Source organism: Pseudomonas sp. RIT-PI-AD (assembly GCF_025642785.1).
Classification (GTDB): domain Bacteria; phylum Pseudomonadota; class Gammaproteobacteria; order Pseudomonadales; family Pseudomonadaceae; genus Pseudomonas_T.
Map to the genome: position 1 here is coordinate 1 of NZ_JANZKU010000001.1, position 111,555 is coordinate 111,555.

The 111,555-nt window shown below is 65.8% G+C and carries 103 protein-coding genes and 2 tRNA genes (1 of these 105 only partly in view); 58 read left to right on the forward strand and 47 right to left on the reverse strand.

Features of this window, described 5'->3' with window-relative positions; all coding sequences use genetic code 11:
* Window positions 1-156: 156 nt before the first annotated feature.
* The 6 genes from gcvT to OGL92_RS00030 form a co-directional block, all read right to left on the reverse strand.
* Window positions 157-1,278 (reverse strand): glycine cleavage system aminomethyltransferase GcvT, encoded by a 1,122-nt coding sequence (gcvT, locus tag OGL92_RS00005; RefSeq protein WP_263138441.1) that lies wholly within the window; start codon window positions 1,276-1,278, stop codon window positions 157-159.
* 73 nt (window positions 1,279-1,351) lie between these two features.
* Window positions 1,352-2,728, reverse strand: a complete 1,377-nt coding sequence (locus tag OGL92_RS00010; protein WP_263138445.1) for an L-serine ammonia-lyase — start codon at window positions 2,726-2,728, stop codon at window positions 1,352-1,354.
* A gap of 106 nt (window positions 2,729-2,834) precedes the next feature.
* The gene (gene glyA / locus OGL92_RS00015; RefSeq protein ID WP_263138451.1) at window positions 2,835-4,100 is read right to left on the reverse strand and encodes a serine hydroxymethyltransferase; all 1,266 of its coding nucleotides are present in this window, start codon (window positions 4,098-4,100) and stop codon (window positions 2,835-2,837) included.
* 104 nt (window positions 4,101-4,204) lie between these two features.
* On the reverse strand, window positions 4,205-7,069 hold the full coding sequence (gene gcvP / locus OGL92_RS00020; RefSeq protein ID WP_263138453.1) for an aminomethyl-transferring glycine dehydrogenase: 2,865 nt from the start codon (window positions 7,067-7,069) through the stop codon (window positions 4,205-4,207).
* A gap of 9 nt (window positions 7,070-7,078) precedes the next feature.
* Window positions 7,079-7,462 (reverse strand): glycine cleavage system protein GcvH, encoded by a 384-nt coding sequence (gene gcvH, locus OGL92_RS00025; RefSeq protein WP_263138462.1) that lies wholly within the window; start codon window positions 7,460-7,462, stop codon window positions 7,079-7,081.
* Window positions 7,463-7,829: 367 nt separating this feature from the next.
* Window positions 7,830-9,251: a NorM family multidrug efflux MATE transporter gene (locus tag OGL92_RS00030; protein ID WP_263138466.1), complete on the reverse strand. Its 1,422-nt coding sequence runs from the start codon at window positions 9,249-9,251 to the stop codon at window positions 7,830-7,832.
* 585 nt (window positions 9,252-9,836) lie between these two features.
* On the opposite strand from OGL92_RS00030, the gene OGL92_RS00035 reads away from it, so the two are divergent.
* From OGL92_RS00035 to OGL92_RS00065, 7 genes are read left to right on the forward strand one after another with little or no spacing between them, the layout of a single operon-like run.
* Entirely contained in the window at window positions 9,837-10,526 is a 690-nt protein-coding gene (locus OGL92_RS00035) for a 7-carboxy-7-deazaguanine synthase QueE (RefSeq protein ID WP_263138472.1), read from the forward strand.
* A 10-nt stretch (window positions 10,527-10,536) separates the two neighbouring features.
* The gene (gene folE / locus OGL92_RS00040) at window positions 10,537-11,145 is read left to right on the forward strand and encodes a GTP cyclohydrolase I FolE (RefSeq protein ID WP_263138473.1); all 609 of its coding nucleotides are present in this window, start codon (window positions 10,537-10,539) and stop codon (window positions 11,143-11,145) included.
* Between the two features lie 12 nt (window positions 11,146-11,157).
* Complete coding sequence (locus OGL92_RS00045) at window positions 11,158-11,685, forward strand: 6-carboxytetrahydropterin synthase (RefSeq protein WP_263138475.1); 528 nt, start codon at window positions 11,158-11,160, stop codon at window positions 11,683-11,685.
* Window positions 11,678-12,823, forward strand: coding sequence for an IMP dehydrogenase (locus OGL92_RS00050; RefSeq protein WP_263138477.1), 1,146 nt, complete (start codon window positions 11,678-11,680; stop codon window positions 12,821-12,823). Before OGL92_RS00045 ends, OGL92_RS00050 begins: the two co-directional genes overlap by 8 nt.
* Window positions 12,816-13,289 (forward strand): phosphoribosyltransferase family protein, encoded by a 474-nt coding sequence (locus tag OGL92_RS00055; RefSeq protein WP_263138479.1) that lies wholly within the window; start codon window positions 12,816-12,818, stop codon window positions 13,287-13,289. The genes OGL92_RS00050 and OGL92_RS00055 overlap by 8 nt, the downstream gene beginning before the upstream one ends.
* The gene (locus OGL92_RS00060) at window positions 13,289-14,488 is read left to right on the forward strand and encodes a UbiD family decarboxylase (RefSeq protein ID WP_263138482.1); all 1,200 of its coding nucleotides are present in this window, start codon (window positions 13,289-13,291) and stop codon (window positions 14,486-14,488) included. Before OGL92_RS00055 ends, OGL92_RS00060 begins: the two co-directional genes overlap by 1 nt.
* Before the next feature lie 11 nt (window positions 14,489-14,499).
* Window positions 14,500-14,988, forward strand: coding sequence for an NUDIX domain-containing protein (locus OGL92_RS00065; protein WP_263138483.1), 489 nt, complete (start codon window positions 14,500-14,502; stop codon window positions 14,986-14,988).
* Window positions 14,989-15,087: 99 nt separating this feature from the next.
* Here OGL92_RS00065 and OGL92_RS00070 read toward each other — a convergent pair whose 3' ends face one another.
* Window positions 15,088-16,623, reverse strand: a complete 1,536-nt coding sequence (locus OGL92_RS00070; RefSeq protein ID WP_263138484.1) for a sigma-54-dependent transcriptional regulator — start codon at window positions 16,621-16,623, stop codon at window positions 15,088-15,090.
* 178 nt (window positions 16,624-16,801) lie between these two features.
* Between OGL92_RS00070 and OGL92_RS00075 the strand changes: the two genes are divergently transcribed.
* From OGL92_RS00075 to ligA, 4 genes are all read left to right on the forward strand, one after another.
* Window positions 16,802-17,461: a GntR family transcriptional regulator gene (locus OGL92_RS00075; protein WP_263138486.1), complete on the forward strand. Its 660-nt coding sequence runs from the start codon at window positions 16,802-16,804 to the stop codon at window positions 17,459-17,461.
* Window positions 17,462-17,485: 24 nt separating this feature from the next.
* Window positions 17,486-20,974 (forward strand): chromosome segregation protein SMC, encoded by a 3,489-nt coding sequence (gene smc, locus OGL92_RS00080; protein WP_263138488.1) that lies wholly within the window; start codon window positions 17,486-17,488, stop codon window positions 20,972-20,974.
* Between the two features lie 217 nt (window positions 20,975-21,191).
* Entirely contained in the window at window positions 21,192-22,010 is an 819-nt protein-coding gene (gene zipA / locus OGL92_RS00085) for a cell division protein ZipA (RefSeq protein WP_263138490.1), read from the forward strand.
* Window positions 22,011-22,110: 100 nt separating this feature from the next.
* Window positions 22,111-24,486 (forward strand): NAD-dependent DNA ligase LigA, encoded by a 2,376-nt coding sequence (gene ligA, locus OGL92_RS00090; protein WP_263138494.1) that lies wholly within the window; start codon window positions 22,111-22,113, stop codon window positions 24,484-24,486.
* A gap of 130 nt (window positions 24,487-24,616) precedes the next feature.
* On the opposite strand, the gene OGL92_RS00095 is transcribed toward ligA, so the two are convergent.
* A complete protein-coding gene (locus OGL92_RS00095; RefSeq protein ID WP_263138496.1) occupies window positions 24,617-26,671 on the reverse strand; it encodes a S9 family peptidase in 2,055 nt (684 codons plus the stop codon).
* A gap of 217 nt (window positions 26,672-26,888) precedes the next feature.
* On the opposite strand from OGL92_RS00095, the gene OGL92_RS00100 reads away from it, so the two are divergent.
* The 3 genes from OGL92_RS00100 (at window position 26,889) to OGL92_RS00110 (ending at window position 28,872) form a co-directional block, all read left to right on the forward strand.
* Entirely contained in the window at window positions 26,889-27,365 is a 477-nt protein-coding gene (locus OGL92_RS00100) for an MFS transporter (protein WP_263138500.1), read from the forward strand.
* 143 nt (window positions 27,366-27,508) lie between these two features.
* The gene (locus tag OGL92_RS00105) at window positions 27,509-28,282 is read left to right on the forward strand and encodes a class II glutamine amidotransferase (protein WP_263138501.1); all 774 of its coding nucleotides are present in this window, start codon (window positions 27,509-27,511) and stop codon (window positions 28,280-28,282) included.
* A 68-nt stretch (window positions 28,283-28,350) separates the two neighbouring features.
* Window positions 28,351-28,872 (forward strand): DUF2937 family protein, encoded by a 522-nt coding sequence (locus tag OGL92_RS00110; RefSeq protein WP_263138502.1) that lies wholly within the window; start codon window positions 28,351-28,353, stop codon window positions 28,870-28,872.
* 79 nt (window positions 28,873-28,951) lie between these two features.
* Here OGL92_RS00110 and OGL92_RS00115 read toward each other — a convergent pair whose 3' ends face one another.
* The 3 genes from OGL92_RS00115 to OGL92_RS00125 are packed head-to-tail and all read right to left on the reverse strand — an operon-like array spanning window position 28,952 to window position 31,408.
* On the reverse strand, window positions 28,952-30,130 hold the full coding sequence (locus OGL92_RS00115; RefSeq protein WP_263138504.1) for a VWA domain-containing protein: 1,179 nt from the start codon (window positions 30,128-30,130) through the stop codon (window positions 28,952-28,954).
* 28 nt (window positions 30,131-30,158) lie between these two features.
* On the reverse strand, window positions 30,159-30,548 hold the full coding sequence (locus tag OGL92_RS00120; RefSeq protein ID WP_263138506.1) for a GFA family protein: 390 nt from the start codon (window positions 30,546-30,548) through the stop codon (window positions 30,159-30,161).
* A 14-nt stretch (window positions 30,549-30,562) separates the two neighbouring features.
* Window positions 30,563-31,408, reverse strand: coding sequence for a MoxR family ATPase (locus OGL92_RS00125; RefSeq protein WP_263138508.1), 846 nt, complete (start codon window positions 31,406-31,408; stop codon window positions 30,563-30,565).
* Window positions 31,409-31,630: 222 nt separating this feature from the next.
* On the opposite strand from OGL92_RS00125, the gene OGL92_RS00130 reads away from it, so the two are divergent.
* Both OGL92_RS00130 and OGL92_RS00135 read left to right on the forward strand, forming a co-directional pair.
* Complete coding sequence (locus OGL92_RS00130) at window positions 31,631-32,029, forward strand: hypothetical protein (RefSeq protein ID WP_263138510.1); 399 nt, start codon at window positions 31,631-31,633, stop codon at window positions 32,027-32,029.
* Window positions 32,030-32,039: 10 nt separating this feature from the next.
* On the forward strand, window positions 32,040-32,261 hold the full coding sequence (locus OGL92_RS00135; RefSeq protein WP_263138511.1) for a helix-turn-helix transcriptional regulator: 222 nt from the start codon (window positions 32,040-32,042) through the stop codon (window positions 32,259-32,261).
* A gap of 53 nt (window positions 32,262-32,314) precedes the next feature.
* Here OGL92_RS00135 and OGL92_RS00140 read toward each other — a convergent pair whose 3' ends face one another.
* A complete protein-coding gene (locus OGL92_RS00140) occupies window positions 32,315-33,385 on the reverse strand; it encodes a DUF748 domain-containing protein (protein ID WP_263138519.1) in 1,071 nt (356 codons plus the stop codon).
* A 171-nt stretch (window positions 33,386-33,556) separates the two neighbouring features.
* Here OGL92_RS00140 and cysK point away from each other — a divergent pair, with 171 nt between their 5' ends.
* The 4 genes from cysK to rmuC all read left to right on the forward strand — a co-directional run bounded on the left by cysK (window position 33,557) and on the right by rmuC (window position 37,087).
* The gene (cysK, locus tag OGL92_RS00145; protein ID WP_263138523.1) at window positions 33,557-34,531 is read left to right on the forward strand and encodes a cysteine synthase A; all 975 of its coding nucleotides are present in this window, start codon (window positions 33,557-33,559) and stop codon (window positions 34,529-34,531) included.
* On the forward strand, window positions 34,528-35,100 hold the full coding sequence (locus OGL92_RS00150) for a tetratricopeptide repeat protein (RefSeq protein ID WP_263138526.1): 573 nt from the start codon (window positions 34,528-34,530) through the stop codon (window positions 35,098-35,100). The genes cysK and OGL92_RS00150 overlap by 4 nt, the downstream gene beginning before the upstream one ends.
* A 118-nt stretch (window positions 35,101-35,218) precedes the next feature.
* On the forward strand, window positions 35,219-35,554 hold the full coding sequence (locus tag OGL92_RS00155) for a sel1 repeat family protein (protein ID WP_263138529.1): 336 nt from the start codon (window positions 35,219-35,221) through the stop codon (window positions 35,552-35,554).
* A 174-nt stretch (window positions 35,555-35,728) separates the two neighbouring features.
* A complete protein-coding gene (gene rmuC / locus OGL92_RS00160) occupies window positions 35,729-37,087 on the forward strand; it encodes a DNA recombination protein RmuC (protein WP_263139576.1) in 1,359 nt (452 codons plus the stop codon).
* A 100-nt stretch (window positions 37,088-37,187) separates the two neighbouring features.
* On the opposite strand, the gene OGL92_RS00165 is transcribed toward rmuC, so the two are convergent.
* Window positions 37,188-40,658, reverse strand: a complete 3,471-nt coding sequence (locus OGL92_RS00165) for a PAS domain-containing hybrid sensor histidine kinase/response regulator (RefSeq protein WP_263138531.1) — start codon at window positions 40,656-40,658, stop codon at window positions 37,188-37,190.
* A gap of 273 nt (window positions 40,659-40,931) precedes the next feature.
* Between OGL92_RS00165 and OGL92_RS00170 the strand changes: the two genes are divergently transcribed.
* From OGL92_RS00170 to OGL92_RS00190, 5 genes are all read left to right on the forward strand, one after another.
* A complete protein-coding gene (locus tag OGL92_RS00170) occupies window positions 40,932-41,501 on the forward strand; it encodes a GNAT family protein (protein ID WP_263138533.1) in 570 nt (189 codons plus the stop codon).
* A complete protein-coding gene (locus OGL92_RS00175) occupies window positions 41,501-42,352 on the forward strand; it encodes an AraC family transcriptional regulator (protein WP_263138535.1) in 852 nt (283 codons plus the stop codon). Before OGL92_RS00170 ends, OGL92_RS00175 begins: the two co-directional genes overlap by 1 nt.
* Before the next feature lie 150 nt (window positions 42,353-42,502).
* The gene (locus tag OGL92_RS00180; RefSeq protein WP_263138536.1) at window positions 42,503-43,216 is read left to right on the forward strand and encodes an AzlC family ABC transporter permease; all 714 of its coding nucleotides are present in this window, start codon (window positions 42,503-42,505) and stop codon (window positions 43,214-43,216) included.
* On the forward strand, window positions 43,216-43,545 hold the full coding sequence (locus OGL92_RS00185; protein WP_263138542.1) for an AzlD domain-containing protein: 330 nt from the start codon (window positions 43,216-43,218) through the stop codon (window positions 43,543-43,545). Before OGL92_RS00180 ends, OGL92_RS00185 begins: the two co-directional genes overlap by 1 nt.
* 150 nt (window positions 43,546-43,695) lie before the next feature.
* On the forward strand, window positions 43,696-45,576 hold the full coding sequence (locus OGL92_RS00190; protein ID WP_263138548.1) for an MFS transporter: 1,881 nt from the start codon (window positions 43,696-43,698) through the stop codon (window positions 45,574-45,576).
* Between the two features lie 48 nt (window positions 45,577-45,624).
* Here the strand turns inward: OGL92_RS00190 and sugE are convergent, their stop codons facing one another.
* Both sugE and rdgC read right to left on the reverse strand, forming a co-directional pair.
* Window positions 45,625-45,939: a quaternary ammonium compound efflux SMR transporter SugE gene (gene sugE / locus OGL92_RS00195; RefSeq protein ID WP_263138551.1), complete on the reverse strand. Its 315-nt coding sequence runs from the start codon at window positions 45,937-45,939 to the stop codon at window positions 45,625-45,627.
* Between the two features lie 91 nt (window positions 45,940-46,030).
* Window positions 46,031-46,951, reverse strand: coding sequence for a recombination-associated protein RdgC (gene rdgC / locus OGL92_RS00200; protein ID WP_263138552.1), 921 nt, complete (start codon window positions 46,949-46,951; stop codon window positions 46,031-46,033).
* A 159-nt stretch (window positions 46,952-47,110) separates the two neighbouring features.
* On the opposite strand from rdgC, the gene OGL92_RS00205 reads away from it, so the two are divergent.
* Window positions 47,111-47,186 (forward strand) — tRNA-Val (locus OGL92_RS00205).
* A gap of 21 nt (window positions 47,187-47,207) precedes the next feature.
* A tRNA-Asp gene (locus OGL92_RS00210) sits at window positions 47,208-47,284 on the forward strand.
* A gap of 454 nt (window positions 47,285-47,738) precedes the next feature.
* Here OGL92_RS00210 and OGL92_RS00215 read toward each other — a convergent pair.
* On the reverse strand, window positions 47,739-47,981 hold the full coding sequence (locus tag OGL92_RS00215; RefSeq protein WP_346659478.1) for a hypothetical protein: 243 nt from the start codon (window positions 47,979-47,981) through the stop codon (window positions 47,739-47,741).
* A gap of 869 nt (window positions 47,982-48,850) precedes the next feature.
* Between OGL92_RS00215 and OGL92_RS00220 the strand changes: the two genes are divergently transcribed.
* From OGL92_RS00220 to OGL92_RS00240, 5 genes are all read left to right on the forward strand, one after another.
* Window positions 48,851-49,585 carry an FKBP-type peptidyl-prolyl cis-trans isomerase gene (locus OGL92_RS00220; protein ID WP_263138556.1) on the forward strand — a complete coding sequence of 245 codons (735 nt, stop codon included), beginning with the start codon at window positions 48,851-48,853 and terminating at the stop codon, window positions 49,583-49,585.
* 365 nt (window positions 49,586-49,950) lie between these two features.
* Window positions 49,951-50,394: a YkvA family protein gene (locus tag OGL92_RS00225; RefSeq protein ID WP_263138557.1), complete on the forward strand. Its 444-nt coding sequence runs from the start codon at window positions 49,951-49,953 to the stop codon at window positions 50,392-50,394.
* A 100-nt stretch (window positions 50,395-50,494) separates the two neighbouring features.
* Window positions 50,495-50,809 (forward strand): helix-turn-helix transcriptional regulator, encoded by a 315-nt coding sequence (locus tag OGL92_RS00230; RefSeq protein ID WP_263138560.1) that lies wholly within the window; start codon window positions 50,495-50,497, stop codon window positions 50,807-50,809.
* Window positions 50,806-51,171 carry a hypothetical protein gene (locus OGL92_RS00235; RefSeq protein WP_263138562.1) on the forward strand — a complete coding sequence of 122 codons (366 nt, stop codon included), beginning with the start codon at window positions 50,806-50,808 and terminating at the stop codon, window positions 51,169-51,171. The genes OGL92_RS00230 and OGL92_RS00235 overlap by 4 nt, the downstream gene beginning before the upstream one ends.
* Complete coding sequence (locus OGL92_RS00240) at window positions 51,171-51,626, forward strand: sel1 repeat family protein (protein WP_263138564.1); 456 nt, start codon at window positions 51,171-51,173, stop codon at window positions 51,624-51,626. The genes OGL92_RS00235 and OGL92_RS00240 overlap by 1 nt, the downstream gene beginning before the upstream one ends.
* A gap of 4 nt (window positions 51,627-51,630) precedes the next feature.
* Here OGL92_RS00240 and OGL92_RS00245 read toward each other — a convergent pair whose 3' ends face one another.
* Complete coding sequence (locus OGL92_RS00245; protein WP_263138568.1) at window positions 51,631-53,379, reverse strand: bifunctional diguanylate cyclase/phosphodiesterase; 1,749 nt, start codon at window positions 53,377-53,379, stop codon at window positions 51,631-51,633.
* A gap of 88 nt (window positions 53,380-53,467) precedes the next feature.
* Complete coding sequence (locus tag OGL92_RS00250) at window positions 53,468-55,549, reverse strand: carboxy terminal-processing peptidase (RefSeq protein ID WP_263138571.1); 2,082 nt, start codon at window positions 55,547-55,549, stop codon at window positions 53,468-53,470.
* 125 nt (window positions 55,550-55,674) lie between these two features.
* Between OGL92_RS00250 and OGL92_RS00255 the strand changes: the two genes are divergently transcribed.
* From OGL92_RS00255 to OGL92_RS00270, 4 genes are all read left to right on the forward strand, one after another.
* Complete coding sequence (locus OGL92_RS00255; protein WP_263138573.1) at window positions 55,675-56,637, forward strand: zinc-binding dehydrogenase; 963 nt, start codon at window positions 55,675-55,677, stop codon at window positions 56,635-56,637.
* Between the two features lie 195 nt (window positions 56,638-56,832).
* Window positions 56,833-57,396, forward strand: a complete 564-nt coding sequence (gene ahpC / locus OGL92_RS00260) for an alkyl hydroperoxide reductase subunit C (RefSeq protein WP_263138575.1) — start codon at window positions 56,833-56,835, stop codon at window positions 57,394-57,396.
* A gap of 125 nt (window positions 57,397-57,521) precedes the next feature.
* Complete coding sequence (gene ahpF / locus OGL92_RS00265; protein ID WP_263138576.1) at window positions 57,522-59,078, forward strand: alkyl hydroperoxide reductase subunit F; 1,557 nt, start codon at window positions 57,522-57,524, stop codon at window positions 59,076-59,078.
* Window positions 59,079-59,192: 114 nt separating this feature from the next.
* On the forward strand, window positions 59,193-59,723 hold the full coding sequence (locus OGL92_RS00270; protein WP_263138578.1) for a hypothetical protein: 531 nt from the start codon (window positions 59,193-59,195) through the stop codon (window positions 59,721-59,723).
* 91 nt (window positions 59,724-59,814) lie between these two features.
* On the opposite strand, the gene OGL92_RS00275 is transcribed toward OGL92_RS00270, so the two are convergent.
* The 7 genes from OGL92_RS00275 to OGL92_RS00305 form a co-directional block, all read right to left on the reverse strand.
* Window positions 59,815-60,666 (reverse strand): DMT family transporter, encoded by an 852-nt coding sequence (locus tag OGL92_RS00275; protein ID WP_263138580.1) that lies wholly within the window; start codon window positions 60,664-60,666, stop codon window positions 59,815-59,817.
* A 106-nt stretch (window positions 60,667-60,772) separates the two neighbouring features.
* The gene (locus OGL92_RS00280) at window positions 60,773-61,426 is read right to left on the reverse strand and encodes an HAD family phosphatase (RefSeq protein WP_263138581.1); all 654 of its coding nucleotides are present in this window, start codon (window positions 61,424-61,426) and stop codon (window positions 60,773-60,775) included.
* Window positions 61,426-62,415: an ABC transporter ATP-binding protein gene (locus OGL92_RS00285; protein ID WP_263138586.1), complete on the reverse strand. Its 990-nt coding sequence runs from the start codon at window positions 62,413-62,415 to the stop codon at window positions 61,426-61,428. The genes OGL92_RS00280 and OGL92_RS00285 overlap by 1 nt, the downstream gene beginning before the upstream one ends.
* Window positions 62,412-63,209 carry an ABC transporter permease subunit gene (locus OGL92_RS00290; RefSeq protein WP_263138591.1) on the reverse strand — a complete coding sequence of 266 codons (798 nt, stop codon included), beginning with the start codon at window positions 63,207-63,209 and terminating at the stop codon, window positions 62,412-62,414. The genes OGL92_RS00285 and OGL92_RS00290 overlap by 4 nt, the downstream gene beginning before the upstream one ends.
* Window positions 63,196-64,035: an ABC transporter permease subunit gene (locus OGL92_RS00295; RefSeq protein WP_263138594.1), complete on the reverse strand. Its 840-nt coding sequence runs from the start codon at window positions 64,033-64,035 to the stop codon at window positions 63,196-63,198. The genes OGL92_RS00290 and OGL92_RS00295 overlap by 14 nt, the downstream gene beginning before the upstream one ends.
* Window positions 64,032-64,838, reverse strand: coding sequence for an alkaline phosphatase family protein (locus OGL92_RS00300; protein ID WP_263138596.1), 807 nt, complete (start codon window positions 64,836-64,838; stop codon window positions 64,032-64,034). Before OGL92_RS00300 ends, OGL92_RS00295 begins: the two co-directional genes overlap by 4 nt.
* Before the next feature lie 10 nt (window positions 64,839-64,848).
* Window positions 64,849-65,907 carry an ABC transporter substrate-binding protein gene (locus tag OGL92_RS00305; RefSeq protein ID WP_263138598.1) on the reverse strand — a complete coding sequence of 353 codons (1,059 nt, stop codon included), beginning with the start codon at window positions 65,905-65,907 and terminating at the stop codon, window positions 64,849-64,851.
* Window positions 65,908-66,202: 295 nt separating this feature from the next.
* Here OGL92_RS00305 and OGL92_RS00310 point away from each other — a divergent pair, with 295 nt between their 5' ends.
* From OGL92_RS00310 to OGL92_RS00325, 4 genes are all read left to right on the forward strand, one after another.
* On the forward strand, window positions 66,203-66,919 hold the full coding sequence (locus OGL92_RS00310; protein ID WP_263138601.1) for a UTRA domain-containing protein: 717 nt from the start codon (window positions 66,203-66,205) through the stop codon (window positions 66,917-66,919).
* A 102-nt stretch (window positions 66,920-67,021) separates the two neighbouring features.
* Complete coding sequence (locus OGL92_RS00315; RefSeq protein WP_263138604.1) at window positions 67,022-67,840, forward strand: hypothetical protein; 819 nt, start codon at window positions 67,022-67,024, stop codon at window positions 67,838-67,840.
* Window positions 67,837-68,349: a hypothetical protein gene (locus OGL92_RS00320; RefSeq protein ID WP_263138607.1), complete on the forward strand. Its 513-nt coding sequence runs from the start codon at window positions 67,837-67,839 to the stop codon at window positions 68,347-68,349. The genes OGL92_RS00315 and OGL92_RS00320 overlap by 4 nt, the downstream gene beginning before the upstream one ends.
* 6 nt (window positions 68,350-68,355) lie before the next feature.
* Window positions 68,356-68,982 (forward strand): hypothetical protein, encoded by a 627-nt coding sequence (locus tag OGL92_RS00325; RefSeq protein ID WP_263138613.1) that lies wholly within the window; start codon window positions 68,356-68,358, stop codon window positions 68,980-68,982.
* 312 nt (window positions 68,983-69,294) lie between these two features.
* Here the strand turns inward: OGL92_RS00325 and OGL92_RS00330 are convergent, their stop codons facing one another.
* The 6 genes from OGL92_RS00330 to minC all read right to left on the reverse strand — a co-directional run bounded on the left by OGL92_RS00330 (window position 69,295) and on the right by minC (window position 73,711).
* Window positions 69,295-69,696, reverse strand: a complete 402-nt coding sequence (locus OGL92_RS00330; protein ID WP_263138616.1) for a GFA family protein — start codon at window positions 69,694-69,696, stop codon at window positions 69,295-69,297.
* Entirely contained in the window at window positions 69,696-70,985 is a 1,290-nt protein-coding gene (locus OGL92_RS00335) for a M18 family aminopeptidase (RefSeq protein ID WP_263138621.1), read from the reverse strand. The genes OGL92_RS00330 and OGL92_RS00335 overlap by 1 nt, the downstream gene beginning before the upstream one ends.
* Before the next feature lie 112 nt (window positions 70,986-71,097).
* Entirely contained in the window at window positions 71,098-71,733 is a 636-nt protein-coding gene (locus OGL92_RS00340) for an RluA family pseudouridine synthase (protein WP_263138624.1), read from the reverse strand.
* 58 nt (window positions 71,734-71,791) lie between these two features.
* Window positions 71,792-72,046: a cell division topological specificity factor MinE gene (gene minE / locus OGL92_RS00345; protein ID WP_263138627.1), complete on the reverse strand. Its 255-nt coding sequence runs from the start codon at window positions 72,044-72,046 to the stop codon at window positions 71,792-71,794.
* Window positions 72,043-72,858 carry a septum site-determining protein MinD gene (gene minD, locus OGL92_RS00350; protein WP_263138629.1) on the reverse strand — a complete coding sequence of 272 codons (816 nt, stop codon included), beginning with the start codon at window positions 72,856-72,858 and terminating at the stop codon, window positions 72,043-72,045. Before minD ends, minE begins: the two co-directional genes overlap by 4 nt.
* Window positions 72,859-72,970: 112 nt before the next feature.
* Window positions 72,971-73,711, reverse strand: coding sequence for a septum site-determining protein MinC (gene minC, locus OGL92_RS00355; protein ID WP_263138632.1), 741 nt, complete (start codon window positions 73,709-73,711; stop codon window positions 72,971-72,973).
* A gap of 128 nt (window positions 73,712-73,839) precedes the next feature.
* Between minC and OGL92_RS00360 the strand changes: the two genes are divergently transcribed.
* Window positions 73,840-74,772: a lipid A biosynthesis lauroyl acyltransferase gene (locus OGL92_RS00360; RefSeq protein ID WP_263138635.1), complete on the forward strand. Its 933-nt coding sequence runs from the start codon at window positions 73,840-73,842 to the stop codon at window positions 74,770-74,772.
* Between the two features lie 43 nt (window positions 74,773-74,815).
* On the forward strand, window positions 74,816-75,982 hold the full coding sequence (locus OGL92_RS00365) for a patatin-like phospholipase family protein (protein ID WP_263138637.1): 1,167 nt from the start codon (window positions 74,816-74,818) through the stop codon (window positions 75,980-75,982).
* A gap of 31 nt (window positions 75,983-76,013) precedes the next feature.
* Here the strand turns inward: OGL92_RS00365 and OGL92_RS00370 are convergent, their stop codons facing one another.
* The 8 genes from OGL92_RS00370 to OGL92_RS00405 all read right to left on the reverse strand — a co-directional run bounded on the left by OGL92_RS00370 (window position 76,014) and on the right by OGL92_RS00405 (window position 84,669).
* Window positions 76,014-76,340 (reverse strand): DUF3325 domain-containing protein, encoded by a 327-nt coding sequence (locus OGL92_RS00370; protein WP_263138644.1) that lies wholly within the window; start codon window positions 76,338-76,340, stop codon window positions 76,014-76,016.
* Window positions 76,337-77,947 carry a PepSY-associated TM helix domain-containing protein gene (locus OGL92_RS00375; protein WP_263138649.1) on the reverse strand — a complete coding sequence of 537 codons (1,611 nt, stop codon included), beginning with the start codon at window positions 77,945-77,947 and terminating at the stop codon, window positions 76,337-76,339. The genes OGL92_RS00370 and OGL92_RS00375 overlap by 4 nt, the downstream gene beginning before the upstream one ends.
* The gene (locus OGL92_RS00380) at window positions 77,944-78,246 is read right to left on the reverse strand and encodes a DUF3649 domain-containing protein (protein ID WP_263138652.1); all 303 of its coding nucleotides are present in this window, start codon (window positions 78,244-78,246) and stop codon (window positions 77,944-77,946) included. Before OGL92_RS00380 ends, OGL92_RS00375 begins: the two co-directional genes overlap by 4 nt.
* Window positions 78,247-78,566: 320 nt before the next feature.
* Complete coding sequence (locus tag OGL92_RS00385; protein WP_263138657.1) at window positions 78,567-79,424, reverse strand: pirin family protein; 858 nt, start codon at window positions 79,422-79,424, stop codon at window positions 78,567-78,569.
* A gap of 75 nt (window positions 79,425-79,499) precedes the next feature.
* Window positions 79,500-81,068: a glycerol-3-phosphate dehydrogenase gene (gene glpD, locus OGL92_RS00390; RefSeq protein ID WP_263138659.1), complete on the reverse strand. Its 1,569-nt coding sequence runs from the start codon at window positions 81,066-81,068 to the stop codon at window positions 79,500-79,502.
* 324 nt (window positions 81,069-81,392) lie between these two features.
* On the reverse strand, window positions 81,393-82,148 hold the full coding sequence (locus OGL92_RS00395) for a DeoR/GlpR family transcriptional regulator (RefSeq protein ID WP_263138662.1): 756 nt from the start codon (window positions 82,146-82,148) through the stop codon (window positions 81,393-81,395).
* Between the two features lie 129 nt (window positions 82,149-82,277).
* Window positions 82,278-83,795 carry a glycerol kinase GlpK gene (gene glpK, locus OGL92_RS00400; protein WP_263138664.1) on the reverse strand — a complete coding sequence of 506 codons (1,518 nt, stop codon included), beginning with the start codon at window positions 83,793-83,795 and terminating at the stop codon, window positions 82,278-82,280.
* Window positions 83,796-83,823: 28 nt separating this feature from the next.
* Window positions 83,824-84,669: an MIP/aquaporin family protein gene (locus OGL92_RS00405; RefSeq protein WP_263138667.1), complete on the reverse strand. Its 846-nt coding sequence runs from the start codon at window positions 84,667-84,669 to the stop codon at window positions 83,824-83,826.
* Between the two features lie 272 nt (window positions 84,670-84,941).
* On the opposite strand from OGL92_RS00405, the gene ybaK reads away from it, so the two are divergent.
* The 3 genes from ybaK (at window position 84,942) to OGL92_RS00420 (ending at window position 87,876) form a co-directional block, all read left to right on the forward strand.
* A complete protein-coding gene (ybaK, locus tag OGL92_RS00410) occupies window positions 84,942-85,412 on the forward strand; it encodes a Cys-tRNA(Pro) deacylase (protein WP_263138674.1) in 471 nt (156 codons plus the stop codon).
* A 54-nt stretch (window positions 85,413-85,466) separates the two neighbouring features.
* Window positions 85,467-86,966: a glycerol kinase GlpK gene (gene glpK, locus OGL92_RS00415; protein WP_263138677.1), complete on the forward strand. Its 1,500-nt coding sequence runs from the start codon at window positions 85,467-85,469 to the stop codon at window positions 86,964-86,966.
* Between the two features lie 127 nt (window positions 86,967-87,093).
* Window positions 87,094-87,876: a PhzF family phenazine biosynthesis protein gene (locus OGL92_RS00420; RefSeq protein ID WP_263138680.1), complete on the forward strand. Its 783-nt coding sequence runs from the start codon at window positions 87,094-87,096 to the stop codon at window positions 87,874-87,876.
* Window positions 87,877-87,894: 18 nt separating this feature from the next.
* Here OGL92_RS00420 and OGL92_RS00425 read toward each other — a convergent pair whose 3' ends face one another.
* The 5 genes from OGL92_RS00425 to OGL92_RS00445 all read right to left on the reverse strand — a co-directional run bounded on the left by OGL92_RS00425 (window position 87,895) and on the right by OGL92_RS00445 (window position 92,948).
* A complete protein-coding gene (locus OGL92_RS00425; RefSeq protein ID WP_263138682.1) occupies window positions 87,895-88,992 on the reverse strand; it encodes an ABC transporter ATP-binding protein in 1,098 nt (365 codons plus the stop codon).
* On the reverse strand, window positions 88,989-89,906 hold the full coding sequence (argF, locus tag OGL92_RS00430) for an ornithine carbamoyltransferase (protein ID WP_263138683.1): 918 nt from the start codon (window positions 89,904-89,906) through the stop codon (window positions 88,989-88,991). Before argF ends, OGL92_RS00425 begins: the two co-directional genes overlap by 4 nt.
* 561 nt (window positions 89,907-90,467) lie before the next feature.
* A complete protein-coding gene (locus OGL92_RS00435) occupies window positions 90,468-91,163 on the reverse strand; it encodes a hypothetical protein (RefSeq protein ID WP_263138686.1) in 696 nt (231 codons plus the stop codon).
* A gap of 237 nt (window positions 91,164-91,400) precedes the next feature.
* Window positions 91,401-91,832, reverse strand: a complete 432-nt coding sequence (locus tag OGL92_RS00440; protein WP_263138688.1) for a GTP pyrophosphokinase — start codon at window positions 91,830-91,832, stop codon at window positions 91,401-91,403.
* Between the two features lie 315 nt (window positions 91,833-92,147).
* The gene (locus tag OGL92_RS00445; protein ID WP_263138690.1) at window positions 92,148-92,948 is read right to left on the reverse strand and encodes a DNA/RNA non-specific endonuclease; all 801 of its coding nucleotides are present in this window, start codon (window positions 92,946-92,948) and stop codon (window positions 92,148-92,150) included.
* Between the two features lie 291 nt (window positions 92,949-93,239).
* On the opposite strand from OGL92_RS00445, the gene OGL92_RS00450 reads away from it, so the two are divergent.
* Window positions 93,240-93,578 carry a ribonuclease E inhibitor RraB gene (locus OGL92_RS00450; protein ID WP_263138691.1) on the forward strand — a complete coding sequence of 113 codons (339 nt, stop codon included), beginning with the start codon at window positions 93,240-93,242 and terminating at the stop codon, window positions 93,576-93,578.
* Between the two features lie 126 nt (window positions 93,579-93,704).
* On the opposite strand, the gene rnt is transcribed toward OGL92_RS00450, so the two are convergent.
* Window positions 93,705-94,379, reverse strand: a complete 675-nt coding sequence (gene rnt, locus OGL92_RS00455; protein ID WP_263138693.1) for a ribonuclease T — start codon at window positions 94,377-94,379, stop codon at window positions 93,705-93,707.
* Complete coding sequence (gene pyrC / locus OGL92_RS00460; protein ID WP_263138695.1) at window positions 94,376-95,422, reverse strand: dihydroorotase; 1,047 nt, start codon at window positions 95,420-95,422, stop codon at window positions 94,376-94,378. Before pyrC ends, rnt begins: the two co-directional genes overlap by 4 nt.
* A gap of 130 nt (window positions 95,423-95,552) precedes the next feature.
* Between pyrC and OGL92_RS00465 the strand changes: the two genes are divergently transcribed.
* Both OGL92_RS00465 and OGL92_RS00470 read left to right on the forward strand, forming a co-directional pair.
* On the forward strand, window positions 95,553-96,482 hold the full coding sequence (locus OGL92_RS00465) for an OmpA family protein (protein ID WP_263138699.1): 930 nt from the start codon (window positions 95,553-95,555) through the stop codon (window positions 96,480-96,482).
* Window positions 96,483-96,617: 135 nt separating this feature from the next.
* On the forward strand, window positions 96,618-97,835 hold the full coding sequence (locus OGL92_RS00470) for an argininosuccinate synthase (RefSeq protein WP_263139579.1): 1,218 nt from the start codon (window positions 96,618-96,620) through the stop codon (window positions 97,833-97,835).
* A 744-nt stretch (window positions 97,836-98,579) separates the two neighbouring features.
* Here the strand turns inward: OGL92_RS00470 and OGL92_RS00475 are convergent.
* On the reverse strand, window positions 98,580-99,158 hold the full coding sequence (locus OGL92_RS00475; RefSeq protein ID WP_263138704.1) for an NAD(P)H-dependent oxidoreductase: 579 nt from the start codon (window positions 99,156-99,158) through the stop codon (window positions 98,580-98,582).
* Between the two features lie 911 nt (window positions 99,159-100,069).
* Here OGL92_RS00475 and OGL92_RS00480 point away from each other — a divergent pair.
* The 10 genes in view from OGL92_RS00480 to OGL92_RS00525 are tightly spaced (at most 60 nt apart) and all read left to right on the forward strand, a layout consistent with a single transcriptional unit that may run on beyond the window.
* Window positions 100,070-100,639: an acyl carrier protein gene (locus OGL92_RS00480; protein WP_263138708.1), complete on the forward strand. Its 570-nt coding sequence runs from the start codon at window positions 100,070-100,072 to the stop codon at window positions 100,637-100,639.
* An 8-nt stretch (window positions 100,640-100,647) separates the two neighbouring features.
* Complete coding sequence (locus tag OGL92_RS00485) at window positions 100,648-101,925, forward strand: beta-ketoacyl-[acyl-carrier-protein] synthase family protein (protein WP_263138711.1); 1,278 nt, start codon at window positions 100,648-100,650, stop codon at window positions 101,923-101,925.
* Window positions 101,926-101,927: 2 nt separating this feature from the next.
* The gene (locus tag OGL92_RS00490; RefSeq protein ID WP_263138712.1) at window positions 101,928-102,986 is read left to right on the forward strand and encodes a beta-ketoacyl synthase; all 1,059 of its coding nucleotides are present in this window, start codon (window positions 101,928-101,930) and stop codon (window positions 102,984-102,986) included.
* Entirely contained in the window at window positions 102,983-104,281 is a 1,299-nt protein-coding gene (locus OGL92_RS00495) for a beta-ketoacyl-[acyl-carrier-protein] synthase family protein (protein WP_263138715.1), read from the forward strand. Before OGL92_RS00490 ends, OGL92_RS00495 begins: the two co-directional genes overlap by 4 nt.
* On the forward strand, window positions 104,278-105,507 hold the full coding sequence (locus OGL92_RS00500; RefSeq protein ID WP_263138717.1) for a beta-ketoacyl synthase N-terminal-like domain-containing protein: 1,230 nt from the start codon (window positions 104,278-104,280) through the stop codon (window positions 105,505-105,507). The genes OGL92_RS00495 and OGL92_RS00500 overlap by 4 nt, the downstream gene beginning before the upstream one ends.
* A gap of 44 nt (window positions 105,508-105,551) precedes the next feature.
* Entirely contained in the window at window positions 105,552-108,422 is a 2,871-nt protein-coding gene (locus OGL92_RS00505; RefSeq protein ID WP_263138719.1) for an aminotransferase class III-fold pyridoxal phosphate-dependent enzyme, read from the forward strand.
* Between the two features lie 11 nt (window positions 108,423-108,433).
* Window positions 108,434-109,171 (forward strand): 3-oxoacyl-ACP reductase family protein, encoded by a 738-nt coding sequence (locus OGL92_RS00510; RefSeq protein WP_263138721.1) that lies wholly within the window; start codon window positions 108,434-108,436, stop codon window positions 109,169-109,171.
* A complete protein-coding gene (locus OGL92_RS00515; RefSeq protein WP_263138728.1) occupies window positions 109,168-109,932 on the forward strand; it encodes an SDR family NAD(P)-dependent oxidoreductase in 765 nt (254 codons plus the stop codon). Before OGL92_RS00510 ends, OGL92_RS00515 begins: the two co-directional genes overlap by 4 nt.
* 3 nt (window positions 109,933-109,935) lie before the next feature.
* Window positions 109,936-111,225 (forward strand): DUF1302 family protein, encoded by a 1,290-nt coding sequence (locus tag OGL92_RS00520; RefSeq protein ID WP_263138734.1) that lies wholly within the window; start codon window positions 109,936-109,938, stop codon window positions 111,223-111,225.
* Between the two features lie 60 nt (window positions 111,226-111,285).
* Window positions 111,286-111,555, forward strand: the 5' portion of a protein-coding gene (locus tag OGL92_RS00525; protein ID WP_263138738.1) for an outer membrane lipoprotein-sorting protein. It continues 567 nt past the right edge of the window; the window shows 270 of its 837 coding nt (coding positions 1-270); the start codon lies at window positions 111,286-111,288; its stop codon lies beyond the right edge, outside the window.

The following is a 111,555-nucleotide window of genomic DNA, read 5'->3' on the forward strand; positions in this document are numbered from 1 at the left end:
GACCTTCTCGGCGCCGCGCAGCTTGACGCCGGCTTCGACCTTGGCCGGGCGGGGCGGGGCTTCGAGAGGGTTCATGGCGGGTACTCCTGGCTCGGGTAAAGGAACGGACGATGGCGGCCGGCGACGCTCGCGCGCCACCGGCTCGTCGCGGCGCGGTCAGCCGCGGTAGTAGCGTTGCGGCACGAAAGGCGTCTTCGCCACCTTCATCGGCACGCGCTTGCCGCGCACCACGGCCCATACCGTGCTATCGGGGGCGGCATGGGCGCTGGCCAGGTAACCCATGGCCACCGGCGCGCCCAGGGTCGGGCCGAAGCCGCCGCTGCTCACCTGGCCGATCACCTGGCCGTCGGCATCGACGATCTCCGCGCCCTCGCGCACCGGCACGCGCTCCTGCGGCAGCAGGCCGACGCGCTTGCTCGCCACGCCCTCGCGCTGCTGGGCGAAGATCCGCTCGGCGCCGGGGAAGCCGCCGGCCCGCGCGCCGTCGGCGCGGCGGGCCTTGGAAATCGCCCAGAGCAGGCTGGCCTGCACCGGCGTGGTGGCGCTGCTCATGTCGTGGCCGTACAGGCACAGGCCGGCTTCCAGGCGCAGCGAGTCGCGGGCGCCCAGGCCGATGGGCTGCACCTCGGGTTCGGCCAGCAGGCTGCGGGCCAGGGTCTCGGCATGTTCGGCCGGTACGGAAATCTCGAAGCCGTCCTCGCCGGTGTAGCCGGAGCGGCTGACGTAGCAATCGACGCCCAGCAGGCGCACCGCGGCGAATTGCATGAAGGTCATCTTCGCCACCTCCGGCGCCAGCCGGGCCAGCACGTTGGCTGCCGCCGGACCTTGCAGGGCGAGCAGGGCGCGCGACTCGAACAGGCTTTCGATCTGGCAGCGGGCGCCGATGTGCGCGCGCAGGTGGGCCAGGTCCTGCTCCTTGCAGGCGGCGTTGACCACCACGAAGAGCGCATCGCCGGTGTTCGCCACCATCAGGTCGTCGAGGATGCCGCCCTCGGCGTCGGTGAACAGCGCATAGCGCTGCATGCCCGCCGGCAGGTCGATGATGTCCACCGGGACCAGGGTCTCCAGGGCCGCCGCGGCCTCGGCGCCGCGCAGCAGGATCTGGCCCATGTGCGAGACGTCGAACAGGCCGGCCTGGGCGCGGGTGTGCAGGTGTTCCTTCATCACGCCCAACGGGTATTGCACCGGCATGTCGTAACCGGCGAAGGGCACCATGCGGGCGCCGAGTTCCAGGTGCAGGGCGTGCAGCGGGGTGCGGGCGAGGGTTTCGGTGGTCATGCAAAGCTCTCCGGGGGAAGCGGCGCCGCGCGCCGCGTTGACGTAGGGGTGAAGGGGCCGGACGGCCCCGCGGTCAGCATTCGATGATGTTCACGGCGAGGCCGCCGCGGGCGGTTTCCTTGTACTTGCTTTTCATGTCGGCACCGGTCTGGCGCATGGTGCGGATCACCTTGTCCAGCGAGACGAAGTGCTGGCCGTCGCCGCGCAGGGCCATGCGCGCGGCGTTGATCGCTTTCACCGAGCCCATGGCGTTGCGCTCGATGCAGGGCACCTGGACCAGGCCGCCGATGGGGTCGCAGGTCAGGCCGAGATTGTGCTCCATGCCGATCTCGGCGGCGTTCTCCACCTGCTGCGGGGTGCCGCCGAGCACTTCGCACAGGGCGCCGGCGGCCATCGAGCAGGCCACGCCGACCTCGCCCTGGCAGCCCACCTCGGCCCCCGAGATGGAGGCGTTCTCCTTATAGAGGATGCCGATGGCGGCGGCGGTGAGGAGGAAGCGCACGATGCCGTCGTCGTCGGCGCCGGCGATGAAGCGGCTGTAGTAGTGCAGCACCGCTGGCACGATGCCGGCGGCGCCGTTGGTGGGCGCGGTGACCACCCGCCCGCCGCTGGCGTTCTCCTCGTTCACCGCGAGGGCGTAGAGGTTCACCCAGTCCAGCACCGACAGGTTGTCGCGTAGGGCGGCCTCGGGGTTCTTGCTCAACTGCCGGTACAGGGCGGCGGCGCGGCGCCTGACCTTGAGCCCGCCGGGCATGATCCCTTCGTTGCGGCAGCCGGCCTCGACGCAGTCCTGCATCACCTGCCAGATGCGCAGCAGGCCGGCGCGGGTTTCCGCTTCCGGGCGCCAGGCGGCCTCGTTGGCCAGCATCACCTGGCTCATCGACAGGCCCTGGCCGACGCAGTGGCCGAGCAATTCGCGGGCGGTCTTGAACGGATAGGCCAGCGGCGTGGCGTCCTCGACGATGCGGTCGGCGCCGGCGGCGTCCTCGTCGACCACGAAGCCGCCGCCCACCGAATAGTACTCGCGGCTGCGGATCTGCAGCCCGGCGCCATCGAAGGCGCGGAAGATCATGCCGTTGGGGTGGAAGGGCAGCGGCTTGCGGATCATCGCCAGGTGTTCTTTCTCGACGAAGCGCAGGCGCTTCTCGCCCAGCAGGTTCAACTCGCCCTGGCCGCGGATGGTTTCCAGGCGCGCGGGTATGCTGTCGGTGTCGACGGTATCCGGGTGGTCGCCTTCGAGGCCGAGCAGCACCGCCTTGTCGCTGCCGTGACCCTTGCCGGTGGCGCCGAGGGAGCCGTACAGCTCCACCCGCATGGAGGCGGTAGCGTTCAGCAGGCCGTCGTCGCGCAGGCCCTCGGCGAAACGCGCGGCGGCGCGCATCGGGCCGACGGTGTGCGAGCTGGAGGGGCCGATGCCGATCTTGAACAGGTCGAAAACGCTGAGAGACATAAGTCCTCGATCGCTAGGAAGAGTGGCCGGACCGCTGCGCACCGACGCCGTCTCGCCGGCGAGGCGGAACGGCGTGGCGCGACGGTCCCGGGAACCGTTAGCGCCTTCAGGCGCTATGGCGGTCGGCGTAGACCGGGTAGGTCTTGCACAGGTCGGCGACCTGGCCGCGCACCCGCTCGATCACCGCCGGGTTGTCGATCTCGTCGAGGATGTCGCAGATCCAGCCGGCCAGCTCGCGGCACTCGCCTTCCTTGAAGCCACGGGTGGTCACCGCCGGGGTGCCGATGCGGATGCCGGAGGTGACGAAGGGCGACTGCGGGTCGTTGGGCACGGCGTTCTTGTTCACCGTGATGTGCGCCGCGCCCAGCGCCGCGTCGGCGGCCTTGCCGGTCAGGCCCTGGTGGATCAGCGAGAGCAGGAACAGGTGGTTGTCGGTACCGCCGGAGACCACTTCGTAGCCGCGCCCGACGAACACCTCGGCCATGGCCCGGGCATTGTCGATCACCTGCCGTTGATAGGCCTTGAACGCCGGCTCCAGGGCTTCCTTGAAACACACCGCCTTGGCGGCGATCACGTGCATCAGCGGGCCGCCCTGGCCGCCGGGGAACACCGCGGAGTTGAGCTTCTTCTCGATCTCGGCGTTGGCGCGCGCCAGGATCAGGCCGCCGCGCGGGCCACGCAGGGTCTTGTGGGTGGTGGTGGTGACCACGTCGGCGTAGGGCAGCGGGTTGGGGTAGAGCCCGGCCGCCACCAGCCCGGCGACGTGGGCCATGTCGACGAACAGGTAGGCGCCGACCTTGTCGGCGATCTCGCGGAAGCGCGGGAAATCCAGTACCCGCGAGTAGGCGGAAAAGCCGGCGACGATCATCTTCGGCTTGTGCTCCACGGCCAGCCGCTCGACTTCGTCGTAATCGATCAAGCCCTGTTCGTCGATGCCGTACTGCACGGCGTTGTACAGCTTGCCGGACGCGCTGACCTTGGCGCCGTGGGTCAGGTGGCCGCCGTGGGCCAGGCTCATGCCGAGGAGGGTGTCGCCGGCGTTCAACAGGGCGAGATAGACCGCCGAGTTGGCCTGGGAGCCGGAGTGCGGCTGGACGTTGGCGTAGTCGGCGCCGAACAATTGCTTGGCGCGCTCGATGGCCAATTGCTCGACCTTGTCGACGTGCTCGCAGCCGCCGTAGTAGCGCTTGCCCGGATAGCCCTCGGCGTACTTGTTGGTCAGGCCGCTGCCCTGGGCCTGCATCACCCGCGGGCTGGCATAGTTTTCCGAGGCGATCAGCTCGATGTGGTCTTCCTGACGCTGCTCCTCGGCCTGGATCGCCGACAGCAGGGCGTCGTCGTATCCGGCGAGTTGGTCGTGTGTGCTGAACATGGCAAGGCTCCGGTGAGTTCTTGTTGGAGCGCCGCGCGTCCGTCACGCGCGGCGGTGGTCGGTTCGAACGGTGGGCGCGGCGCCCGCGGGCGCCGCGCGCTCGGTCAGGCGTCCTGGTAGGCCTCGATGGGTGGGCAGGCGCAGACCAGGTTGCGGTCGCCGTAGACGTTGTCGACGCGGCCGACCGGCGGCCAGTACTTGCCTTCCAGCAGGCTGGCGACCGGGTAGACCGCCTGTTCGCGGCTATAGGGATGGTGCCAGTCGCCGACCAGTTCGGCGGCGGTGTGCGGCGCGTTCTTCAGTGGGTTGTCCTGCTTGTCCAGCTCGCCCTGTTCCACCGCGCGGATCTCCTCGCGGATGCGGATCATCGCGTCGATGAAGCGATCCAGTTCCGCACGGGACTCGCTTTCGGTGGGCTCGATCATCAGGGTGCCGGCCACCGGGAAGGACATGGTCGGCGCGTGGAAGCCGAAGTCGATCAGGCGCTTGGCCACGTCGTCGACGCTGATGCCGCTGCTGTCCTTGAGCGGGCGCAGGTCGAGGATGCACTCGTGGGCCACCAGGCCGTTGCCGCCGGTGTAGAGCACCGGGTAGTGCTCTTCGAGGCGCCGGGCGATGTAGTTGGCGTTGAGGATCGCCAATTGCGACGCGCGCTTGAGGCCGGCGCCGCCCATCATGCGGATGTACATCCAGGTGATCGGCAGGATGCTGGCGCTGCCGAAGGGCGCCGCGCACACCGCGCCGTCCTGGCGTTCCATGGCCGCGTGGCCAGGCAGGAACGGCGCCAGGTGCGACTTGACGCCGATCGGGCCGACGCCGGGACCGCCACCGCCGTGGGGGATGCAGAAGGTCTTGTGCAGGTTCAGGTGGGACACGTCGCCGCCGAACTTGCCCGGTGCGCAGAGGCCGACCATGGCGTTCATGTTAGCGCCGTCGATGTACACCTGGCCGCCGTTGTCGTGGACGATGGCGCAGATCTCGCGGATACCTTCCTCGAACACGCCATGGGTCGAGGGGTAGGTGATCATCAGCGCGGCGAGGCGCTCCTTGTGTTCCTCGGCCTTGGCGCGCAGGTCGTCGATGTCGACGTTGCCGCGGGCGTCGCAGGCGGTGACCACCACGCGCATGCCGGCCATGCTGGCGGTGGCCGGGTTGGTGCCGTGGGCCGAGGCCGGGATCAGGCAGATATCGCGCGCCGCGTCGCCGCGGCTGTGGTGATAGGCGCGGATCGCCAGCAGGCCGGCGTACTCGCCCTGGGAGCCGGCGTTCGGCTGCAGCGACACGGCGTCGTAGCCGGTGCAGGCGCAGAGCATGGCTTCCAGCTCGTCGGTCAGTTGCCGGTAGCCCTGGCTCTGCTCGGCGGGAGCGAAGGGGTGCAGGTTGCCGAAGTCGCTCCAGGTGATCGGGATCATCTCGCTGGCGGCGTTGAGCTTCATGGTGCAGGAGCCCAGCGGGATCATGCTGCGGTCCAGCGCCAGGTCCTTGTCGGCCAGGCGGCGCAGGTAGCGCATCAACTCGGTTTCCGAGTGATAGCGGTTGAACACCGGGTGGGTCAGGAAGGCGCTCTGCCGTTGCAGCTCGGCCGGCAGGCGATCGCTGGCGCGGGCGGCCAGGCTGGCGAAGTCCGGCAGGGCCTGGCCGGCGTCGGCGAACAGTGCCCAGAGGGCCTCGACCTGCGCCTGGGTGGTGGTCTCGTCGAGGGACAGGCCCAGGCGGGTGTCGTCGATCTCGCGCAGGTTGATGCGTTGCGCACGGGCGCGCTGGTGCAGCGTCGCGGTGCGCGCGCCACTGGCCAGGGTCAGGGTGTCGAAGAAGTGCCGCTGCTCCGCCGGCAGGCCCAGGGCGGCGAGGCCCTCGGCGAGGATCGCGGTGAGGCGGTGCATGCGCCGGGCGATGCGGGTCAGCCCCTGCGGGCCGTGGTAGACGGCGTACATGCTGGCGATGTTGGCCAGCAGCACCTGGGCGGTGCAGATGTTGCTGGTGGCCTTCTCGCGGCGGATGTGTTGCTCGCGGGTCTGCATGGCCAGGCGCAGCGCCGGCTTGCCGTGGCGGTCGATGGACAGGCCGACCAGGCGCCCCGGCATGTCGCGCTTGAAGCTGTCGCGGGTGGCGAAGTAGGCGGCGTGCGGCCCGCCGAAGCCCAGCGGCACACCGAAGCGCTGGGCGCTGCCCAGGGCGACGTCCGCGTACAGCTCGCCGGGCGGGGTGAGCAGGGTCAGCGCCAGCAGGTCGGCGGCCACCGCGACCAGGGCGCCGGCGGCGTGGAAGCCTTCGATCAGCGCGCGGTAGTCGCCGATCTCGCCCTCGCTGGTCGGGTATTGCAGCAGCGCGCCGAAGTAGCGCGCGGCGTCGTCGAGGGCGTTTTCGTCGCCCACCACCACCTCGATGCCCAGCGGCTCGGCACGGGTGCGCAGCACGGCGAGGGTCTGCGGATGGCAGTGGCGCGAGGCGAAGAAGGCATTGCTGGCCTTGTTCTTCGCCAGGCGCTTGCAGAAGGTCATGGCTTCGGCGGCGGCGGTGGCTTCGTCGAGCAGGGAGGCGTTGGCCACCGGCAGGCCGGACAGGTCGCTGATCAGGGTCTGGAAGTTCAGCAGCGCTTCCAGGCGGCCTTGGGAGATTTCCGGCTGGTAGGGGGTGTAGGCGGTGTACCAGGCGGGGTTTTCCAGCAGATTGCGCAGGATCGGCGAAGGCGTATGGCAGGGGTAGTAACCCTGGCCGATGTGGCTGGTGAACTGCTGATTCCGCGCGGCGATGGCCTTGATCGCCGCCAGCGCCTCGGCCTCGCCGAGACCGGCGGGCAGGTCGAGCACGCTGGTGCCCTTGATGCTTTCCGGGATCACGCTGGCACTGAGGGCGTCGAGGGAGTCGTAGCCGAGGCGTTCGAGCATGTGCGCGATGTCGTCTTCGCGCGGGCCGATATGGCGGGCGACGAATTCGTCGGTGGTGCCGAGTTCGATGGAGCGGGTCATGGCGATTCCTCAGGCGTCGGCGTTGGCTTTGAGCAGGCGGTCGTAGGCATCCTGGTCCAGCAACGTGGAAACCGCCGCGGCATCCGCCGGACGGAAGCGGAAGAACCAGCCTTCACCCAGCGGATCTTCGTTGACCCGCTCGGGGCTGTCGTTGAGGCCCTCGTTGACCGCGACCACTTCGCCGGCAAGCGGCATGTACACGCTGCTGGCGGCTTTCACCGATTCCACGGTGGAGGCTTCGGCACCTTTTTCGTACGGTTGCAGCTCCGGCAGTTGCACGTAGACCACGTCACCGAGCGCGTTCTGGGCGTAGGCGGTGATGCCAACGGTGATGCTGCCGTCGGCCTCGACGCGCAGCCATTCGTGATCTTCAGTGAAACGCAACTCGCTCATGGAAACTCCTCGGGAAGCAGGGGGTATGGGGCGCGGTGGGGTCCGCGCTCTTGAGGTTGAATTCCCTTAGCAATTATGCGGCCAGTAGTTGAAAATTCTTAAAAATCAATAGGATATGAATTTCAGGCGGCCGCGTCGTCTTTTCTTTGGAATGAAATCGCTCCAGAGGGAAAGAGATACAAAAGCAGTTCGGGATCAGGCCCTTACAGAGACGCCTTCGTCTGGGCTTTGTAATGAATTCGATACGATGTAATGAATTCACTACGAATCGGCGAGGCTCTGCCTTGGGCAGGTCATTTCGACCCACGGAATGATCGAAGGGGCCGCGCCATCGACGGATCGGTCCTTTTCCCGGCTCCGATCATCTTCATCCTGCGATGCCCTCAGCGCCGACCGGCCTGGGCCGCTCGGCGCGCGCCTGGCGGGTCAGCCGGTTGACGATCAGATTGAGGCCCAGGTACATCGCGAAGGTTGCCGCGGCTAGGCCAATGGCCAGGCCGACCCAGATGTAGCGTGGCCCGAGTTCCAGATGGATGCCGAGGGTATAGGCGACCGGGATGGCGATGGCCCAGTAGAAGATGGCCACCAGCAGCAACGAGGTTTTCAGGGCTTTGAGGCCCCTGAGAGCGCCCAGCAGGATGTTCTGCGCACCATCGAACAACAGGAACCACACCGCCACGGCCAGCAGGCTGGCCACGGTGCTTTTGAGCAGCAGGCTGTCGGCGGTACCGGACCTGACGAACAGGCTGGCGATCTCGGTGGGAAAGAGCAGGAACAGCGGGGCGAAGATCAGCGAGGCGATGGCCCCGCAGCCCAGGCCGATCTGCGCCACCCGCTTGGTGTCCGCCACGCGCCCGGCCCCGACCAGTTGGCCGACCCGGTAGGAAGTGGCGCTCGACAGGCTGATGGGCACGACAAAGGCAATCAGCACCGCCTGCATGGCCACATGGTGAGCGGCCTGCGCCACCACGCCGAAGTGCCCCATCATCAGCGCCGCGCAGGTGAACAGGCTCAGCTCGATGGCGAACGACAGGCCCACCGGGATGCCGAACTTGAAGGCCTGGCGCAGGATGCTCCAGTCGACGTCGAGGATGCCCTCGAATATCCGGTAGGCGTTGTAGCGGGGCGTCGTGGCGATGTAGACGGCCAAGGAAATCGCCATCAACAGGGACACGCTGGCGGTGACCGCGCCGATGCCGCTCAAGCCCAGGTAGGGGATGCCGAACCACTGATTGATGATCACCAGGTTGAGGGCCAGGTTCAGCACCGCCGCGGCCATGCTGATGACCATGACCGGTTTGGTGTCGCCCAGGGCGCTGACGAAATTGCGGAGGGCCATGAACACCAGGTAACCCGGCAGCGAGAAGGCTACCGCGCGGGTGAAGGCGATGAACGCGTCGATGCTTTGCGGCGGCTGGTCGAGGCTGCGCAACAGCGGGGCGGCCAGCCACAGCGCCAGTATGCCCAGCGCCGAGAGCAGCAGGGCGATGAGCATGCCGCTCTGGCAGGAACGCCGGACGCTGACGATGTTCCTGGAGCCATGGGCGATGGCAATCAGTGTGCCGATGCCGGAAATGACTCCGGAAAAGGAGAAGGTCAGAAACGAATAGATCGATGCGCCGATGCCGCCGCCCGCCAAGGCTTCCGCGCCCAGCCGCCCCATCATGTAGGTGTCGGTGAAGACCATGACCACCTTGGACAGTTGGGCGGCCATCAAGGGGCCGGCCATGGCGAGCAGGATCATCAACTCGCCCTTGGGGCTGCCGTTGGAAGAAGTGTGTTCGATCATGCAGTGGCCTCCGATGCCAAGTGATGCAGTCCATAAAGGGATTCTATCGGATCTCGGTTTTCTGCTGGGCGACTCTAATTTACTTTTTCCGCGAATTTTCTCTCCTGCCCGACCGGGGTTGCATCGCCGTAAGAAATTAGTGTAATGGGCTGTATTTTTATTCCCTTGCGGAATAAGTCATGCCCATGACCCGCCGAAATTAATATTTTGCAGAAGTTACATATCTGAACTAGTTTGTTGTGCCGCAAGAACAACTGATATTTCGCAGTATAGGCGTGTGAAATAAGCGAGGTAAAACCGGTCAATTTTAACGGCGCCGTCATTGAAATAAGAAGTGATAGCTAAATGATCTTAAGTATTACGCTCGGGTATTTTTAGTCGCTGCAGGGAAGCGATCTGGCCAGGAATTAGGCTATCGAAGAATTCGCTATTGGGCGCGACGGTTCGCCCATGATTTTCTATCCGATTGCATATCTTCCTGAAAACTTCTCTGCCAGGCAGTCCGTGAAGAACTGCCTGCTGGAGTTGTCCTGTGCGCGTATATCCAATTGGCAGGATGCTCATTGCGGACAATAGGGAGTCGGTATGTTTGGTGAAAATCCCATACGAAAGAAAGCGCCTGACATCGAGACGCTTTGGGTCGAGGAAGTGTTCAGGACCTTGCAGGGGGAGGGGCCCTTCTCGGGGGTGCCGTCGACCTTCGTCAGGTTGTCGGGTTGCAACCTGCGCTGCTTCTGGTGCGATACCCAATTCGAAGCGTTTCGCTGGTCGCTGACCCCGCAGGCGATCGTCGAGAAGGTGCGCAGCCTGGAAACCCCGGTCCCCGAACTGATTGTGCTGACCGGCGGCGAACCCTTTCGCCAGAACATCGCGCCGTTGATCCGGGTGTTCATCGAAGAGGGTTTCAAGGTCCAGGTCGAAACCAACGGCACCATCTATCAGGCCATCCCCACCGGGCAGGACGTCACCGTGGTCTGCAGCCCGAAGACGCCGGTCCTGGACCTGCGCATGATCGAGATCATCACGCACTACAAGTACGTACTGGCCCATGGCGAAGTTGACGAGCGCGATGGCCTGCCGGGTGCTTCGACGCAGCATGAGGGCAAAAAAGCTCGCTTGTTTCGACCGCCTCCGGGCAAACCGGTTTATGTCATGCCGCGCGACGATTATGACGAGCAACGCAACAAGGACAATCTGAAGGCCTGTATAGAAGTGGCAACTCAGCAGGGTTACACGTTGAATCTGCAACTGCACAAGCTTTTGAATCTTCCATAAGGATATGACTATGCAAAATGATCAAGAACGTTCTCACGCCAAGGCCCGGCAAGCGGTGGTCGATATTCTCGCCTATCTGGGTGAAGACCCCAGCCGGCAGGGGCTTCATGAAACGCCGGAGCGCTTTCTGAAATCCATGGTCGCGCAGACGGTGGGATATTCCCAGGATCCTTATCGGGTATTGGAAAAGTTCTTCGAAGAAGTAGCCGGCTATAAAAACCTGATCATGTTGCAGAACATCCACTTCGAGTCGATGTGCGAGCACCATCTGGCGCCCATCGTCGGCAACGCCACCGTCGGCTACATCCCCAATGGCCGGGTCGTCGGCCTCTCCAAGCTGGCGCGGGTGGTGGACATCTTCGCCAAGCGCCTGCAAATCCAGGAGCGGCTGACCTCGCAGATCGGCCTGGCCCTCGATGAGGTGCTGCTGCCCAAGGGGGTCGGGGTGATCATCCGCGCCAAGCATAACTGCCTGTGCACCCGCGGTGCCTACAAGCCCAACGCCAACATGACCACGACCTACTTCTCGGGCGTGTTGGAGACCGATTCGGTCAAGCGGGGCGAGTTCTACACCGCAGCTGCATTGCCATGGGGCAATGGGGTCCACCACTCTCAGTAAGGGAATACTGTCATGTTCAAGATCGACCGGAAAATCGAAATCGATGCGGGTCACCGGATCCGCTCCCATGGTTCCAAATGCCGCAACCTCCACGGCCATCGCTATTCGGTACACATGACCCTCAGCGCCGACGAGCTCGCCACCCAGGGTTCCGAGTCGGGCATGGTGCTGGACTTCAGCTTTGCCAAGGAGGCGATGGTGCAGTGCGTCGACGAATTGTGCGATCACGCCCTGATCGTCGATGCCGAAGACGAATACCTGCTGCAGATACTGGACATCCATGGTCCCGCCCGCGACGTGCTGACCTCGGGCGTGGCGCTGCCGTTGACCAACGCCGAGGGCATGAAAATCTACCTGGTGCCCTTCTCGCCCACCGCCGAGGCCCTGGCCAAGCACTGGTACGAACTGCTCAGCGAGAAGATCGCCACCCTGGGGCATGGCGCCGCGCAGGTTCGCGTGGATGCGATTCGTGTGTACGAAACCCCCAACTGCTGGGCCGAGTACCCGGCCGGCCGCGCGGGAGGCGTGCAGCATGTTTAGAAAGGGCTATGTGTTCGATGACGTGCTGCTGGTGCCCAAGCGGACCCACCTGGGCAGCCGCAAGGAAGCCGATATCGGTGTCGAGCTCAAGGGTATCGGCCGCCTGAGCGTGCCGATCATCTCGGCCAACACCCAGTGGTGCACCGAGGACCGCATGGCCATGGAAATGGCCCGGATGGGCGGGCTGGGGATCGTCCACCGCATGTGCAGCGTGGAAGACCAGGTGGCCTTCGTCCATGCGGTCAAGAGCGCGCCTGTCGCCCGGCGCGAAGCCGACTTCGCGCCGACCCTGGACAGCCAGGGCCGGCTCAAGGTCGGAGGCTCGATCGGCATCGTCGACGACTACCTGCAGCGGGCCGCCGGGCTCGCGGCCTGCGACGTGGACTTCCTCACCCTGGACATCGCCCACGGTCATTCCACCCACGCCATTGCGGCGATTGCCAGGGTCAAGGAGCGCCTGGGCGATATCCCCATCGTCGCCGGCAACGTGGCCACGCCCGAGGGCGTCCTTGACCTGGCGGCGGCCGGCGCCAGCGTGATCAAGGTCGGGATCGGTCCTGGCAGCGTCTGCACCACCCGTTCGGTCAGCGGTGCCGGGGTGCCGCAGCTCACCGCCATCCTCGAGTGCGCCGAGGCCGCCAGGGAGGTCGACGTCAGCCTGATCGCCGACGGCGGCATCCGCAGCTCCGGGGATATCGTCAAGGCCCTGGCCGCGGGTGCCCACGCGGTGATGCTCGGGCGGATGCTGGCCGGCACCGACGAAAGCGCCGCGCAGCCGCTGGAGGTATCCGGCAAGCGCTACAAGCTGACGCGCGGTTTCGTTACCTTCGGTACCCACCTCGAGCTCAAGCGCTTGCAGGGCCAGAAAATCACCGAGGAGCAACTGCTGCGCTACGTGCCCGAAGGCATCGAGGCCTGCTTCGAACATGTCGGCCCCTTGCGCGCCTACCTGTACCAACTGATCGGCGGGATACAGTCGGGCTTCAGCTACTGCGGCGCGGGCAACTACCCGCAACTGCTGGAAAGGCACGAGTTCATCGAGGTTTCGGTGCAGACCAGCCAGGAAAGCCGTCCCCATGCGCTGGATGTGGCCAAGCATCCCATCGACTACAAGGCCGAGGTGCTCAGCCATGATTAACCTGACCTGGGAGGATGTGGAGAAACTCTCGCTGTCCATCGCCGAGGCCGTCCGCGAGTCCGGCTACGACTTCGACTGCATCGTCGGCGTGGCGCGGTCCGGCTGGGTGCCGGCGGTGATCGTGGCCCATGAGCTGGGGGTTCGCGAGGTGGGCACGCTGTCCATCGTCAGGAACGTGTCCGATGGCGTCGATTCGCGCAAGGCCGCCCCGCGCCTGGTGGACATCAGCCCGCTGGCGCAGGCCGGCAGGAAGTGGCTGGTCATCGAGGACATCGTCGGCAGCGGTGAAACCGTCCGCTTCATCCGCGAGCATTTCGGTGTCGACGGCCGCGATATCTATGTCGCGAGCCTGGTGTTCAATGCCGCCAATGGCGACCGTGCGCAGGTGAGCGAGATGCTGGAGTTCTATGGCCGGGAGGTCATGGAGTGGGTCCGTTTCCCCTGGGAAAGAAGGATCGAGTCCTGATGAGAAGCCTGCTCAGCGAAGCCGGTGTCGAGGACGTCGCGGATCTCATGGAAACCGACCTCGACATCTCGCGCTACCTGCACCAGCACTACGACCTCAACGATTACCCGGTGGTGAAGTTCAGCAATGTCGCCTGCGCGTCCCGGGTGCCCTATGTCGACAATGCCTTCAAGCGGGAGACGATGTTGCGTGGGCTGGGTTTGAACGAGGACAACGTGCAGCAGCAGTTCGCCCGGCGCGCGCGCGGGGTGCATGCCGACCAGCGGGCAGCGGTGCGGGCGCCCTGGGCGTTCCGGCAGATGGACTGGTCGCTGCTCGACCTGCCGTTTCTCAAGTACCAGCCGGACGATGGCGGCCGTTACCTGACGTCCTTCGTGTTCTGCGTGCAGGACAAGGCCGGGCGCTACAACCTGGGCTTCTACCGGGGCGAGATCAAGGATGGGCGCACCATCGCGGTGTTCATCGACCCTAGGACCGACGCCCACGCAATCATCCAGGAGCGGCTGCGCGAAGAGGCCGAGATCAAGGTCAGCCTGTTCAATGGCGGGCCGATTTCCGCCTACATCGGTGCGGCGAGCAAGATTCCAGCGGACGTGGACAGCTTCGTGTTTTCCTCGGCCATCGCCGATGCCCCCATCGACCTGTGCCGCCAGGGGGACTACCCGGCGGTTCCGGCCGCCAGCGAACTCGTCCTGCAAGCCAGCCTCAACGGCAAGATGATCGACGAAGGCCCGTTCTGCGAATTCAAGGGCTACTACAGCGAGAAGACCCTGGGCTTTGAGCTGAACGTCAGCGCGATCCACGCACGGGACAATCCGCTGTTCTTCGGGATTTTCTGCGGCAAGGAGTCGGGGCTGAACCTGATGCGTCTGCAGAACGAGACCTTCATGTTCGGCTTTCTCGAGAGCAAGGGCATCCCGGTGCGGCGGGTGGTCTATCCAACCGCTTACTTTGGCGAGTTCGGCGTCATCGTCGAATCCGATTCGGTGACGGAGGATACCCTCCGGCTGATCATGGAATACGACCTGCGCAGCAAGCTGTTCTTCCTGGTCAGGAACGCCGAGACCCTGTTCGCCGATCTGTCCACGTTCGCCTTCGAGTCCGTGTCCGATGACTATCGCAAGCGCGGCGTGCGCATGGGTGGACGCCTCGGGCTGCTCTGCGACAATGCCAACGACTTCAACTGGAAGACATTCTGATGGATCGATCGATGAGCCCCAGGCTCAGCACCCTGGTGTACTGCACCCATGGGCAGCAGGTCCTGCTGCTGGACAGGCAGACGGCGCCGTACCGGGGGTTCCTGCTGCCACCGGGCGGCAAGTGCGAGTTCGGCGAAATCCCCATCGATTGCGCGCGTCGCGAGTTCGCCGAGGAAACGGGCTACGCGATCACCGAGCAATTGCGTCCCCGTGGCCTGGTATACGATTACTCCAAATCGCCGGACTGGAACTGGCTGATCTTCGTTTACAGCTTCGAGGCCTCGAAAAGGCCCACGCTGGTCGAGGAAAAGCACCCGCTGGTCTGGGCCGATCTGGATAACCTCGATGCTTACAAGATCCCGGAGTCGGATCGCTTTCTGATGGAGCGCCTGTTCGCCGAGGGGTGCAGCTACCTGGAACTGGCCATGGAGTATCGGCAGGCCGAGGCCTTCGTGCGTTGCAGCGCACACTTCGAGGGCCGAGGCGAGCTGTTCAGGTAAGTCCGTCGACCGATCCGCCGGCGGTGCGAGCCGGCGGGTCCTCTCTGGTTGGCGTTGGCGTTGGCGTTGGCGGTGCGGGTCCTCGCCGCTGCCGGCCCGTCAGGCCTTGCCCGGAATCCCGTACTTGCGCAACCGCTGGGCAATCGCCGTGTGCGAGGTCTGTAGGCGCCCTGCCAACTGCCGTGTCGAGGGGTAACTGGCGTATAGCCGTTGCAACAGCTCGCGCTCGAAGTCGCCCACCGCCTGCTCCAGGCTGGCGACCTCGCCATCCTGGCCACGCGCCACCGAGGTGCCGGCGATATCCAGGTCGTCGATATCCACCACATTGCTTTCGCAGATGGCCGCGGCGCGGAAAATCACGTTCTGCAACTGGCGCACGTTACCCGGCCAGCGATTGCCCAGCAGCGCCGGGTAGGTGCCCGGCGCCAGGCGGCAGGGCTTGCGCTGGATCTGCGCGCAGGCCTGGATCATGAAGTGCCGGGCCAGCAGCAGGATGTCCTGGCCGCGTTCGCGCAGCGGCGGCACCTCCAGGTTGAGCACATTGAGCCGGTAGAACAGGTCCTCGCGGAAGGTGCCGTCCTCGACCATTTTCTCCAGATCGCGGTGGGTGGCGCTGAGGATGCGCACGTTGACCTTCACTTCGCGGTCGCCACCGACCCGGCGGAAACTGCCGTCGCTGAGGAAACGCAGCAGCTTGGCTTGCAGGTAGGGCGACATCTCGCCGATCTCGTCGAGGAACACCGTGCCCTGGTTGGCCAGTTCCAGCAGCCCCGGCTTGCCGCCGCGCTGGGCGCCAGTGAAAGCGCCGGGGGCGTAGCCGAACAGTTCGCTCTCGGCCAGATTCTCCGGCAGGGCCGCGCAGTTCAGCGCGAGGAAGGGCGCGTTGCGCCGCATGCTGAGCGCATGGCAGGCACGGGCCACCAGTTCCTTGCCGGTCCCGGTCTCGCCGCCGATCAACAGTGGCGCGTCCAGGGTGGCGACCCGTTGCGCGCGGGCCTTGAGGGTACGGATCGGCGTCGACTCGCCGAGCAGGGCATCGAAGCCCTCGGCGTGGTCGTGGTGCAGCGCGGCGAGGCGTTCGCCGATGCGGTTGGGCCGGTACAGCGTGAGCAGGCCGCCGGCCAGGTGGCGGCCGCCCTGCGGGGCCGCCTCGGCGATCGGCATGGCGTCCAGCAGCAACGCCTGGCCCTTGAGGGTGACCTCGCGCATCGGCAGGCGGAAGCCCTGGTCCAGCAGCGCCTGTTGCAGGGCGGCGTCGTCGAACAGTTGCGCCAGGCTCTGGCCTTCCGGCTCGTCGCCGCTGAGCGCCAGCAGCGCCGGGTTGGCCAGCAGCACGCGCCCGGCGCCGTCCACCGCCAGCACCGGGTCGGCCATCGCCGCCAGCAGCGCGTCCAGTTGCAGGCGGCGGCGCTGGCCGGGGAGGATGTCCACCACCGTCACCGCCTGCACGCCCTGCACCTTGAACAGCGCATCGCGCAGTTCCTCGAGCACCGCGGCGCTGAGGGTCGGCGCATCGATGTAGACGTTGGGCGGCACCATCTCCACGGCATCCAGGTTGAGGTTGCGCCCGCCAAGCAGGGCGAGGACTTCCTGGGTGATGCCGACGCGGTCGATGAAGCTGACATGGATACGCATGGAAAGGACGCTGGCGACGTTGAAGGAGCGGGGATTATGCCCGCTGCGTCGAGCCAGCGCGAAACCTCCTCGCCGAGGGTGGCCGAGCGCCGCCGCGCAGGTGCCGCGGGGGTCGCGCATGCAGGCCTTGTGCTACACTCCGCGCCCTGCGCGCGCCCCCGAATTCCGAAGGAAAATCATGACGTTCACGGCACCGGACAGCCTTTCCGAACAGATCGCCCAGCATCTCGCCGAGCGGATCATCCGCGGCGAATTGAAGGAACGGGAGCGCATCCAGGAACTCAAGGTCACCCAGTCGTTGAACGTCAGCCGCGGTTCGGTCCGCGAGGCGCTGCTGATCCTCCAGCGCCGGCACCTGATCGACATCCTGCCGCGGCGCGGCGCCCAGGTCGCCGAGCTGACCCCGCACAAGGTACAGAGTCTCTATGCATTGGTTCTGGAGTTGTATGGGCTGCTCGTCCGCGCCGTGGCGCAGGGCTGGAAGCGCGACGCCGATCTCGACCCGCTGCGCGAGATCCGCCGGCGCCTGGCGCAAAGCCTGGACCGCGACGACATCGAGGCGTTTCTCACCGGCGCCTTCACCGCCATGCGCGCCACCTACCCCTTCGCCAACAACCCCTATCTGCAGGAAACCGTGGAAAACCTGCTGCCGGCGATCAGTCGCACCTACTACCTCTCCCTGGCGCGCCGCCAGGGCGAAATGGCGCGCTTCCTCGCCACCTTCGACGTGCTCCTGGAAGCCGTCCAGGCGCGCGACGTGGAGCGTGCCCACCACGTGCTGCTGGCCTACGGCATGGGCAATTGCAAGCTGGTGCTCGCCGCGCTGGCCGAGCGCTGAGCCGGCGGCCGGGGGAGGACGGGCATGCGCCTGAAGAGCATCAAGCTGGCGGGTTTCAAGTCCTTCGTCGACCCGACCACGGTGAATTTCCCCAGCAACATGGCGGCGGTGGTCGGCCCCAACGGCTGCGGCAAATCCAACATCATCGACGCCGTGCGCTGGGTGATGGGCGAGAGCTCGGCGAAGAACCTGCGCGGCGAGTCGATGACCGACGTCATCTTCAACGGCTCCAACACCCGTAAACCGGTGACCCAGGCCAGCATCGAGCTGATCTTCGACAACGCGGAAACCACCCTGGTGGGCGAGTACGCCGGCTACGCGGAAATCTCCATCCGCCGGCGCGTCACCCGCGACGGACAGAACACCTATTTCCTCAACGGCACCAAGTGCCGGCGCCGGGACATCACCGATATCTTCCTCGGCACCGGCCTCGGCCCGCGCAGCTACTCGATCATCGAGCAGGGGATGATTTCCAAGCTGATCGAGGCCCGCCCCGAGGACCTGCGCAATTTCATCGAGGAAGCCGCCGGTATCTCCAAGTACAAGGAGCGCCGCCGCGAGACCGAGAACCGCATCCGCCGCACCCACGAGAACCTCGCGCGCCTCACCGACCTGCGCGAAGAGCTGGAGCGGCAACTGGAGCGCCTGCATCGCCAGGCCCAGTCGGCGGAGAAATACCAGGAGTACAAGGCCGAAGAGCGTCAGTCGAAAGCCCAGTTGGCCGCCCTGCGCTGGCGCGAGCTGAACGGCCTGGCCGGCCAGCGCGAGGCGGTGATCGGCGATCAGGAGGTGGCGCTCGAGGCGTTGGTGGCGGAGCAGCGCAACGCCGACGCCAGTATCGAGCGCCTGCGCGACGGCCACCACGACCTGTCGGAACGCTTCAACCAGGTGCAGGGGCGCTTCTACTCGGTGGGCGGCGACATCGCCCGGGTCGAGCAAAGCATCCAGCACGGCCAGCAGCGCCTGCGGCAGTTGCAGGACGACCTGCGCGAGGCGGAGCGGAGCCGCCTGGAAACCGAATCCCACCTTGGCCACGACCGCACCCTGCTGGCGACCCTCGGCGAAGAACTGGAGATGCTCGCCCCGGAGCAGGAAATGAGCGCCGCGGCGGCCGAGGAGGCCGCCGTCCAGCTGGAGGAAGCGGACGGCGCCATGCAGGCCTGGCAGGAGCAATGGGATGGCTTCAACCAGCGCGCCGCCGAACCGCGACGGCGCGCCGAGGTGCAACAATCGCGCATCCAGCAACTGGAGCAGAGCCTCGAACGCTTGCAAGAGCGCGAGCGCCGGCTGGGCGACGAGCGCATGCAACTGGCCGCCGACCCGGAGGATGCGGCGATCCTAGAACTCGCCGAGCAATTGGCCGAAGGCGAGGCGCAGCAGGAACAGGCCCAGCTCGACGAGCACCAGTTGGGCGAGCGCCTGGAACACCTGCGCACCGAGTTGCACGTGGCCAGCCAGGCCCAGCAACAGGCCCAGGGCGAGCTGCAACGGCTGAACGGGCGCATCGCCTCGCTGGAAGCCTTGCAACAGGCGGCCCTCGACCCCGGCAAAGGCGCCGGCGAATGGTTGCGGGAGCAGGGGCTCGCCGCGCGTCCGCGCCTGGCCGAGGCGCTGCGGGTGGAGCCGGGCTGGGAGTTGGCGGTGGAAACCGTGCTCGGCGCCGATCTGCAGGCGGTATTGCTCGACGACTTCGCCGGGCTGGAGCTGGACGCCCTGGTCCAGGGCGAATTGCGCCTGGCCAGCCCGGCCCGCGACGCGACCCGCCGGGCCGGCAGCCTGCTGGACAAGGTGGAAAGCGGCTTCGACCTGGCGCCCTGGCTGGGGCGCGTACGCCCGGTGGAAAGCCTCGACCAGGCCCTGGCCGGTCGCGCCGCTCTGGCCGACGACGACAGCCTGGTCAGCCGCGATGGCTATTGGGTCGGCCGGCACTTTCTGCGGGTGCGCCGCGCCGGCGAGGCCGACAGCGGCGTGCTCGCCCGCGGCCAGGACCTGGAGCGGGCCCAGGCCGAGCGCGAGCAGCGCGAGGCGGCCCTCGAGGATCTGGAGGACAACCTGCAGCGGCTGCGCGACGAGCAGCGCCAGCAGGAGGAACGACGCGAACGCCAGCGCCGGCAGATCCAGGAAGAGGCGCGGCGCCTGGGCGAGCTCAAGGCGCGCCTGTCGGCGCAGCAAGCCAAGGTCGAGCAGTTGAACCTGCGCCGGCGCCGGCTGGAGGACGAATCCGCCGAGCTGGACGAACAGCGCGGCATGGAGCGCGAGCAGCTCGGCGAGGCCCGCCTGGCCTTGCAGGAGGCGCTGGACGAAATGGCCGCCGACACCGAGCGGCGTGAGCAGCTACTGGCCTCCCGCGACGGCCTGCGTGAGCGGCTCGACCGCATCCGCCAGGACGCGCGCCAGCACAAGGACCATGCCCATCAACTGGCGGTCCGCGTCGGTTCCCTGCGTGCCCAGCATGATTCGACACGCCAGGCCCTGGAGCGCTTGCAGTCGCAGTTCGAGCGGGTCAACGAGCGCCGCGAGCAGCTCAGCCTGAACCTGGAGGAGGGCGAGGCGCCCCTTGAGGAACTGCGGTTTAAGCTGGAGGAACTGCTCGACCGGCGAATGGGCGTCGAGGACGAACTCAAGCAGGCGCGGCAGGCTCTGGAAGAGGCCGATCGCGAGCTGCGCGAAGCGGAAAAGCGGCGTACCCAGGCCGAACAGCAGGCGCAGTTGCTGCGTGGCCAACTGGAGCAGCAACGCCTCGAATGGCAGACCCTGACCGTGCGCCGCAAGACCTTGCAGGATCAACTGCTGGAGGACGGCTACGACCTCCACGGGGTGCTCGCGACCCTGCCGGCCGAGGCCAGCGAGGCGGCCTGGGAGGAAGAACTGGAGCGCCTCGCGACGCGCATCCAACGCCTGGGGCCGATCAACCTGGCGGCGATCGACGAGTATCAGCAGCAATCCGAGCGCAAGCGTTACCTGGACGCGCAGAACGACGACCTGGTGGAGGCGCTGGATACCCTGGAAAACGTCATCCGCAAGATCGACAAGGAAACCCGCAACCGCTTCAAGGACACCTTCGACCAGATCAATGCCGGTCTGCAGGCGCTTTTCCCGAAAGTCTTCGGCGGCGGCCATGCTTATCTGGAACTCACCGGCGAAGATTTACTCGATACAGGGGTGGCGATCATGGCGCAGCCGCCGGGCAAGAAGAACAGCACCATCCACCTGCTGTCCGGCGGGGAGAAGGCGCTGACCGCCCTGGCCCTGGTGTTCGCCATCTTCCAACTGAACCCGGCTCCGTTCTGCATGCTCGACGAAGTGGACGCGCCCCTCGACGACGCCAACGTCGGCCGCTATGCGCGACTGGTCAAGGACATGTCGGAAAAGGTGCAGTTCATCTACATCACCCACAACAAGATCGCCATGGAAATGGCCGATCAACTGATGGGGGTGACGATGCACGAACCGGGCTGTTCGCGCTTGGTGACGGTGAACGTGGAGGAGGCGGTGGCGCTGGTCGAGGCCTGAGCCGCAGGGGATGTTTCCGGGTGGTCTCGGGCCATTGGCTATCGCATCCGCTCGACGGCTTGGAGGTTCCGCTGGATGGCCGGCCGTGCTAGCTTAGGGCGCACGTTCGTGACCCGTGGAAAACGCCAGACAGAACAGGGAGTTGGGCGCCACGTTTAAGGGGAAAGGACAGCCCTTTTTCATTACTACTCTAATTCATCAGGGGACACAGGATTACATGGAAATCGGTCTGCGCGAGTGGCTGATCGTCATCGGTTTCATTGTCATTGCCGGCATTCTCTTCGATGGCTGGCGACGCATGAGCGGTGGCAAGGGGAAACTCAAGTTCCGGCTGGACCGCAGCGGTTCCGGCCCGGTGGAGGGCGAGGAAGATCCGCATCTGCTCGGCCCGGCGCGGGTCATCGAGCGCGGCAACGAGCCCTCGCTGGACGAGGAAGACCTGCCGGCCATGAGCGCCCGCGAGCTGAACCGCCGTCGCGGTGGCGTCGAGCCCCACCAGGGCGATCTCAACCTCGACGAGCCGGTGCCGACCCTGCTCAACCCGGTGGACGAAGGCGACGGCGGCGAGACCGTCCGCCATGCCGGCGCGCAGGACCTGCCGCCGGTGGAGGAAGTCCTGGTGATCAACGTGGTCGCCCGTGACGGCGAGGGCTTCAAGGGCCCGGCCCTGTTGCAGAACATCCTCGAAAGCGGCCTGCGTTTCGGCGAGATGGACATCTTCCACCGCCACGAAAGCATGGCCGGCAACGGCGAGGTGCTGTTCTCCATGGCCAACGGCGTCAAGCCCGGCACCTTCGACCTCGACGACATGGATCACTTCAAAACCCGCGCCGTGAGCTTCTTCCTCGGCCTGCCGGGCCCGCGCCATCCGAAGCAGGCGTTCGACGTGATGGTCGCCGCCGCGCGCAAGCTGTCCCAGGAGCTCAACGGCGAACTGAAGGACGACCAGCGCAGCGTGCTCACCGCCCAGACCATCGAGCACTACCGGCAACGGATCGTCGAATTCGAACGTCGAAACCTGACCCACAAACGCTGACGGCGCCTCGCCCGGACACTCCACCCCGGCGCCCGGGGCTAGACCGCCAGTACCCGCAAAGAGCAGCTCGCGCTGCTCTTTGCGTTTCCGAGACACCGCCATGACCGACGCCCAGACCGCCGCCGAACGAATCGCCCAACTGCGCAGCGAACTCGACGCGCACAACTACCGCTACTATGTGCTCGACGAGCCCAGCGTGCCGGACGCCGAGTACGATCGCCTGTTCCGCGCGCTCAAGGCCTTGGAGGCCGAGCATCCCGAGCTGGTGACGCCGGACTCGCCGACCCAGCGGGTCGGCGGCGCGGCCCTCAGCGCCTTCGGCGAGGTGCGCCACGAAATCCCGATGCTCAGTTTGGGCAACGCCTTCGAGGAAACCGACCTGCGCGAGTTCGACCGCCGGGTCCGCGAGGGCCTGGAGCTGCCGGCCGGCGACCTGCTCGGCCACGGCGGCGCACCGGTGGAGTACAGCTGCGAACCCAAGCTCGACGGCCTGGCGGTCAGCCTGCTCTACGAGCGGGGCCAACTGGTGCGCGGCGCCACCCGCGGCGACGGCAGCACCGGCGAGGACATCACCGCCAACGTGCGCACCATCCGCAACGTCCCGCTGAAGCTCCACGGCGAAGGCTGGCCGGCGGTGCTCGAAGTGCGCGGCGAAGTCTATATGTCCAAGGCCGGCTTCGAGGCGCTGAACGCCAAGGCCATGGAAACCGGCGGCAAGACCTTCGCCAACCCGCGCAACGCCGCCGCCGGCAGCCTGCGCCAGCTGGATTCGAAGATCACCGCCGGGCGCCCCCTGGAGTTCTGCTGCTACGGCATCGGCCGGGTCGAGGGCGCCATCGCCCCCAGCCATACCGAAAGCCTGCAGACCCTCAAGCGCTGGGGGCTGCCGATCAGTCGCGAGCTGAAGAAGGCCCAGGGCGTCGAACAGTGCCTCGACTACTACCGCGACATCGGCGCCCGGCGGGCGTCGCTGGCCTACGAGATCGATGGCGTGGTGTTCAAGGTCAACGACATCGGCCAGCAGCGCGAGCTGGGTTTCCGCGCTCGCGAACCGCGCTGGGCCATCGCCCACAAGTTTCCCGCCAGCGAAGAGCTTACCGAATTGCTCGACGTGGAGTTCCAGGTCGGCCGCACCGGTGCGGTCACTCCGGTGGCGCGGCTGAAACCGGTGCAGGTGGCCGGCGTCACGGTATCCAACGCCACCCTGCACAACATGGACGAGGTGGCGCGCCTGGGCGTGATGATCGGCGACACGGTGATCGTCCGCCGCGCCGGCGACGTGATCCCGCAAATCATGCAGGTGGTGAGCGAACGGCGCCCGGCCGATGCGCGGCCGGTCCAGGTACCGACCCATTGCCCGGTGTGCGGCTCGGAAGTGGAACGCACGCAACTGGTCAAACGCAGCAAGGGTCGCGAGTCGTTCAGCGCCGGCGCGGTATACCGCTGTGTCGGCCGCCTGGCCTGCCAGGCGCAGCTCAAGCAGGCGATCATCCATTTCGTCTCGCGGCGCGCCATGGACATCGACGGCCTCGGCGACAAGATCGTCGAGCAACTGGTGGACAAGGGGCTGGTGGCGTCGCCGGCCGATCTCTACACCTTGACCTACGACCAGGTCTTCGCCCTCGACGGCTTCGCCGAGGTCTCCAGCCAGAACCTGCTGGCGTCCATCGCCGACAGCCGACGGCCGACGCTGGCGCGCTTCATCTTCGCCCTCGGCATCCCCGACGTCGGCGAGGAAACCGCCAAGCTGCTGGCGCGCACCCTGGGCCGCCTGGAGCGGATCGCCCGGGCTCTGCCCGAGGTGCTGACCTATCTGCCGGACGTGGGCGCGGAAGTGGCCTACGAGATCCACAACTTCTTCGAGGCCGAGCACAACCGCGAGGTCATCGCCGCGCTGTTGAAGAATGGCATCGAGCTCCAGGAAGAGGGCGACCTGCATCCGGAGTTCGCCGCCTACGCCAGCCTGCCGGACCTGCTCGACAAGCTGAACATCCCCTTCGTCGCCGCCACCGGGGCACGCAACCTGGCCGAGCGCTTCGGCAGCCTGGAAGCCATCGTCGCCGCCGACTGGCTGGACCTGAGCGCATTGAAAGGGCTCAACGAAAAGGCGCGCAAATCGGTGCGCGACTTCTTCGCCGATCTCGCCAAGGCGGCCCATGCCCGGGCCATCGAGGCCCAGTTGCGCGATTTCGGCATGCATTGGGAAAGCGAGAAGAAAGCCGTCGAGGGCCTGCCCCTGGCCGGGCAGAGCTGGGTGCTCACCGGCAGCCTGGAGGCGATGAGCCGGGACCTGGCCAAGGACAAGCTGGAAGCCCTGGGCGCCAAGGTCGCCGGTTCGGTGTCGGCGCGCACCAGTGGCGTGGTGGCCGGGCCCGGTGCCGGCTCGAAGCTGGCCAAGGCCAGCGAACTGGGCCTGAAGGTGCTGGACGAGGCCCAGTTCCTCGCTCTGCTGCGGGGCTTCGGCGTCGAGGTTTGATGCCGGTCGCGGCGCGTTCGTAGGGCATCGGCCATCCGGCCGTGGGCGTTCCGTCGCGGTCCGCCGGGCCTGGCCGCTGGAAGCTGCCCGGCGGCCCGGGTCCCGACGTCGATGCCGGGACCCGCTCGCCTCAGTCCGCGTCGGCGCGCAACGCGGTGCCGAGCAGGAAGGCGTATTCCAGCGCCACGTCGCGCAGGGCCTGGTAACGGCCGCTCATGCCGCCGTGGCCGGCATCGAAATCCACCTTCAGCAGCACCGGCCGGTCGCCGGTGCCGAGCGCGCGCACCTTGGCCACCCACTTCGCCGCCTCCCAGTACTGCACGCGGCTGTCGTGATAACCGGCGATGGCGAGGATCGCCGGGTAGGCCTGGGCCTTGACGTTCTCATAGGGCGCGTAGGCCTGGATCCGCGCATAGGCCTCCGGTTCGCCGGGATCGCCCCATTCGTCGTACTCGGTGACGGTCAGCGGCAGGTCGGGATTCTGCATGGTGTTGAGCACGTCGACGAAGGGCACCTCGGCGATGGCCGCAGCGAACAGCTCGGGGCGCTGGTTGAGCACCGCGCCGATCAACAGGCCGCCGGCGCTGCCGCCGCTGATGGCCAGCCGCTCGGGTCGGGTGTAGCCCTCGGCCACCAGGTGTTCGGCGCAGGCGATGAAGTCGTCGAAGCTGTTCTGCTTGTGTTCCAGCTTGCCGGCGCGGTACCAGGCCTCGCCCAGCTCGCCACCGCCGCGCACGTGGGCGATGGCGAAGATGCAACCGCGCTCCAGCAGGCTCAGGCGGGCGTGGGAGAACCAGGGGTCCAGGCAACTGCCGTAGGCGCCGTAGCCGTACAGGTACAGCGGCGCGGGCGCGCGCGGACGCTCGCCGTCGAGCAGGTCGCGGCGCGCCACCAGGCTGATCGGGATGCGCGCACCGTCCGCGGCGCGGGCCCACAGGCGCTGGCTGACGTAGGCGTCGGCATCGAAGGGGCCTTCCACCGGCGTCTGCTTGAGAATCCGCTGCTCGCCGCTGGCGAGGTCCAGCTGGCGCACCTGCGCCGGCCGGTTCAGCGCCTCGTAGCGCAGGCGGATCGCCGGGCTGTCGAATTCCAGGGTGTCCGACACGTAGAGGCTATAGGCGGCGTCGGGCAGTTGCACGCGGTAGGGCGCCAGGCCCTGGGCATGCACTTGCAGCACCGGCAGGCCGCCTTCGCGCAGGCTCAGCACGTAGGCCACGGCGTTCATGCTGAAACCGTCCAGCATCACCTGGGGGTCGTGGCCGACCAGCTCGCGCCATTCCGCCCGCGTCGGCGTGGACCCTGACGCCTGGTACAGGGCGAAGTTGATCCCGCTCTGGTTGCTGCGGATCAGCCAGGCCCATTCGCCCTCCACCCGGCCGTGGTCCACCTCGTACTCGTGGCCTTCCTCGCGGGGCGCCAGGCAGGTGAAGCGGCCGTCCGGTGCGTCGGCATTCAGCACCCAGGCCTCGGTGGTGGTCTTGCTGCCCAGTTCGAGGATCAGCTGGCGCTCCGAACTGGAGCGGAAGCAGTGCAGGAAGAAACGCCCGTCCGGCTCGACGAACACCGTTTCCGCCGAGGTATCGCCGAGGCGATGGCGATACAGCGTGTGCGGCCGGTGGGTGTCGTCCAGTTCGGCGAAGAACAGCGTGCGATTGTCGTTGGCCCAGGTCAGGCTGCCGTCGCAGTTGTCGAAGGGCAGGGCGGTGAGCTCGCCGCTGGCCAGGTCCTTGACGAACAGGCGATAGATCTCGTCGCCGCTGCTGTCCAGGCTGTACGCCAGCAGGCGCTGGTCGGGGCTGATGGCCAGGCTGCCGACGCTGAGGAAGCCGCCGTCGGCGAGTTGGTTGGGATCGAGGAGCAGTTCCTCCCGGGCGTCGTCCACCTGCAGCGAGCCGTCCGCCGGGCGCGGGCAGCGGTAGTGCCGCGGGTATTCGTCGCCGGCGGTGGTGCGCTGGTAATAGAGGTAGGCGCCCCAGGGCGAGGGCAGCGACAGGTCGGTCTCGCGGATGCGCCCCTTGATTTCCTGGAACAGGCGCTCGCGCAGGTCCGCCTGGTCGGCGAGCTGGGCTTCCAGATGGGCGTTTTCCGCTTGCAGGTGGGCGAGCACCTCGGCGGCGTCGCGGTCCTCCAGCCAGCGATAGGGATCGGAACCGGCTTCGCGGCGGGCAATCGGGGCATTCGGCATGCGGCACTCTCTGCGGCGGGGGCGGACGACGGCAGGGGCGCCGGGCCCGCGAAAAGCCGTTATCATAAGCCCCCTTTCATCGGCCCCGCCACGGCGCGGCCCGTTTCCGTCGGTAGCCACGCGGGCTAAGCGCATTCCGCGGGCGCAAGGAGAGATGTGTGCGGATTGCAGATGAAGCGCGGGCCGCGGGTGCCCTTCCGTTCGCGAGGCGCGTGCGATGAGCGAAAACGATTACCTGCTGGCCTGGGCGGTGTACGGCGTGGCCGCGCTCGGCTGCCTGCTGGTGTTCTTCCGCATGACCGGCTGGATCTGGCGCTGGCTGCGCGAGCCCCTGCGGGTGCTGGTCGCCGTGCTGCTGCTCAGCCCGACCATCGTCGACGCGTCCCGCGACCTCTACGCCCCGGCCGTGGCCATCACCGCCCTGGACCTGGCCTTCAAGGTCGGCACCAACGTCTGGAAAGCCGTATCCGACCTTGCCCTCTACGGGGCCATCGCCTTCGCCCTCTACCTGCTGTTCGCCCTGATCCGCTGGCCGATCGAGCGCAGCCTGCGCCAGCGCCGCGCCGAGCAGCCGGCCCCGGTCGAAGAGGACGAGCCGACCCTGCGCGAGGTGCTGGAGCGGGAGGCTGCGGAAACCGATACGCGGATCGACCGCAACGGCGACCGTCGCCTGCGGATCGAGCCGCGCCTGTAACGCCGCGCTTGCCGGACGCGGCGCATGCGTCCAGCATGGGCGAGTCCCGCCGTTGACGTCCGGTCCGCGTCCGGACACCGCCGGCGCCTGGATACCCGAACCCCGATCCCATGGTCCGCACACCTTCTCGATGCGAGAGCCCTATGTGTGAATTGCTTGGCATGAGCGCCAATGTCCCCACCGACATCCTGTTCAGCTTCACCGGGCTGATGCAGCGGGGCGGCGGCACCGGTCCTCATCGCGACGGCTGGGGCATCGCCTTCTACGAGGGGCGCGGCCTGCGGCTGTTCCAGGACCCCGCGGCGAGCATCGATTCGGAAGTCGCCAAGCTGGTGCAGCGCTACCCGATCAAGAGCGAGACGGTGATCGGCCACATCCGCCAGGCCAACGTCGGCCAGGTGAGCCTGGCCAACACCCATCCCTTCGTCCGCGAGCTTTGGGGCCGCAATTGGTGTTTCGCCCACAACGGCCAGTTGGCCGACTTCGCCCCGCCGCCGGTGTTCTACCGCCCGGTGGGCGATACCGACAGCGAGACGGCGTTCTGCGACCTGCTCAACCGGGTGCGCAGCGCCTTCCCCGAGCCGGTGCCGGCGGAGGTGCTGCTGCCGGTGCTGGTGGCCGCCTGCGCCGAATACCGCAGCAAGGGCGTGTTCAATTGCCTGCTGAGCAACGGTGACTGGCTGTTCACCTTCTGCTCGACCAAACTGGCGCAGATCACCCGGCGCGCGCCCTTCGGCCCGGCACAACTCAAGGACACCGAGCTCACCGTGGATTTCCAGGCGGAAACCACGCCGAACGACGTGGTGACGGTGCTGGCCACCGAGCCCCTGACCGCCAACGAGACCTGGCAACTGCATCGCCCCGGCGAGTGGACGCTGTGGCGGCGTGGCGAAAGGGTCGCCTACGGCCGCGTCTAGACGAGGCGCCGGCGGCCCCTCGCCGGCATCGAGGTAGCGAGACCCATCGAAGCGAAGGAAGGACATCCATGCTGCGGAGTTATCTACGACTGGTGCTGTTCACCCTGGGCCTGCTGGTCGGCGTGCAGGTGCCGGGTTTCATCGCGGATTACGTCAAGCGCGTGGACGCCCACCGCCTGGAGTCCCAGCGTGGCCTGGAAGGCTTCCAGGAGACCGCGCGGCGCTTCTTCGACGGCGACATGAACGCCCTGGTCGCCCATTACCGCGACAGTGCCGACCCGGTGATGCGCAGCGATGCCCAGAGCGTCGCCGGCCTGTACGAACGCGCCGCGTTGCTCGATCGCGAATGGCTGGCCATGCAGGGGCCCTGGTACCGGCAGGTCTGGCACCTGGCGACCGACGCCGACCAGGGGTTGCTCGAGGAAACCCGCGCCGCCTACAGCTACCAGGTGCTGCTCGCGCCTCAGGCCATCGCCTGGGGACTGGGATGCGCGCTGGTGTTCGCCGCGTTGGTGGAAAGCCTGCTGATCACGGCCGGCACCCTGGTGACCGGCGGCCGGCGACGGCCATCGCCGCGACAGTGGCGCTGAAGGGCGGGCGCGCCGGCCAGGACGAGGCTGCCGCGACGTCCGGGTGCCGTCATGGAGAGGGGCCTCGCGGCCCCTTCTTTCATTTGGCGAGGAAGCGCATGCCTTCTTCCAGGCCGCGCAGGGTCAGGGGATACATGCGGTCTTCCAGCAACTCGCGGACGATGCCGGTGGAGGCGGTGTAGTTCCAGGTGTCCTTCGGGTAGGGATTGATCCAGATGAGCTTCTTGTACTTCTCCATGAAGCGCTTCATCCAGACGTAGCCCGGCTCTTCGTTCCAGTGCTCGACGCTGCCGCCGGCCTGGGTGATCTCGTAGGGCGCCATGGCCGCGTCGCCGACGAACACCACCTTGTAGTCGGCGCCGTACTTGTGCAGCAGGTCGAGCGTGGCGGTGCGCTCGCTGGTGCGGCGCAGGTTGTTCTTCCACACCGACTCATAGACGAAGTTGTGGAAGTAGAAGTACTCCAGGTGCTTGAACTCGGTCTTGCAGGCCGAGAAGAGCTCCTCGCAGACCTTCACGTGGGCATCCATGGAACCGCCGATATCCAGCAACAGCAGGAGCTTCACCGTGTTGCGCCGTTCCGGGCGCATCTGGATGTTCAACAACCCGGCATCCCGCGCGGTGTGGTCGATGGTGCCGTCGATGTCCAGTTCTTCCGCCGCGCCCTCGCGGGCGAACTTGCGCAGGCGGCGCAGGGCGATCTTGATGTTGCGCGTGCCCAACTCGACCTGGTCGTCGAGGTTGCGGTACTCGCGTTGGTCCCAGACCTTCACCGCCTTGCCCTGGCGCTTGCCGGCATCGCCGACGCGGATGCCTTCCGGGTTGAAGCCGCCGGAGCCGAACGGGCTGGTGCCGCCGGTGCCGATCCACTTGTTGCCGCCGGCGTGGCGTTCCTTCTGTTCCTCCAGGCGTTTCTTGAACGCCTCGATGAGCGTGTCCAGGCCGCCCAGGCTCTGGATCTGCGCGCGCTCCTCGTCGGTCAGCAGGCGCTCGAATTCCTTGCGCAGCCACTCCTCGGGAATCAGCGCCTCGATGTGCTGGTCGAGGTTCTGCAAGCCGTTGAAGTAGGCGCCGAAGGCCCGGTCGAATTTGTCGAAATGGCGCTCGTCCTTGACCAGCAGGGTGCGGGCGAGGAAGTAGAAGTCGTCCATGTCGGCGAAGGCCAGGTTGTGCTTCAGCGCATCGATCAGGTCGAGCAGTTCGCGGATCGAGACCGGGACCTTGGCGGCGCGCATTTCGTTGAACAGGTTGAGCAGCATCGCCGCCTCCTCGTGACGCGTGGACGACTCAGCCGTTGGGATCCTGCGGCAGGCCATCGCGGATGGCGAACCAATCGGCCTTGGAGTCGACGAAGATGTGGGTCTGGGGGATGGGGCCCAGTGGCGAATCGAGGGTGCCGAGGGCGATGCAGGTGGAGTCGCTGTCGACCTCCATCCATTGCAGGGTCGCGCCGCACTGGTCGCAGAAGGTCCGGGCCACGCCGGGCGACGAGTTAAAGGTCCGTACCCGCTCGGCGCCGCGGGTGAAGCGCAACGCCGTCTTGGGCACCGACGCATAGGTGGCGAACGCCGCGCCATGGGCCTTGCGGCATTGGCTGCAATGACAGTGCGTGGCCGAGGCGAGCGGCGCGCCCAGGGTGTAGGCGACCGCACCGCACAGGCAGCTACCCGTGAGCATTTCGACCTCCGGGTTCAACGGCTGGCACGCCGGCTCATGAACGCCAGGCGTTCGAGCAACTGCACGTCCTGCTCGTTCTTCACCAGGGCGCCGGCCAGAGGTGGGATGGCCTTGGTCGGATCGCGCTCGCGCAGCACCGCTTCGCCGATATCGTCGGCCATCAGCAGCTTGAGCCAGTCGACCAGTTCCGAGGTGGAGGGCTTCTTCTTCAGCCCCGGCACCTTGCGCACGTCGAAGAATACGTCGAGCGCTTCGCTGACCAGGTCCTTCTTGATGTTCGGGTAATGCACGTCGACGATCCTCTGCAGGGTCGCGCGATCCGGGAAGGCGATGTAGTGGAAGAAGCAGCGGCGCAGGAAGGCGTCGGGCAGCTCCTTCTCGTTGTTCGAGGTGATGATGATGATCGGGCGCTGCTTGGCCTTGATGGTCTCGTCGATTTCGTAGACGTAGAACTCCATCTTGTCGAGTTCTTGCAGCAGGTCGTTGGGGAACTCGATGTCGGCCTTGTCGATCTCGTCGATCAGCAGGATCACCCGCTCCTCGGCCTCGAAAGCTTCCCACAGCATGCCTTTCTTCAGGTAGTTGCGGACGTCGTGGACCTTGTCGACACCCAGTTGCGAGTCGCGCAGGCGGCTCACCGCATCGTACTCGTAGAGACCCTGGTGGGCCTTGGTGGTGGACTTGATGTGCCAGGTGATCAGGCGGGCACCGAAGGATTCGGCCAACTGCTCGGCGAGCATGGTCTTGCCAGTGCCGGGTTCGCCCTTCACCAGCAGCGGGCGCTGCAGGGTGATGGCGGCGTTCACCGCGAGCTTGAGGTCGTCGGTGGCGACGTAGGACGGGGTGCCTTCGAACTTCATCGGAAAATCCTCGAACGGGGACGACGGGTGACGTCAGCGATTCGCTAGGGAAAACCGGACTATAGCGTGCCTGCGAGGCGACTGTGAACGTAGACGGGCCATTCAGTCACTGAATGGCGGGTCACGCGGGCACGGGTCCGGTTTCTGGTTTTTTTGACAAGCACGCTTTACATACAATGGCCGAAAAGTTAAGTTTGCTTGACACTCATCAGGAGCCCACCCATGTCTTATGCCACCCTCGTCCGTCGCCGCTACGTCATCACCTGCACGTCGCTGATGCTGCTCTACGCCCTGCTGGTGGTGTTCATCAGCTGGGGCCTCGACCTGGAGCGGCTGAGTCCCGGCCTGCGCCTGTTGGCGGCGGTCTCGCCGGCGCTGCCGCTGGCCGGCACCTTCATTGCCTTCGATCGCTACCTGCGCCAGGAGCCGGACGAGTTTATGGGCCTGCTGATGGCCCGTGCCGCCGCCGTGGCCGCCGGGGTCCTGCTCTGTCTGCTGAGTGCCTGGGGTTTCCTCGAACAGTACGCCGGCCTGCCGCGCTTTCCGCTGCTGATGACCTTCGCGCTGTTCTGGGCGCTGTATGCGCCGAGCCTGTTCTACGTCAAACGCAGCTATCGCTGAGGCGCCGCGCATGGACAATCGTCTGCGCGCCTTGCGCGCCGAACGTGGCTGGAGCCAGTCGGAGCTGGCCCAGCGCCTGGAGGTGTCGCGGCAGAGCGTGAACGCCATCGAAACCGGCAAGTACGACCCGAGCCTGCCGCTGGCCTTCCGGATCGCCCGGCTGTTCGAACTGCCGATCGAGGCGATCTTCAGCGAGGCGGCGCCCTCGCCGGAGCCCGGGGCGCCGGATTAGGCGCCGGCCGGGCGAGGGGCTCCGGCGGATCGGTGAGGGCGCGTCGCCTGCGATCACTCTTCCGGCGGCGCATTCTCGAAGCGGGTGTTGAAGGCCTGGACGAAGGCGTTGCGCAGGATGTTGAAGAACGCCTGCAAGCCACTGATGTCCTGCTGGTGCACGTTGCCACTGAGGTCGATGCGGGTGGCGAACTGGTTCTTGCGCTGGTTCTTCAACGCGGTCTCGCCGCCGCCCACCAGGGCTTCCCAGATCGAACGGAAGAAGCCCTTGTCCTTGTTCTCCACATCCTGCTGCCAATTGAAGATGTCCACGTCGCGCAGCAGCGGCTTGATGTAACCGCTGAGTTTGCCGTCGTCGGCGGTGGCTTCGATCACCACGTCGCCGTGCCCGGCGTTGAAGTCGAACTTGCCGTAGGCGCTGGCGAAGTCGTTGAGCCGCTTGAGTTCGATGCCGGTGGCGCGCAGGCGGAACTCGAAGTCCTCGAAATCGCTCAGCGGCTCGAAGCTGGCCTTGGTCTCCAGCGGCGCGTGGCCGAGCAGCAGGGCCTTGCCCTCGAACCGCGCCACCCGTTCGCCTTTTTCCCCGGCCACGTTGGTCAGGTTGAACAGGCTGGCGTTGATCTCGCTGGCGTCGAGGTGCACCGGCGGCTTGGAGCCGAAGTTGTGGAAGGCGATGCGACCATCCACCACACGCACTTCGTTGAGGGTGATCGGCAGGAGTTTTTCCAACTGTTCGCGCCAGTCGGTACCGGTACCGGTCTGCGAGGTTTCCTTGGCGCCGCCATCGACGAAGTTCAGCTCCGGCCGATAGAAGTCCACCTCGGCGACGATGCCGTGGTCGTACCACAGCGCGTGCCAGCTCACCGACAGGTCGATGACCGGCGCCTTCAGCAGCGGCACCGGCACCTTGCCGTCGTCCTTGACGATGTTCAGGCCGTTGATCTTGTAGGCGCCGCGCCACCAGGCCAGGTCGACGTCCTCTATATGGCCGCGGTACTCGCCCATGTCGGCGAGCTTGCCGTTGAGGTAGTCGCGGATCAGCCCGGGCAGGGCCAGATGCAGCACCAGCAGCAGTGCCGCCAGGGCCAGCAGGATCAACAGGGAAATGCTGTAACGTCTTTTCATCGCAAGGATCCGTCTGTCGCATGTCGACCCGCCGCCGGGCCGCCTCGTTCGGTGGACAGTGCCAGGGCCGTTCCGGTTCTGTCCGCCGGTGGCTGGACGGGTACGATGGCGCGGCATAGGCTGACGGCCTCGCGGTACAGACTTCCATGTAAAGAAAAAGGACCCGCCTCCATGAGCCGCATCTATGCAGACAATGCGCAGGCCATCGGCAACACGCCGCTGGTGATGATCAACCGCCTGGGGCCCAAGGGCGTCACCATCCTGGCGAAGATCGAAGGCCGCAACCCGGCCTACTCGGTGAAGTGCCGGATCGGCGCCAGCATGGTCTGGGACGCCGAGTCCAGCGGCCGCCTGAAACCCGGCATGACCCTGGTCGAACCCACCTCCGGCAACACCGGTATCGGCCTGGCCTTCGTCGCCGCCGCCCGCGGCTACCGGCTGATCCTCACCATGCCGGCCTCAATGAGCCTGGAGCGGCGCAAGGTGCTCAAGGCGCTGGGCGCTGAGCTGGTGCTGACCGAGCCGGCCAAGGGCATGAAGGGTGCCATCGACAAGGCCGCCGAGATCGCCGCCGGCAACCCCGGGGAATACCTGCTGTTGCAACAGTTCGAGAACCCGGCCAACCCGGCGATCCACGAGAAGACCACCGGCCCGGAGATCTGGAACGACACCGACGGCGCGGTGGACGTGCTGGTCTCGGGCGTCGGCACCGGCGGCACCATCAGCGGCGTCTCCCGCTACATCAAGCGCACCCAGGGCAAGCCGATCCTCTCCGTCGCGGTGGAGCCGCTGGGCTCGCCGGTGATCACCCAGGCCTTGGCCGGCGAGGAAATCAAGCCCAGCCCGCACAAGATCCAGGGCATCGGCGCGGGTTTCGTACCGAAGAACCTCGACCTGTCGATGGTCGACCGCGTCGAACGGGTCTCCGACGAAGAGGCCAAGGACATGGCCCTGCGCCTGATGCGCGAGGAGGGCATCCTCTGCGGCATTTCCTGCGGCGCGGCCATGGCGGCGGCGGTGCGCCTCGCCGAGCAGCCGGACATGCAGGGTAAGACCCTGGTGGTGATCCTCCCCGATGCCGGCGAGCGCTACCTGTCCACCATGCTGTTCGACGGCCTGTTCAGCGAGCAGGAACAGCAGCAGTGAGAAACCTGGTGCTGGGACTGGTGCTGGCCAGCGGCGGCGCCTGGGCCGCCGCCACCGACGATTACCTGAACGGCCAGCGTGCCCTGGACGCGGGCAACCGCGACAAGGCCGTCTACCTGCTGGAGCAGGCTGCCGGCGCCGGCCTGGTGGATGCCCAATTGCGGCTCGGCGAACTGCTCCCCGGCCAGCCGGGCGAGCGCTGGCTGCGCGAGGCGGTGCGCCAGGGCTCGCGCCCGGCGGCGGAGAACCTCGCCCAGCGCTACTACGACGGCAGCGCCTACCGTCGCGCGGCGCAATGCTGGCTGAAGACCGCGGGGCAGGGCAGCAGCGCCGCCCAGGCGCGCCTGGGCGCCCTGCAGGTGGTCGGCTACGGCTTGCCGAAGGACAAGACCCAGGCGTTCGCCTGGATGAACCTGGCCGCCAGTGCCGGCGACGCCGAGGTGATCGCCCTGCGCGACACCCTCGGCGAGCAGTTGCCGGCCGACCAGCGCGAAGCCGGCGAAGCGCTGTCGCGGACCCTCACCGAGCACCCGCCGGAGCTGGCCGGCGAGCCGCCCTGCGGCGAATGATCCGGGCCCGGGTCGCCCGCGTGGGTGGCCCGGCAGGGGCGACCGCTCTTCGGGAAGGGCTCGAAGCCTGGCGAAAATCCTGTAAAGTGCGCGCCTTTCCGGTCTACGGCATCCGTCCATGAAGTTCCGCTTGTCGCCCGTCGAACCCTTTTCCATGCGCCCCTTGCCCCTGCGCGTCGCGCTCTGGCTGCTGGACGATTCGCCCTTCGGCGAGGCGGCCAGCGTGAAGAAGATCGCCGGCCACCTGCTGCGCCAGCCGGCCCGGCGGGGCGTGGTGCAGGCGCAAAGCCGTCTCGGCCGCCTGCTCTGCCACGAAGCGGCGGACATCTGCGCGCGGCGGCGCGGCCAGGAGTTGCTGCGCCAGGCCGCGCGCGCCGGCGACTCGCCCGCGCGCCACGCCCTCGACCAACTCAACCCGCAACTGCGCCTGAACGTCCGCGCCCGGCCGCGCTGAGCGCCGGCGCCCCGGTATACTGCCGGCCCTTCTGTCGCGGAGCCGGCCATGCCCATCGATCTGTCCGCTCACCTGCCTGCCCTGCTGCTCGGCCTGTTCATCGCCGCGCTGCCCCTGATCGTGCTGCTCTGGCGGTTGCAGCGGCGCCTGGACCTGGAGACCCCGGCGCGGGCGCTGCTGGAGGAGCGCCTGAGCAATGCCCAACTGGCCCAGGACGGCCTCTCCGCGCAACTTGAGGCGGAACGCCATGAATTGCGCGACGCGCGGCAGACCCTGGCCCGGCAGCAGGCCGAACTGGCGGCCCTGGCGCGGGAGAACGAATTGCTCGACCTGGAGCGGGAGACCGCCCGCGAGACCCTGCGCGACTCGACCCAGGAGCGCGAGCGCAAGGACGCCGAGCTGCGCCGCCTGGACAGCGAGCGGGCGGCCCTGGGCGCCGAATTGCGCGAACAACAGGACGCCCACCAACAACGCCTGAGCGACCTGCAGGCGGCCCGCGACGACCTGCGCGCGCAATTCGCCGAGCTGGCCGGGAAGATCTTCGACGAGCGCGAGCAGCGTTTCGCCGACACCAGCCAGCAGCGCCTCGGCCAACTCCTCGATCCGCTCAAGGAGCGCCTCCAGGCCTTCGAGAAACGGGTCGAGGACAGCTACCAGCAGGAAGCCCGCGAGCGATTCTCGCTGGGCAAGGAACTGGAGCGCCTGCAACAGCTGAACCAGCGCCTGGGCGACGAGGCGACCAACCTGACCCGTGCCCTCAAGGGCCAGAAGACCCAGGGCAACTGGGGCGAACTGGTGCTGGAGCGGGTGCTGGAGCACGCCGGCCTGGAAAAGGGCCGCGAGTACCAGACCCAGGTCACCCTGCTCAGCGCCGACGGCGAGCGCTTCCAGCCGGACGTGTTGATCCGCCTGCCCGGCGACAAGCAGGTGGTGGTGGATGCCAAGGTCAGCCTCAACGCCTACCAGCAGTACATCGTCGCCGACGACGAGGCCCAGCGGCAGCAGGCGCTCAAGCAGCACGTCCTGTCGCTGCGCACCCACCTCAAGGGCCTCGCCGGCAAGGACTACAAGCGCCTGGAGGGTCTGCACAGCCTGGACTTCGTGCTGCTCTTCGTGCCCATCGAGGCCGCTTTCGCCTGTGCCCTGCAATACGACCAGAACCTGTTCCAGGAAGCCTTCGAGCGCAACGTGGTGATCGTCAGCCCGACCACCCTGCTGGTCACCCTGCGGGTGATCGACAGCCTCTGGCGCCAGGAGCGGCAGAGCCAGAACGCCCGGGAAATCGCCGAACGCGCCGGTTGGCTCTACGACAAATTCGCGCTCTTCGTGCAGGACCTGGAGGAGGTCGGCAGTCGCCTGCGACAACTGGACAAGGCCTACGCCGGTGCCCGTAACAAGCTCTGCGAAGGCCGCGGCAACCTGATCGGCCGCGCCGAACAGCTCAAGCAGCTGGGCGCCCGCGCCAGCAAAAGCCTGCCCGCCGACCTGCTGGAACGCGCCGCCGAAGCCGAACCGGCCGAGCGGGACGAATAGCCCGCGATCGCGGACGGCGGTCCCTCGGCCCCGCGCCGGCCCCGACCGAGCCTGGGAGCGCGCGGCGCCTCGAAACGCCTCCTGCGTCCTGGGGGCGCGCTCAGCGCAGGTCCAGGTGACGGCTCAGCAGGGCGCGCAAAGCCGCCGGCTTGACCGGCTTGGGCAGGTAGTCGAGGCCCGCGGCATGCACCTCGGCGACCAACTCGGCGCGTGCGTCGGCGCTGATCACCACCCCCGGCAGCGGCTCGCCCAGGCGGGTGCGCAGCCAGGCCATCAAGGCGGTGCCGGTGTCGCCCTGGTCGAGGTGGTAGTCCACCAACGCCAGTTGCGGTTGATGCGCCTCCAGCAAGCGTTCGCAATCCTGGCGGTCCCGCGCGGTGAGCACCTGGCAGCCCCAGCGGCTCAGCAGGCTGTGCATGCCGGTGAGGATGCTGTCCTCGTTATCCACGCACAGCACCCAGGCGCCGCCCAGCGGCTGGCCGCTGTCGACCGGCGCGGCGGCCGGCGCGGGCGAGGGCGCCGAGGCCAGCGGCACACTGACGCTGAATACGCTGCCCTTGCCCGGCCAGGAGCGTACCTCCAGGCGATGGCCCAGCACCCGACACAGCCCGTCGGCGATCGCCAGGCCCAGGCCCAGGCCCTTTTCCGCGCGGGTCTGGTGGCTGTCCAGGCGCTTGAATTCCTCGAAGATCACCTTGCGCTTGTCCTCCGGGATGCCCGGGCCGCGGTCCCACACTTCCAGGCGCAGGTGACCCGGTTCGCGGCGCACGCCGAGCAGCACCTGGCCGCTGGCATAGCGGAAGGCGTTGGTGAGGAAGTTCTGCAACACCCGACGCAGCAGCTTGGGGTCGCTGTCGACCGCCAGGCGGCTGCCGCGCAGGCGGAAGTCCATGGCCTGGTCCCGCGCCAGTACCTGGAACTCGGCGCCCAGCGCGTCGAACAACACCGCCAGCGGGAAGGCATCGCGCTCCGGGGTGATGCGGCCGTTCTCCAGGCGCGAGATGTCCAGCAGGTCGCTGATCAGGTCCTCGGCCGAGCGCAGCGCGCTGTCCAGGTGGCCGACCAGCGGCCGCGCCTCCGCCGGCAGCCCGTCCTGCTGGTGGGCGAGGGCGGCGGAAAACAGCCGGGCGGCGTTCAGCGGCTGCATCAGGTCGTGGCTGACGGCGGCGAGGAAACGGGTCTTCGACTGGTTGGCCGCCTCGGCGTGGCCCTTGGCTTCGATCAGCGCCTGGTTGAGCTGCGACAGCTCGTGGGTGCGCTCGGCGACCCGCCGCTCCAGGCCTTCGTTGGCGTCCTTGAGCGCGCGCTCCGCCTCGCGGAACGCGGTGATGTCGGTGAAGCTCATGACGAAGCCGCCGCCGGGCATCGGGTTGCCGATCAGTTCGATCACCCGGCCGTTGGGGAACAGCCGCTCCGAGGTGTGCGCCGTGCCCTGGCGCATCCAGTACAGGCGGCGCGCCACGTGGGCTTCGGCGTCGCCGGGGCCGCAGAGGCCGCGCTCGGCGTTGTAGCGGATGATCTCGGCGATCGGCCGGCCGACGCTGATCAAGCCTTCCGGGTACTCGAAGAGTTCCTGGTAACGATGGTTCCACGCCACCAGGCGCAGCGACTGGTCGACCACGCTGATGCCCTGGGTGATGTTCTCGATGGCGCCCTGCAACAGCGCGCGGTTGAACTGCAGCACCTCGGAGGCTTCGTCGGCGATGCGCACCACGTCCTCCACCTGCATCTCGCGGCCCTCGATGGCGGCCTTCACCACCGCCCGCGCCGAGGAAGCGCCGAGCACCCCGGCGAGCAGGCGCTCGGTGTGAGTGATCCATTCGGCGTTGGCGTTCTGCAGGGCATTGAAGTCCTTGCCCTGGCGCGAGGCGAAGCGCACGAAGCTCTGCCGCGCGCGTTCCTCGCCGACGAAGCGGCCGGCCAGCATCGACAGGTCTTCCACCTTCACCGCCAGCAGCGAGCGGCTGCTCGGCCGCACCGAGGCGTCTTGGCCGATGAAGCGGCTGGCCTGCCAGTGCTCGGACACCCGCGTGCGGGAGAACACCGAGACCAGGGCGAACACCAGCCAGTTGCCGGTGAGCGACAGCACCACGCCCTGGGTCATGGCGTCGATCGGCAGGCCGAAGGGGTTGTCGCCGAGCCAGATCAGCCCGGGGAAGGCTTGCAGCGACCAGCCCAGGCCCCGCGCCACCAGCGGAAGCACCAGGGTGTAGAACCACAGCGCGGCGCCGGTGGCGAGGCCGGCGAACACCCCGCGGCGGTTGGCCTGCTTCCAATAGAGCGCGCCGAGCATGGCGGGCGCCAACTGGGTGATGGCGGCGAACGCCACCTGGCCGATGGTGGCGAGGCTGGCGCTGGGGCCGAACAACCGGTAGCAGACATAGGCCAGCAGCAGGATCACCAGGATGCTCACCCGGCGCACCGAGAGCAGCCAGTGGCGGAACACCTCGAACGGTCGCTCGGCGTTCTGCCGGCGCAGCAGGGCCGGCAGCACGATGTCGTTGCAGAGCATGGTGGACAGCGCCACCGAGGCCACGATCACCATCCCGGTGGCCGCCGAGGCGCCGCCGATGAACGCCAGCAGCGCCAGGGCCGGATGCGCCTCGGCCAGCGGCAGGCTGATGACGAAGGAGTCCGGCAGCACGTCCGCGGACAGGTGCAGTTGCCCGGCCAGGGCGATGGGCACCACGAACAGCGCGGCCAGCACCAGGTAACCGGGGAATACCCAGCGCGCCAGCACCAGGTCGCGCGGCTCGGTGTTCTCCACCACGGTGACGTGGAACTGCCGCGGCAGGCAGAAGATCGCCATCAGCGCCACCCCGGTCTGCACGAACATCGACGGCCAGTCCAGGGTCTTCTGCCAGAAGTCGTGCAACTGCGGCGCGGCGCGGGCCTGTTCCAGCAGGTCGCCGAACCCGTCGTGCAGGCCATAGGTGGCGAAGACGCCGACCGCGATGAACGCCAGCAGCTTGACCAGCGACTCGAAGGCGATCGCCAGCACCATCCCGCGGTGGTGCTCGGTGCCGTCGAGGTTGCGCGTGCCGAAGAGGATGGTGAACAGCGCCAGCACCAGCGAGACGATCAGCGCGGTGTCCTGGGCGCGGGTGCCGGTCGATTCCGCGCCGGCGCCGATCAGCAGGTTCACCCCGAGCACGATGCCCTTGAGCTGCAAGGCGATGTAGGGCAGGACGCCGACCAGGCAGATCAGCGCGACCACCACCGCCAGGGATTGCGACTTGCCGTAGCGGGCGGCGATGAAGTCGGCGATCGAGGTGATGTTCTCCTGCTTGCTGATCAGCACCATCTTCTGCAGCAGCCAGGGGGCGAACAGCAGCAACAGCACCGGGCCGAGGTAGATGGGCAGGAACGACCAGAGCTGCCCGGCGGCCTGGCCGACCGCGCCGAAGAAGGTCCAACTGGTGCAGTACACCGTCAGCGACAGGCTGTAGACCCAGGCGCGCAGGCGCGGGGAGAGCGGCGCGCGACGATGGTCGCCATAGAAGGCGATGGCGAACAGGACAGCCATATAGACGAGGGCGACCGCTGCGATCGACCCGCTGGACAGGGACATGCGAACTCCGGGACAGGATGGATGCGCCGGTATCCGGCTTCACCGCGGCGCCGGAATGGCCGCGGGGGCTTCTGGCGCCTGCCCGCCAGTTTCGCACCAAAGCGGCGCCCCGTCAGTCGGCTGCGACCAAGGTCGCGGTAAGGCTTGAGCGCCCCGGAGAGGGCTGTTAGCGTGGCAGCCCTGGCCGCCGAGACAGCACGCGGCCGGCCTGCGGCGGCGAGGTCATGAAACGCTGCGTCGGCAGGGCTTTTTTCCATTTCGAGGTATCCATAGATGTTCGCACCCCAACCGGTCACCTTGCAGCGGGGCGCCTTGCGCCTGGAGCCGCTGAGCGAGGCCGATATCCCGGAATTGCTCGCCCTGGCCGAGGAGAATCGCGACGAGCTGATCTACATGAGCGGGCCGCTGCGTCCTGACTGGTATCGCCAGGGGCTCGCCGACCAGCGCGAGGGCCGCGCCGTGGTGTTCAGCATCCGCCTGGGCGACATCCTGGTCGGCACCAGCCGCTTCGCCGACTTCGTCAACACCCTGCCGGCCGCCGAGCTCGGCTGGACCTGGCTCGCCCGTGGCGAGCACAGCAGCGGGCTGAACGCATCGATCAAGTACCTGATGCTGCGCCACGCCTTCGAGGAGTGGCAGCTGGTGCGCGTGCAACTGAAGACCGCGGCGAGCAACCTGCGCTCGCAACGGGCCATCGAGAAGCTCGGCGCCCGCCACGAGGGCCTGCTGCGCAACCACCGTCGCCTCTCCGACGGGCGCCTCGACGACACCCAGCTGTACAGCATCACCGACCGCGAATGGCCGGCGATCAAGCAGCAACTGGAAGCCCAGTTCAGCGGCTGATGGACCGCCCGAGCGCGCGCGAGAACGCCCACCTCTGGCACCCGCCCAGCCTCGAAGGGCTGGAGCTGCTCTCGGCGCGCTTCGTCGAGCATCGCTTCTCCCCGCACGCGCACGAAGGCTACGTGATCGCCGTGCTGGAAGCCGGGGCCGAGCGCTATCGCTACCGGGGCGAGGAACACCTGGTCAGCGCCGGCGGCCTGGCGTTGCTCAACCCGGACGAGGTCCACACCGGCCACAAGGGGCACGACGACGGCTGGCGCTACCGGGTCTTCTATCCGCCTGCCGCCCTGTTGCAAGCGCTGCCCGTCGAGCTGGAGCTGCCTGCCCATGCCCCTCGTTTCGCCGGCAGCGTGCACCGCGACGCCGACCTGGTGTGTCGCCTGCTCGAGCTTCACCGGCAGTTGGAAAGCGGCGCGCCCGCGCTGCAACAGCAAACCGTCTGGCGCGAGACCATGCTCGCCGTGCTGCAACGCCACGCCGGCCTGGGGCAACCGCGCGCGCCGGGAACGGAGCCGCTCGCGGTGCGTCACGCCAAGGAATTGCTGCGCGCGCGGTTGGCGGAGCCGCCCTCCCTGGAGGCGCTCGCCGCCGCCGTGAACCTCTCGCCGTTCCACTTCGCCCGGGTCTTTCGCCGCGCCACGGGAATGCCGCCCCACGCCTGGCTCAAGCAACTGCGCCTGGATCAGGCTCGCGGCCTGCTTAAGTGCGGCCTGGCACCGGCGGCGGTGGCCACGCAACTGGGTTTTTCCGACCAGAGCCACCTCAACCGGCAGTTCAAGCAGGCCTATGGCGTGACCCCGGGCGATTACCGCCAGGCCTGCGCGAGGCCGTTCCAGGCCGGGCACGCCTGACCGAAAGGCCTGTCGCTCCCCGGATGGGCGGAACGCGCCGGACGAGAAGCCGCGTCGGCCGAAGGTCTCCAGCCCCCGGGGAACTGCGCAAGATCGTTCAAGACCGCCGCACGGGCCTGGCCCTATCGTGCAGGGCCAGAAGGAGGTCCCATGTCCCGCTCGCACGAATTCGCCCACGGCGTCCGCGATACCCTGCCGATGATCCTCGGCGCCATTCCCTTCGGTATCATTTTCGGCACCCTGGCGGGTGGCGCCGGTTTCACCGCCTGGGAAACCCTGGGCATGTCGCTGCTGGTCTACGCCGGGTCGGCGCAATTCATCGCCATCACCCTGGTCGGCGGCGGCGCGGGGCTGGCCGTGGTGCTGCTGACCACCCTGGTGGTGAACCTGCGGCATGCGCTGTACAGCGCCACCTTGCAGCCCTTCGTGCGCCATCTGCCGACACGCTGGCGGATGCCGCTGGCATTCTGGCTGACCGACGAGACCTTCGCCGTGGTGCAGCAGCGCTATGCCGAACCCGACCGGGTCGCGCACAAGCACTGGTACTTCCTCGGGTCCTGCCTGGCGATGTATGGCAATTGGCTGCTCTGTACCCTCGTGGGGGTCGCCTTCGGCCAGGTGGTGCCCAACCTGGCGGCCTGGGGCCTGGATTTCGCCATGCTGGCCACCTTCATCGGGATCGTCGTGCCCATGTTGCGCAACCGTCCCCAGGTGGCCGCCGCACTGGCCGCCGCCGGGGTGGCCCTGGTCTTCCAGGGCCTGCCCTACAAGCTGGGACTGATGGTCGCCGCACTCAGCGGCATCGCCGTCGGCGTGGCGCTGGAGCGACGCGGGGCCGCAGCCCTCCTGGGGGAGGGCGCCTGATGCAGAACCTCGGCTTGATCCTCGGCATGGCGGCGATCACCTTCGCCATCCGCTACAGCCTGTTCGCCTGGCCCGACCTGCGCTTTCCGCCGCTGGTGCGCCAGGGCCTGCACTACGTGCCCACGTCCGTGCTCAGCGCCATCGTGGTGCCCGGTATGCTGCTGCCCGACGGCCGCCACTGGTGGCTGGCTTGGGACAATGCCTACCTGCTGGGCGGCCTCGCCACCCTCTTGATCGCCGCGCTCAGCCGCCACCTGCTGGCGACCATCGGCGGCGGATTGGCCTGCTTCTTCCTGCTGCGCTGGGCGTTCGGCCAGTTGCCGCTGTAGCGGCCGGCGCCGTGGAATCCGAGAATCGGGTCGCGCGGCAGGCGGAAAATTCGCCGAATCCGTCGAATCCTGTGGCTTTGCAACGAGCTCTTGCAGTCCAATGCGAACCGCCAGCCGGCCACTTCTCATTCCTTCAGGCGCCACGGGATCATGACCACGCACTCGCAGTTCGCCCTGCTGGGCAAGAAACGTTTCCTACCCTTCTTCGTCACCCAACTGTTCGGGGCCTTCAACGACAACGTCTTCAAGCAGTCGCTGATTCTGGCGATTCTCTACAAACTGGCGCTCTCCGCCGACACCGACCGCGGCATGCTGGTCAATCTCTGCGCCTTGCTGTTCATCCTGCCGTTCTTCCTGTTCTCCGCCCTGGGCGGCCAGGTCGGGGAAAAATTCGCCAAGCACTCGCTGATCCGCGCGATCAAGCTCGCCGAGGTGGCGATCATGGCGGTGGGCGCGGTGGGTTTCGTCAGCGGCCATCTGTACTTGTTGTTCGCCGCGCTGTTCGCCATGGGCACCCACTCGGCACTGTTCGGGCCGGTGAAGTACTCGATCCTGCCCCAGGCGCTGCGCCCCGAAGAACTGGTGGGGGGCAACGCCCTGGTGGAAATGGGCACCTTCCTGGCGATTCTCGCCGGCACCATCAGTGCCGGCGTGATGATGTCGAGCCCCGCATACGCGGTCCTGGTTTCGGCCGCCATCGTGCTGGTGGCCTGCTGCGGCTACCTGTGCAGCCGCGCCATCCCGCCCGCCGCCGCGGCGCTGCCGAGCCTGCGCCTGGACTGGAACATCTTCCGCCAGTCCTGGCTGATCCTGCGCCTCGGCCTGGGCCAGCGACCCTCGGTCTCGCGCGCCCTGGTGGGCAACTCCTGGTTCTGGTTCCTCGGGGCGATCTACCTGACGCAGATCCCGGCGTACGCCAAGGGCATCCTCTCCGGCGACGAGAGCGTGGTGACGCTGATTCTCACGGTGTTCTCGGTGGGTATCGCCCTGGGCTCGATGCTCTGCGAGCGGCTGTCCGGCGGCAAGGTGGAGATCGGTCTGGTGCCCTTCGGCTCCATCGGCCTGACGCTGTTCGGCATCCTGCTCTGGTGGCATTCCGGCGGCTTCCCGGTCGCCGAGGTCCCGCGGGACTGGTGGGCGGTGATGCACCAGCACCAAGCCTGGCTGATCCTCGGCGATATCCTCGGCATCGGCGTGTTCGGCGGTTTCTACATCGTGCCGCTGTACGCCCTGATCCAGTCGCGCACCGCCGAGAGCGAGCGCGCCCGGGTCATCGCCGCCAACAACATCCTCAATGCGCTGTTCATGGTGGTTTCCGCCCTGGCGTCGATCCTGTTCCTCAGCGTCGCCGGCCTGTCGATCCCGCAGTTGTTCCTGGTGGCCTCGCTGATGAACGTCGCGGTCAACAGCTACATCTTCAAGATCGTCCCCGAGTTCAGCATGCGCTTCATGATCTGGCTGCTCGGCCATTCCATGTACCGGGTCGAGCACAAGGGCCTGGACGCCATTCCGGAGGAAGGACCGGCGGTGCTGGTCTGCAACCACGTGTCCTTCGTCGACGCCTTGTTGATCGGTGGCGCGGTGCGGCGGCCGGTGCGCTTCGTCATGTACTACAAGATCTACAACCTGCCGGTGCTCAACTTCATCTTCCGTACCGCCGGCGCCGTGCCCATCGCCGCGCGCCACGAAGACCTGCTGATCTACGACCAGGCGTTCCGCAAGATCGCCGAATACCTGCGCAACGGCGAAGTGGTGTGCATCTTCCCCGAGGGCAAGCTGACCGCCGACGGCGAGCTCAACGAGTTCCGCAACGGCGTCGAGCGGATCCTCCAGGAGAACCCGGTCCCGGTGATCCCGATGGCGCTGCAAGGATTGTGGGGCAGCTTCTTCAGCCGCGATCCGCACAAGGGGCTGTTCCGCCGCCTGTGGTCGCGGGTAACCCTGGTGGCGGGCGCGCCGCTGGCAGCCGCGGAGGCGGATCGCCTGGCCCTGCAAGAGCGGGTCGCTGCCTTGCGCGGCGACGTGCGCTGAAGGCGCAGGCCGCCAGAAGCCTGCCATCAGGCGGGCTTTTTTCGCACATCAATGGCTGAGCTTGAGCCCCACCAGGCCGCACAGGATGAGCAGCACGCTAAGGAGACGCAGCGGCGCCATGGACTCGCCGAGCAACAGGATGCCGGCGATCACCGTGCCCACCGCGCCGATGCCGGTCCACACCGCATAGGCGGTCCCTAGGGGCAATTGCTTGAGCGCCAGGCCGAGCAGGCCGAGGCTGGCGAGCATGGCGCACACCGTGAGCAAGGTGGGCAGGGGGCGGCTGAAACCTTCGGTGTACTTGAGGCCGACCGCCCAGCCGACCTCGAACAGACCGGCGAAGAACAACAGAATCCAGGACATTCACGACTCCTCTAGCATGGATGGGGTCGTCCCCGGATTTCGTTGAAGCGGCGAGGTCGTCCCCGCCGCCTTATTCCCTGGCCGCGCCCGATCAGAGGCCCTGGGGAATCTCCTCTCCGCCCAGCGCCTCGAACAGCGCCGGGAGGAATTCGATGAACGTCAGCATCATCAGGGTGAAGCTGGCGTCCTGCTGGCCGAGGGCATCCTCGCCGCCGTCCTGCTCGGCCTGATCCTGCAGCAGGTCTTCGAAGCGCAGGCGCTTGATCACCAGCTTGTCGTCGAGCACGAAGGACAATTTGTCCTGCCACGCCAGGGACAGTTGGGTCACCAGCTTGCCGGCGCTCAGGTGCAGCTGGATTTCGTCGCTGGTCAGGTCCTGGCGCTTGCAGCGCACCACGCCGCCGTCCTCGTGGGTATCGCGCAGTTCGCACTCGTCGAGTACATGGAAGTCCGCCGCCGCCTGCTGGGTCTTCACCCAATCGGTGAGGGTGGCGGTGGGTGCGATTTTCACCGACAACGGGCGCACCGGCAGCGAGCCGATGGCTTCGCGCAGGGTGGACAACAGGTCTTCGGCGCGCTTCGGGCTGGAGGCGTCCACCAGGATCAGGCCCTGGGCCGGCGCGATGGCGGCGAAGGTCGCAGAACGACGGATGAAAGCGCGGGGCAGGAAGGCCTGGACGATTTCGTCCTTCAACTGGTCGCGTTCCTTCTTGTAGACCTTGCGCATCTGCTCCGCTTCGATCTCGTCGACTTTCTCCTTGAGCGCATCGCGCACCACGCTGCCTGGCAGAATCCGCTCTTCCTTGCGCGCGGCGATCAACAGGAAGCCCTGGCTGGCATGCACCAGCGGAACATCGGCACCCTTGCCGAAGGGCGCGACGAAGCCATAGGTGGTCAGCTCCTGACTGGCACAGGGACGGGCCGGCTTGGCGGCCAGTGCGGTTTCCAACGCCTCGGCTTCGAAAGACAGGTCTTGGGTGAGGCGATAGACGAGCAGGTTGCGGAACCACATGACGGGGAAGTCTCCAAACGCAAAGCGCGCATTATTCTCCCCTGCGCGTCCAAGGCCAACCCTGCGCTAAGCCTTTGGAACGCCTGAAAAAGTTTTTTCACAAAGGGGGTTGCCAGACTGGGGATACCTCTCTAGAATGCGCCCCACTTCGAGAGTGAAGGGTGATTAGCTCAGCTGGGAGAGCATCTGCCTTACAAGCAGAGGGTCGGCGGTTCGATCCCGTCATCACCCACCAATCTCACCTTCGAGGTTACGCGCAGCGGTAGTTCAGTCGGTTAGAATACCGGCCTGTCACGCCGGGGGTCGCGGGTTCGAGTCCCGTCCGCTGCGCCACATTCGCTCATCAGGCCTACTGAACACCTGACGAGCACGAAGAAAGCGGCCATAGGCCGCTTTTTTTCGTTTAGGCCTCACCAAATCCTCCCATCGGGCATTCCCCGATTGCGCTTGCCTGCCGGTGGCCTAGGTCCTCATTCGAACCCATGGTTCCGCACGACGGCTCGCCCTCTGCGATATCGCGATGGCGTGCAGTCTTCCCATGATCGATACGAAATGACGAGCCGCTACGCGAGCTTCGAAGGCGGTGCGCCGGTGGGTGAATGCCGAATGAAAGCGGGTGGGGCGTGGAAGGCCCATGCGCTCATGCGCGAATCGTAGTGGATGCCGTTCCCTGGCTTCACGCTGGGCGCTTGTACTTCGTCAGACGCTGGAAAGCCGATACACCGCCGATGCTGCGTGACCCAATATCGGAGGTTGGCGTCAGGTTACCGAGTCGCCCGGAAACGCTCTATTCGGATATCTGCTGAATATCCAGGACTACCCATACGTCCAGACCCTTGGCCCGGGCCGCTTTCTCGGCTTCCAGTTGTGCAGTGAGCTTGCTGATGGAACTGGAGCGGTGTTCGAAGCGAAAGGGCGTGCCGCCCGACTTCTTGCGCACGCTGAGTTCGACCAGGGTGTAAACCGAACGACTTTTGACTTTCTTCTCTACGGGGGCGGCGGCAGGCGTGAGACCGAGCGCGGCGCGCATTTCTGCTTCTGAAATCTGTTTCGAGCTCAATTGGATTTTTTCCTGCGGGTATCGGATATGACTTAAAGGCGCTTGCGAATTTTAAACGTATTTCCCGACAAGTCGATGGCACTTACGCGCCGATAGAGATCCGCCTGCCAGTTCTTGTAAAGCCTATGTTTCGATATGAAAGCATGCCGGCCCGGCCAGGTTAAGCCAGCTCGCCTGATATCGGATGAAGGGTTATGCCGAGGGTTATTCCTTATTTCGGGGCCGACTGAAAGAGAGCGCTGAATGGACACTCTCTTTCAGTGTCAGTGCGAGCGGCATAGCGTTTGGCGCAGCGCTTCCGATATCTCATCGGTCTGTTTCGGAATGCGGTGAGCCGGGCTTATCTTGGCCCGGCAAACCGAACCATATAAGGAAAGGTGTGGTGGTCTTATGTTTCACGAAATCCTTGCTCGTTCACCGGTTCTTGAAGCCATAACGCCATACACATTCAGCGAGTAGGGATTTCATCGGAAGACAAACTGCAGCCGGCCGATCAAAACTAATTTTGGGCATACCGGAAGTCTCCGCCATCGGCCCTTGCTCGACCCTATTCGCTGTGGTTTTTCTCTAGGCGTGCAGACGGATTCGAGCCCAGGTATAGGCCGGTCTTCATGCCTGTTGTTTTGCTGCCTTCAGCGATTTTCATCATGTGGATCGGAAGGCGACTTCTTCGATCCGAGGCCTGCCCGCGCCTTATATGTAACAGGTAATTTAAAAGACCGACGCGCGCGAACTTATCGACTTTTAGCGGTTCGTATCCCCGTAGCCGAGGCCGCACCTCCCTGATAAGCTCGCGGCTTCACCGAAAGCGCCCGAAGGCGTATGGACAAGGAAACAGCATGAAACAACATCGGTTGGCGGCGGCGATGGCTTTGGTTGGTTTGGTACTCGCAGGTTGCGATTCCCAGACCAGCGTCGAGTTGAAGACCCCCGCGCAAAAAGCGTCCTACGGCATTGGCCTGAACATGGGCAAGAGCCTGTCCCAGGAAGGCATGAACGACCTCGATTCCAAGGCCGTGGCCCAAGGGATCGAAGACGCCATCGGCAAGAAAGAGCAGAAGCTGAAGGACGACGAACTGGTCGAAGCCTTCGCGTTCCTGCAAAAGCGTGCCGAAGAGCGTATGACCGCGATGAACGAAGAGGCGGCGAAAGCCGGCAAGAAGTTCCTCGAGGACAACGGCAAGCGTGAAGGCGTCGTCACCACCGCGTCCGGTCTGCAGTACGAAGTCGTGAAAAAGGCCGAGGGCGCGCAGCCCAAGGCGACCGACGTCGTCACCGTCCACTACGAAGGCAAGCTGACCGACGGCAGCGTCTTCGACAGCTCCATCCAGCGCGGCAGCCCGATCGACCTGCCGGTCAACGGCGTGATTCCGGGCTGGGTCGAAGGCTTGCAACTGATGCACGTCGGCGAGAAGTACAAGTTCTACATTCCCAGCGAACTGGCCTATGGCGCCCAGAGCCCGAGCCCGGCGATTCCGGCGAACTCGGTACTGGTGTTCGATCTGGAGCTGATCGGCATCAAGGATCCGTCGGCCGCTCCTCAGACTCCGACCGAAGACGCGCCCAAGGAGTAATCCTTCAGCGCCACGCGAGACGCCCCGTTTACGGGGCGTTTTCGTTTCTGCGATTCGTCAAGGCGCTATGAAAACCGGTACCGCTTGGGCTTATGCACATCGCCTACGGGGATTTCGCCAAATCTGCAAGTGTTGTCTTGCCACACCCGATGAAATCACAAGTTCATGATTTCATTGATATTTAATTGCTGGGTAAAAAATGTTCGATCTGTAGGGAACCCGCACGAGCCGGGCCTTTGCTTGTCTCATCCAATGACTATTCACACCTTTATCCACAGCCTTGGTGGATAACCGCTGCAACCCCGATGAGCACTGGTGTCCGGCGTCGAGACAGCCTTCGCGCCACCCTTTCGCAAGGAGAGTCCATGAAAACCCCCTGGAATTTTTCCCGCTATCTACCCCTCGCCGAACGTTTCCTGGTTCGCGGGCGCTTGCCGGCTTTGCTATTGGCGGTGATGCGCAAGAGCACCCTGAATGGCGGCCGCCTGGGTGGCCTCAAGGAAGACCTGCGGACCATGCAGTCGCTGTGCATGGCCTGGTGGCGGGGCGAATACCGGGCGATCGATCGACAGGCGCTGCTGGCGGTGGTGGGCGCATTGTTGTATTTCCTCACCCCGTTCGATGCGATACCCGATTGGTTGCCTGGCCTGGGTCTGATCGACGACCTCGCCGTGGTGGCCTGGGTGTTGCGTACCTGGAGCGGGGAGCTGGACAAATTCCGTGTCTGGCACGACGCGCAATCGCCCGCATTGCGCAAAGACCTGGAGCGCTTGCCGGTGGCCGAACGCGTAGACCGGAAGGCGCCGTGAGCTTTTAAGTACGAGCGTGCACGACTGGCGACCCTGACGGTAAGATGAGCGCTTTTCACGGAAGTACTTTTCCGGAGCACTGTTTTCCAGGGAGAGTTGTATGAGTGTGCAAGTGATCATGCGCGACGGTCAGGCCGAGTATGCCGTACTGCCTTGGGCCGATTACCAAGCCTTGTTGCAGGCCGCGGGCGCCGCCCCGCCGGAGCCTACGGCCGCAACCGCACCGGTCGCGCTTCAACGCATCGGCGAGTTGCGCGAGAAACTGGGCCTTGCCCAAGACCAACTGGCACGTACCGTGGGCATCAGCCCCGCCTACCTGGCGCTGATCGAAAGCGGCGAACGCGAGCCGGACTCCGCCATCCAGCGCGCTCTGGCGCGGGCGCTGGGCGTCGATGGCTGGGAGGCTCGATCTTGAGTGTGCGCATCAGCCGCCAGCATTGGCAGGCGTTGCTCGCCGAATTGGATGACGCCTGCCGACAGCGGCATCTCCTCACCTATCGGGCGTTGATCGAACGTCTGCAATTGCCCAGCCCGGCGATGCAAGTGTTGACCGCCGCCCTCGAGCATCTGGCTTCCCTGGATGCGCGGGCGGAGCGGCCTCTGCGCAGCGCCCTGGTCATCAGCCAGGGGGCGAGCCGCTTGCCACGCACCGGGTTCTTCGAAACCGTCGAGCGCCTGGGGCGTTTTTCCGGACCGCCCGATGGCATTGCAGCGGCTTCCTGGCATGCCGCCGAGGTGGCGCGGGTGTTCGAGTTCGATTATCCGGAGGCGCTCTGATGTTGTGGAAAGTGCGTGCGCGCATCGGTTATGCCGTGGCCCGCGGCATGCTGCGCTGGCCGTTCTTGGTCAAGCAGCCGCGCCTGTGGAACTGGATGCAGGGTCAATATGGCCGGATGGCCAACCTGGGGCATCTGCCCGCGCAGAGTTTCTATGGGCACCTGCTGCTGCACCGCGGGCAGGGGTTCGGCGCGCGGGAGGAAGGCATCCGCCTGTTGCGCCTGGCGGCCAAGGCAGGGGATGGAAAATCCGCCTATCAGTTGGGCGTGCTCAGCCTGGCGGGCGATACACGCCAACCGCCCGATGCGGCGCAGGCCGCCCAGTGGTGGGAACGTGCGGCCGCGTTCGGGCATCCGCTGGCGCCGCTCAAGCTAGCCGCGCTGTACCGCGACGGCGGCCCCGGGCTGATGGCCGATCCGCAGGCCGCGGCGCGCTGGGAACGCGAGACCGGCTGAGCCCTCAGTCGAGCTCGATCACGTGCAGGCTGTAGCCGGGGATGGCCTTCGCCTGCCGCTTGGCTTCCGAGGCCAGGCCCGCCAGACGGCTGGCGTCGAGCCGACTGCAGGCCTGGGCATGCAGGTTGACCACGCCCACCGAAAGCGACAGCAGCGGATATTCCTGGCGCTTGCCATGGCGGTCGTGGGATACGAAGCATCCGGCGTCCAGGTGAGTGTTCAGGTAGAAGCGCCGGCACTGACTCTGGAAGTCTTCCAGTAGCCGGTTGAGGCGATCACGCCAGTCCGCGGACCCCAATACCAACATGAAGTCGTCACCCCCGATGTGGCCGACGAAGTCCAGGGTCGGGTCGACCCGCTGGCTCAGGCACTGCGCGAGACAAAGCAGCACTTCATCGCCCTTGGCATAGCCATAGAGGTCGTTGAAGGGCTTGAAGCTGTCCAGATCCACGTAGCAAATGGCCGCTGGCCGATTCTGTTGCAGCAGCCGGGTGAGGCATTGCTGGATAGGTACGTTGCCCGGCAGCATGGTCAGCGGGTTGGCGTGGCGGGCTTGCTGGATCTTCGTCTCGGTGATCAGCTTGAGCACATCGATCACTCGCCCGAGGCCTTGGTATTCGCCTTCCTGGACGATGATGAAGTCCTCCTCCATGCGTTGTCGCGCGCGGCTGGTGAGGAGGCGGCTGACCTGTTGCAAGGATTGGCTGCGTTCCACCGCGAGGAAGTCGTCGCTCATCAGCCGGCGAATGGGCTTGCGGGCGAACAGGTCGGTGGCGAAGGGTTTCAACAGGGTCTCGGAGAGGGCGTGCCGATGCACGATGCCGACCGGGCGGCCCGTTCCATCCAGTACCGCCAGCGAATTGAGGTTCGCCTGGGCGCTGAAGGCTTCCAGTACCTCGGCGATGGGCGTCTCCTGGTCGACCGCCGCCTGGCGGCTGAGCAGCGCATCGAGATGGGCGATTTCCTCGGTCAGGGATTCCCGTCCGCGCTCCAGGAACGGCAGGAAAGCCAGGTTGTCCTGGGGCGGGTTTTCCTGGGGGCGGCCGAGCAGATAACCCTGCACCAGGTCCACGCCCATGTCGGCCAATACCCGCAGCTCTTCGGGTAACTCGATGCCCTCGGCGATCACCTGGGCCCGCGAGGTCTTGGCGATCTGCAGGATCGACCCGACGAATTCCCGTTTCACCGCATCTTGGTGGATGCCGTCGATGAAGTGGCGGTCGATCTTCACGTAGTCCGGACGCAGTTCCGACCACAGCCGCAGGCTGGAATAGCCGGCGCCGAGATCGTCCAGGGCGATGGAGAATCCCATGGCGCGATAGTGATGCAGGGCGTTCTGCAACAGCGCGAAATCGTCGGTCGGCGCCTGTTCGGTGAGCTCGATCACCACCCGGTCCGGCGCGATCCCGAAGGCTTGCAGGAGTTGCAGGGTGCGACCGGGTTGGTGGGAGGGGTCGAGCAGGGATTCAGGGGACACGTTGATGAACAGGCGGCCTTCCAGGGCTTTGTCCTGGAAGCTCGCGCATATCCGCCGGCGGCAGGCGATTTCCAGTTCGCTGAGGCGGCCCCCGTGGCGGGCCGCGGCGAACAACGTCATGGGCGAATGCAGCGGACTGTTGGAAGGCCCGCGGATCAGTGCCTCGTAGCCGAGGATACTGCGCTCGGACAGGGACACTATGGGTTGGAACAGACTGGTGAGGTCCCCGTGAGCGAGGATCTGGTCCAACGCGCTCAACTGCTCGGTGACGGTCATGACGGCTCTCGCGGAGGCTGGAAAAGAGAAGGGCCGCATCGGCGGCCCTTCGCATTTCACGACAATCGCGTGACGTTTCGATGACGCCTCAGTGCTTGGCGACCGCCGAATTGAGGCTGACGAAGTCCAGCAACACCTGGCCGCTCTCGGTGAGGTAGGCATCGTCCTGCGGCTTGGTTTTTTCTTCCTCGACCGGCAGGGCGTCCTCGTCCTCTTTCTTCAGCTCCTTGAGCGGCGGCTCGCCCTTGCCCTTGCGCCGGGCGTTTTCCATGGCCAGCTGTTGCGATTCGATATCGCTCTGCTGGGCACGGCGCTTCGCCTCGTTGAGGCTGACGCTGGTCTCGTGCATGAGCTTCTGCGCCAGAGCCAGGCGGTCGCGACTGAACACGAACTCGGGATCGCTCTGGGTGCGTGCATCGTGACGCGCCTTCAATTGGTCGAGGAACGGCTTGAACGGGTCGATCGTCGGCTTGATCGCCGGACGGATGCTGTCCCAGGGCATGGCTTCGGGCAGTGCGCTCTCGCCGATTTCCTTGGTATCCACCGTCGCCGGATACTCGATGTCCGGGATCACGCCCTGATGCTGGGTGCTCTGGCCGGATACGCGATAGAACTTGGCCAGCGTCAGCTTCAGTTCGCCGTGGTTCAGCGGCTGGATGGTTTGCACCGTACCCTTGCCGAAAGTCTGGCCACCCAGGATCAGCGCGCGGTGATAGTCCTGCATGGCGCCGGCGAAGATCTCCGAGGCGGACGCCGAGAGGCGGTTGACCAGCACGGCCATCGGCCCTTTGTAAAAGGCGCCGCCCTCGTCGTCGGCGAGCACGTCGACACGGCCGTCGCTGTTGCGCACCAGCACCGTGGGGCCCTGGTCGATGAACAAGCCGGTCAGTTCGGTGGCTTCCTGCAACGAGCCGCCGCCGTTGTTACGCAGGTCCATCAAGACACCGTCGACATTTTCCTTCTGCAACTCGCTGAGCAGGCGTTTCACGTCGCGGGTCGTGCTTTTGTATTCGGGATCGCCGGCGCGGAACGCCTTGAAGTCCAGGTAGAACGCCGGTACCTCGATGATGCCCAGTTTGTAGTCGTGGCCATCGTGGTTCAGCGAAATCACCGATTTCTTCGCCGCCTGTTCTTCCAGCTTCACCGCTTCGCGGGTGATCGAGACGATCTTGCTGGAGTCGTCGTTCGGCGCGTTGCTGGCCGGGATCACTTCCAGGCGCACCTGCGAACCCTTGGGCCCGCGGATGAGCTTGACCACCTCGTCCAGGCGCCAACCGATCACGTCGACCATCTCGCCGCTGCCCTGGGCGACGCCGACGATCTTGTCGGACGGCACGACCTGCTTGCTCTTCTCCGCGGGGCCGGCCGGAACCAGGCGCACCACCTTGACGTAGTCGTTGTCGCTCTGCAGCACCGCGCCGATCCCTTCCAGGGAAAGGCTCATGTTGATGTCGAAGTTTTCGGCGTTGTCGGGGGAGAGGTAGTTGGTGTGGGGATCGTAGGTCTGGGCGAAGGCATTGATGTAGGCCTGGAAAATGTCTTCGCCGCGGGTCTGCTCGAGACGCGCGTACTGGCTCTTGTAGCGCTTGACCAGCAATTCCTGGATGGCCTTGGGTTCCTTGCCGGCGATCTTCAGCCGCAGCACCTCGTCCTTGACCTTCTTGCGCCAGAGGTCGTCGAGGGCGGCCTGGTCTTTCACCCAGGGCGCCTTCTCGCGGTCGATCTCCATGCTCTCGTCGACGGTGAAGTCGAAATTGTCGACGCCCTTGTCAAGCTGCGCGAGGGCGAAATCGAGCCGATCTTTGAGACGGTCCAGGTGACGCTTATAGATGGTGAAACCCGGGTCCAGGTCGCCATTCTTGAGGAAGTCGTCGAACTTGTAGCGCCACTTGTCGAATTCGGCGATGTCCGCGGCGGTGAAGTACATGCGCGCCGGATCGAGCAGCTTGAGATAGCCTTCGTAGATCTTCACCGAACGTTCGTCGTTCAGCGGCGGCTTGTTGTAATGATGGCGCTTGAGCAGTTCCACCACGTTCAGGCTGGCGACCACCTGCTCACGATCGGGCTGTAGCGCGTCCCAGCTATGCTGGGGTGACGTCCTGGCTTGCAGCGGCAATGCGCTGAGGCCGAGGATCAAGGCGAGGGCGGTGCTGGGAAGGAAGCGCTTCATGCTGATTCGACGTCGGGACAGGTGATAACGCATATTAGGCCGTCATTGGAGGCGCCGGGTTCCGTCGGCGCAATGCGAAAGCCCGGCGTCGATGCCGGGCTAGGTCAAACCACTATGGAGGCAGCGTGAAGGCATTGCAAGGCGTCGAAGGACGCGTGGAATGGGATGAGCGGGCCGTTACGGCCTGTGATGTCGGGCAGATTCGGGTGCGTGTGGCGGCCGCCGGGCTGAACCGCGCCGATCTTTTGCAGAGGGCAGGGCAGTACCCGCCGCCGCCGGGCGCCAGCGATATCCTCGGGTTGGAGTGCGCGGGCGTGGTCAGCGAAACCGGTGCCGGCAGCCAATGGAAAGTGGGCGATCGGGTGTGTTGCCTGCTGGCCGGCGGCGGCATGGCCGAGGAGGTGGTGGTGGACGCGCGACACGCGCTGCCGATCCCGAAAGGGCTCTCCCTGGTGGAGGCCGCGGTGTTGCCCGAGGTCTATGCCACCGCGTGGCTGAACCTGTTCCAACTGGCGCGCATGCAGCCGGGAGAAAAGGTGCTCCTGCACGCGGGCGCCAGCGGCGTCGGCTCGGCGGCGATCCAGCTCTGCAAGGCCTTCGGCAATCCCTGCTGGGTGAGCGTCGGTTCGGCCGAGCGCCTGGACTACTGCGTTTCCCTAGGTGCCCAGGGCGGGGTGATCCGCGACCAGAATCTCCAGGACCTGCGCGAGCTCGGGCCGTTCGACGTGATCCTCGATCCGGTCGGCGGGCCGTACGCGGAGTTGAACCTGGATCTGCTGGCACGGGACGGGCGCTGGGTGAACATCGGTCTGATGGGCGGCCGCGAGGCGCGCCTGGATATGGCCAAGCTGCTGGGCAAGCGCATCCAGTTGACCGGCTCCACCCTGCGCAACCGCGACGATTCCTTCAAGGCGGAACTGCTCGCGGACCTGGGGGCCCAAGTGTGGCCGCTGTTCGCCGAAGGTCGCCTGAAGCCGCAGCTCGAGCGCAGCTTCGCCATGGCTGAGGCGGAAGAGGCATTTGCCGCGCTGGCGAGCAACCGGATCTCCGGAAAGATCGCCCTGCTGCTCGAAGAACCACCGGCCTGAAACGACCTCAGGCTCGCCGCGGGCGCCCTCCAGGGCGTTCGCGGGGCAGGCGGGCCCTTAGTGTCCCGGGACTTTCCGGGACGATTTAGTGAAGCAATCGTAGCCATGGCTTTAACCAATAAGGTTTTTGCCGCACTTGCGCCTAAGATTGCTCCCAGGTCGATACACACCCTATTCAACCCCAAGGAGTCAGCAATGTCCCTGATCAACACCGAAATCAAACCGTTCAAGGCACAGGCATTCAAAGGTGGCAAGTTCATCGAAGTCAGCGAAGCCGATCTGAAAGGCAAGTGGTCGGTCTTCTTCTTCTACCCGGCCGACTTCACCTTCGTATGCCCCACCGAACTGGGCGATGTCGCTGATCACTACGCGGAATTCCAAAAGCTGGGCGTCGAGATCTACTCGGTGTCCACCGACACCCACTTCACCCATAAAGCCTGGCACGACAGCTCGGAAACCATCGGCAAGATCCAGTACACCATGATCGGCGACCCGACCGGCGTGATCTCGCGTAACTTCGAAGTCATGCGCGAAACCCAGGGCCTGGCCGACCGTGGCACCTTCGTGATCGATCCCGAAGGTGTGATCCAGGCCGTCGAAATCACCGCTGAAGGCATCGGCCGCGACGCGTCCGACCTGCTGCGCAAGGTGAAAGCCGCCCAGTACGTCGCTTCCCACCCGGGCGAAGTCTGCCCGGCCAAGTGGAAAGAAGGCGAAGCCACCCTGGCTCCGTCCCTCGACCTGGTCGGCAAGATCTAAGCGACCCGCTCTCGGCGGACGGCCTTCCGGTCGTCCGCCCTACACCGACTCCCAGTCCCCTGTAGGGCGGATGGCTTCCATCCGCCGAGGGTTCTCTTTGCCCGTCATTCACAGGAAACGCGCTCATGTTGGACGCCAATCTGAAAAACCAGTTGAAGGCCTACCTGGAAAAGGTCACCCAGCCGTTCGAGATCGTCGCGTCCCTCGATGACAGCGACAAATCCCGCGAACTGCTCGGGTTGTTGCAAGACATCGTCGGCCTGACCGACAAGATCACCCTGAAGACCGATGGCGACGATGCACGCAAGCCATCTTTCGCGCTCAACCGTCCCAATGGGACCATCAGCCTGCGCTTCGCCGGCATTCCCATGGGCCACGAATTCACCTCGCTGGTCCTGGCCCTGTTGCAAGTCGGCGGCCATCCGTCGAAGGCCAGCGCCGAGACCCTCGAGCAGATCAAGAACCTCGAAGGCGAATTCAACTTCGAGACCTACTTCTCCCTGTCCTGCCAGAACTGCCCGGACGTGGTCCAGGCACTGAACCTGATGGCCGTGCTCAACCCGAACATCCGCCACGTCGCCATCGACGGCGCGCTGTTCCAGGAAGAGGTCAGCGACCGCCAGATCATGTCCGTGCCGAGCATTTACCTGAACGGCGAACTGTTCGGCCAGGGCCGTATGGACGCCGAGCAGATCCTCGCCAAGATCGACACCGGCGCCTCGGCCCGCGATGCCGAGAAGCTCAATGCGAAGGAGGCCTTCGACGTCCTGGTCATCGGCGGCGGCCCGGCCGGCGCCGCAGCGGCGATCTACGCCGCGCGCAAGGGCATTCGTACCGGTGTCGCCGCCGAACGCTTCGGCGGCCAGGTGCTGGACACCATGGCCATCGAGAACTTCATTTCCGTGCAGGAGACCGAAGGGCCGAAACTGGCGCGCGCGCTGGAAGAGCACGTCCGTCAGTACGAGGTCGACATCATGAACCTGCAGCGGGCCAGCGCGCTGATCCCGGCGAGCGCCGAGGGCGGCTTGCACGAAGTGAAGTTCGAGAGCGGCGCCAGCCTCAAGGCGAAGACCGTCATTCTGTCCACCGGCGCGCGCTGGAGGGAGATGAACGTCCCCGGCGAGCAGGAGTACCGCAACAAGGGCGTGGCCTATTGCCCGCACTGCGACGGTCCGCTGTTCAAGGGCAAGCGCGTGGCGGTGATCGGCGGCGGCAACTCCGGCGTCGAGGCGGCCATCGACCTGGCCGGCATCGTCTCCCAGGTCACCCTGCTGGAGTTCGACAGCAAGCTGCGCGCCGATGCCGTATTGCAGAAGAAGCTCTACAGCCTGCCCAACGTGACCGTGATCACCAGCGCCCTGACCAGTGAAGTGAAGGGCGACGGCCAGAAGGTCACCGGCCTGGTCTACAAGGATCGCAACTCCAATGAGTTCGTGTCCCTGGAACTGGAAGGCATCTTCGTGCAGATCGGCCTGCTGCCGAACTCCGACTGGCTGAAAGGCTCGGTAGAGCTGTCGCCCCGTGGCGAAATCATCGTCGACGCGCGTGGCGAGACTTCGCTGCCGGGGATCTTCGCTGCCGGCGACGTGACCACCGTGCCCTACAAGCAGATCGTCATCGCGGTCGGCGAAGGGGCCAAGGCGTCGCTCAGTGCTTTCGACCACCTGATCCGCTCGGTCTGACGGCCGGGGGAGGGCCCTGTGCCTTCCCCTCTTCCGCGCGATGCCAGCCCTGGCATCGCGCGGGCCAGCGCCAGCCGGTATCCTTGGCTTTTCGCCTCATTCTGGATGCCTGCCGTGGAACAGTCGCTCGTTGAACTCATCACTCTTCTCAGCTCGGGTTGCATGGGCGAAGCGGAAATCGCGCGCATCGCCGCCGAAGCCGCCCAGGCCTACGCCGATCCCGACGCCTTCCTGGCGGCCAACCCCGACATCAATTACGACGACAGTTTCCCGATTCCCTTGGGCGAGTGGGTGGTGGTCGGCAGCCTGCCGGATACCGTGCTGTTCCAGGCGGATCGCTACGACGAGCTGTTCCAGGGCATCGTCGCCTCCTTTGGCCCGGAGGTCGCCTTCACCATCAAGCCCCGGCAACTCGCCAAGGTCGAACCGCTGAAGGCGCTCAACAGCATCCAGGTGCAGATGAGCAGCCTCTACCCGGAGAAAGGCGGCTACGTGCTGGTGAATTTCAGCGAACCCCTGGATGACGCCCTGCAGTGCGTGCTGGTCTACACCTGCGACCTGCCGCGGATGCTCGCCTTGAGCGTGGAAGTGGGTATCCTCGCTGCGCCGGCCTACGAGGCTTTGCGCGCCGAACGCGCGTCCTGAGCGCGGTCGAGGGTTGTCTTCCCGGGAGCGGGCGGCGCCACCGCCTGCGGAGAGCCTCGGCTCCGCGGAAGTCGTCCGCTCGCGATTCTGGCTAGTGCAGGTGCAGGATCAGCGCCCCGAGGATCACCGTACCGACGCCGCCCCATTGCACCGGGTTCAGGCGTTCCTTGAACAGCAGCACGCCGAGGATCGCGGCGATGCCGCCGGACAGGGTGCTGAGCACGGTCACCACGGCCACCGAGCCCTGCAGGGCGCCCACCGAAAACGCGGAGAACGCGCTGAGGTTCATCAGGCTCGCGCCCAACAGGGAGCCGAGGTGCTTCAACGGCGGCCGGCTGAACTGGCCCGGCCTCCTGAGCAGGGCGCCGGTCAGCGACGACAATCCGACCGCATAGCCCAGCCATAGCACCGGCACGACGCCCAGCGCCGGCAACGCGTACCGCCCTTGCAACCAGAAGCCGCATCCGTAGAGCAGCGCCGCGAGGACCGCGAAGCCCAGGGCCTGTCGCGGCGCATGGCTTTTCGGCGGTCGCTCGCCGAAAGTCACGGCGGTGAGTGCCACGCCGAGCAGGCAGGCGCCCAGCCCCGGCCATTGCAATGTGCCCAGGCGCTCGCCCGATAACCAGGACAGCAGCGCCGTCACCGCCCCGTAGGCGGTCACCACGGGTGCGACGATGGCCGCCTGGCCGACCGAGAAGGCCCTGGACAGGGCGAGGGTGCCGGACACCGTGAAAAGCGCGGCGAGCAGGGCGCTGCCCCATGAGCTCCAAGGCGCCGCCATGGCACCCCGCACGATCGAGGGAAACACCGTCAGGATCAGGCTGACGATCAGGAAGCCCAGCGCCTGGCCGAAGAACACCGCCTTTCTCACCCCTACGGCGCGGGCGTTGAAACCGGCGAGAAAATCGGTGATCCCCCAGCACATCGCGGCGAGTAGGCCCATCAAAACGTCCAAAGCGGATTCTCGGGCTGACAGCGACCGCCGACTATAGCGCCCGGCGGACCTGACCGCGCCGGTGCCGCGGGTATCCGGCGCTGGGCGAGCCGCTTCAGCGCCAGTCGAGGATCGGCCAGCCGACGGCCCGCGCATGGGCGCGCAGGGCCGGGTCCGGGTTGACCGCGTAGGGATGGTCGACCCGTTGCAGCAGCGGCAGGTCGTTGCAGGAGTCGGAATAGAAGCAGGCCCCTTCCAGGGTTTCGCCCTGCTCGCGCAGCCATTCCATCAGGCGCACGACCTTGCCCTCGCGGTAGCTGAGCACGCCGCGGGTGGCGCCGCTGTAATAGCCGTCGCGTTCTTCCAGTTCGATGGCGATGACGTCGTCGATGCCCAGTCGGGCGGCGATGGCGCCGACCAGGAAATGCGCCGAGGCGGATATCAGCAGGATGCGGTCGCCGGCCATCCGGTGGGTCGCCAGGCAGCGGCTGGCGTCGCTGTAGAACAGCGGCTCGACGACGTCCTCGACGAAGGGCTCCACGACGAAGGCCACTTCCTCGCGGGAGCGGCCCACCAGTGGCGACAGGCTGAAGTTCATGTAGTCCTGCATGTCCAGCTTGCCCTCGCCATACAGGGCCATAAGCTCGGCGTCGCGCCGCACGAAGCTGTCCGCGTCGACCCAGCCCAGGTGTGCCATGTGTCGGCTCCAGAGGCTGGCGCAGTCGCCATGGATCAGGGTCTCGTCGAGATCGAAGATCGCCAGGGGCATCACGCCACCTCGCGGATGGCGGCGGTATCGATGTTCAAGCGCAGGCGTTGGCCCTTGCCGTGCAGGTCGCCCTCCGAGCGGTTCAGCACGTCCACCAGCAATTCGACGCCACGGGCTTCCACGCGGTAGCGGATGACGTTGCCGAGCAGGCTATGGCCGCGGATTTCCGCCTCGATGCCGCCTTCCTGGCCGAGGCCGATGGCTTCCGGGCGGATGGCGATGCGGCTGTGCACCGGGCGCATCAGCAGGCGACTGGCGGCGTCCGCATCGAGCAGGTTGTAGTTGCCGATGAAGCCGGCGGCGAAGGCGTCCACCGGGGCGGTGTAGAGGGTTTCCGCGTCGCCGCTCTGGACGATCCGCCCGGCGTTCATCAGGAAAATGCGGTCCGACAGGGTCAGCGCCTCTTCCTGGTCGTGGGTGACGAAGAGGGTGGTCAGGCCCAGTTCCTGCTGAATCCGGCGGATCTGTTCGCGCAGGTGCTTGCGGATGCGCGCGTCCAGCGCCGACAGCGGCTCGTCGAGCAGCAGCAGGCGCGGTCGGGTGACCAGCGAACGGGCCAGCGCCACCCGCTGGCACTGGCCGCCGGAAAGCTGGTGCGGGTAGCGTTCGGCGAGGTCGCCGAGTTCGACCATGGCCAGCACCTCGCGCACGCGGCGGGCGCTTTCGTCGGCGGCGACCTTTTGCATGCGCAGGCCGAAGGCAACGTTCTGTTGCACCGTCATGTTGGGGAACAGTGCGTAGCTCTGGAACACCATGCCGATGTCGCGTTTCTGCGGCGTCAGCGGTACCAGGTCCTGGCCGTCCAGCAGGATGCGCCCGCCATTGACCTCGGTGAGGCCGGCGATGCAGCGCAGCAGGGTGGATTTGCCGCACCCGGAAGGGCCGAGCAGGGTGACGAACTCGCCTTGGGCGATCTCGCAATCGATGTCGCTGAAGATCGCCGTATCGCCATAGCGTTTGTGCAGGCCCTGGATGCTCAGGTAGCTCATGTCTTGTCCTTGTTCAGGCGATTGGCTGCCCAGGTGAACACCAATACGAAGAAGAAATAGGAGATCACCAGGGCGCTGTTGAAGTGGCCACTGCTGTTGCGCATGTTGTTCAGATAGACCTGCAGGGTTTCGTAGCGGCTGCCGACCAACAGGTTGGCGAAGACGAACTCGCCGAACAGGAAGGAGAACGACAGGAACAGCGAGACCATCAGGCCCTTGCGCAGGTTCGGCAGGACCACCAGCAGCGCGGCCTTCCAAGTGCTGGCGCCGAGCAGGTGCGCAGCATCCATCAGGTCGCGCAGGTTGAGCGCCTGCAAATTGTTGGTGATCGCCCGGTACATGAAGGGCAGCGCCACGGTGAAGTAGCAGCCGATCAGGATCCAGGGCGTGCCCACCATCGCCAGTGGACCCGAACCGTACAACTGCAATAGCCCCACCGAGGACACCACCGGCGGCACGGCGAAGGGCAGCAGGATGAGCACGTTCATCAGCCCGTCGAGTTTCGGGAAGTGGTAGTGCACCACGAACAGCAACGGCAGGATCAGCAGCGTCGCCAGGGCCAGGGCGCCGAAGCAGACCAGCAGCGACTGGCCGAACGCATAGAGGAAGCGGCTGTCGCTCCACAACGCCAGGTACCACTTGATCGTCAGGCCATCCGGCAGGATCGTCGCCGACCAGCTGGTCGCCAGCGAATACAGCAGGGTTCCGGCCAGCGGCAGCAACAGGACGACGAACAGGCCGTAGACCACCACGCGGTGATAGAGGCTGGCGGGGGCACTGTCAGCGCGCGACATGGTAGCTCCTCCTCAACAGCCACTGGTGCGCCGCGGTGATCACCAGCATCAGGCCGACCAATACCATCGCCAGGGCGCTGGCCATGTTCGGCTCGAGGAAGATGTCGCCGGCGACCATCGCCGCGATGCGGATCGGCAGTACGTTGAAGTTGCCGGTGGTGAGGGCGTAGACGGTGGCGTAGGCGCCCAGGGCGTTGGCCAGCAGGATGACGAAGGTGCCGAGCAGCGCCGGTGTCAGCACCGGCAGGCCGATGTAGCGCCAGAACTGCCAGGAGCCGGCGCCGAGCAGCGCGGCCGACTCGCGCCAATCCTCGCGCAGGGCGTCGAACGCCGGGTACAGCAAGAGCACGCCCAGGGGAATCTGGAAATAGGTGTAGAGCACGATCAGCCCGGTCTTGGAGTACAGGTTGAAGTCGTCGATGAGGCCGCTCTGCTTGAGCAGCAGGGTCAGGGTGCCGTTGAACCCCAGCAGGATGATGAAGGCGAAGGCGAGCGGTACGCCGGCGAAATTGCTGGTCATGGTCGAGAAGGCCATGACGAAGTCGCGCAGCTTCGAGTCGACCCGGCGCAGCGAGTAGCTGCCGAGAACCGCCACCAGGATGCCGATCAGGCTCGACCAGAAGGCGATCTGCAGGCTGTGCTCGATGGCCTGCAGGTAGAACGGCGAGTCGGCTATTTCGCGGAAGTTGCCCAGCCCCCAGCCGTCCGCCCCGTTCAGGCTGTGCAGCATCACCCAGCCCAGCGGGGCGATCTGGAAGACCGTGAAGACCACGGCGAAAGGCACCAGGCAGAGCAGCGCCAGCCATTTGCTGCGTGATCGCCTCATGCGAGCAACTCCCGGCAGAAGGGTTTGTCGTGGGGAACGCCGAGCAGCTCGCAGAGCGTACCGCAGAGTTCGGTCTGCTTCGGCTGGGCGTAACCGTCCAGGCTGAAGGCATCGCCCAGTACGAACAGCGGCACTTCGCGCTCCTCGTTGAGCAGGCCGTTATGGCTGCGGTCGGTGTTCATGCCGTGGTCGGCGGTGACCATCACCTGATAACCGGCCTCCAGCCAGCCTTGCAGGTAATCCGCCAGGAGGATGTCGGCCTGCCGCGCGGCATTGCGGTAATGCGGCGAGTCCAGGCCATGGCGGTGGCCGGCATCATCGATGTTCATCGGATGCACCAGGAGGAAGTCCGGCCGGTACCGCAGGCGCAGGCTCTCCGCATCGGCGAACAGGTGCGAGTCCGGGTAGTGGTCGGCGTAGTAGAAATGCCCGTGCTGGATCGGCAGGTCGGGGGCTTCGGTATGCCGGTCGCGGGCGGCGACGAAGGGCGAGCGATTGTACAGCTCGCTGACCCAGTGATAGGCCGCCGCCGCGGTGCTCAGGCCGGCGGCACGGGCGTAGTGGAACACGCTGCGTTGGTTTGAGGGGCGGGATACGCCATTGTTGACGATGCCGCTGTCGAGGGGCGCGACCCCGGTGAGGATGCATTCGTAGAGCGGGCGGGATAACGCCGGCAGCTCGCAGTCGAGCTTGTACAGCGCGCCGCGCCCGGCGGCGCAGTAGGCCTGCAGGTGGCCCAGCGCGTGCCGGGCCACCTCGTGGTTCAGGCCATCCAACACGATCAGGATGACGGTGCGTTTCATCGTGCCGCCGTTACTGCATGTTGATGATGACGTGTTCCTGCCAGAGGCGCGGCAAGCGCTTGGAGGTTTCCTCCCAGGCTTTGGCGTCCTTGATCGGCGTCACCTTGGCGTACTGTTCGGCTGGCAGCAGCTTGGCCTTCACGTCGTCCGGCAGGCTGAGGTGCTCGGCCCGGATCGGTCGTGCATAGCCCCGCGCCAGGTTGATCTGGCCGGCATCGCTGAGGATGTATTCGCGCGCCAGCTTGGCCGCGTTCGGGTGCTTGGCGTATTTGTTGATTAACGTGCTGTAGCCGGAGATCACCGAACCGTCGGCGGGGATCAGCACGTCGAAGCGTGCCGGGTCGATCTGGTCGCGATAGCTGAGTCCGTTGAAATCCCAGACGATGCCCACTTCCACCTCGCCCTTTTCCAGGGTCTGGATGGTCGGGTTGGACAGCGACAGGCGGCCCTGCTTGGCCAGGCCGGCGAAGAGTTCGAGGCCCGGCTTGATGTTCTTCTCGTCGCCGCCATTGGCCAGCGCCGCGGCGAGTACCCCGTTGACCGCCTGGGCCGCCGAGCTGACGTCGCCGATGGCGACCTTGTAGGTGCCGGTCTTCAGGTCCCCCCAGGTTTTCGGCGGCTCTTTCACCAGTTGCTTGTTGATGATGAAGGCGATGGAGCCGGTGTAGGCCAGCAGCCAGTGGCCGTCCTTGTCCTTGGCCCATTCCGGGACCTGTTCCCAGGTGCTCGGCTTGTAGGCCTGGGTGACGCCCTGCTGCGTGGCGATGGGGCCGAAGGCGGCGCCGACGTCGCCGATGTCGGCGCTGGCGTTGTCCTTCTCCGCAGCGAACTTGGCGATTTCCTGCGCCGAGCTCATGTCGGTGTCCATGTGCTTGAGGCCGTAGTGCTTTTCCAGGTCGGCCCAGGTGTCTTTCCAGTTCGCCCAGCTATCCGGCATGCCGACGCTGTTTACCGCGCCTTCCGCGCGAGCGGCCTGTTCCAGCGCCTTGATATCCCCTTCATCGGCCATGGCCTGGGTCCCCAAGGCGATGGCGGTTCCCAACAGTGAAGCCAGCAGCAGGCGTTTCATATGAAGCTCCTTAGCGGTGAGGATTGGTCTAGATCAGCAAGAGCCAGGCCAATCTAGGGCTGTTTAATGACGTTTTCGTGGCAGGGCGAGGTCTATCGCGGCGGGCGAGCGCGCCGCGCAGACAAGCGTAGACCATCGTCCCCGGCGCGGATCGCGGGCTTCGGGAAAGCCCGGCATAGCCCCTGCATGGCCCCGAGCCTGTCATCCCGCAGTCATCCAGGCGCTTTAGGATCGGTCGAACCAGGGCCGCCTCGCGCTTTTGTGGTGCTGGTCTATTCCAGAATGGAGTGTTTCGATGCGCGACGACGCACCCCGCACCGTCACCGCGATCTGCCGGGCCTTGCAGCGGCAGATCGAGCACGGCTTGCTGCCCCTGGGGGGCAAGCTGCCCGCCGAGCGCAAGCTCAGCGAACTGTTCGATACCACGCGTATCACCCTGCGCGAAGCCTTGGGTCAGTTGGAAGCACAGGGACTGATCTATCGCGAGGAGCGCCGTGGCTGGTTCGTCTCGCCGCCGCGGGTGGACTACAACCCACTGGTGCGCAGCCACTTCCACGCGATGGTCGGTGAGCAGGGCCGGGTGCCGGCGACGGAGGTGATCGGCGCCAGGCTGCTGCCGGCCCCGGTGGAAATCTGCGAACTGCTGGAATTGCCCGCGCTATCCGCGGTGATCCAGATCCGTCGGGCTCGGCGGATCGACGGGCGCCTGGTGCTGTACGTCGAGCACTACCTCAACCCGCTCTATTTCCCCGGCATCCTCGGGTTCGACCTGACCCGCTCGCTCACCGAGCTGTATGCCCGCGAGTACCGCATCCACTACGGGCGCGTACGGTTCGACATGGTCCCCACCGCCCTGCATCCCGAAGCCGCCGCAGCCCTGCGGGTGACGCCCGGCAGCCCGGCGCTGCGCATCGTCCGGCTCAATCGCGACCAGCACGATCGCCTGATCGACTGCGACCTGGAGTTCTGGCGCCACGATGCGATCCAGGTACGGGTGGAAGTGCCGCAGTGAGCGGCGGCGATTCTGTGGATGCTTCCACAGTGTCTGCATCCGGCGGCCTTTCGTCCTTCTGCTTCGTTCTATGATCGGACATCGGTTCTTCGAGTACTCATTATGCTGGTCTTCAAGCGCAATACCCGTGAGGGGCAGACCGTACCGGGGCAGGTCACCCTGGTGGTCGGCAATAACCTCATCGTGAAACTGGTCGGGCTGGGCCCGGACAAGAAACACTACGCGATCAAGAGTGACAGCCCCTGCGTGGACGTCCAACAAAAGGCCGATGATCGCTTCCTGGAGCAGACGATCCGCTTCAAGGCCAATATGGTTTGCCAGGGTGCTCGGATCACCGTCTACGAAAAGACCTCCGGGGACCGCATGCCATTGGAACTGAAGATCAACGTGCTGGAGCCGCTGATGCTGCCGCCGGAGAATACGGATGAGGGGTTGCTGGCGAGGCTTTTACTCGCGGAATGCATTCAACCTATCTCTATTAACTATCCTGGTGAAGAAGAAAACTTGCAGACGATGCAGTACATGAGATTGACCATTGAAAACCGAGTTGCTTTTCAAAACTATCGAATCTTCGGGAATCCTGCTTCCCGCACTGTGGTAGGTATTGTGACTGCAGGAGGCCAGTTTAAAGGATTTGGGCTGTATCCAAAATTGGATGAGCTGCAAGCAAGAAATATAAGTGACGCTGTGCGGTACTCGAATGATGGGAGCAATCTTAAGTTTTCGGTATATCGAAAGCATGTGCAGCAGGCATTGGATGTAGCGTACGGAAGAGCGCCAAAAATTGCCGGAAGAGTTTATGGGTGGCGAACAGCCGGTTCTGAACCCGCAGGCGGCTCATTCGTTCCCGCTGCGAAAATCGGAGGGCAGCAATTCAATACGCTGCGTGATGAAGTGTTGAATGCAAACGGTGTGAAATGAGAGTTTTCCTGGTGGTCTTGGTTACAGTTTTCATGCCGTTTTCAGCTTTCTCGAAATCGAAGGAGTTTGAGTATTCGATTTTTTCAGGCCAGGTCGAACGCGTCAGTATTGTTGAAAAAGAACAATTTTCTAATTTTGAATATGACCTCATGTATTTAGCAGCTGCTCTCAATAAAAATCTAGAGCCCAATCATTTTTGCCTTTTGGGTTATAAATGGCCAGACGACGAAGTAAAAGCGATGGTCTATTGGGAGGAGAAGAGTCTCATTTTTATGTGGTCAGGCAGAAGCGTTATCCCTGAGGAATATGGCGATTATGCATCCAGCCTTATTTCTTCTCCTAGTATTGATCTGAAAAAAGATGTGGTTGAGCGTCAAGACCCGATGGCCACGTCAACCTACCTGCGGGCCAATGTAGAGGGTACGCTGAAGGACTGTGCCCAACATGGCATTCAGTATGAGTTAAAGCCTTTTACCCCACCGCTCCCGAAAGGTGAGGATGACTGGTAGTTTGTTATGGAGTGGCTGAGTGTAAGCGAAGTCGCTTATGCTGATGATATTCAGCTGGCGCCTGTAGCGTTTTCTCATCATGCACGAAATGCCATTCTGGACACGTATTCGATGTTGAACAGGATTAAAGGTGTATGGTTATTCGCGCTGATGGCGCTGATAACCCATTCGGCGCTGGCAAGCGAGAGCTTCGAGCATTCGATTCTTCAGGGGCAAGTGGAACATGCGGATTTAACGCACCTACGGCAATACAGGAATTTCCAGTTCGATCTCATGTATTGGGTCGCAAATTTAGATAAGAACGCTCAGACCAATAATTTCTGCCTAGTGGGTTATCGCTGGCCTGACAAGTCCATTGAAGCGGTTGTGTCTTGGAAGGAAGAGTCCAGCTTGAAAATATGGTCAGGCCGTCACACACCTCCTGACGAGTATGGCGACGGAGCTAGTGATCTCATGATGACTAAAGGGATCGATCTCGAGCACAACGTCGTCGATCGCGAAGACCAGATGGGCATGTCCACCTACCTGCGCCGCGATGTGGAGGGCACGCTGAAAGATTGCGCCCGTCACGGTATTCAGTACGAGTTAAAGCCTTTCACGCCACCGCCGGAAAAGAGCGAGGATGATTGGTAAGCGAGCCGTCGTTGGGCGAGCACACCGGTTAGAAGTGCGAACGACGCTACTGGCTCCTTTGGGGGGTACGGATGGGCGCAGAAGCATTCGATGGATTAATTGCAAGACGGCTGCTGAGCCCCGTACGAAAAGGCGCTTGGCGGTGAAAGCCGCTCTTGGAAGGTTCGCTGGTCATCCGCAACGTCGCTTCTTCACCGATTTCGTCTTGTCCGGTCTAGGCTCGACGTCAGCCTCCATACGCCAATGTTCGAACGCCCCTGGCGGCCGGATCGGCGCGGGCCATGGTCAGCGTGGCGACGGCAGACTCACAGTTCAACGTCCAGACGGCCACTCTGGATAGATCGGCACGTCTTCAGCCGTGGTCAGCCAGGGCCGGTCGTGGGAGGTCCAGATGTGCTGGGCGGGCCGCGCGCCGGGGTCTTGGTCGAGGGTGGCCACGCGCAGGATCACGTGGGGTTGCCCAGGGCGTTCGGCGATCAGTTGCGAGCCGCAGACCGAACAGAAGCGACGCACCTTGCCTGGCGAGGATTCGTAGCATGAAAGCCTGTCCTCGCCCTGGGTCCAGCGGAAATGCTCGCGCAATACACCCGCCGTGGTGGCGAAGGCGGATGCGTGGGCTTTCTGGCAGGTCAGGCAATGGCAGTGCCCGATGGGCATGTCCAGCCCATCGATGGCGTAGCTCACCGTACCGCACAGGCAACTGCCGGTAAGCATCAGGGCAATTCCTGGCTGGCATAGAAGGCGCCGAGCACTTTTACCAAGTGCGCGAGGTCATGGCTGCCGGCCAGTTCGCGGATCGAGTGCATGGCGAAGGTGGGCAGGCCGATGTCCACGGTGCGCACCCCGATCTGGCTGGCGGTGATGGGCCCGATGGTGGAGCCGCAGCCCATGTCGCTGCGGGTGACGAAGCTCTGCACCGGCACCTCGTTCTCCAGGCACAGGTGGCGGAAGAAGCCGGCGGTCTCGCTGTTGGTGGCGTAGCGCTGGTTGCTGTTGACCTTGATCACCGGGCCGGCATTGAGCTTGGGGCCATGGTTGGCATCATGTTTGTCGGCGTAGTTGGGGTGCACCCCGTGTGCATTGTCGGCGGACACCAGCAGCGAGCGCTGTACGACGCGGGCGAAAGCATCGCCTTCCGGCAACAGGCGGCGCAGCACCTGCTCGAGGAAGGGGCCGTCGGCCCCGCAGGCCGAGCAGGATCCCACTTCCTCGTGGTCGGTGCAGACCAGCACGCAGCTTTCCTCGCCGTCGGCGTTCAGCAGCGCTTGCAGCCCGGCGTAGCAGGACAGCAGATTGTCCAGTCGCGCGCCGGCGATGAAGTCGCCTTCCAGGCCGACCAGGGCGGCTTTCTGGGTATCGTAGAAACTCAATTCATAGTCCAGCACGGCATCGGCGCTGATGCCGTGTTCGCGGCCGACCTGTTCGGCGAGCAGCTCGCGGAAATCGCGGCGTTCGCCGCTGGCCAGTTGCGCGAGGATCGGCGGCAACTCGTTCTGCGCGTTGATCGCCCAGCCCAGGTTGGCTTCGCGGTTCAGGTGGATCGCCAGGCTGGGGATCACGGCGAGCGGGGTCTGGAAGTCGATCAACTGACTCTCCACCTTGCCGGCCGCGCGATAGGTGACCCGCCCGGCCAGCGACAGGTCGCGGTCGAACCAGGGCGCGAGCAGGGCGCCGCCATAGACTTCCACGCCGAGTTGCCAGAAGCCCTGCTTGTACAGCTCGGGGTTCGGCTTCACTCGCAGGCAGGGGCTGTCGGTATGGGCGCCGACCAGCCGCAGGCCGGCGTCCAGCGCTGGGCGACGGCCCTGGCGGATGGCGATCAGCGAAGAGTCGTTACGGGTCACGTAGTACAGGCCGCCCGGCTCGATGCGCCAGGCGTCGCGCTCATCCAGGCGCTGGTAGCCGGCGGCTTCGAGGCGCTGGCTCAGGCTGAGGGTGGCATGGAAGGGGGTGGGCGAGGCTTTCAGGAAGTCGATCAGGCCCTGGTTCAGTTCTTCGCGCATACGGGGCTCCAGACGGGAATGCGCGAAGTCTATCGCATTTGCGCGGCCAGGCTTCGCCGCGCATGGTTTGGCGCGGCACCCGCGCTGCAAAGCACGAGACTCGTTGCGGGGTTCAGAATGGCGCGGGGCTTTCGAAGCGCAGGCGCTCGCCGGTCTGCGGATGGCTGAGGCTGAGCATGCTGGCGTGCAGGCACAAGCGCGTATGCGCGGCGAGGGCTTCCGGATGGGCGTACAGGCGATCGCCCAGCAGCGGGTGGCCGATGGAAAGCAGGTGCACGCGCAACTGGTGGGAGCGTCCCGTGATCGGGGTGAGCTCGACTCGGCTGTAGGTGCCGCAGCGTTCCAGCACGCGCCAGAAGGTGAGGGCGTGGCGCCCTTCCTGGTGGTCGACCACATGCCGTGGCTTGGTCGGTGGGTCGTAGCGCAGGGGCAGCTCGATACGTCCGCTGTCGGCTTCCGGCTCGCCCCAGCACAGCGCGGTGTAGGCCTTTTCGGTCTCGCGGTCGTGGAATTGCCGCGACAGTTCGCGATGGCTGTCGGGGTCGCGGGCGAGGACGATCAGCCCCGAGGTTTCCCAGTCCAGGCGATGCACGATGCGTGCCTCGGGATAACCGTTCTCCTGCAGGCGGGTGACCAGGCAATCCCGATTGTCTTCGGCGCGGCCGGGCACCGAGAGCAACAGGGTGGGTTTATCGATCACCAGCAGGGCGGCGTCCTGGTGCAGGATCTGGATCTGCGAGAGCGGCATGGGGCGGTTCCGGAAACGCCGACGGCGGCCGTGGCCGCCGTCGTGCTCAGGCTGCGGATCAGCGATCCGGCAGCGTGATGTTGAGTTCGAGGATCGAGCAGTCGCCCTGATTTTCCAGGATGACCTGGACCTGATCCTGATCGATGTTGACGTACTTGCGGATCACCTCGACGAGTTCCAACTGCAGCGCGGGCAAGTAGTCCGGCTGGCTGCGTTGACCGCGCTCGTGGGCGACGATGATCTGCAGGCGTTCCTTGGCGATCGAAGCGCTGTTCTGCTTCTTCCGTTCGCGAAAGAAGTCGAAAATATTCATTCACGACCTCCGAACAGCCGCTGCAGGAAACCTTTTTTCTGCACGTCGAGGAAACGGTGGGGCATTTCCTTGCCGAGCAGGCGGTCGACGGCGTCGCTGTACGCCTGGCCGGCGTCGCTTTGCTCGTCGAGGATGACCGGCACGCCCTGGTTGGACGCTTTGAGCACGGCCTGGGATTCGGGGATCACGCCCAGCAGGTTGATGGCGAGGATTTCCTCGACGTCCTCGACGCCGAGCATCTCGCCCTTGGTGACACGCTCCGGGTTGTAGCGGGTCAGCAGCAGCCGTTCCTTGATCGGCTCCTCGCCTTTCTCGGCGCGCCGCGACTTGCTCGCCAGCAGGCCGAGCATGCGGTCGGAGTCGCGTACCGAGGACACTTCCGGGTTGGTCACGACGATCGCCTCGTCGGCGAAGTACATGGCCAGGTGGGCGCCTTTCTCGATGCCGGCAGGGGAGTCGCAGACCACGTATTCGAAGTTCTGCGCCAGCTCGGTGATGACCTTCTCGACGCCCTCGATGGTCAGGGCGTCCTTGTCGCGGGTCTGGCTGGCGGCCAGCACGTAGAGGTTCTCCAGGCGCTTGTCTTTGATCAGCGCCTGGGTGAGGGTCGCTTCGCCGTTGATGACGTTGACGAAGTCATACACCACGCGGCGTTCGCAGCCCATGATCAGGTCGAGGTTGCGCAGGCCGACGTCGAAGTCGACGATGACGGTCTTGTGCCCGCGCAGGGCAAGGCCGGTACCGATGGCCGCGCTGGTGGTGGTTTTGCCGACACCGCCCTTGCCGGACGTGACAACGAGAATCTTGGCCAAGGTGATTCACCCTAAATAATGAAGAAATTCAAAACATGCAGGCCGCGTCGCGAACCCGTATGGACTGGGGCGGGCTCGTGTCGAACGATTGAAAACCGCGGCAGTATATCCGTTAAAGGCGGGTGATGTTCAACACGTCACCCGACAGGCTGACCTGAACCGCTTTGCCCCACAGGGGATCGCGTCTGAGGTCGTCGGCGACCTTGTATTGACCGGCCACTGAAACCAGCTCGGCGGCCAATTGCTGGCAGAAGATACGGGCGCCGGCGTTGCCTTTGACTCCGGCCAGGGCGCGTCCGCGGAGCGGCGCGTACACATGGATGTTGCCATCGGCGAGAAGTTCCGCGCCGGCACTCACCGGGGCCAGGACCAGCAGATCGCCGCCCGCCGCGTAGATCTGCTGTCCGCCACGGACCGGGGTGGTGATCACCCGGGTCGGCCGCACTTCCGGCTCGGCGGGCTTTTCCGGCGTCTTTTGCTTCGCCGCGCCTTCCACTGGATCGAGCAGCCGTTCGCGGGCGCCCGAAGGCGGCAGGACCGGCAGGTCCAGGGTGTTGGCGGCGGCGATATCGGCGGGGCGACTGGCGCGGATCGCCAGGGTTCGCAGGCCGTGCTTGCGGCACAGGCCCATGAGGGCCGCCAGGTCGAGCGGGCCTTCGCCTTCCGGCAGCTTGTCCAGCGCCAGCACCAGCGGGGTGTTCTGGAAGAAGTTCGGGGCCTGGGCGACCTTGTCGGTGAGCTGGCGGTCCAGGCGCTGCAGATCCTGGTGCGCCAGTTCCATGATGGTGATGGCGAGCATGCTGCCCTTGAGCTGGAACACGGGTTCTTGGTCGAGGAGATCGGCTTGGCTCATGGTCGGCCCACAACTTTGGATGGCGAGGACTTATAGCCGGAAATGCCCGCCCTGGCTACAGGGAGTAAGGCGCCGCGGGTCCTTGCCTCGGGTTAGAATGCCGGCCCTTCATCGGTTTCGGGGTCGTCATGCAGCGCCCGCGGTTTCGCGCTTATTTTCTCCATCCAGGTTTCTGGCCGCTGTGGTTCGGGCTGGGTGTCCTCTGGCTCATGGTGCAGTTGCCCTATCCGGCGTTGCTCGGCCTGGGTCGCATGCTCGGCGCCTGTATGTATCGCACGGTCGGCTCGCGGCGGCGCATCGCCGCGCGCAACCTGGCGCTGTGTTTCCCGGCGCTGTCCGCCGCCGAACGCGAGCGGCTGCTGAAGGAAAACTTCGCCTCCACCGGCATCGCCTTTTTCGAGATGGCCATGAGTTGGTGGTGGCCACGCCAGCGCCTGGCGCGACTGGCGCATATCGAAGGCTTGCAGCACTTGCGCGAGGCACAGGCGGAAGGCCAGGGGGTGATCCTCATGGCGCTGCACTTCACCACCCTGGAGATCGGCGCGGCGCTGCTCGGCCAGGTCCATACCATCGACGGCATGTACCGCGAGCATAAGAACCCGGTCTTCGATTTCGTCCAGCGCCGCGGGCGCGAGCGGCACAACCTGGACGCCACCGCCATCGAGCGCGAAGACGTGCGGGCGATGCTCAAGGTGCTGCGGGCCGGCCGTGCGATCTGGTACGCGCCGGACCAGGACTACGGCGCCAAGCAGAGCCTGTTCGTGCCGCTGTTCGGCATCCCGGCGGCTACCGTCACCGCCACCAGCAAATTCGCTCGCCTCGGCCGCGCCCGCGTGCTGCCCTTCACCCAAGAGCGTCTGGCCGACGGCTCCGGCTATCGCCTGGTCATCCATCCGCCGCTGCGGGATTTCCCCGGTGAAAGCGAAGAGGCCGATTGCCTGCGCATCAACCGCTGGGTGGAGGCGGTGGTCAGCGCCTGCCCCGCCCAGTACCTCTGGGCGCACCGGCGTTTCAAGACCCGCCCGCCGGGCGAGGCGAAACTCTACGACCGGCACCGCTGAACCACGGCCTCTATACTCGCCACAAAAATCCGGAAGCCGACCCATGACCGAAGCCGTTCCCACCGACTCGCCCGTCACCGGGCTGATCCTTTCCGGCGGCGGCGCCCGGGCGGCCTATCAGGTCGGCGTGCTGGCGGCGATCGCCGACCTCCTGCCGAACGCTGCGCGCAACCCGTTCCCGGTGATCGTCGGCACCTCGGCGGGGGCCATCAACGCGGTGGGGCTGGCCTGCGGCGCCCTGCACTTCGGCGAGGCGATCCGCCGGCTGACCCAGGTGTGGCAGGGTTTCCATACCGCCCAGGTGTACCGCAGCGACTGGGCGGGGGTCGCGCGGCAAAGCGGGCGTTTCATCGGCCAGGGGCTGTTCGGTCTCGGACGCAGCGACCCCGTCGCCTTGCTGGACAACCAGCCCCTGCGCGGCCTGCTCGAGCGCGAACTGGACTTCTCGGGAATCGCCGCGGCGGTGCGCATGCGTCAGCTGCGCGCGGTGGCGGTCACCGCGTTCGGCTACGAGTCCGGGCAGGCGGTGACCTTCTACCAGGGCCGGGCGACCATCGATCCCTGGTTCCGCCATCGCCGCGTCGGCGTGCCCACCCGCCTCGGTGTGCCTCACCTGATGGCCAGCTCGGCGATCCCGTTGATCTTTCCGGCGGAGAAGCTGCAGCGCGAGTATTTCGGCGACGGCGCGGTGCGCCAGTCCGCGCCGATCAGCCCGGCGCTGCACCTGGGCGCCAACCGGGTGCTGGTGGTCGGGGTGAGCGGCAACAGCCGCAACGGCGCCGACGGCGCGGTGCGCGCGCGGACCGGCCGGCCGCCGACCCTGGCGCAGATCGGCGGCCACATGCTCAACAGCACTTTCGTCGATAACCTGGAGACCGATATCGAGATTCTCGAACGGGTCAACCAGATGAGCCTGGCGATTCCCCAGGAGCGGCGTTCGCGCGGCCTGGGCAGTAAGCCGGTGGAGGTACTGATCGTATCGCCGAGCCAGCCGCTGGACGTGATCGCCGCCCGCCATCGCCGCGAAATGCCCCGCGCCCTGCGGCTGTTCCTGCGCGGCCCGGGGGCGACCAAGGCGAGCGGGGCGGGCGTGCTCAGCTACCTGCTGTTCGAGCCGGGCTACTGCAACGAACTGATCGAGCTGGGCTACCAGGACGCCATGGCGCGCAAGTCGGCGCTCCTGGATTTCCTCGACGTCCGCGAGAGCTGAGGCGCGTCCGCCTCAAGGCGCGGGCAAGTCTTCAGGCAAATGGCAGGAGCGCCAGGCTGAGCAGCGGTGCGCCGATCGCCAGGCCGACGCACAAGCGTGCCGCATAGGGGTGCAGCAGGACCAGCAGCAGCCCGGCGGCCACCAGCAGGCCGACCCACAGCACGCTGCCGAGCGGCGCGCCGCGTGCCATCACGCAAAGCGTGAATGACAGCGCCAGCGCCAGCCCGCCGATGCCGCGCAGCAGGCGCGCGCGCCGGGCGCTCGGCGGGGCTCCGAAGGTATCGCTGTGGTGACGGTTCATCGCCAGGCACAGCGCGCAGTAGCCGGCATAGGCCAGGCTCAGGGCGAGCAGGATCATCCGTGTCGCTCCGTGGCCAGGGTCGGCTCGTCGCCGATGTCCAGCTCCCGTGGGCGCGGCCCCGGTGCCGGCTTGGCCGGCCGTTGCGTGCGAGCCGGCTTGACCGCCGGACGATGGCGCGCGACCTTCCAGGCCAGCCAACCGAGCAGGGTGCCCAGGCCGAGGCAGGCCAGGTCGAAGCCACTCAACAGCCAGTCTGCGTAGGCCCAGCCCCTTGGCCAGGACGTTTGCCCGAGCGCGGCATCGAGGAACGGCAGGCTGAACAGCAGCGCCGCGCCCAGTGCCAGTTGTTCGACCCAGGCGCGCCGGTGTCCGCGCGCCAGCGGGTGCAGCAACGCCAGGGTCCAGGTGATGAAGAACACATGGACCTCCCAGGCGTCTCGCTCGGCGAGTCCCGCCGGCAGCAGCCGATTGGCCCACAGGTAGCTGGTCATGGCCAGCGGGAGCCCGGCGAGGAAGCCGACGTTGAGCACCTGCACCAGGCGCAGCCCCCTCGGCACGCTGGCTTGCTTGCCCGCCTGGGCGGCTCGCTTCACCACCCAGAGCACCAGGCCGCTGGCGATCATGAAGCAACCGGACAGGCCGCAGACGAAGTACAGCCAGCGCAGCGCCGGCTCGGCGAAACGCCCCATGTGCAGGCCGTAGAGGACGTGATAGACCTGCGCCGCCGGTTGTGGCGCGCGGACTTCCTCGACCAGCCTGCCATCGGTATCGAACACCAGCCGAGCACCCATGCGGCTGAGCCGGTCACGGTCCGCGCCGACGACCTCGATGCGCGCATTGGCGTCCCCCGGGTTGTGGATGACCAGGCTGCCCGCCGGCGCGCCGTTCCAGCGCTCCCGGGCCTGCTCGAGCAGCGGGGCGAGCGCCGGCAACGCGGCGCCGGTGCCGCTGCGGGGAATCTCCTGGACCCGAGGCGCTATCTCGTTGAACAGCTTGAGGCGTTCATCGCCGTACTGCGCCAGCATCGGCCAGGGCATATAGATGTGCATCAGCATGACCAGGCCGCTGAAGGTGATCAGCAGGTGGAACGGCAGCGACAGCACGGCCGACAGGTTATGGCCATCGAGCCAGGAGCGTTGGCCCTTGCGCGGGCGCAGGGTGAAGAAGTCCTTGAAGATCTTCTTGTGGGTGACGATTCCGCTGATCAAGGCCACGAACATGAACATGCTGGCGATGCCGACGATGATCCGTCCGGTGATCGGGTTCAGGTGCCAGAGCTGGAAATGGAAGGCGTAAAAGAACTCGCCGCCGTGGGTGGGCTTGCCCTGCAGTTCGTCGCCGCTGGCCGGATCGAGGGTGGCGCTGCCGAAGCGCCGGCCCTGGCCTCCCGGCCAGAAGGCCTCGACCGTCGGCCGGCGCGCGTCCGGCAGGGCGAGCGTCCAGCTCGGCGCGTCCGGCGCGAGGCGCTGCATCTGCGCGATCACCCGCTCCAGGGATAACCGGTCGGCCTCCAGGGCATGCCGCTCGGTATGCATCCAGTGGTCGATTTCTTCCTTGAAGTAGCTGACCGAACCCGTCAGGAAAATGGCGAACAGCAGCCAGCCCAGCACCAGCCCGGTCCAGGTATGCAGCCAGGCCATGGATTGGCGGAACCCCCCCTTCATGCCGAGGCCCCCTGTTTCGCCAGCCAGGCGAGGGCGCCGAGCAGGGCCGCCGGCACGCCGATCCCGATCCAGGCGGACAGCGCCGTCCGGCAGGCGAACGCCCACAGGGCCGCGCAGCAATAGACCAGGAAGCTCGCCATGGTCCCGACCAGCACCGCTTCGGAGCGGGCCAGGGGCAACCACAGGGCCAGGCACAGGCTGCTGGCGGTGGCCAGGGCATAACCGCCGAGGATGGCCGCCAGGCTGCGCGAGGCGACCGCCAGGCGATAGCGCAAGGGAAGCGAGGCCGCGGCCTTCATCGTCTTGCCTCGCGCATCGCCGGGAATCGCCGCGCCCGCGTAGCGCCTGGATGCCCATGCCTCCGCGCATCCAGTAGGTGCCGAGCTGACCGGGACACCCATGGCCGCGCGACGGCGCGCGGGTCGAGGGATCGCTCGGGACATGGTCCGCCGGGCGTCTGGCATCCGCACACACGGATGGGACGACTCACGGCTATCGCGTGGGAGACGCACAGCAGGGTTTCGCGTTCCTTGAACATCGCCGGATCAGTCAGGTGAAAGGGCGGTCAATCTATCCTGTATGAGACTTATTCTCAATAATGGGCGGGTATTTCCTCCGCTCAGCCGGTCAGTTGACCGGCGCGGAAATCCCTCACGGCCTGATCGATTTCTTCGCGGGTGTTCATCACGAAGGGGCCGTACTGGACGATGGGTTCGCCGAGGGGCCTTCCCGCCAGCAACAGCACGCGTGCGCCGCCGCCACTGGCGAGCTCCAGGCTGCCGCGTTCCGCCAGCAGGGCCAGGCCACCCTTGCTCAGCACCGTTCCGTTGACTTCCAGTTCGCCCTCGAACGCGTAGAGCAACAGGCGATGCCCATCGGGAAGGCGTGGCGCGGCACGGCCGCCTGGCGGCAGGTCGAGATCGAACATCTGCGGATCGGTGTGCGGGCGCTGCACCGCGCCTGGCTGGCTGATTTCGCCGTCTTCATAGCGACCGGCGATCACCTTGACCTCCACGCCCCCAGAGGTGCGCAGCCGGGGAATTTCACTGGGATCGAAGTCGCGATAGGACGGCTCGCTCAACTTGTCCTTGCCCGGCAGGTTGAGCCAGAGCTGGAAACCGCGCATGACGCCGGCCTGCTGTTCCGGCATCTCGCTGTGGATGATGCCGCGCGCGGCGGTCATCCACTGCACGCCGCCGTCGCGCAGCAGGCCCAGGTTGCCCAGGTGGTCTTCGTGGCGCATGCGCCCTTCGAGCATGTAGGTGACGGTCTCGAAGCCGCGGTGGGGGTGCGCAGGGAAGCCCGCCACGTAGTCGTCGGGATTGGCCGAGCCGAACTCGTCGAGCATCAGGAAGGGGTCGAAGCGCCCGTCGCCGCGTTCGGCGAACACCCGGATCAGATTGACCCCCGCACCGTCGGATGCGGGGCGGCCGGTGGATTGCTGCAAGACCTGGCGGGGCGTGTCGGCGGCGTTCATGGCGATTTCCTCGTGGACGAGGCGTAGATGCTAAGCCGGAGAAGCGCCGCGATGTTCCCTGTTTTCGTATCGAAACTATCCAGCGATTCGATCGGTGCCGCGTGGCTGCTCAAGGCCCGGCGCGGACGTTTCCACGGCACGCGCACGCAGGTAGTCGGCCAGGGCTTGTCGTTCCGCGGGGGCGAGAAAGAGCCCGAGCTTGGTCCGGCGCCAGAGGATGTCGCTGGCGTCGACCGCCCATTCTTCCCGGCACAGATAATCGACTTCACGGGTGTGGAGGTCGCCGCCGAGGCATTCGCCCAGGTCGTCCAGGCTCCGCACACCGTCCAGCATCTTCCAGGTCCGGCTGCCGTAGGTCACGGCCCAACGCCGCGCCAGGGATTCCGGCAGCCAGTCGAAACGGTCGCGCAGAGCGCGCGCCAGGTCCTCTGGAGTGGTCATGCCTTCGCCGCCCGGCAGCGTCGCCTCGGCGGTCCAGGCCCGGCCCAGGGTGGGGAAATGGCTGGCGAGCAGCGCCAGCGCGGATTCGGCCAGTTTGCGGTAGGTGGTCAGCTTGCCGCCGAACACCGAAAGCAAGGGCGCGTCGCCCGTATCGCCGGACAGCGACAGGGTGTAGTCGCGGGTGATCGCCGAAGGCTCGTCGGATTCGTCGTCGCACAGCGGCCGCACCCCGGAAAAGCTGTGCAGGATGTTCGAACGGTCCAGCGGACGGGTGAAGTGTGCGTTGACCACCGCCAGCAGGTAGTCGATTTCTTCCTCGCTGATCTTCACGTCCGCGGGGTCGCCACGGTATTCGCGATCGGTGGTGCCGATCAGGGTGAAGCGCTCCAGATAGGGGATGGCGAACACGATGCGCCGATCCTCGTTCTGCAGGATATAGGCGTGCTCGCCCTCGTAGAGGCGCGGCACCACGATGTGACTGCCCTGAATCAGGCGGATGCCGTAGGGCGAGGGTTGCTTGAGGTCTTCCTTGATGAATCGCGCCACCCAGGGGCCAGCGGCGTTCACCAGCGCGCGGGCGCGGATCGAATACAGGCTGCCATCGGCCCGCTCCAGGTGGATGTGCCAGAGGCCCTTGCTGCGCCGGGCGCTGACGCAGCGGGTGCGGGTGTGCAAATGGGCGCCGTGCTCGCGGGCGGTCATGGCATTCAGCACAACCAGGCGCGCGTCGTCCACCCAGCAGTCGGCGTACTCGAAACCCTGGCGGATCTCCGGCTTGAGCGGCGAGGCCAGGTCGAAGCGCAGGCCCCGGGAGGCTTTCAACTGCTTGCGTTTGCCGAGGTTGTCGTAGAGGAACAGCCCGGCGCGGATCATCCAGGCGGGACGCAGGTGCGGCCGGTGCGGTAGGACGAAACGCATCGGCTTGACGATGTGCGGCGCCTTGGCGAGCAGCACCTCGCGCTCCGCCAGCGCTTCGCGCACCAGGCGGAATTCGTAATGTTCGAGGTAGCGCAGGCCACCATGGATCAGCTTGCTGCTGGCGGAAGACGTGTGCTGCGCGAGGTCGTCCTTTTCGCAAAGGAACACCGACAATCCTCGTCCGGCAGCGTCCGCGGCGATCCCGACGCCGTTGATCCCGCCGCCGATCACGGCGAGATCGTAGACTTCGGCGAGGGGGGCGGAGGCATGCGCGGTTGGATTCATGGCGAGTGACCTGCAATCGAAAGTGAACGGAATAAGTTCGAATTCGAAAATAGCATAGGCGAAAGCAAGGTTATTGGCCAGCATGGAATACCATCTCCGGCCGCGGCGTTGAGCAGGGCTCGGTACTGGGATACGGGCGTTGCCCGGGCAGTCCACGGCGCTCCCACGGCGTGGCTTCGTAATACGCGGCGGGCATCGAGGTGGCGACGTGGGTATTCCGCTCACCCGGGCAGCGGCGCGCCTCCAGCGTTGCCGAACGCGCGTAATTCGGAGCTGGGGAGTGGGTGGCTGGCCGCCGCTCGGAAGCCGTGCCAGGCCCAGGCGTCAGACCAGGTCGAGGTGGACCTTGTGCTGGGCCATCAGGTGCGCCACCGAGGGCGGCGGCGGGCTGTCGCTGAACACCCGGTTGACCAGGGTGATGGAGCCCAGGCGCACCAGGGCGTTACGGCCGAACTTGCTGGAGTCGGCGGCGAGGAAGACCTGTCGGGCGTTGTCGATGATCGCCCGGGAGACCCGTACTTCCTGGTAGTCGAAGTCGAGCAGGCTGCCGTCCTCGTCGATGCCGCTGATGCCCACCAGGGCGAAGTCGGCGCGGAACTGCTGGATGAAATCCACCGCGGCCTGGCCGACGATGCCGCCGTCTACCCGTACCGTGCCTCCCGCCACCAGCACCTCGAAGTCCTCCTTGGCGCTGAGGATGGTCGCCACGTGCAGGTCGTTGGTGATGATCTTCAGGTTGCGGTGATTGAGCAGGGCGCGGGCGATGGCCTCGGTGGTGGTGCCGATGTTGATGAACAGCGAGGCATCGTCCGGTACCAGGCCGGCGATGGCTTCGGCGATGCGTTGCTTCTCGTCGCGCATCTGGTCGGCGCGCATGGTGTAAGCGGTGTTTTCGATGCTCGAATCGTAGGCAGCACCGCCGTGGTAACGGCGCAGGCGGCCTTGCTCGGCGAGCTGGTTGATGTCGCGGCGGATCGTCTGCGGGGTGACCGCGAACATCTGCGCCATCTCTTCGATGCTCAGGTAGCCGCGTTCCCGCACCTCTTCGATGATGCTTTGCTGGCGTGGGGGCAGATTCATTGATCGCTCTCGTGCTGCGGGGCCGGGGACCCGAAAGTCCCCAAGCATGCCGCACGTGGCCTATCCCTGTCAGCCGGCGAGGTCGATCGAGCCCTGCCGGCGAGCGCGTACCGCAGCGGCCGGCGAGCCTCAGTCGTCGGTGTCTTCCCAGCCGCGGGTGCGCTCCACGGCCTTCTTCCAGCCCGCGTAGCGCTTCTCGCGCTGGGCCTCGTCGCATTGCGGTTCGAAGACCCGCTCGATCACCGACTTGCGCTTCAGCTCGTCCAGGCTGCTCCAGAAGCCGCTGGCCAGGCCGGCCAAATAGGCGGCGCCGAGGGCGGTGGTCTCGCGCATTTCCGGGCGTTCGACCTGGGTGCCGAGCAGGTCGGCCTGGAACTGCATGAGGAAGTTGTTCGCCACCGCGCCGCCGTCCACCCGCAGCGCGCGCAGGCGTTCGCCGGCATCCTGCTGCATGGCGTCGAGCACGTCGCGGGTCTGGTAGGCGATGGATTCCAAGGTGGCGCGGATTAGGTGATCCACCTTGACCCCGCGGGTCAGGCCGAAGACCGCGCCGCGGGCGTAGGGGTCCCAGTAGGGCGCGCCGAGGCCGGTGAAGGCCGGCACCAGGTAGACGCCGTTGCTGTCCTTGACCTTGGTGGCGAAGTATTCGGAATCGAAGGAATCGTTGATCACCTTCAGCTCGTCGCGCAGCCATTGCACCGTCGAGCCGCCATTGAACACCGCCCCTTCGAGGGCGTAGCCGACTTCGCCGCGCGGGCCGCAGGCGAGGGTGGTGAGCAGGCCGTGGGTGGATTTCACCGCCTTGTCGCCGGTGTGCATCAGCAGGAAACAGCCGGTGCCGTAAGTGTTCTTGGCCTGGCCGGGCTCGACGCACATCTGCCCGAACAGGGCGGCCTGCTGGTCGCCGGCGATCCCGGCGATGGGGATTTCGCCGCCGCCGACACCGCCGAGGCTGGCGTAGCCATAGACCTCCGACGAGGAGCGAACGCTCGGCAGCAGCTCCCGCGGGATGTCCAGCACCTGCAGCATGCGCTTGTCCCAATCCAGGGTATGGATGTTGAACAGCAGGGTGCGCGAGGCATTGGTGTAGTCGGTGACGTGGACCTTGCCCTCGGTGAGTTTCCAGATCAGCCAGCTGTCGATGGTGCCGAACAGCAGCTCGCCGCGGCGGGCGCGTTCGCGGCTGCCTTCGACCCGGTCGAGGATCCACTTCAGCTTGGTGCCGGAGAAGTAGGGGTCGATGACCAGCCCGGTGGTGTCGCGGATGTAGTCTTCCAGGCCGTCGCGCTTGAGCTGTTCGCAGATCGAGGCGCTGCGCCGGCATTGCCAGACGATGGCGTTGTGGATGGGCCGCCCGCTCTGCTTGTCCCAGACCAGGGTGGTTTCGCGCTGGTTGGTGATGCCGATGGCGGCGACTTCTTCATGGCCGATGTTGGCCTGGGCGAGGGCTTCCACCATCACCGAGCTCTGCGTGGCCCAGATTTCCATCGGGTCGTGCTCGACCCAGCCGGCCTGGGGGTAGAACTGGGCGAATTCACGTTGGGCCTGGCTGACCACGCTGGCGTCGCGATCGAAAACGATGGCGCGCGAACTGGTGGTGCCCTGGTCCAGGGCGACGATGTATTTCTTCTTGTGGATGTCGGTCATGGCAGGAGCCTTTTGGCAGGTAAGGGCTTCAGGAGGCTTGCACGTTGCTGGCGGGCGCGGTTTCCGCGACCGCGCCGACGGCGGCGCCCGGCAAGTGGCGGGCGATCAGCACACGATAGCCGCCGGCGCCCAGGCAAGCGCCGAGGATCGGCGCGAAGATCGGGATCAGGAAATACGGGACGTCACGGCCACCGGTGAAGGCGATGGGCCCCCAGCCGGCCAGGTAGGTCATCAGCTTGGGACCGAAGTCCCGCGCCGGGTTCATCGCGAAACCGGTCAGCGGGCCCATGGCGCTGCCGATCACCGCGATCAGCAAGCCGATCAGCAGGGGCGCCAGCGGACCGCTGGGCAAGCCGTTGTCGTCGTCGGTCAGGGCCATGATCACCGCCATCAGGATCGCCGTGATCACGGTCTCCACCAGGAACGCCTGGCCCACGGACAGCGCGGGGTGCGGGTAGGTGGAGAACACCGCCGCCAGCCCCAGGCTGGCCTCGCTGCCGCGAACGAGATGCTGGGCATGTTCGTATTCGAAGAACAGGCTGCTGTAGAGGGTGTACACCAGCGCCGCGGCGCAGAACGCGCCCGCCACCTGGGCGAGGATGTAAAAGGGCAGCTTGCGCCCTTCGAAACCGGCGAACAGGCACAGGGCGATGCTCACCGCCGGGTTCAGGTGGGCGCCGGAGACGCCCGCGCTGAGGTAGATCGCCATGCTTACGCCCACCCCCCAGATGATGCTGATCTCCCACAGGCCGAAGCTGGCGCCGGCGACCTTGAGCGCCGCGACGCAGCCGGTGCCGAAGAAGATCAACAGGGCGGTGCCGAGGAATTCGGCCAGGCATTGGCCCATCAAGGACGAAGGGGTGGCAGTGGTCATGGGGGGCTCTCTTGGTCTGTTCTTGTATTTATGGCGGGTAGCCGTAAGATTGTTCGCATTCGAAAAAATATAGTCATAAAGGAATGCTGTCAAAGCGCGAAGGTGAACGCTCATCCGAAACACGACCCCCGGGTTGCGGCCGATCGCCGACCGGACGGCCAGTCAGATGGCGACGACCTCCTGCGCGACGACCCGGCGGCCCACGCCATGCGTTCGCCCTGGCGATGATTTAAGGTGAGCGCCTGCCCGGAATGAGCCTTTAGGAGCGACCCATGACCCCGGCCATCGACCTGTTGAAAAAAGCCCGTGCCGCGCACCGGGTGCACAGCTACAGCCACGACCCCAAGGCGCCTTCCTATGGCCTGGAGGCGGCGGAGAAGCTCGGCCTGGACCCGGCACGGGTGTTCAAGACGCTGTTGGCGGCATCGGAAAAGGGCGAGCTGCTGGTCGCGGTCGTGCCGGTGGCCGGGACCCTCGACCTGAAGGCCCTGGCCCAGGCGGCGGGCGTAAAGAAGGCCGACATGGCCGACCCGCAGATCGCCCAGCGCGCCACCGGCTACCTGGTGGGCGGCATCAGTCCCCTGGGACAGAAGAAACGCCTGCGCACCTTCATCGACGCGTCAGCTCGCCTGCACCCCAGCATCCATGTCAGTGCCGGTCGGCGCGGGCTGGAGGTGGAGCTGAGCGCCGACGTCCTGGCCGAGCACACCCAGGCGCGCTTCGCCGCCATCGGTCGCGAATGAATCCACCCCGGAGCTGATCCGGTCGTCCTCCTACTCCTACCTGTCGGAAACCACATGTCCCACCATTTGCTCGCCATCGACCAGGGCACCACCAGCTCCCGCGCCATCCTGTTCAACGCCCAGGGGTTGCCCGTGGCCAGGAGCCAGCGGGAATTCAAGCAGTACTTCCCCAACGACGGCTGGGTCGAGCACGATGGCGAGGAAATCTGGCAGAGCACCCTGGCGGTCTGCCGCGACGCGCTGGCGCAGCAGGGGCTGAGCGCCGGCGACGTCGCCGCCATCGGCATCACCAACCAGCGCGAGACCACCCTGGTCTGGGACGCCGGCAGCGGCGAGCTGATCCACCGGGCGATCGTCTGGCAGGACCGGCGCACCGCTGACTATTGCGCCGAACTGAAAGCCGCCGGACACGAGGCGCAGGTCAGCGCCAAGACCGGCCTGCTCATCGACCCCTACTTCTCGGCGACCAAATTGCGCTGGATCCTGCAGAACGTGCCCGGGGCCCGCGAGCGGGCGGAGCGCGGCGAGCTGCGCTTCGGCACGGTCGACAGCTTCCTGCTCTGGCGCCTCACCGGTGGTCGCTCCCACCGTACCGATGCCACCAACGCCTCGCGCACCCTGCTGTTCAACATCCATACCCAGGCATGGGACGACGAATTGCTGGCGCTCTTCGAGATTCCGCGCAGCCTGCTGCCGGAGGTGCTCGATTGCGCGGCCGACTTCGGGATCACCGAGAAGGCCCTGCTCGGCGCCGCCATCCCGGTGCTCGGCATGGCCGGCGACCAGCAGGCGGCCCTGGTCGGCCAGGCCTGCTTCCATCCGGGCATGATCAAGAGCACCTACGGCACCGGCTGCTTCATGATCCAGAACACCGGGGAAACCCCGGTGGTGTCGAAGAACCGCCTGCTCACCACCGTCGGATACCGGCTCGGGGGCCGGGTCGCCTACGCGGTGGAGGGCAGCATCTTCGTCGCCGGCGCGGCGGTGCAATGGCTGCGCGACGGCGTCAAGCTGATCAACCATGCCCGCGAGACCGAGGCCCTGGCCGAGCAGACCGGGCACGCCTGCGGCGTCTACCTGGTGCCGGCGTTCACCGGCCTGGGTGCGCCCTACTGGGACCCCAAGGCACGCGGCGCGATCTTCGGCCTGACCCGCGACACCGGGATCAAGGAAATCGTCACCGCCGGGCTGCAATCGGTCTGCTACCAGACCCGCGACCTGCTCGAGGCCATGCGCCAGGACGGCGCGGTACCGCCCCGTTCGCTGCGGGTGGACGGTGGCATGGTGGAGAACAACTGGGTGATGCAATTCCTCGCCGACATCCTCGGCGTGACCGTCGAGCGTCCGGAGATCACCGAAACCACCGCCCTCGGCGTGGCCTACCTGGCCGGCCTGCAAGCGGGCCTCTATCGCGACCTCGACGAGATCGCCAGCCACTGGCAGCGCCAGCAGCGCTTCCAGCCGGGCATGGATACGCCGCAACGCGATGCCCTCTACGCAGGCTGGCTGGACGCCGTGGTGCGGGTGCGCAGCGGCGATTCCGTGGCCTGCTGAACGCGTAGTAGCCGCCCCTTCGCCGACTGGGCGGCCTGCCTTGTATGGTCGTATTGCGCCACAGCTGTATGAGTGGCGCGCCTGCGCGGCAGGGCATGCTGGGCCTTCTTGTCCCCGGGAGCCCGCCATGCCTTTGGAATTCCATCAGGTCGACGCCTTCGCCGACCAGCCCTTTTCCGGCAACCCCGCGATGGTCTATCGGCTCGAGCAGTGGCTCGACGACGAGCTGATGCAGCGGATCGCCGCCGAACACAACCTGGCGGAAACCGCCTTCGTGGTCCGCGAAGAGGCCGCCTGGCGGATTCGCTGGTTCACCCCGACCACCGAAGTGCCTCTGTGCGGGCATGCCACCCTGGCGACCGCCCACGTGCTGTTCGAGGTCTATCGCGAGCCCGGCGACAGGCTCGCCTTCACCTGCCACAGCGGGACCCTCGCGGTCACCCGCGAGCACGGCCGGCTGGCGCTGGATTTTCCGGCGGCGCCGTCGCGCGTCATCGCCGAACCGGCCGGGCTGGCGCAGATGCTTGGCCAGACGCCGGTGGCGGTGCTGGATGCATCGCAACTACTGGTGGTGCTGGAGTCGGAGGACGCGGTGCGGGCGTGCGCGCCGGACCTGAAAGCCTTGGCCGGGCTGGCGTGGGATGCGGTGATCGTCACGGCCGGAGGCCGTGAGTTCGATTTCGTCTCGCGCAATTTCGCGCCCGCGTTGGGAATCGACGAGGATCCGGTGACCGGTTCGGCCCACTGCATCCTGATTCCGTATTGGGCCGAGCGGCTGGGCCGGCCGGTGCTGCAGGCCTACCAGGGCGGGCGCCGCGGTGGGCGCCTCTGGTGTCGCTTGCAGGGCGACCGGGTGAAGATCGCCGGTCACGCGGTTCTGGTCGGCAGCGGTCGCCTGCACCTCGGTTGAGGTCAGCCGGGCACCGCCTCAGGCCGCTCCCTGGCAGCGGCGCACACCGCTGGTCGAGGTCTGCTCGGCGGCCGCCTGCGCCGGATACAGCACCAGGTGGGCGGCGGCGACCCGGATGCCCACGTCCTGCCCCGGCGAGATATCGGTCTGGCTGGGGAAGATCGATTCCAGCTGGGTGCCGCTGGGCAACTGCAGGCGGTAGAGCGTGGCGGCGCCGAGGAACGTCTTGCCCACCACCCGAGCCTGCAGGCTGCTGTCCGGCGCATGCTCGATATCGTCCGGACGCAACAGCACGTCCACCGCGCTGCCGCTGGGCAGGCCATAGGCGCGATTGCCGCGAATCAGGCCGAGCTCCGTCCGCACGCTGTCCTGGTCCTGGAGCTGGCCGCGGATGAAGTAGCCCTGGCCGATGAAACTGGCCACGAAGGGCGTCTGCGGCTCGTGGTAGAGGTTGTAGGGCGTATCCCACTGCTCCAGGCGACCCTGGTTGAAGACCCCGACGTGATCGCTGACGGCGAAGGCTTCCTCCTGGTCGTGGGTCACCAGGATCGCACTGGTTCCGCGGCCTTTGAGAATGTCGCGAACCTCATGGCTGAGCCGCCGGCGCAGTTCGCCGTCGAGGTTGGAGAAGGGTTCGTCGAGCAGCAGCAGCTTCGGCTCCGGCGCCAGGGCGCGGGCCAGGGAAACCCGTTGCTGCTGGCCGCCGGACAGCTCGTGGGGGTAGCGCTGGCCGAGGCCGACGAGGTTGACCAGTTCCAGCATCTCGGCGGTGATGCGCTCGCGCTGCGGGTGCTTGCGGATGCCGAAGGCGATGTTGTCCGCCACGCTCAGGTGGGGGAACAGCGCATAGTCCTGGAACACCATGCCGATCCGGCGCTTTTCCGGCGCCAGGGTGAAACCCGGCGCGGAAAGCCGTTCCCCGGCGAGAAGGATTTCCCCTTCCTGCACCGGTTCGAAGCCGGCGATGGCGCGCAGGGTGGTGGTCTTGCCGCAGCCCGAGGAGCCGAGCAGGCAGCCGATGTCGCCGGCCTTGAGGTTGAGATTGAGGCGTTGCACCACGGTGTGCTCGTGGTAGCCGCAGGCCATGTCGCGGAGGCTCAGAAGGATATCGTTCATGCGTGAGAGGCGTGTTCGACGAGGAATTCCAGCAGCGCTTTCTGCGCATGCAGGCGATTTTCCGCTTGGTCCCAGGCTTGCGACCGGGGATCGTCCAGCAGGTCTTCGCTGATTTCCTCGCCACGGTGGGCGGGCAGACAGTGCAGGAACAGCACGTCTGGATGGGCGGCGTCCAGCAGCGCGCGATCGACCTGATAGGGCGCGAACAGTGCCAGCCGCTTGGCGGCTTCCTCTTCCTGGCCCATGGAGGTCCAGACGTCGGTGCTCACCAGGCTGGCGCCGGCGACCGCTTCGCGCGGGTCGCGGACGATACGCACGCGGCCCTCGGCGCGCTCGAGGAATGCCGCCTTGGGTTCGTAGCCCTCGGGGCAGGCGATGCGCAGTTCGAAGTCGAATTGCACCGCCGCCTCGATATAGGTGTTGCACATGTTATTGCCGTCGCCGATCCAGGCCACCGTCTTGCCGGCGATGGCGCCGCGGTGTTCCAGGTAGGTCTGCATGTCCGCCAGCAACTGGCAGGGGTGCAGGTCGTCGGAGAGGCCATTGATCACCGGCACTCGCGAATGGGCGGCGAATTCGGTGAGGGTGCTGTGGGCGAAGGTGCGGATCATCACCGCGTCGAGCATCCGCGACATGACCTTGGCGCAATCGCCGATGGGCTCGCCACGGCCGAGCTGGGTATCCCGCGGCGAAAGAAAGATCGCCTGGCCGCCGAACTGGATCATTCCGGCCTCGAAGGAAAGCCGGGTACGGGTGGAGGCCTTCTCGAAGATCATGCCCAGCACCCGGTTCCGCAGGGGTTCATAGAGCACGCCGCGGTCGCGCAGGGCTTTCAGCTCGACGCCTCGGCGGATCAGGCTGTTCAGCTCGGCGGGCGTACAGTCCATCAACGAGAGAAAATGCCTTGCGCTCATCATTCACACCTTATGTACAACGGCCGGGCTCCGGGTTTTTCGGGAAAAACGAAGGGAAGCCGCGGCAAAAAGCCGCGCGAGGCGACGAAATAGGGAAGGACGCGATCTTATAAGCAAATGTCGCGAAGGTACAAGGAGGTCCCGTTTGCCCACGTGAGGGCATGGCTAAAGCTTGCCTTTCGTTCGGCTCGCTCCGGTTGGCTTACGCCCGTTTCCACCGTCTCGGAGCCGCGCGCTCAACCGAGCGAGGCAGCATTTGTACCCTGCACCCGGACGGATTGGCAATCCGCGTCAGCTCGCATAGGCCGCCGGGATCAGACGGAAGGCGATATCACCCATCGCCCCGTCCATTTGGAATCGTTCAGTGATTGCCTTGAAGCCCAGAGGCGATAGCCCAAACACCGGGATATTCGTCGAGATCACCGGTGCGATCCTGCCGAATGAGCGCGTACCGCTCGTCGCTAGTCTGTGGAGCTGCTGACGCCAGTAGAGAGGGCTGGGTGACATCGAGGTCGCGTGAAGGCAGGGCCCGACGAGACGGGCCCTGCCACGTGCTTCTAGTTAGAAGCTGCCAGTTCGCGAGACCGACACGAAGGAACTGGAGCCCGTGCAGTTTTGATTGCGCACGGCACCATAGCTGTACCACGTGCCGGCGAAGGCGACGGACAAGACATTGCTCGTCACGGAACCGAAGTCCTCGGAATTGAGCACCGTCGTTTTGGAGTTACTGTCCGGTGCCGGATTGCCGGAACCGTAGATCGTCGACGTGGAGTAAAGCGTCACGGGCTTGGGCGCGAAGGGCCCGACCGGGGCAAAGAAGTTCTCTGTACTCAGGTTCAGGTTGCCCAGGCCCACGTGAGGATCGATATTCAGGGTCCAACCCTGGCCGCAAGCGCTAGGCCCATCTACGACGACCTTTGCCGCCTTCGAGGATTTTTGCGCCAGATCGGCTTCCAGCGCCTGGATGGTTTCTTGCACGCCATTGCCGTTCGCGGAGGCTTTGGTGGCCGCTTCTTCGTCGAGGCTGCGCAGGTATGCCAGGTACTTCTCGGCTGCGGCTTCGCCGAACCCGATCTCCGTAGAACTGCTCTCGGTCTCGAGGCGATAGGTATGAGGCTCGACCTGCACCCATTTGTCGTCGATTTGCTTGACGAACTCGTCTTCCGTTGTGATCAGCATACCGGTCGCCTGAGCGGCGCTGGCCGCGAGGAGGGCGAACGGAAGGATGGCAAACTTGAACTGATTTACTGCTTTCATTCCAGTTTCCTTGCGTGTCGAAAGATCCAAGAAGCCTTTGCTGGCTCCCACGGCCAGACCGGCCGCAAAAAGTTTTTACCAAAACCGATCGGACGACGTATGGGTACTCGGCCGGATTTGTGAGGCCTTTCAAAGAACCTGTAAGCGTCACTCATCCTCACCAGTCCCTGTTCGTCTTGGGCGGGCTGGTGGGCGTTGGGCCCGTGTGTATGCAAGAGGCCTGGTTCGAGCGGCAAGTCAGTGCTTATCCACCGAGGCCAAGCGGTGCCAGGCCTGGTGGTATTTCTTCACGCGCGCCATATCCTCATCGGTCAAGGAGGCGAGCCGCAGCACGTCGAGGTTGTCCTCGATGTCGGCCAGCTTGACCATTCGCGCCAGGCGGTGCGGGCGAATGCGCTCGATGAAGTCGGCGTAGCTTTCGCCGTCGAGGCGGGTCAGGAGCACCACTGCCTCGACGACCTCGGCGGGCATTCCTTCTGCCAGGAGGTCAGCGGCGCTGGTGGGGGCGTCTTCGATCACGTCGTGCAGGAGGGCGACCAGTTGGGCAGCGGTGTCCGGCATCCTGGCCATCAATCTGAGCGGGTGCAGGATGTAGGGCTGCCCGGCCTTGTCGGTCCTTCCTCCATAGGCGGTCAGCGCTCGTGCAAGGGCGATTTCGATCAGGGCCATGGCGGTTTCCTCTTTTGTGAATGTAAAGGCGGCATCGTGTTCTTCCCGTGACCTCGCCCGCTACGGCAGATATGTCTTTTGCTCCCGGATGGACCGGTCGTGATCGCTTCGGCCTTTAGGCCTGTATGAAAAAAAGTGCCTGCGCTCGGTGATGCCGGGTTAAAAACAGGCTCAGCCCGCTCATCTACAGCCCTAAACCCCGCTGCTTCGCCTGTTTTCGCCTTCGCGCGTGGCTTTTCGTACAGACCCCTGGCAAGGCGGGCCCTGGCCTTACCGGGGGTTGCGGCTACGGAGGCGGTACGCGCCCTTGGCCGCTCAGCTACGGTTGCAGCTCTGCGGCAATGGCCAACTGAAGGCCGCCTTGTCGTCTTTCAATAGTTCCGGCACCTCGATGCTGGGTTCGTCGGGGCCGAGCAGCCGTTCCAACTGGTGCACGCTGACCAGGTAGGGATCGATGTCGGTGCCCAGTCCTTCGCGGTGCGGGATGTACCAGGCGATGATCTTCGGATGTTCGTCGAGGGGATCAGTGGTCAGGATGACCCGCCAGAAGAATTCCGGCGTGCGGATTCCGTGGGATTCGACGAAATAATCGTTGGCCCGATCGGCGTCGCTGTCGCCGTAGACCACGCCACCGATCACCTCCAGCGGCCGGATATCCCGATAGCACTCGGCGATCAGTTCGGTCGCATACCAGGTCCGCCGGTTGTGCTGGCTCAACTGGGGCACCAGGTTGGGCATGTGATTGGTTTCGAGCATGGTCGGCAGGTCGTCGTCGAACTGGTTGATCGGCGCCAGGTGGCCGACATCGAAGCCGGCATGCACCTTGTTGTAGCGCTGGCTGGTGAGCTGTTGGGCGCAGCCGGCCGGGAAGGCTTTGTCCAGGGTGAAGGCATTGGGTCGCTTGAGCGTGCCATGATCCGCATCCAGGCGGTACTGGAAGCGGTGGGCCTCGCCGCGTTCGCAGTCGTAGAGCAGGCTGAAGCGTCCGTAGTCGATCAGGGTCAGGGTGAGAGGGGGAACGTAGAGGATTCCCTGGGGCCGGGACGGCGTTTGCGTCGGCACCTGGGTACAGGCGGAGAGCAGCAGGATCAGCAGGGCGACGAGTGACTGGCGCATGGGGCGCTCCTGGCGAGGGCCGTTCGGGGCGGGCATGGACCGCCCGGGGAACGGCAGCCGCCCTCCGTTGATCGTAGGTTTCTTCACCGGCCGGGCGCGTTCGAAGCCGCATTCGCGGCATGGGCACGACGTTCAGCTACCCTGCTAGCGAGAGGGCCCGACGGACGCTTCGAATATCCGGGCGCCGCGTCGGTCAGAAGCAGGACATCCATCCGCGACGGGGCGCCATCGCGCGTCCACCGGTTCCGGCCGGCGCCGTCGCTTCTCTCATCGCTGAAAGGAGGTCGCTTCATGAGTACAGCCTTCAACGACGACATCAGCAGCAACGTGCTGCGCCACATGAAAGAGGGCGGTTTCGATTTCGCCCGCGTCCATCCCATCGAGTTCTACGCGATCTTCCCGGACGAGGACCGGGCGCGGCTGGCTGCCGGCCAGTTCCGCGGCGAGTGGTTGAACGCCCAGGTATCGGCCCGCGACGGTGCCTGGCATCTGCAAGTGAGCAAGGTGATGTACGCCACGTCCGGCGGCATAGACGACTTCGAGCAGGACCTCGAGGCCGTGGTCGAGCCCCTTGGCGGAATCCTCGACGGCTGGGGCGTCACCCAGGAACTGGAGGCTGTGCGGGTCTGATCGGTCGCTCTCAATGCACAATCTCCGTCTGGCGGCCGGATGACCCGTGCATAGGGCGGGTCGGTCCGGCGAGGCGGAGTTCCGGAAGGCGCCGCGCTCGCGCATCGACCGGCAGCGAGCCTGCATTCAGTCGCCGTAATCCGTCCAGCCACCCATCTGCTTCCAGCGGTTGACGATACCGCAGAACAGCTCGGCGGTTTTTTCGGTGTCGTAGCGGGCCGAGTGGGCCTCGCGGCCATCGAAATCGATGCCGGCGCTCTGGCAGGCCTTGGCCAGGACCGTCTGGCCATAGGCGAGCCCGGCCAGGGTGGCGGTGTCGAAGCTGGAGAAGGGGTGGAAGGGGTTGCGCTTGAGCCCGGTACGGTTGACCGCGGCATTGAGGAAGCCCAGGTCGAAACTGCTGTTGTGCCCGACCAAGACGGCGCGCTTGCAGCCGTTCGCCTTGAGCGCCTTGCGGATGCCGCGGAAGATTTCGGTCAGGGCGTGCTCTTCGCTGACCGCCATGCGCAGCGGATGGTCCAGCTTGATCCCGGTGAACTCCAGCGCCGCCGCCTCGATGTTGGCGCCGACGAAGGGTTCGACGCGGAAGAAGTAGCTGTGCTCGGGATAGAGAAAGCCTTTCTCGTCCATCCCGGTGGTCACCGCGGCGATCTCCAGCAGGGCGTCGGTGGCGGAATTGAAGCCGCCGGTCTCGACGTCCACCACCACCGGAAGGTAGCCACGGAAGCGCTGGCCCATGGGATGGCGGATGGAGCCGCCGCCCTGGTTGTCGAGTTCGTCGTCGAACAGATCTTCGCTCACGCGTTGTCCTCCTGCAGGCGCCAGCGCAGGGGTTCGCCCGCGCGCAGCGGAATCACTGTGTGCTCGCCGAGCGGCAGCTCGGTGGGAGCGTTCCATGTCTGGCGTACCAGGGTGATGCGATCGCGATTGCGCGGCAGGCCGTAGAAGTCCGGGCCGTACAGGCTGGCGAACGCCTCCAGGCGGTGCAGCGCGTCACGTCCTTCGAAGGCTTCGGCATAGAGTTCGAGGGCGGCATAGGCGCTGTAGCAGCCGGCGCAGCCGCATGCCGCTTCCTTGGCGTGGCGTGCGTGGGGCGCGGAGTCGGTGCCGAGGAAGAACTTGGGGTTGCCGCCGGTGGCGGCGTCGAGCAGCGCTTCCTGGTGCCGGTTGCGCTTGAGGACCGGCAGGCAGAAGAAATGCGGCCGGATGCCGCCCACCAGCATGTGGTTGCGGTTGTACAGCAGGTGATGGGCGGTGAGGGTGGCGCCGACGTTGGCCGACGCCGCCTCGATGAACTGCACGGCGTCGCGGGTGGTGATGTGCTCGAACACCACCTTGAGGGTCGGGAAGCGCTCCACCAGCCGAGCCAGGTGTTCGTCGATGAAGACTTTCTCGCGATCGAACACGTCGATCTCCGGCCGGGTGACCTCGCCATGCACCAGCAGCGGCATGCCGACCTCGGCCATCGTTTCCAGGGCCGGGTAGATCAGTTCCAGGCGCGTGACGCCGGAGTCCGAGTTGGTGGTGGCGCCCGCCGGGTACAGCTTGGCCGCATGGACGAACCCGCTGGCCTGGGCGCGGCGTATGTCCTCGGGCTGGGTCAGGTCGGTGAGGTAGAGCACCATCAGCGGTTCGAAGCGACTGCCCGCCGGCCGAGCGGCGAGGATGCGCTGACGGTAGGCGTCGGCTTCGTCGGCGTTGCGCACCGGCGGTACCAGATTGGGCATGACGATGGCGCGGCCGAAAGTGCGCGCGACATCGCCGACGGTGTGCGGCAGCAGCGCGCCGTCGCGCAGGTGGATGTGCCAGTCGTCGGGGCGCAGCAGGGTCAAACGGTCGGACATGGAGGCTTCCAGGCGGGTAAATCAAGGATGGAATGCTACCGGAAAAGCCCCTCGCAGGCACTGGCTATCAAGTTTCGCCGGAGCCGACCGATAGCCCCTTCGAGTGCAGTGATCGCCGTGGGAGCCCGCCGTGCGCCAGTATCTTGTTCTGCTCAGTCTGTTCGCCAGCTTGCCCGCCGCGGCCATCACCTTTCAGACACGCCTGGAAAAGGTCGAATGGAAGGTGGACGGCGATATCTTCGAGTGCCGCCTCGTGCAGCCCATCACCGATTTCGGCAGTGGCGAATTCGTGCGCCGCGCCGGCGAACAGGCGACGTTCCGCCTGAAGGCGCGGGAACATTGGATGGGCGCCGGTTCCGCGACCCTTCTGGCGGCGGCGGCACCCTGGCAGCCGGGGCGCGGCGACATCAACCTCGGCTCGGTCACCGTGGGCAACGGCGAAGTCCCCTTCAACAGTTCCCAGGACCAGGCCGGGCGCCTGCTCTCCGGGTTGATGGAAGGGCGCAGCCCGTTGGTCAGGCACCGTACCCGGGCGGGCGGCGAAGCCTTCGAGGTACGCTTGCTGCCGACCAAGTTCCGCCAGGCCTACAACGACTACCAGACCTGCACCGCCAAACTGCTGCCGGTGAACTTCGACCAGATCAAGAACGCCCAAGTCGGCTTTCCCGGTGGCGGTACCGAACTCGATGACATGGCCAAGGCCAAGCTGGACATCATCCTCGAATACATCAAGGCCGACCCCAGCGTGAACCACGTGGAGCTGGATGGCCATTCGGACAACAGCGGCAACCGCCTGACCAACCGCGATCTGTCGCGGCGGCGCGCCCTCGCCGTGGTGGACTATTTCAAGGCCAACGGCTTCCCGGAGGACCACATCGTGGTGCGCTTCCATGGCGAGCGCTACCCTCTGGTGCCGAACAAGAGCGAAGCCAACCGGGCGAAGAATCGCCGGGTGGTGATCAGCCTGTCCCGGGATGCCGCCAGTTCCGCGGCCCCGCCTGCCCAGGCGCCCGCGGCCGAGCCGGCGAAGGCGCCGCTGGCGCCGGCCGCCACCTCCTGAACGAGGTCGAGTCTCAGGTCGCGAAATCGTCCTGAAATGTCGCCTGGTCGTCATAAGCTGTCGCGCCCCTGTAATTTCCCGCCGGGGATCAGTAGAATCACCGCTTTTCCGACAACCCCCTTGGAGTTGATGGCAATGGTGGACGTGAAGAAGGTTGTCCTGGCTTATTCCGGTGGCCTGGATACCTCGGTGATTCTCAAGTGGCTGCAAGACACCTATTCCTGCGAAGTGGTGACCTTCACCGCCGATCTCGGCCAGGGCGAGGAGGTCGAGCCGGCCCGCGCCAAGGCGAAAGCCATGGGCGTCAAGGAAATCTACATCGACGACCTCCGAGAAGAATTCGTCCGCGATTTCGTCTACCCGATGTTCCGCGCCAACACCGTCTATGAGGGCGAGTACCTGCTGGGTACCTCCATCGCCCGCCCGCTGATCGCCAAGCGCCTGATCGAGATCGCCAACGAGACCGGCGCCGACGCCATTTCCCATGGCGCCACCGGCAAGGGCAACGATCAGGTGCGTTTCGAGCTGGGGGCCTATGCGCTCAAGCCCGGGGTCAAGGTGATCGCGCCCTGGCGCGAGTGGGACCTGCTGTCCCGCGAGAAGCTGATGGATTACGCCGAAACCCACGGCATTCCGATCGAGCGCCACGGCAAGAAAAAATCGCCGTATTCCATGGATGCCAACCTGCTGCACATCTCCTACGAAGGCGGCGTGCTGGAAGACACCTGGACCGAACACGAAGAAGACATGTGGAAGTGGACCAAGTCGCCGGAAGCGGCGCCGGACGCGCCCACCTACATCGAACTGACCTACCGCGCCGGCGACATCGTCGCCATTGACGGCAAGGAGCTGAGCCCGGCGCAGGTCCTGGCCGAGTTGAACCGCGTCGGCGGCGAAAACGGCATCGGGCGCCTGGACATCGTCGAGAACCGCTATGTCGGCATGAAGTCCCGCGGCTGCTACGAGACGCCCGGCGGCAGCATCATGCTCAAGGCCCACCGCGCCATCGAGTCGATCACCCTGGACCGTGAAGTCGCCCACCTGAAAGACGAGCTGATGCCGAAATACGCCAGCCTGATCTACACCGGCTACTGGTGGAGTCCCGAGCGGCTGATGCTGCAACAGATGATCGACGCCTCGCAGGCCAGCGTGAACGGCGTGGTACGCCTGAAACTGTACAAGGGCAACGTCATCGTGGTCGGCCGCAAGTCCGACGATTCGCTGTTCGACGCCAACATCGCCACCTTCGAGGAAGACGGCGGTGCCTACGACCAGGCGGACGCTGCCGGCTTCATCAAACTCAACGCACTGCGCATGCGCATTGCCGCGAGCAAGGGCCGCAAGATGCTCTGACGGCGTTCGCGCTGCGACCCAGACCCCGGCTTCGGCCGGGGTTTTGCATTTCCGGCCGGCGTCCCACGGAGGAAACGTGACGATCGCCACGTCCTGAACCGATCGCCTCATCGCTCGCGGACGCAGGCGCTGCCGCGCGACGTGCAGTCCTACCCCTCTCGAGGGCATCAGGATGAGATCGCCTCACGCCTTGTCGCGGGACGGCGATCTGGACGCATCCGTGCCGCCCACAGGTTCACTGGGAACCACCCCGACATGGCGCAAGGGCCCTCGCGGATTCGCCCTGGCGCGTTTCGGCTAGGGCGAAGAAGCCCAGCACGCCGCTCTGGAGCCGACCCGCAACCGGGAGGGATAGGCAGCGAGGACATCCGCTGGCGCGGTGGCTGGATCGTCCTCGAATCGGCGCCGATGAAGCATGGCTCCCCTCGTCCTGGCGTTCGTCGAAGACCCCGACGGTCAGGGGTGGAGTTGCTGGCGCCCGGGCGGGACGAGTGAAGGCGTTTCCGGGTAGGGAGTGAACGTGCCTTGCCATCGCGATGGCTGACGGAAGTCATGGGTGCGAAACGGATGCCGGCTTCCATAGCTCTCGTTATATGACCGGACGTAGTGGGCTCGATAGTTTTTCGTCGGAGCGGTATTCACTGCACAAAAATAAAAAGCCCCAAATGGGGCTTTGAATAGGTACGCCGATAAATATCGTTAAACTGCGTTATTGTCGATTCGTCTGTAATTAATGCTTTTTCGTCAGGCGTGCCGGCCGTAGTCCAGAACTTGCGCCGTCCAGTTTTCCTTCTGTTTCTGTGTCGAACCCAAGATCGGGCCAAAGTTGGAAACTTTCACCGGTTTTATTCCACTGAATTCCAAGATGGTTTTCTTCATTTGATTATGGCCCGGCATGCGGAACACCCAGCGGTAATACCAGGGCGGTGTATCCATGGTTACCAGAAGATGCGCCGAGCGGCCGGCCAGCAGGCGATCCCAGAACTTCGAGTTATCCCGGTATTTGAAGGCGAAGCCCGGAAGGAAGATGCGATCGAAGAATCCTTTCAGCAGCGCCGGCATGGCGCCCCACCAGGTCGGGTAGACGAAGACCAGGTGATTGGCCCAGGTGATGGCCTCCTGGGCTTGCACCAGATCCGGTTCGAGGGGCTGAATCTTCTTGTACCCCTCGTGCAGGATGGGATCGAAGGCCAGATCGCCCAGGCGTATCTGCCGGACTTGGTGGCCCGCCTGGGTCGCGCCCGATACATAGGCATCGGCGAGGTGCGCGCAAAGGCTGTCGGAGGAAGGATGGCCGAGGATCACCAGTATGTTCTTGCTCAAGAGGGGTACCTGACGGGGAGGGTCGAAAGCGCGCGAGCCTAAAGTCTGCCCCTACTGGCAGAGTCAAGCTGGGTCGGGACTGCTCCCATATGCAGGACTCGGGAAGCAACCGGGTTATGTGCTCCCGTTTTCTTGTACGATCGTTCCAGAAAATACCAAATCCTGTTTTCATGGGCCTTGTACCCCCGGCATCATCTGTACCGGATTTTTCAACGCGCCTTTTTTTACCCTCGTCATGACCCGAGTGAACGCGAATTAACCCTGCATAGCGGGGTTTCCCTGGGTTTTATCCTTAAAAACACGACCGTTCGTCGCAGCTCCTTGCCGTTTGTCCAGCCTTTTCCCGGCTCGCCGGCCGAAGGCCGGGCGACGAAAGGAGATGCCTCGAGACTGTATTTAGGTTTCGGCGAAGACAAACCGATACATCGGCGGTTACCGAAAAATCCTCGGTCGGCGGTTGTGCGCACCGACCCGCGAGACTTGGCTGCCTCACCCGGGAATGGGGCTCCGGCGACCCTCTTGCCGAAGCAACCTCATGATTTTTTTGTGGAAAAGAAAGAATTCGGCGGATTGGCATTAAGTCGAATAGCCGACTTTAATGACTATCCCTATAGTGCCGGCTAATTAAAGTATTAGTCAGTACAGTAAAGTGTGGATTGTACAAACGGTTAAATGGCGCGTCATTCTAATTACGCTTTATTAAGAAAATATTGCCGCAGGTACTAAAGCCTGTCCGACAAGAATAAGAAAACTCTACTGTTTCCATAATCTTCGGCACATTAAAACGCTGCGCGGCGCGGTTGACTCTTCCCTTAGGGGGAGAGTTTAGATTGCGCCGGCCGCAGCAAGGTATGCCGCTTATTACTTCATGCACATGAAGTTTGGCCTATGGATATATAAGGAGTTGCATCATGAATAATCCTCTGGATTTGGATAGCGTCATTGCCAGTACGCGTGAAATCCTCGCGCAATTGTTAGTTATCGATGTCGACGATATCGAAGCCAACAGCAGTATCGTCGAAGACCTCTCCGCAGATTCTCTCGATATCGTCGACCTGAGTTTCCAACTGGGCCGCCAATATGGTTGCACATTGCCGAAAACCACCGTGCTCGATCATGCGGCGGCGGTATGTGGCGATATCCACGAGTTCGTCAATGAGTCGGGTCTCACCGAAAACGGCAAAGCCCTGCTCGAGGGCAGCCTGAGCGCCTATGCGCCGGATCAACTGCGGGTCGGTATGAAGCCGGGCGACGTCTTCGCGGTGACCACCGTGCGCAACTGGGCCGAGCAGTGCCGCAACGTCTTCAATTACCTGCCGGCCACGTGCCCCGAGTGTGCGGGTCATCAGGCCGTGCTCAACGAGCGTCAGCAAGTCGTCTGCGCCTCCTGCAGCGCGCGCCTGACGCCCGCCGACGGTGACGAGATTTCCCGCCGCCTGGTCGAGACGTTCGTCTCCGCCCACCTGGAAGAAAACGCCTAGGAGTCGCCATGCGGGCTCGCGAAGTCTATGTCACCGGCTACGGCCTGGTGGCACCTACCGTGCTGGACGCCGAAAGTCTGTTCCAGCGGATCTGCGATAAACGTTCATGCGTACGCGAGCATCCGTTGTTCGCCGAGCTTGGATTCCCCAATACGGCCGCCGGCTATATAGACGACGTGCAATGGCAGCGGATCGCCGAAGGCTTCGTGGGCGACGCGGGCGCGCAACCCCGGCAGGCGCTCCTGGCGGAGTTCGTAGCGAAACAGGCCTTGCGCCATGCGGGCCTCACGGCGGCGGCGTTCGGCCAGACCGCCAGCGGCCTGTTCCTCGGCGCCAACAAGTACTGCGCCGACAGCCACGACCTCGACCAATTGACCCTGTGCATGGACGCCGACGGCAGCCTCGACCTGGATCGCTACCTGCAACGCCAGGTCAAGTCCGAGCATCCCTTCGCCCGCCGGGTCGACCAGCAGACCTTCCACCTGGCGCAGAGCCTGGGCATCCGCGATCAGGTGTCCACCCATGCGGACGCCTGCGCCGCCGGCACCATCGCGATCGGCAGCGCTTATCGCGCCATCGAGCGGGGCGACATCGACCTGGCGATCTGCGGGGCGGTCGAGCTGATGGCCAACGAACTTCCTTATTACATGTTCAACAGCCTCGGCGCGCTGTGCCAGAAGGCGGAGTTCGCGCCCGAGCAGCAGAGCCGGCCGTTCATGCGCGACCGCTGCGGCTTCGTCCTCGGCGAGGGCGCGGCGCTGCTGATCCTCGAATCGAAGCAGCATGCCGAACGACGCCAGGCCCGACCGATCGGCCGGGTGCTCGGCTACGCCAACTATTGCGAGGCGGAAAAGATGACCTCCAGCAGCCGTGACGGCAGCAAATACGCGCACTGCATGGAGGCGGCCATCGAGGACGCCGGCCTGCTGCGCTACGCCGTGCAACACGTGAATACCCACGGGACGTCCACCCAGGTCAACGACAGCTGCGAAGCCCATGCGCTGACCCGGGTGTTCGGCAAGATGCTCGACGGCGTGACCCTGACCGCGAACAAATCGGCCATCGGCCATTCCCTCGCCGGCAGCGGCGCCATCGAAGCGGTGCTGTCGCTGATCAGCCTGCGCGACGGCGTGCTGTTACCCACCCTGAACTATGACGAACGGGGCGCGGAATTCCCCGAGCTGCGTTTCCTCTCCGAACCGGTACGCCAGTCGGTGGGCGTGGTGCTGTCCAATTCGTTCGGCTTCGGTGGGGTCAACAGCTCCATCGTCCTGGGGAGGGCATGAGCATGGTCCGTCCCATATACCTGATCGCCGGCGCGCTGTTGAACGCCGCCGGCGACGAGGCGAGCGACCTTCATGGCGCCGCGCCGACGCCGCAGCCGCTGGCGTTCGATCCGGCGCGCCGCGCCCATGCCATCGCCACGCCGCGCCTGCCGGTCGACCTGTTCGACCGCAAGATCCAGCGCAGCGTCGAGCCCCAGGGCCTGCGCCTGCTGCACTGCGCCGCACGCCTCGCCACCGAGCTGCGGGCCCTGGAACTGCCACCGGAGCGGGTCGGGCTCACCGCCGCCATTCCCGAGGTGGATGCGCCGAGCCCCTGCTGGGATGCGGTGGAGGCCATCCGCTCGCAGCCGGAGAAACCGGTCGCCGCGTTGTTCGCCAATACCCCGCCGCTGCACGCGCTGACGCTGCTCAACAGCAGCGTGATGGCCTATGTCGCGGAAGCGCTGCGCTGCAACGGCCCCATGGGCGGCTATTGCTCCCAGGCCAACGCCGGCCTGGATGCGTTGATCGAGGCCGTCCTGCAGATCGCCGAAGGCCGTGCCGACGCGATGCTGATGGTCAGCACCAGCCCGAATCTCACGCCGGCGCTGTACCTGCGCGAGCCATCGATGGGCGAAGCCGATGCCGAGGTGCATGGCGAAGGCGCGGCGGCGTTGTTGCTGGCGGCGGCACCCGCCGAGCACGCGACGCAGCGGGTCCGGGTGGTCGGCTTCGCGCGCGGTTATGGCGCCATCGGCGAGCGCGCCACGGCGGTCGTCGAGCGGGTCCTCAAGCAGGCGTTGAAGGACGAAAGGCTCAACCTCAGCGACGTCGAACAGATCGTCGCCGACCCGGCCGATCCGTTGTTGAACACCTTGCTGGGCCGCCATCGACCCTTGCAGAGCAGCCGGAGCCGGACCGGGAATCTCGGCGCGAGCAGCCTGCCGACCGAGGTGCTCTATGCCCTCGGCGATCCCGGATACGGCGACGTTCCCCGCCATGCCCTGCTGCTGAACCGCACGTCCGCGGGCCATTGCGGCGCGCTGCTGCTGGCGATCGATTACACGGAGAAGGGCGCATGAGTGCGACACGGATTGTGATAACCGGCATGGGCGCGGTGACCGGGTTCGGTTTCGAATGGCAGCGCCTGTGGAGCGAAATGCTGCGGGGCGCCCATTGCATCCGCCCCTGGCAACCCGAAGAAGCGCAGGGCGACAGTTTCCCGGTGCGCTATGCGGCAGCGGTGGACATGAGCCTGCTGCCGGATTACCTGCGCGATCACCCGGCCTGGAGCCGACCCCTGGAAACACGCAGCCGCTATGGCTGGGTCGCCGCCACCCAGGCGGTCGCCGACAGCGGCCTGGAGCCTGACGGATGGCGCGACGCGGCCGTGCTCTGCGCCTCGGGCGCACCGCAGCACATGCTTGCCGACATGCTGCTGGCGTTGCCCGAAGACAAGGCCGGACGCGCCGATTGGACGCACCTCATGGCGCGTGCCGGCGAGGTCCGCGGCGAGGGCTCGCTGCGGCAGAGCAACGATCGCCTGGCCCGTACCATCGCCGAAGACCTCGGCTGCGAGGGACCGGTGATCAACATCAGCAGCGCCTGCGCCGGTGCCGCCCAGGCCATCGGCAACGCCTTCCAGATGATCCGCCGCGGCGAAGTCGAGATCGCCCTCGCCGGCGGCGCCGATTCGGTGCTCAACCTGGACACCATGGGCGCGCTCTATCTGCTCGGCGCGGCCAGCGCCGAACAGCGCTGGGGTGCCGACCTGTGCCGGCCGTTCGACCGCGACCGCAGCGGGTTGATCGCCGGCGAGGGCGGCGGCTTCGTGGTCCTGGAGACCCTCGAGCATGCCCTGGCCCGCGGCGCCACGCCCTATGCGGAAGTGCTCGGCTATGGCAGCAGCCTGGACGCCTACAAGGTCACCGCGCCCGACCCCCAGGGCCGGGGCGCCACCTTCGCCATGCAGGCCGCCTTGCGCGACGCCGGCGTGGAGCCGGAGCAGGTCGACCTGATCAACGCCCATGGCACCTCGACGCCGCTCAACGACGCCACCGAGACCCTGGCGATCAAGACCGTCTTCGCCAACCGCGAGCATTACCGCCGGCTGGCGGTGAGCGCCAACAAATCGCAGTTCGGCCATCTGATCGCCGCCGCGGGTGCGCCGGAAATCATGCTGACCGCCCTGGCCTGTCGCCATGACCGGATCACCCCGACGGTGAACCTGCATCACCCCGACGCCCAGTGCGACCTCGACTATTGCGCCAACCAGGCGGCGGCGCGGCGGGTGGATGTGGCGCTCAGCAACTCGTTCGGCTTCGGCGGCCTGAATACGTCGCTGGTGCTGGGCAAATACCGGGAGGAGTCACGATGAGCACGTCCAATCCGGCCATCGCCATCAGCGGCGCGGGCTGCGTCCTGCCCAGTGGCAGCGGCGTCGAGGCGTTCTGGCAGGCGGCCCGCGAAGCCCGCAGCGGCATCGTCGCGCTGCGCGCCCGGCATTTCCACAGTCGGCGGATCAGCGCCTTCGGCCATGTCGAGGACGATGTCCACCAACGCTGCCGCCAGCAGGTGGCGGCCAACCTGCAACGCTATTGCGCCCCGGCGGTGATCTGGGGCGTCAGCGCGGTGCACCAGGCGCTGCACGAGGCGGGACTCGATCCGCAGGGCGGCGAGCGCCTGCGCTATGGCCTCTATTGCTGCCAGGGCGGCTACACCCATCCGTCCCTGGACGCCTATGCGGAACTCCTGCAGGAATGCCGCGAAGGTCAGGGCCTGGATATGCGCAAGCTGGCCCGGCGGGTGCTCCAGGAGCGCGCCCTGGACCCGTTCCTGGTGCTGAAGAGCCTGAGCAACGGCCTGTTGGGCGTGGTCAGCCTGGCCTGCAAACTGGAAGCCGAATGCAACGCCTACATGCAGGGCGTGGCCGGTAACCAGGCGGCCTTGCGCGAAGCCTGCTCGGCGCTGCAGAACTACCGCATCGACGCGGCCATCGTGGTCGGCGCGGGCAGCGAGCTGGATGCCCTGGGGCTGGCGGCACTGGCCCGCGCCGGAGTGATCGGCACCCAGGGCGCCACCGCATTCCGGCCGTTCGACGAAGAAGGGCAGGGCGGCATCGCCGGCGAAGGCGCCGCCGCCCTGATCCTGCGTCGCCGCGAGGATCTGCCGGAGGGGCCGCATACCTGCCTGACCGGCCTGGCGGCCCATGCCGACATCGCCGAGCTCGAGTTGCCGACCCAGGGCGTCGACCTGCTGGTTTGCAGCGGCACCGCCACGCCCCACGAGGACCGTCGCCTCGGCGACATCCTGGCGCGCAGCGGGGCGCGACACGTCACCAGCAGCCAACCGCTGACCGGCATCCTCAGCGGCGCGCCGAGCCTGGTGGACCTGATCCTCGCCCGCAGCGCCTTGCGCGCGCAGCAGGTCCCGGCCCTGGCCGGCCTGCGCCGGCCCGTTTCCACGGAGCTGCCGTTCGCCATCGGCAACTGCCAGCCGGCGCGCTTGCAGCGCGGCGCGGTGGTCAACCGCGACGACAACGGTTTCAGCGCCTGTTACCGGCTCCACCACTACGACACCCGATACCCGGCGGCCCACGCCTGATCCCGTTCCCTACGACTCCGTTTCATCACAAGGACATGACTGTCATGGATTACCGCGACTACGTAAGACCCAAATACGTCGAGCTGATGCAGGCGCTCGGACTGGAATGCCAATTCCACCGGGCCAGCGGCAGCAAACTCTTCTACCGCAATGCGCAGGGCAGCGAAGTCACCGTCACCGACTTCCTGGGTGGCTATGGCGCGGCGCTGTTCGGCCACAACGACCCGCAGTTCGTCGACGAATACTGCCGGCTGTTGCGCGATGACATTCCCTTCAACGCCCAGATGTCGGTACGCGGCGCCGCCGGCGACCTCGGCCGTCAGCTCAGCGAGGCCTTCAACCGCGAGCTGAACAACACCGAACGGTATGTCTCGACCTTTTCCAACAGCGGCGCGGAAGCGGTGGAAATCGCCGTCAAGCACGCCGAATACCGCCGTCAGAAGGAATTGCAGAAGCAGTTCGACGAACTGGACTTCGCCCTGGCGAACCTGTCCTCCAGCGACAAGGCCTACGTCGAGCTGGACGTCGACGACCTCGACCTGCCGGCCGGTCTGCTGCCGGCGCACCTGCCCTACCTGACCCTGCGCCAACTGGTCGAGGCGACGCGCCAGTACAACCTGGCGCAGTTGCACGGCGCGCCGGTGTTCGTCGCCATGCGTCGCAGCTTCCACGGCAAGTTGGTGAATACCGTCCAGCTGACCTACGGCAAGCAGTATCGCCAGCCGTTCTCCCGCTTCGGCCTCAACGTCGAGTTCCTCGACCCCGAGCAACCCCAGCAATTGCAGGAGCTGCAAGCCCGCCACCGGCGCGAATGGCTGGCCCTGGAATGGGAAGGCGAGCGCCTGCAGGTGAAACGCCGGCCCTTCAGCGCGATCACCGCGGTGCTGCTGGAGCCGATCCAGGGCGAGGGCGGGATCAACGAGTTCGCTGCCGACTTCTACCTGGCGGTGCGGCGCTTCAGCAACGAACTGCAATGCCCGCTGATCGTCGACGAGGTGCAGTCCGGTTTCGGCCGCACCGGCACCCTGCTGGCGAGCAGCCACTTCAAGCTGCAGGGCGACTACTACTGCTTGTCCAAGGCCCTGGGCGGCGGCCTGGCGAAGATCGCCGTGACGGTGATCCGCGGCAGCCACTACGAGGCGGATTTCAGCTACATCCACAGCTCGACCTTCGCCGAGGACGACGTGTCCTGCCGCATCGCCTCGCTGGCCCTGGAGCGCCTGTACGCCAACGACGGCGCCATGCTCAAGGATGTGCACAAGAAGGGCGAATACCTCAAGGCGTCGCTGCGCGAACTGCAGGAAGCCTACCCGGACGTGATCGCCGACGTGCGCGGCCGCGGCCTCTTGCTCGGCTTCGAACTGCACGACCTCAGCGGCAGCAGCTCGATGGTGCAGGCGTCCGCGCAGTACAACGATGCCCTGGGCTACATCATCGCCGGCTACCTGTTGCAGCACGAGGCCCTGCGCGTCGCGCCGTCCGGCAGCAATGCCAATGTGATTCGCCTGGAGCCGCCGGCCTGCATCAGCCTGGTGGAGATCGACGGCCTGATCGCCGCGTTGCAGAAAGTCTGCGAGATGCTCCGTCGTCGCGATGCCTTCCCGCTGGCGGCCGGCGTCTGCTCCGACCTGATCCCGGCGATGCCGGCGCGGGAGCAGAACTTCGAGGATGACCGCGTTCTCCCAAAGGCTGAACAAGGCGCGCGGGTGGTCGCTCGTGTCGCCTTCATCAACCACCTGATCGACGCCGACATGCTCAGCGACGTGGACCCGTCCCTGGCCGACCTCAGCCCGGAGCAGAAGCGCGCCTTCATCCAGCGCATGGCGCCCGAGCGCCGCGCGGCGCCCATCGGTCCGGCGCTGATCCGTTCCAAGCTGGGCAGCGCGGTGGAGTTCACCCTCTACCCGCTGTGCATGGATTCCAACGCCATGGCGGACTACATCGCCAGCGGCGACTTGGAGCCGATCCGCCGGGAAATCACCGCGCGCATCCAGGACGCCCGGGCCGATGGCCACAGCGTGGCCGGGCTGGGCATGTACACCTCGATCGTCACCAACAACTGCCAGGCGCTGAAAATCCCCGACATGGCGCTGACCTCGGGCAACGCCCTGACCATCGGCATGGGCCTGGAAGCCATCGAGCAGGGCTGCCGGAAGCAGAACATCGACCTGGCCCGGGAAACCGCGGCGGTGGTCGGCGCGGCCGGCAACATCGCGTCCACCTACGCCTCGCTGCTGTCGGAAAAGGTCGACCACCTGTTGCTGATCGGCAGCGGCCGCGAAGGCTCGACCCGACGCCTGGAGAAGACCGCGCACCTGATCTACGCCGACGCCGCCCAGTCGATCTTCGAGGGGCGCGCCGAACAGGACCGCCTGGCCTCGCGGCTGCTGGAACTGGAAGGCCTGGAGGATTTGCTCGAGCAGCATCGCGACAGCGCCGACCTCGGCCAACGGCTGTTCCGTTTCGTCGAGGAAAAGGCTGGGCCGAACGCCTTCATCACCATCGGCAACGACCTGCAGTCCCTCAAGCGCGCGCGCATCGTGCTGTGCGCGGCGAACGCCCCGGAAGCCTTCCTCGGCGCCGAGCACTTCGCCGAGAACAGCGTGGTCTGCGACATTGCGGTGCCGCTCAACGTGGACCAGGCGCTGCCGTCCCTGCGCCCGGACGTGCTCTACATGCATGGCGGCATCGTCCAGACGCCGATGGGTGACGGGCTGGCGCCGAACGTACGCGCCTACCTCAAGCAGGGCCAGCTGTACGCCTGCATGGCCGAATCGGTGCTCATGGGCCTGTCGGGCATGAAGCAGCACTACTCCTACGGCGACATCAGCCGCGAGCAGGTGCAGCAGATCCGCGCCATCGCCGCCACCCACGGGTTCGGCCTGGCGCAGTTCAAGACGGACAATTCCCTGTGATGGAGCGGGTGATGCACGACAAGATCGCAGTAGTGACCGGCGGTAGCCGCGGGATCGGCAAGGCCATCGTCAGGGCGCTGGCCCGCGAGGGCTACCAGGTCGCGTTCAGCTATGTCCGTGACGAGGGCGCCGCCGGCGCCCTGCGCGACGAGATCGAGGACCTGGGCGTGCGCTGCCTGGCGGCGCAATGCGACGTCAGCCAGGCGGACAGCATCGCGGCCTTCTTCGAGCAGGTCGAGCAAGCGTTCGGACGCATCGATGTGCTGGTGAACAATGCCGGGATCACCCGCGATGGCCTGCTGGCGACCCTGTCGCCGGCGGACATCGCCCTGGTGATCCAGACCAATCTGGTCGGCACCTTGCTGTGCTGCCAGAAGGTGCTGCCGAGCATGATGCGCCAGCGCAGCGGCTGCATCGTCAACCTCAGCTCGGTGGCCGCGCAGAAGCCCGGCAAGGGCCAGAGCAACTACGCCGCCGCCAAGGGCGGCGTGGAAGCCCTGACCCGCGCCCTGGCGGTGGAGCTGGCGCCGCGCAACATCCGCGTCAACGCGGTGGCGCCGGGTATCGTCAACACCGAAATGAGCACGGCGCTGATCGGCAGCCAGGAGCAGGACATCCAGGCGCGTTTGTTGATCAAGCGCTACGCCGAGCCGGAGGAAATCGCCGAGGCGGTGCTGTTCCTCGCCGAGCGCGGGCAATACCTGACCGGCGAAGTGCTGTCGGTCAACGGCGGGTTGAAGATGCCATGACCGATACCCGGACCATAGTCATCACCGGTGCGGCCAAGGGCATCGGCCGCGCGGTGGCGGAAAACTTCGCCGCCGACGCCGGCACCCACCTGGTGTTGCTCGACCTCGACCTGCGCGAGTTGCAACGCTGGACCGCGGAGCACCAGGGCGCAGCGACCCTGGAAACCCATGTCGCCGACATCGCCGACCTGGCCGCGTTGCGCGGCCTGTTCGACGAGCTGGGCAAGCGCCTGGGCTATATCCACGTACTGGTGAACAGCGCGGGTATCTGCAACGAGAACGAGCCGGAGGACCTGGACAACTGGCAACGGGTGATTTCGGTCAACCTCAACGGCACCTTCTACGTGACCTCGCTGTGCCTGCCGCTGATGCCCAAGCACGCCCGCATCGTCAACATGGCGTCGATCCTCGGCCGCGCGGGCAAGGTGCGCAACACCGCCTACTGCGCGTCCAAGCACGGCATCGTCGGCATGACCAAGGCCTTGGCGCTGGATGTGGCGCCCCGGCAGATCACGGTCAACGCGATCCTGCCGGCCTGGATCGACACGCCGATGCTGCGCCAGGAGCTGGCGGTGCAGGCCGGTATCGCCGGGATCAGCGAGGAACAGATCCAGCGCAACGCGAAGAAGAAGCTGCCCCTGCGGCGTTTCATCCAGAGCGAAGAGGTGGCGGCGCTGGTGCGTTATCTGGCGAGCGCCGAGGCGGGGGGCGTCACGGCCCAGAGCCTGGTCATCGATGGCGGTGTCGGCCTGGGGATGTAGTCAATGTCCAATCTGTTTTTTCGTCGTGGCCTGATCGCCGCGCTGGTTTGCTGTGGGCCGCTGTCGGCCCGGGCCGACCTGACCAAGCCCGCCTACTGGGATGCCGAGGTGGGCGTGGCCAGCGCCCTGCGTCTGCACGACGACGACCGCGTCACCCAGAAGGCGGTGTATTTCAAGGCGACCCTCGAGGACAACTGGGACAGCGGCTACTACAAGGCGAAGGGGCGGGTGCGCTACGACGCCCGCTACGACGGCAACAACCCCTACAGCGACGAGGCGCGGGACGACTATCGCTTCACCGCCGACTGGCGCCACCTCTACTGGGGGCACTACGTCGGCGACGGCGAGCTGACCCTGGGCTGGCAGCAGGTGGTCTGGGGCCGTGCGGACGAGTTGCGCGTGCTCGACCAGATCAACCCGCTGGATTACCGCGAAGGGGTCACCGCCCTGCTCGAGGACAGCCGCATTGCGGTGCCCATGGTGCGTTTCACCCAGCCAGTCGGCGAATGGGAACTGGAGGCGCTGTGGGTCACCGATTTCCTCAAGAACCAGGCGCCGGCGGTGGGCAGCGAGTTCGATGCGCCGATCTTCGCCAAGCCGGACCCGGACTCCTTCGTGGTGGATTCGGCGCCCGGCTATGACGGGCACCGCGGATTTTCCTACGGCGCCAGCGCCAATGGCCGGATCGGCGCCGTCGATGCCAGCTTCGTCGCCCTCAACGCGCGCCAGCAGGACCCGGTGTACGCGGTGGAGGGTTACACCGAGGACGACGGGCGGATCCGTCTCGAACGCCAGTTCCCGCGCTACACCATGGGCGGCGCCGGCCTCGCGGTGGACGCCGGGCACAGCATCGTGGTGCGCACCGAGGTGGCCTACTTCGACAACTGGCGGCTGACCAACCCGACCCGTGCTCACGGCAGCGACGAGAGCCCGATGATCAAGTCGCTGCTGGGCGTGGACTACCTGTTCCGCGACTGGCTGATCTCCACCCAATGGCAGGAACAACGCGTGCTCGACTGGCAGCGCGGCATGTTGCAGGACGAGCGCGAGCACCTGTTCACCCTGTCCGCGGAGGGCACCCATTACCAGGATCGGCTGAAGAGCCGCCTGGTGGTCGCCTTCTCGCCGCCCGCCGCGGACAACACCTTGCTGCAGGGCATCTTCACCTACAAGCCGGTCGACTGGCTGAAGCTCGGGCTGGAGGTGGATGTGTTCTTCGGCAAGCCCACCACGCTGTTCGGGGCCTATGACGGCCGCGACCAGCTGCGGCTTTCCGCCGGCTACCTGTTCTGACCCAGGTCGCCGGCACCCGGGCCGGCGGCCGAACAACCCCCACAACAAAAGGAGTCTCACATGTCGTCGATTTTCAAAGGCCTCACCGCCGCCGTCCTGATCCTCGCCGCGAGCGGCGCGGGTGCCGCCGATGCGCTCGATGCGGACGGCATCATGAGCAACGTCAGGGACCGCAACGACGGCAAAAGCTTCATGTCGCAGGTTTCGCTGATCCTCCACGACAAGCAGGGCAACACCCGGGTGCGCGAGTTCACCTACCTGCAGAAGGATTACGACGACAGCGACAAATTCACCATGTACTTCTCCTCGCCCAACGACGTGCGCGACGTG

What these genes read in the sequence shown, in the direction of transcription:
- gcvT (WP_263138441.1), bottom strand. Translation starts at nt 1,278, where the DNA reads ATGACCACCGAAACCCTCGCCCGCACCCCGCTGCACGCCCTGCACCTG.
- OGL92_RS00010 (WP_263138445.1), bottom strand. Translation starts at nt 2,728, where the DNA reads ATGTCTCTCAGCGTTTTCGACCTGTTCAAGATCGGCATCGGCCCCTCC.
- glyA (WP_263138451.1), bottom strand. Translation starts at nt 4,100, where the DNA reads ATGTTCAGCACACACGACCAACTCGCCGGATACGACGACGCCCTGCTG.
- gcvP (WP_263138453.1), bottom strand. Translation starts at nt 7,069, where the DNA reads ATGACCCGCTCCATCGAACTCGGCACCACCGACGAATTCGTCGCCCGC.
- gcvH (WP_263138462.1), bottom strand. Translation starts at nt 7,462, where the DNA reads ATGAGCGAGTTGCGTTTCACTGAAGATCACGAATGGCTGCGCGTCGAG.
- OGL92_RS00030 (WP_263138466.1), bottom strand. Translation starts at nt 9,251, where the DNA reads ATGATCGAACACACTTCTTCCAACGGCAGCCCCAAGGGCGAGTTGATG.
- OGL92_RS00035 (WP_263138472.1), top strand. Translation starts at nt 9,837, where the DNA reads ATGTTTGGTGAAAATCCCATACGAAAGAAAGCGCCTGACATCGAGACG.
- folE (WP_263138473.1), top strand. Translation starts at nt 10,537, where the DNA reads ATGCAAAATGATCAAGAACGTTCTCACGCCAAGGCCCGGCAAGCGGTG.
- OGL92_RS00045 (WP_263138475.1), top strand. Translation starts at nt 11,158, where the DNA reads ATGTTCAAGATCGACCGGAAAATCGAAATCGATGCGGGTCACCGGATC.
- OGL92_RS00050 (WP_263138477.1), top strand. Translation starts at nt 11,678, where the DNA reads ATGTTTAGAAAGGGCTATGTGTTCGATGACGTGCTGCTGGTGCCCAAG.
- OGL92_RS00055 (WP_263138479.1), top strand. Translation starts at nt 12,816, where the DNA reads ATGATTAACCTGACCTGGGAGGATGTGGAGAAACTCTCGCTGTCCATC.
- OGL92_RS00060 (WP_263138482.1), top strand. Translation starts at nt 13,289, where the DNA reads ATGAGAAGCCTGCTCAGCGAAGCCGGTGTCGAGGACGTCGCGGATCTC.
- OGL92_RS00065 (WP_263138483.1), top strand. Translation starts at nt 14,500, where the DNA reads ATGAGCCCCAGGCTCAGCACCCTGGTGTACTGCACCCATGGGCAGCAG.
- OGL92_RS00070 (WP_263138484.1), bottom strand. Translation starts at nt 16,623, where the DNA reads ATGCGTATCCATGTCAGCTTCATCGACCGCGTCGGCATCACCCAGGAA.
- OGL92_RS00075 (WP_263138486.1), top strand. Translation starts at nt 16,802, where the DNA reads ATGACGTTCACGGCACCGGACAGCCTTTCCGAACAGATCGCCCAGCAT.
- smc (WP_263138488.1), top strand. Translation starts at nt 17,486, where the DNA reads ATGCGCCTGAAGAGCATCAAGCTGGCGGGTTTCAAGTCCTTCGTCGAC.
- zipA (WP_263138490.1), top strand. Translation starts at nt 21,192, where the DNA reads ATGGAAATCGGTCTGCGCGAGTGGCTGATCGTCATCGGTTTCATTGTC.
- ligA (WP_263138494.1), top strand. Translation starts at nt 22,111, where the DNA reads ATGACCGACGCCCAGACCGCCGCCGAACGAATCGCCCAACTGCGCAGC.
- OGL92_RS00095 (WP_263138496.1), bottom strand. Translation starts at nt 26,671, where the DNA reads ATGCCGAATGCCCCGATTGCCCGCCGCGAAGCCGGTTCCGATCCCTAT.
- OGL92_RS00100 (WP_263138500.1), top strand. Translation starts at nt 26,889, where the DNA reads ATGAGCGAAAACGATTACCTGCTGGCCTGGGCGGTGTACGGCGTGGCC.
- OGL92_RS00105 (WP_263138501.1), top strand. Translation starts at nt 27,509, where the DNA reads ATGTGTGAATTGCTTGGCATGAGCGCCAATGTCCCCACCGACATCCTG.
- OGL92_RS00110 (WP_263138502.1), top strand. Translation starts at nt 28,351, where the DNA reads ATGCTGCGGAGTTATCTACGACTGGTGCTGTTCACCCTGGGCCTGCTG.
- OGL92_RS00115 (WP_263138504.1), bottom strand. Translation starts at nt 30,130, where the DNA reads ATGCTGCTCAACCTGTTCAACGAAATGCGCGCCGCCAAGGTCCCGGTC.
- OGL92_RS00120 (WP_263138506.1), bottom strand. Translation starts at nt 30,548, where the DNA reads ATGCTCACGGGTAGCTGCCTGTGCGGTGCGGTCGCCTACACCCTGGGC.
- OGL92_RS00125 (WP_263138508.1), bottom strand. Translation starts at nt 31,408, where the DNA reads ATGAAGTTCGAAGGCACCCCGTCCTACGTCGCCACCGACGACCTCAAG.
- OGL92_RS00130 (WP_263138510.1), top strand. Translation starts at nt 31,631, where the DNA reads ATGTCTTATGCCACCCTCGTCCGTCGCCGCTACGTCATCACCTGCACG.
- OGL92_RS00135 (WP_263138511.1), top strand. Translation starts at nt 32,040, where the DNA reads ATGGACAATCGTCTGCGCGCCTTGCGCGCCGAACGTGGCTGGAGCCAG.
- OGL92_RS00140 (WP_263138519.1), bottom strand. Translation starts at nt 33,385, where the DNA reads ATGAAAAGACGTTACAGCATTTCCCTGTTGATCCTGCTGGCCCTGGCG.
- cysK (WP_263138523.1), top strand. Translation starts at nt 33,557, where the DNA reads ATGAGCCGCATCTATGCAGACAATGCGCAGGCCATCGGCAACACGCCG.
- OGL92_RS00155 (WP_263138529.1), top strand. Translation starts at nt 35,219, where the DNA reads ATGAAGTTCCGCTTGTCGCCCGTCGAACCCTTTTCCATGCGCCCCTTG.
- OGL92_RS00165 (WP_263138531.1), bottom strand. Translation starts at nt 40,658, where the DNA reads ATGTCCCTGTCCAGCGGGTCGATCGCAGCGGTCGCCCTCGTCTATATG.
- OGL92_RS00170 (WP_263138533.1), top strand. Translation starts at nt 40,932, where the DNA reads ATGTTCGCACCCCAACCGGTCACCTTGCAGCGGGGCGCCTTGCGCCTG.
- OGL92_RS00175 (WP_263138535.1), top strand. Translation starts at nt 41,501, where the DNA reads ATGGACCGCCCGAGCGCGCGCGAGAACGCCCACCTCTGGCACCCGCCC.
- OGL92_RS00180 (WP_263138536.1), top strand. Translation starts at nt 42,503, where the DNA reads ATGTCCCGCTCGCACGAATTCGCCCACGGCGTCCGCGATACCCTGCCG.
- OGL92_RS00185 (WP_263138542.1), top strand. Translation starts at nt 43,216, where the DNA reads ATGCAGAACCTCGGCTTGATCCTCGGCATGGCGGCGATCACCTTCGCC.
- OGL92_RS00190 (WP_263138548.1), top strand. Translation starts at nt 43,696, where the DNA reads ATGACCACGCACTCGCAGTTCGCCCTGCTGGGCAAGAAACGTTTCCTA.
- sugE (WP_263138551.1), bottom strand. Translation starts at nt 45,939, where the DNA reads ATGTCCTGGATTCTGTTGTTCTTCGCCGGTCTGTTCGAGGTCGGCTGG.
- rdgC (WP_263138552.1), bottom strand. Translation starts at nt 46,951, where the DNA reads ATGTGGTTCCGCAACCTGCTCGTCTATCGCCTCACCCAAGACCTGTCT.
- OGL92_RS00215 (WP_346659478.1), bottom strand. Translation starts at nt 47,981, where the DNA reads ATGCGCGCCGCGCTCGGTCTCACGCCTGCCGCCGCCCCCGTAGAGAAG.
- OGL92_RS00220 (WP_263138556.1), top strand. Translation starts at nt 48,851, where the DNA reads ATGAAACAACATCGGTTGGCGGCGGCGATGGCTTTGGTTGGTTTGGTA.
- OGL92_RS00225 (WP_263138557.1), top strand. Translation starts at nt 49,951, where the DNA reads ATGAAAACCCCCTGGAATTTTTCCCGCTATCTACCCCTCGCCGAACGT.
- OGL92_RS00230 (WP_263138560.1), top strand. Translation starts at nt 50,495, where the DNA reads ATGAGTGTGCAAGTGATCATGCGCGACGGTCAGGCCGAGTATGCCGTA.
- OGL92_RS00240 (WP_263138564.1), top strand. Translation starts at nt 51,171, where the DNA reads ATGTTGTGGAAAGTGCGTGCGCGCATCGGTTATGCCGTGGCCCGCGGC.
- OGL92_RS00245 (WP_263138568.1), bottom strand. Translation starts at nt 53,379, where the DNA reads ATGACCGTCACCGAGCAGTTGAGCGCGTTGGACCAGATCCTCGCTCAC.
- OGL92_RS00250 (WP_263138571.1), bottom strand. Translation starts at nt 55,549, where the DNA reads ATGAAGCGCTTCCTTCCCAGCACCGCCCTCGCCTTGATCCTCGGCCTC.
- ahpC (WP_263138575.1), top strand. Translation starts at nt 56,833, where the DNA reads ATGTCCCTGATCAACACCGAAATCAAACCGTTCAAGGCACAGGCATTC.
- ahpF (WP_263138576.1), top strand. Translation starts at nt 57,522, where the DNA reads ATGTTGGACGCCAATCTGAAAAACCAGTTGAAGGCCTACCTGGAAAAG.
- OGL92_RS00275 (WP_263138580.1), bottom strand. Translation starts at nt 60,666, where the DNA reads ATGGGCCTACTCGCCGCGATGTGCTGGGGGATCACCGATTTTCTCGCC.
- OGL92_RS00280 (WP_263138581.1), bottom strand. Translation starts at nt 61,426, where the DNA reads ATGCCCCTGGCGATCTTCGATCTCGACGAGACCCTGATCCATGGCGAC.
- OGL92_RS00285 (WP_263138586.1), bottom strand. Translation starts at nt 62,415, where the DNA reads ATGAGCTACCTGAGCATCCAGGGCCTGCACAAACGCTATGGCGATACG.
- OGL92_RS00290 (WP_263138591.1), bottom strand. Translation starts at nt 63,209, where the DNA reads ATGTCGCGCGCTGACAGTGCCCCCGCCAGCCTCTATCACCGCGTGGTG.
- OGL92_RS00295 (WP_263138594.1), bottom strand. Translation starts at nt 64,035, where the DNA reads ATGAGGCGATCACGCAGCAAATGGCTGGCGCTGCTCTGCCTGGTGCCT.
- OGL92_RS00300 (WP_263138596.1), bottom strand. Translation starts at nt 64,838, where the DNA reads ATGAAACGCACCGTCATCCTGATCGTGTTGGATGGCCTGAACCACGAG.
- OGL92_RS00305 (WP_263138598.1), bottom strand. Translation starts at nt 65,907, where the DNA reads ATGAAACGCCTGCTGCTGGCTTCACTGTTGGGAACCGCCATCGCCTTG.
- OGL92_RS00310 (WP_263138601.1), top strand. Translation starts at nt 66,203, where the DNA reads ATGCGCGACGACGCACCCCGCACCGTCACCGCGATCTGCCGGGCCTTG.
- OGL92_RS00315 (WP_263138604.1), top strand. Translation starts at nt 67,022, where the DNA reads ATGCTGGTCTTCAAGCGCAATACCCGTGAGGGGCAGACCGTACCGGGG.
- OGL92_RS00320 (WP_263138607.1), top strand. Translation starts at nt 67,837, where the DNA reads ATGAGAGTTTTCCTGGTGGTCTTGGTTACAGTTTTCATGCCGTTTTCA.
- OGL92_RS00325 (WP_263138613.1), top strand. Translation starts at nt 68,356, where the DNA reads ATGGAGTGGCTGAGTGTAAGCGAAGTCGCTTATGCTGATGATATTCAG.
- OGL92_RS00330 (WP_263138616.1), bottom strand. Translation starts at nt 69,696, where the DNA reads ATGCTTACCGGCAGTTGCCTGTGCGGTACGGTGAGCTACGCCATCGAT.
- OGL92_RS00335 (WP_263138621.1), bottom strand. Translation starts at nt 70,985, where the DNA reads ATGCGCGAAGAACTGAACCAGGGCCTGATCGACTTCCTGAAAGCCTCG.
- OGL92_RS00340 (WP_263138624.1), bottom strand. Translation starts at nt 71,733, where the DNA reads ATGCCGCTCTCGCAGATCCAGATCCTGCACCAGGACGCCGCCCTGCTG.
- minE (WP_263138627.1), bottom strand. Translation starts at nt 72,046, where the DNA reads ATGAATATTTTCGACTTCTTTCGCGAACGGAAGAAGCAGAACAGCGCT.
- minC (WP_263138632.1), bottom strand. Translation starts at nt 73,711, where the DNA reads ATGAGCCAAGCCGATCTCCTCGACCAAGAACCCGTGTTCCAGCTCAAG.
- OGL92_RS00360 (WP_263138635.1), top strand. Translation starts at nt 73,840, where the DNA reads ATGCAGCGCCCGCGGTTTCGCGCTTATTTTCTCCATCCAGGTTTCTGG.
- OGL92_RS00365 (WP_263138637.1), top strand. Translation starts at nt 74,816, where the DNA reads ATGACCGAAGCCGTTCCCACCGACTCGCCCGTCACCGGGCTGATCCTT.
- OGL92_RS00370 (WP_263138644.1), bottom strand. Translation starts at nt 76,340, where the DNA reads ATGATCCTGCTCGCCCTGAGCCTGGCCTATGCCGGCTACTGCGCGCTG.
- OGL92_RS00375 (WP_263138649.1), bottom strand. Translation starts at nt 77,947, where the DNA reads ATGAAGGGGGGGTTCCGCCAATCCATGGCCTGGCTGCATACCTGGACC.
- OGL92_RS00380 (WP_263138652.1), bottom strand. Translation starts at nt 78,246, where the DNA reads ATGAAGGCCGCGGCCTCGCTTCCCTTGCGCTATCGCCTGGCGGTCGCC.
- OGL92_RS00385 (WP_263138657.1), bottom strand. Translation starts at nt 79,424, where the DNA reads ATGAACGCCGCCGACACGCCCCGCCAGGTCTTGCAGCAATCCACCGGC.
- glpD (WP_263138659.1), bottom strand. Translation starts at nt 81,068, where the DNA reads ATGAATCCAACCGCGCATGCCTCCGCCCCCCTCGCCGAAGTCTACGAT.
- OGL92_RS00395 (WP_263138662.1), bottom strand. Translation starts at nt 82,148, where the DNA reads ATGAATCTGCCCCCACGCCAGCAAAGCATCATCGAAGAGGTGCGGGAA.
- glpK (WP_263138664.1), bottom strand. Translation starts at nt 83,795, where the DNA reads ATGACCGACATCCACAAGAAGAAATACATCGTCGCCCTGGACCAGGGC.
- OGL92_RS00405 (WP_263138667.1), bottom strand. Translation starts at nt 84,669, where the DNA reads ATGACCACTGCCACCCCTTCGTCCTTGATGGGCCAATGCCTGGCCGAA.
- ybaK (WP_263138674.1), top strand. Translation starts at nt 84,942, where the DNA reads ATGACCCCGGCCATCGACCTGTTGAAAAAAGCCCGTGCCGCGCACCGG.
- glpK (WP_263138677.1), top strand. Translation starts at nt 85,467, where the DNA reads ATGTCCCACCATTTGCTCGCCATCGACCAGGGCACCACCAGCTCCCGC.
- OGL92_RS00420 (WP_263138680.1), top strand. Translation starts at nt 87,094, where the DNA reads ATGCCTTTGGAATTCCATCAGGTCGACGCCTTCGCCGACCAGCCCTTT.
- OGL92_RS00425 (WP_263138682.1), bottom strand. Translation starts at nt 88,992, where the DNA reads ATGAACGATATCCTTCTGAGCCTCCGCGACATGGCCTGCGGCTACCAC.
- argF (WP_263138683.1), bottom strand. Translation starts at nt 89,906, where the DNA reads ATGAGCGCAAGGCATTTTCTCTCGTTGATGGACTGTACGCCCGCCGAG.
- OGL92_RS00435 (WP_263138686.1), bottom strand. Translation starts at nt 91,163, where the DNA reads ATGAAAGCAGTAAATCAGTTCAAGTTTGCCATCCTTCCGTTCGCCCTC.
- OGL92_RS00440 (WP_263138688.1), bottom strand. Translation starts at nt 91,832, where the DNA reads ATGGCCCTGATCGAAATCGCCCTTGCACGAGCGCTGACCGCCTATGGA.
- OGL92_RS00445 (WP_263138690.1), bottom strand. Translation starts at nt 92,948, where the DNA reads ATGCGCCAGTCACTCGTCGCCCTGCTGATCCTGCTGCTCTCCGCCTGT.
- OGL92_RS00450 (WP_263138691.1), top strand. Translation starts at nt 93,240, where the DNA reads ATGAGTACAGCCTTCAACGACGACATCAGCAGCAACGTGCTGCGCCAC.
- pyrC (WP_263138695.1), bottom strand. Translation starts at nt 95,422, where the DNA reads ATGTCCGACCGTTTGACCCTGCTGCGCCCCGACGACTGGCACATCCAC.
- OGL92_RS00470 (WP_263139579.1), top strand. Translation starts at nt 96,618, where the DNA reads ATGGTGGACGTGAAGAAGGTTGTCCTGGCTTATTCCGGTGGCCTGGAT.
- OGL92_RS00480 (WP_263138708.1), top strand. Translation starts at nt 100,070, where the DNA reads ATGAATAATCCTCTGGATTTGGATAGCGTCATTGCCAGTACGCGTGAA.
- OGL92_RS00485 (WP_263138711.1), top strand. Translation starts at nt 100,648, where the DNA reads ATGCGGGCTCGCGAAGTCTATGTCACCGGCTACGGCCTGGTGGCACCT.
- OGL92_RS00490 (WP_263138712.1), top strand. Translation starts at nt 101,928, where the DNA reads ATGGTCCGTCCCATATACCTGATCGCCGGCGCGCTGTTGAACGCCGCC.
- OGL92_RS00495 (WP_263138715.1), top strand. Translation starts at nt 102,983, where the DNA reads ATGAGTGCGACACGGATTGTGATAACCGGCATGGGCGCGGTGACCGGG.
- OGL92_RS00500 (WP_263138717.1), top strand. Translation starts at nt 104,278, where the DNA reads ATGAGCACGTCCAATCCGGCCATCGCCATCAGCGGCGCGGGCTGCGTC.
- OGL92_RS00505 (WP_263138719.1), top strand. Translation starts at nt 105,552, where the DNA reads ATGGATTACCGCGACTACGTAAGACCCAAATACGTCGAGCTGATGCAG.
- OGL92_RS00510 (WP_263138721.1), top strand. Translation starts at nt 108,434, where the DNA reads ATGCACGACAAGATCGCAGTAGTGACCGGCGGTAGCCGCGGGATCGGC.
- OGL92_RS00515 (WP_263138728.1), top strand. Translation starts at nt 109,168, where the DNA reads ATGACCGATACCCGGACCATAGTCATCACCGGTGCGGCCAAGGGCATC.
- OGL92_RS00520 (WP_263138734.1), top strand. Translation starts at nt 109,936, where the DNA reads ATGTCCAATCTGTTTTTTCGTCGTGGCCTGATCGCCGCGCTGGTTTGC.